Below are 115,343 nucleotides of genomic sequence, written 5' to 3'. Positions count from 1 at the left end.
TCACCGGCGGCCGCACCCGGATCACCCACCCCGGCGTGCGGGTCACCGGCGCGGAGTCCGTGCTGCTGCTCACCCGCGTCCGCAGACACACCGGCGAACTGGACGTCACCGGGGAACAGCGCGCCCTGGGCGAGCTGCCGCAGCTCTACGACGAGCTGCTCGCCCGCCACCTCCCGCTGCACCGCACCGCCTACCAGCGCGTCACCCTCGACCTCCACGCCGAGCCGGACGAGCGCGCGCTCCCCGGCTCCGAGCTGCTGGAACGCCCCCGCAGCAGGGCGCTGCTCGAGCGGCTCTTCGCGGCGGGGCGCTACCACCTCCTCTCCTCCTCCGGCCTCAACCCGCCCCGGCTGCCGGGACTGTGGACCGGCGACTGGGGCACCGCCTGGTCCGGGGCGTTCACCAACGACGCCAACGTCAACCTCCAGACGGCCTGCGCCGCGGCCGCCGCGCTCCCCGAAGTCACCGACGCGCTGGCCTCCCTCGTCCACCGGCAACTCGACGACTGGCGGGAGAACGCCCGCGCGGTCTTCGGCGCCCGGGGCGCGGTCGCGCCCGCGCACTCCGACGGCGAGTCCGGGCTGACGTACCACTTCAGCCGCGAATACCCGCTCCACCTGTGGACGGCCGGCGCCGACTGGCTGCTCAAACCCCTCGTCGACCACGACGAGACCCGCGGCGGACGCGACCCGCGCACCGCCGCCGCCCTCGCCGAAGTCGCCCGCTTCTACGAGGACTTCCTCACCCGCACCGACCCCCACGACCCCGAGGGACCGCTCGTCGTCGTCCCGTCCTACTCGCCGGAGAACCGGCCCACCGGCGGCAGCTGGGGCGCCGTGAACGCGGCCATGGACCTCTCGGCGGCCCGGCACGCGCTGCTCACCGCCGCCGCGTACCACCCGGACGACCCCGAGCGCGCCGGCCGCTGGCGTGCCCTCGCCGACCGCCTCCCGCCGCACCGGATCAACGCCGACGGCGCCCTCGCCGAATGGGCCAGGCCCGGCCTCGACGACACCTACGACCACCGCCACCTGAGCCACCTCTACGGCGTCTGGCCCCTCGACGAGATCAACCCCTACGACACCCCGGAGCCGGCCGCCGCCGCCCGCCGCGCCCTCGAACTGCGCGGCGCCGAGAACGACTCCGCGCACGGCCATCTGCACCACGCGCTGATCGCGGCCCGTCTGCGGGACGGCAGGCGGGTCGCCCACGCCCTCGGCGAGGTCCTGGACGGCGACTTCTTCCACGCCTCCCTGATGAGCGCCCACTACCCCCACCGCGACGTGTACAACGCCGACGCCGCGCACACCCTCCCCGCCGTGCTGATCGAGATGCTCGTCCAGTCGACCCCCGACCGGCTGGTCCTGCTGCCGGCGCTCCCCCCGGCGCTCCCGTCGGGCGAACTGCGGGGTGTGCGAACCCGGTTCGGCGCCGAACTCGACCTCTCCTGGGGTCCCGACGGCAGCCGGGCCGTCCTGCGGCCGCGGCGCGGTCACCGCATCGAAGTCCGGACTTCCTCCGGCGGCGCATCGCCGCTCGACCTGGTCGCCGGAGAAGACCACGTCCTCACCTCGGGGACGTGGTGACTCCCCCCACCCATGGAAGGGACACCATGGCAACACGTACGTTGAGCAGGGTCGGCAAGGCCCTGCTGGCCCCGGCGCTCGCCCTCGGCGCGACCGTCGGACTCGCCGCCGCCCCCGCCCAGGCCGCCGTCTGGAACTCCTGCGACCAGTGGGGCAACACCAGCCTGAACGGCTACACGCTGTACAACAACATCTGGGGCTCCGGCGCCGGCAGCCAGTGCGTCTGGGCCAACTCCGGTACCAACTGGGGCGTCTGGGCCAACCACCCCAACACCGGCGGCATCAAGTCCTACCCCAACTCCAAGAAGGTGATCAACAAGACGATCACCTCGCTCGGCTCACTGTCCAGCAGCTACAACGTCACGGTCCCGTCGTCCGGCGCCTACAACACGTCGTACGACATCTGGGACACGGACTACGACTACGAGATCATGCTCTGGGTGAACTACAACGGCGCCGTCGGCCCGCTCGGCACGTCGCAGGGCAACGTCACCCTCGGCGGCCACACCTGGACCGTCTACAAGGGCGACAACGGCGCGAACGAGGTGTTCTCGTTCCTGCGCACGTCCGACTCCTCGTCCGGCACCGTCAGCATCCTGCCGATCCTGAAGTGGATCAAGGACACGAAGGGCTGGTTCGGCAACGAGACCATCGGGGACGTGCAGTTCGGATACGAGATCACCTCGTCCTCCGGCGGGCTGGACTTCGTGACCAACAACCTCACCGTCAGCAGCAGCTGACGTCGGGGCCGGGGCCGGCCGGCGTTCCTACGCCCGGTCGACCTCGGCCCGCAGCGCGTTGTAGCCGGCGAAGGCCGAGTCGACGTCGGCGCGGGTCAGGCCGTACCGGGACAGGTCGTAGCTGTGCGGCCGGGCACCCCTGGGACGGGAGACGACCGCCGGGAGCCGGGCCGCGTCGGCGTCGGTCCAGCGGGCGCCGACGGCCGCGTAGAGCTTCGGGGCGCCGACGGCCGGATCGGAGCCCAGCCAGGAGTACGGGACGTCGACGAGCGCCTCGCGGGCGACGGCGGACCGGGCCGCGAGACCGCGCCGCACCGAGCGGCTCAGCAGCTCCAGCCAGGTGGCCCCCAGGCCGTGCAGGTCGACGGGGCGCGCGGTGATGGCCATCCCGTGCTCGATCAGGCTGCAGAAGGACGCCACGACGGCGGCCGGGTCGCGGTGGGTCCACACCAGGGTGGCGTCCGGGAAGACCGTGAGCAACGCGTCGAGGTTCCCGGTGTGCAGGGGCGACTTCAGCACCCAGCGGCGGCGGGGCCGGCCGTACTGGAGCACCTGGTAGATCTGCTTGAGGTACGCGTAGTCGGGGACGTAGTCCCGCTCGTCGAGCGCGGCCCGGTAGGCCGGGATGCGGGCCTGGGACAGCGGCATGACGGTGTGCGGGAGAGCGAACGTGCACTCCTCGGGGCCCTCGGCGACCAGCGGGTGGATGTCGCGGTAGCGCGGGGCGAACAGGTCGATGCCGCCGACCATCAGACGCGCGGCGGTGACCGCCTTCCCGCGCCGCTCGGCCGGTCCCTCCAGGTCCGGTGTCAGTAACTCCCACAACAGGGGACATCGGTGCTGCTCCGAGAGGGACAGTACGCCGTGCGTCAGGGTGGTGGCGGTGCGTGGCAGACCCACCACGAACACCGGCCTCTCGATGGGCTCCCGGGCGATCCCCGGGTGCTCGGCGACGAGCCGCCGGACCCGCGCGCGGTTGGCGAGATGCCTGCGGACATGGCCCTGCGCGGACCACCAGCCGACCGGCGTGAGGTTCTCGTCCCGGGACCAGTGGCGCAGCAGCAGCCGGAGGTCGTCGACGAACCGCTGATCGCCGTCGGCCTGTCCGGCCCCGGCGAGGAGACGGCCGAAGACCCGGTCGGGGGTGCGCCGGGAGCCGTGGCCCGGCCGGAGCAGCAGATTGGCCAGGGTGAGGGCGAGCGGGGGTGAGGACATGGGCGGGACACCCTTCGAAGCGGGGACGGGCAGCGGACGGGTGGTCCCTTACCCAGCCAACTCGCCTTTTTCTCAACGGGAGTTAACCGATGACTCAGGTTTTACGGGCGGCCGGTCCCTCCCTGGTCCGGGACCGGCCGCCCGGGTTCTGCTCCCCGCGCGGCTACTCCGTCACCGGCAGCCGCGCCCCGTCCCGCAGGAACAGCGGAAGGCGGTCCAGCGGGGCGTCGACGGTCACGGCCTCGCCGCCCTCGTACGTCTCGCCCGTCCACGCGTCCGTCCAGGTCGCGCCGGCCGGGAGGTAGGCCGTGCGGGCCGTGGCGCCCGCGGTCAGCACCGGGGCGACGAGCAGGTCCCGGCCGAAGAGGTAGGAGTCGTCCACCGACCAGGTCGCCTGGTCGTCCGGGAACTCCAGGAACAGCGGCCGCATCGGCGGCAGCCCCTCCTCGTGGGCCTCCCGCATCACCCGCAGGACGTACGGCTTGAGCCGCTCGCGCAGCCGCAGGTACTTCTCCAGCACCGTGCCGGCCGCCTCGCCGTACGACCACACCTCGTTCGGGCCGCCGGTCATGTCCGGGCCCAGCGGCATGCCCGGGTCGCGGAAGCCGTGCAGCCGCATCAGCGGGGACACCGCGCCGAACTGGAACCAGCGGACCATCACCTCCTGGTACGCCGGGTCGCCGGGGTCGCCGCCGTGGAAGCCGCCGATGTCGGTGTTCCACCACGGGATGCCCGACAGCGCGGTGTTCAGGCCGGCCGCGATCTGCCGGCGCAGGGTCGCGAAGTCGGTACCGATGTCACCGGACCACAGGGCGGCGCCGTAGCGCTGGCTGCCCGCCCACGCCGAGCGGTTGAGGCTGATGATCTCGTCCTCGCCGCAGGCGCGCAGACCCTCGTGGAAGGTGCGGGCGTTCTCGGCCGGGTACATGTTGCCGACCTCCAGGCCCGGACCCGCCCAGTAGCGCAGGTTCTCCTGGAAGCCGGGCTTCAGCTCCGGTTCGCAGGCGTCCAGCCAGAAGGCCGTGATCCCGTACGGTGCCAGGTAGTTGTCGCGGATCTTCGACCACACGAACTCCCGGGCATCGGGGTTCGTCGCGTCGTAGAACGCCACCTGGACCGTCGACGCGACGCCCTTGTCCGGCCAGTCGGCGTGGGCCATCGGGCCGTACTGGGTGCCGATGAGATAGCCGCGCTGCTCCATCACCGGGTGGTTCTCGCTCAGCGGCGACACGGACGGCCAGACGCTCACCACCAACTTCACGCCCAGCTCGTCCAGTTCGCGGACCATCGCCGCCGGGTCGGGCCACTCGGACAGGTCGAACTTCCACTCGCCCAGGTGGGTCCAGTGGAAGAAGTCGCACACGATGACGTCGAGCGGCAGGCCCCGGCGCTTGTACTCCCGTGCCACGCCGAGCAGTTCGTCCTGGGTGCGGTAGCGCAGCTTGCACTGCCAGAACCCCGCCGCCCACTCCGGCAGCATGGGGGTGCGGCCGGTGGCCGCGCTGTAGCGGCGCTGGGCGTCGGCGGGGGCGCCGGCGGTGATCCAGTAGTCGATCTGCCGGGCCGAGTCCGCGACCCAGCGGGTGCCGTTGCCGGCCAGTTCCACCCGGCCGATCGCCGGGTTGTTCCACAGCAGGGTGTAGCCGCGGCTGGAGGTGAGCACCGGGATGGTCACCTCGGCGTTGCGCTGGACCAGGTCCAGGACCAGGCCCTTCTGGTCCAGCCGGCCGTGCTGGTGCTGGCCGAGACCGTACAGCTTCTCGTCGTCGTAGGCGGCGAAGCGCTGCTCCAGGCGGTGGTGGCCGTTGCCGACGGCCGTGTAGAGGCGGGTGCCCGGCCACCAGAAGTGGGCGCGTTCCTCGGCCAGGATCTCCGTGCGGTCGTCCGTCCGCAGGAACCGGATCACACCCTCGGCGCTCACCTCGACGGTGAGGGTGCCGACGGTCAACTGCCCCTCGGCATCGGTGATCTTGACGGTGCTCTCGGTGGCCGGCGGCTCGTCGAGGAGCGCGCCCGGCAGCCCTTCGAGGATCGGCCCGCCGAGCCGGGCGCGCACCCGGACGGCGTCCGGACCCCACGGCTCGACCCGCAGGGTCTCCTGGCGGCCGCTCCACTCCAGGGCGCCGCCGTGCTCACGGAAGGTGCCGACCGTGGGCGACGACTGCGCGAGGCTGACCTGAGGCTGGTTCTCGGCAGGCTGGTTCATGTGAGGTGCTCCTTGAAGGAGTGCAGACATGGCGGTGCCCTGGCAAGGGCGCGACGACGGAAGAGCGGGGTGGGTCAGGAGGCGGTGGGCGCCGGTCCCGTGCTCGCCCGGACCGTCAGCTCGGGCGCGATCAGCACGACTTCGTCGTTGCCGTGTCCCGCCAGCTTGGCGACGAGGCGTTCCACGGCGTGCCGGCCCATCTCCTGCGCGGGGATGGCGACCGACGTCAGCCGCACCGAGGCCTGGACGGCGACCTGGTCGGGGCAGATGGCCACCACCGACACGTCCTCCGGAACGGCCCGGCCCTGCTGGCGCAGCAGCGCGAGCAGCGGCTCGACCGCCGACTCGTTCTGGACGACGAACCCGGTGGTGCCCGGACGCTCGTCGAGGACCCGGGCCAGGGTCACGGCCATCGCGTCGTACCCGCCCTCGCACGGGCGGTGCAGCAGCCGCAGGCCCAACTCCTTCGCCCGGTACCGGAGTCCGTCGAGGGTGCGCTCGGCGAAGCCGGTGTGCCGTTCGTAGACGGCCGGCGCCTCGCCGATGACAGCGATGTCACGGTGCCCCAGCATCGCCAGGTGCTCCACGCACAGCGCGCCGGTCGCCGCGAAGTCCAGATCGACGCAGGTCAGACCGGAGGTGTCGGCGGGCAGCCCGATCAGTACGGACGGCTGGTCGGTGGAGCGCAGCAGCGGCAGCCGCTCGTCGTCGAGTTCGACGTCCATCAGGATCATCGCGTCGGCGAGCCCGCTGCCGGTGACGCGGCGGACGGCGTCGGGACCCTCCTCGCCGGTGAGCAGCAGGACGTCGTACCCATGGGTGCGCGCGGTGGTGGCCACCGCGATGGCGATCTCCATCATCACCGGCACATAGATGTCGGTGCGCAGCGGGATCATCAGCGCGATGATGTTGGACCTGCTGCTGGCCAGCGCGCGGGCGCCCGCGTTCGGGTGGTAGCCGAGTTCCCGGATGCTCTGTTCCACCCGCTGCCGGGTGTTCGTGGAGATGGACCGCTTGCCACTGAGGACATAGCTCACCGTGCTCGCCGAGACTCCGGCGTGCTGGGCGACCTCGGCGAGGGTGACCATCCAGCTCTCCAAGTTTTGTGAAGCGCTTCGACAGTGCGCAGGGCGAACAGGGGCGGGTGAGGGTGGTTCGACAGTAGCTCTAGCGGGGGTAGGTGTCCATAGGTTGTCGAAGCGCTTCGACAGCGAGTTGTGGGGGATTGGTGGAGAACAGTACGGCACGCTTTTCCGGCCCCCGCGGCCGCCACTCGTTCGGCGCAAGCTCCGCACCGGCGACGGGTGCGTCCCCGGCGGCGGAGCGGATGCCGAGCCTCGAAGGGAACAGGCCACCCGGACCGCGGCCGTACGCCTCCGGCACCGGCCGGACGCACGCGCGTGGGGTGGCCACCTCGCCCCGGATCGGGTACCAACGATCGGGTAGCACCCATCGGTAACCAATGTGGCCCGAGATCCCGATTCGCGGCGAGGTGAGCCTCATGTCCGCACCACCCCTCAAGAAACCCACTGTCACCGAGCGCGAGGCACGCCAGGTCGCCGAGGCGGCGCGGGAGCAGGACTGGCGCAAGCCCAGCTTCGGCAAGGAACTGTTCCTCGGCCGCTTCCGGCTGGACCTCATCCATCCCCATCCGCTGCCCACCGACGAGGCCGTCCGGCGCGGTGAGCAGTTCCTGACGAAACTCCGCGCCTTCTGCGAGACGAAGGTGGACCCGGCCCTCATCGAGCGTGAGGCCCGCATCCCCGACGAGGTGATCAACGGGCTCAAGGAGCTCGGCGCCCTCGGCATGAAGATCGACCCCAAGTACGGCGGCCTCGGTCTCACCCAGGTGTACTACAACAAGGCGCTGGCCCTGGTCGGCTCGGTCAGCCCCGCGGTCGGCGTCCTGCTCTCGGCGCACCAGTCGATCGGCGTACCGCAGCCGCTGAAGCTGTTCGGCACCCCGGAACAGAAGCAGCGGTTCCTGCCGCGCTGCGCCCGCACCGACATCAGCGCCTTCCTCCTCACCGAGCCCGACGTCGGCTCCGACCCGGCGCGGCTCGCGACGAGCGCGGTGCCGGACGGGGACGACTACGTCCTCGACGGGGTGAAGCTGTGGACCACCAACGGTGTGGTCGCCGACCTGCTGGTCGTGATGGCCCGGGTGCCGAAGAGCGAGGGCCACCGGGGCGGCATCACCGCCTTCGTCGTGGAGGCGGACTCGCCCGGCATCACCGTCGAGAACCGCAACGCCTTCATGGGCCTGCGCGGCATCGAGAACGGCGTGACCCGCTTCCACCAGGTCCGGATCCCGGCCGCGAACCGCATCGGCCCCGAGGGTGTGGGCCTGAAGATCGCCCTGACCACGCTCAACACCGGACGGCTCTCGCTGCCCGCGTCCTGCGTGGCGGCGGGCAAGTGGTCGCTGAAGATCGCCCGTGAGTGGTCCGCGGCCCGTGAGCAGTGGGGCAGGCCGATCGCCCACCACGAGGCCGTCGGCGCGAAGATCAGCTTCATCGCGGCGACCACCTTCGCCCTGGAGGCGGTGCTCGACCTGTCCTCCCAGATGGCGGACGAGGACCGCAACGACATCCGGATCGAGGGCGCGCTGGCCAAGCTCATCGCCTCCGAACTGGGCTGGCGCATGGCCGACGAGCTGGTCCAGATCCGCGGCGGCCGCGGCTTCGAGACGGCGGCCTCGCTGGCCGCCCGCGGGGAGAAGGCCGTCCCCGCCGAGCAGGTCCTGCGCGACCTGCGGATCAACCGCATCTTCGAGGGCTCGACGGAGATCATGCACCTGCTCATCGCCCGGGAGGCCGTCGACGCCCACCTCTCGGTCGCCGGTGACCTGATCGACCCCGACAAGTCCCTTCAGGACAAGGCGAGGGCGGGTGCGAACGCGGGTGTCTTCTACGCCAAGTGGCTGCCGAAGCTGGTGGCGGGGCCGGGTCAACTGCCGTCCTCCTATGCGGAGTTCAAGCACGGCATCGACCTCTCCCCGCATCTGCGGCACGTCGAGCGGCACTCCCGCAAGCTCGCCCGCTCCACCTTCTACGCCATGTCCCGCTGGCAGGGCCGGATGGAGACCAAGCAGGCCTTCCTCGGCCGGATCGTCGACATCGGCGCGGAGCTGTTCGCGATGAGCGCGGCCTGCGTGCGCGCCGAACTGCTGCGCTCGCGCGGCGAGAACGGCCGGGAGGCCTACCAGCTCGCCGACGCCTTCTGCCGCCAGTCCCGGATCCGCGTCGACGAGCTCTTCGGCCGGCTCTGGAGCAACACCGACGACGTGGACGGCAAGGTCGTCAAGGGCGTCATGGCCGGCACCTACGAGTGGCTGGAGCACGGCATCATCGACCCGTCCGGGGACGGCCCCTGGATCGCCGACACCACACCGGGACCCAGCGAGCGGACGAACGTCCACCGTCCCATCCGCTGAGCGGGCGCCGGGACGTGTCTCCGCCACCGTGCGCGGACTCACGTCCCGGCGGCGCCGCCCCCGGCGCTCGGTGCCTTTCTGGTGAGCACCCGGACCACGTTCGTCGGAACGGTGATCACCCGGCTCCTGGCCCGGGCGGTCACCGCCAGCTCGACCCAGCGCGGCATCGGATCCGGCGGCAGGGCCGCACCGGCCCGCAGTTCGAGACGCCTGACGAGCTGTGACTCCAGCTGCCACAGCGCGATGTCCAGGCCGCCCTCGGGGACGTCGTACGACAGCGTCCGCGTGAACTCGGACTCCGTGTTCACCGAGATGGTCGACCTGGTGAGCCGGGACCACTGCGCGCTGGCCTGCGCGGCGAGGAAGGGGATGTCCAGCTTCGCCTCCAGACCGATGGTGGTCGCCAGCTCCCGGGTGGTCTCCTCGCTGACGCCCACGCGGACCGTCCGCTCGTCGGTGAACTGGCTGGGCCCGTCGGTGGACACCACCCACAGCAGCCGCCAGCGCTGCACATGGCCGAGCCGGAACGTCAGTACCTCGGAGGCCGCGTCCAGCTGTGACGACGTCAGCTCGTCGAAGCCCGGCTCCCGCGCGAGCAGCCGGCGGGTGAACGCCGGCGCGGAGATGCTGTGCGAGACCAGCCAGGCGGACTGGCGGCGCTGGAGCTCACCGAGCGACGAGCCCACCGACTCGCCGAGGAAGGCGGGCGGTTCACGATGGGTCAGGGCGATGGTGCGCCGGTTCGTGGTCGTGCTCATGGCCGGGGTCCGCTCTGTCCGCCCCGGGCGGCCGGCCCGGCCGGCCGGTGCAGGGCCCGGTGATGGATGTCGGCCGCGCACTGGGCGATGGATTCCACCGCCTTGAGCGCGAAGGCGAGATCGCCGGACCGGTCGCCGGTCAGGCTGACCTCGAGGGTCTGGTTCCCCGCGACGGTCACCTTCAGCAGCCCGTCGGTGGTGTGCGCCGAGGACGGGTACAGCACATGCACGGTCACCGGGACCCGGCCGGCCCAGACCACCTGGCCGGTCACCGCGATCCTGTCCGAGCGGACGACATGGCGCAGCCCGCTGTACTTCGCTATCAGGTCCCGGTCACGGGCCAGCCGTTCCTGGCCCTGGGGCGAGTCGGTCCAGCCCGGCACCGACAGCGGCACGGGCCCCTGCGCCGCCGGGTCGGGCACCGCGACGATCCCGCCCGCCGAGCCCGCCGAGCCCGCCGAGCCCGTGGGGTCGGGCGGCCCCTCGGTCACGATCAGGTTCTCTGCCGTCAGCTCGTAGTAGTGCCGGTCGCCCCGGACGAAGAGGAAGTGCCGGGCCGACGCGAAACCGCGGCTGTCCGTGCCCAGGCTGGCGAAGAAGAAGTCGTGGTTGTGCCCCTGGGCGTTCACCGTGTCCCGGTATCCCTCGATGTCCCCGGGGCTGAGGTTGCGCAGCTGGTTGGGATGGTGACTGTGCCAGCTGCCCAGATGCTCGATCTCGGGGTACCGCTTCTCCAGCCGCCGGAACTCCTGGATCTGGAACTCGGTGTCGCCGCGGTGGAACGTGGGGGTGCGGTCCGCCCGCGGCCCGTCGTCGATGTAGTCCACGACGTGCAGTTCCAGCCGCTCCATCGCCTCGTGGCGCTCGTCCAGGCGCTCGGACCGCTTCGTGCCCCGGATGAACCCGACGTACTTGCCGCCCACCTCCACCTCCGGATGGTCGAGGATCTCCTGCGTGAAGCGATGCGTCACCTGGGGTCGTACGAAGACCCGAAGCGTGGCTGGGCATTTCTTCCGGGCTGTTCCGAACATCTCCACCGTCCTCACTCGCTGCCCGTGTCGGGCTCGGTGGCCGGCCCACAGGCGAGATGGCACCCGGTGAGCGGCCGGAGCAGGATGCGCGTGTTGTCGTACGAATTGCCGAAGAGGCCTTCGGCCCGGCGGATGCCGACGGTCAGCCAGTTGAAACTCGGCTGAAGGAGATACCGCGAACGGCGGCCGCCCAGCAGCGAGAGCACGTAGTGGGCGTGGTACGAGGCCACGATGGAGATGTCGGCGGCCAGCCCGGAAGCGGCGAAGTCGGCCTCGCCCAGGCCGTAGATCCGCTGCTGTTCCTCATCGGTGAGTTCCAGCCAGTCGTCGAGGTCCAGGCCCCGGTCCATGCAGAACTTCAGCTTGCAGTCGTGGCAGCCGGTCTCGCCCGGAAGGTAGGCGTACACCTCGCCGCCCAGCCCGGTGCGGAACACCATGCCGAAGACACACGGGACGCGGCTGCGCACACACAGCTCGTTGACGTAGTTGCGGGCCACGGCGTCGTCGACCGCGCACACCACCAGGGTCGCCCCGGCGATCGCCCGCTCGATCTCGGGGGACCTGGTCACGTCGTGCGCGAAGGAGTCGACCCGGCTCGCCGGATTGCGGTCCACGAGCCACTCGGTGGCGATGTCGGTCTTGAGCCGCCCGAGGTCGCTGCGCCGCGCCGGATGCTTGACCAGGTTCTCCGGCTGGAGCACATCGGGGTCGAACAGCGCCCAGTCTCGGATGCCGCACATGGCCAGGCGCTCCATGACCACGGTCCCTCCGCTTCCCAGGCCGACCAGGACGATCCTGGCCCGGCCCAGTTCGGAGGTGTCGAGGAGATAGTCGATGCGGGATGTGTCGAGCACCGCGTCAGCGGTCATACCAGGACCTCCTCAGATGCCCGGTTGCCCCGTTCAGTGGGGCTGCTGCGGGCCCGGCCATACCTGCCGCTCGACCCAGATCTCGTACTTGTTGAGCCAGATCGCCGCCTTCGCGACCACCGCGGCCGCCGAGAAGAAGGAGGACCACTGCCTGCGACGCATCACACAGATCGTGCCGTCCGCGTACATGTGCGGGTTCTTCACCGGCGTCCAGCCGTGCGGCCAGACCCGCGGAAGGCTGTGCGGATAGCCGTCGGGCAGATCGATCCGGATGTCGTACCGGGTGCCGGCGAACGTCCGCAGCGGGCCCCGGGCGACCGCCCACGTGCCCGCGCGCGCAGTCGTGGAGTCCAGGACGAACCCGGGGAAGTGCAGCGCCAGGATGCGTCTCTCCTCGGCCAGCCGGCCGCCCACCGGATCGGCGCCGATGACCAGACTGCGGGTGACCTTGATGTCCCTCGCCTCGCCCGGCACCTCAGGACCGGCCCGTCCGGGAGTACTCCCCCTTCTGGTCGGCGATGCCGACGATCGGCTTGTTGATGAACCCGGCGGGTGACTTTCCGGCGGCATAGATGTTGCCGTCCTCACCGACCTCCACCAGGTCGTTGTCACCCAGCGATGACAGCAGTTGCTCCGCCTCTGCGCGGCTCGTCATCAGAACCCCCCCGATCGATCCGCAGATCCTGCGCGAAAGCTAGCGGCACGGATAGGTGAAGTGCCAACGAAATAGACCAAGTGATCTATATGGGAAACCGTGCGGAAAACTCCGTACGGCGGACGATATTAAGTGCACACTTTCGACCACCTTCGGTCGTGCGGGGTGGGGCGTACGCGACCGCTGGACCCTCCCGGGGGACACCCCGGTCCTGCCGCACACCCGTTGCGGCAACAATGGGGGGATGAGCGACAGTCCAGCCCCCCTCGCCGACCCGCACCTCGTCTACGACCCGGTCGCGGGCGACGGCCCGAAGGACGTGGTGATCCTCGGCTCCACCGGTTCGATCGGCACCCAGGCCATCGACCTCGTGCTGCGCAACCCGGACCGCTTCCGGGTGAGCGGCCTGTCCGCCAACGGCGGCCGGGTCGCCCTCCTCGCCGAGCAGGCCCGCAGGCTGCGGGTACGGACCGTCGCGGTCGCCCGCGAGGACGTCGTGGCGGCCCTGCGCGAGGCCCTCGCTGCCGAGTACGGGACGGGGGAGCCGCTCCCCGAGATCCTGGCCGGCCCGGAGGCCGCCACCCTGCTCGCCGCCTCCGACTGCCACACCGTCCTCAACGGCATCACCGGCTCCATCGGCCTCGCGCCCACCCTCGCCGCCCTGGAGGCCGGCCGCACCCTCGCGCTCGCCAACAAGGAATCGCTCATCGTCGGCGGCCCGCTGGTCAAGGCGCTGGCCGCGCCCGGCCAGATCATCCCGGTGGACTCCGAGCACGCGGCCCTCTTCCAGGCTCTCGCCGCCGGCACCCGCGCGGATGTGCGCAAGCTGGTCGTCACCGCATCCGGCGGCCCCTTCCGCGGCCGCACCAAGCGGCAGCTGGCGAGCGTGACGGTCGAGGAAGCCCTCGCCCACCCCACCTGGTCCATGGGCCCGGTGATCACGATCAACTCCGCCACCCTGGTCAACAAGGGGCTGGAAGTCATCGAGGCGCACCTCCTCTACGACATTCCCTTCGACCGCATTGAGGTCGTCGTGCATCCTCAGTCGTATGTCCACTCGATGGTGGAGTTCACGGACGGATCGACGCTGGCCCAGGCGACGCCCCCCGACATGGGCGGGCCGATCGCCGTCGGTCTGGGGTGGCCCCGGCGCGTCCCCGACGCGGCACCCGCCTTCGACTGGAGCACGGCGTCGACGTGGGAGTTCTTCCCGCTCGACAACGAGGCCTTCCCCTCGGTGAACCTCGCCCGGCACGTGGGCGAGCTCGCGGGCACGGCCCCGGCGGTGTTCAATGCCGCCAACGAGGAGTGTGTGGAGGCGTTCCGCAAGGGCGCCCTCCCGTTCAACGGGATCATGGAGACCGTCACCCGGGTCGTGCAGGAGCACGGCACGCCGGCGACGGGAACTTCACTCACCGTGTCGGACGTCCTCGAAGCGGAGACCTGGGCACGGGCCCGGTCCCAGGAACTGACGGCTACCGCGGAGGCGCGTGCATGACAGCCCTGATGATGATCCTCGGCATAGTCGTCTTCGCGGTCGGCCTGCTGATCTCGATCGCCTGGCATGAGCTGGGACACCTGTCCACGGCCAAGCTCTTCGGCATCCGGGTTCCGCAGTACATGGTCGGCTTCGGCCCGACGATCTTCTCCCGGAAGAAGGGCGAGACCGAGTACGGCGTCAAGGCCATCCCCTTCGGCGGCTACATCCGCATGATCGGCATGTTCCCGCCGGGCGACGACGGCCGGATCACGGCACGCTCCACCTCACCCTGGCGCGGCATGATCGAGGACGCCCGCTCGGCCGCGTACGAGGAGCTCCAGCCGGGCGACGAGACGCGCATGTTCTACACGCGCAAGCCGTGGAAACGGGTCATCGTGATGTTCGCGGGCCCGTTCATGAACCTGGTGCTCGCGGTGGGTCTGTTCCTCACCGTCCTGATGGGCTTCGGCATCCAGCAGCAGACCACCACCGTCTCCTCGGTCTCACCCTGCGTCATCTCGCAGAGCCAGAACCGCGACGAGTGCAGGTCGACCGACCCGGCCTCCCCGGCCGCGGCCGCCGGCATGAAGCCCGGCGACAAGATCCTCTCCTTCGCCGGCCGGCAGACGGACGAGTGGAACACGCTCTCCGACCTGATCCGGGTCAGCGCCGGCAAGGAGGTGGCCATCGTCGTCGACCGGGACGGCAAGGAACTGACCCTGCACACGACGATCGCCACCAACCAGGTCGCCAAGAAGGACTCCGACGGGACCTACGTCCAGGGCGAGTACATCAAGGCCGGCTTCCTCGGCTTCAGCGCGGCCACCGGCGTCGTCAAGCAGGACTTCGGGGACTCCGTGTCCTGGATGACCGACCGGGTGGGCGAGGCCGTCGACTCCATCGCCGCTCTCCCCGCCAAGATCCCGGCCCTGTGGAACGCCGCCTTCGACGGCGCTCCGCGCGAGCCCGACTCACCCATGGGCGTGGTCGGCGCGGCCCGTGTCGGCGGTGAGATCTTCACCCTGGACATCCCGGCCTCGCAGCAGCTGGCCATGGCCGTGATGCTGGTCGCGGGCTTCAACCTCTCCCTGTTCCTCTTCAACATGCTCCCGCTGCTGCCGCTGGACGGCGGGCACATCGCGGGCGCCCTGTGGGAGTCCCTGCGCCGCAACCTGGCCAAGGTCCTGCGCAGGCCGGACCCGGGCCCGTTCGACGTGGCGAAGCTGATGCCGGTGGCGTACGTGGTGGCGGGCATCTTCATCTGCTTCACCGTGCTGGTCCTCATCGCGGACGTGGTGAACCCGGTGCGCATCTCCTAGCCACCCTCGCGTCACACGCGGTTCGCGGCGGCCCGGGACGATATGTTCCGGGCCGCCTTCCATCGAGTGGGTTCGACGGCCGGCGAGGGTCCCTCCGCCGAGTGGTTTGGAGGTGGGGGAGTGCTCGCGCCCGCGCCGGTGCCGTAATCTCGAAGCCGGGAACCCGCCTGAAGACGGGACCTGGGCCTTGATCCACGACTTGGGGTTGCACAGCAGATGACTGCGATTTCTCTCGGCATGCCGTCCGTTCCGACCAGGGTTGCCGAGCGCCGGAAGAGCCGGCAGATCCAGGTCGGATCCGTGGCGGTCGGCGGAGACGCCCCGGTGTCCGTGCAGTCGATGACCACGACCCGTACCTCCGACATCGGCGCCACCCTCCAGCAGATCGCCGAGCTCACCGCCTCCGGCTGCCAGATCGTCCGCGTGGCCTGCCCCACCCAGGACGACGCGGACGCCCTCGCGGTCATCGCCCGCAAGTCGCAGATCCCGGTGATCGCGGACATCCACTTCCAGCCGAAGTATGTCTTCGCCGCGATCGAGGCGGGCTGCGCCGCGGTCCGGGTGAACCCCGGCAACATCAAGCAGTTCGACGACAAGGTCAAGGAGATCGCCAAGGCGGCGAAGGAGCACGGCACCCCGATCCGCATCGGCGTCAACGCCGGTTCGCTGGACCGCCGCCTGCTCCAGAAGTACGGCAAGGCGACCCCCGAGGCCCTCGTCGAGTCCGCCCTCTGGGAGGCCTCCCTCTTCGAGGAGCACGACTTCCGCGACATCAAGATCTCGGTCAAGCACAACGACCCGGTCGTGATGATCGAGGCGTACCGCCAGCTCGCCGCCCAGAGCGACTACCCGCTCCACCTCGGCGTCACCGAGGCCGGCCCCGCCTTCCAGGGCACGATCAAGTCGGCGGTCGCCTTCGGTGCCCTGCTCTCCCAGGGCATCGGCGACACGATCCGCGTCTCCCTGTCGGCCCCGCCGGTCGAGGAGGTCAAGGTCGGCAACCAGATCCTGGAGTCCCTGAACCTCAAGCAGCGCGGCCTGGAGATCGTCTCCTGCCCGTCCTGCGGCCGCGCCCAGGTCGACGTGTACAAGCTGGCCGAAGAGGTCACCGCGGGTCTCACGGGCATGGAGGTCCCCCTCCGCGTCGCCGTCATGGGCTGCGTCGTCAACGGCCCCGGCGAGGCCCGCGAGGCCGACCTCGGCGTCGCCTCCGGCAACGGCAAGGGCCAGATCTTCGTGAAGGGCGAGGTCATCAAGACCGTCCCCGAGTCGAAGATCGTGGAGACCCTCATCGAGGAGGCCATGAAGCTGGCCGAACAGATGGAGGCGGACGGCATCACGTCCGGCGAGCCGTCGGTATCGGTCGCGGGCTGACTGTCCCGAACATCTGCGCCGCGCCGGGTGCAGCCGCCCTGCCCGGTGGTCGGGGCGAGGGCCGGTCGTCTTGCGCTTGTGTGCCGGGCGGGGTGCATCCATCCCGTCGGGCGTTCGAGGACGACGGTTGGCCATTCTGAACTTCCGCGCAGGGCGGGGTGCGTACGGCCTGTCGCGTGGTGGGGGGACGAGGCTCGGCCGTCCCGATCTTCTGGGCCGGGCAGGTGTATCCAGCCCGTCCCGCGATTGAGGACGAGGCCGTTCAGGCCGACAGCGGGGATCTGGGGGCGGCAGCCCCCAGGGACCGCAAGACACCCGACGGTCACGGCAGACGAACGCCCACTGAACACAGGTCGGCACCGCTCAGCTTCCGCAGGTACAGTGCGGGGACCAGCAGACCTGAGTGTGAGGCCCCGCGCGTGTTGACCCAGACCACCTCCCGGGTCCTCGAACCGAGCGACCTGGACGCCGCGCTCGCCGTCCTCGACCGCGAGCCGGTCGCCAACGCCTTCGTCACGTCACGGGTACAGGTCGCGGGCCTCGACCCGTGGCGCCTCGGCGGCGAGATGTGGGGCTGGTACGAGGACGGCATGCTGACGTCCCTGTGCTACGCGGGCGCCAACCTCGTCCCGATCTGCGCGACACCGAGAGCGGTGCGCGCCTTCGCCGACCGCGCCCGCCGGGCGGGCCGCCGCTGCTCCTCGATCGTCGGCCCCGCCGAGCCGACGACCCAGCTGTGGCGCCTCCTCGAACCCCACTGGGGCCCGGCCCGCGAGGTCCGCACCCGGCAACCCCTCATGGTCACCGACCGCATGCCCGCCGACACCGCCCCGGATCCCTACGTCCGCCGCATCCGCAAGGACGAGATGGACACGATCATGCCCGCGTGCGTGGCGATGTTCACCGAGGAGGTCGGCGTCTCCCCGATGGCCGGCGACGGAGGCCTGCTCTACCAGGCCCGGGTGGCCGAACTCGTCGGCTCCGGCCGCTCGTTCGCCCGCCTCGACGACCGGGGCAGGGTCGTCTTCAAGGCGGAGATCGGCGCGGCGACCTCCCACGCCTGCCAGATCCAGGGCGTGTGGGTGGCCCCGGAGTACCGGGGCCAGGGCCTGGCCGCCCCCGGCATGGCGGCGGTCCTGCGCTACGCCCTGGCCGACGTGGCCCCGGTGGTCAGTCTCTACGTGAACGACTTCAACACCACGGCGAGGCGCACGTACAGGAGGGTGGGCTTCCAAGAGGTCGGCGCCTTCATGAGCGTCCTCTTTTGAGGCCCCTGTAGGCTCCCCGCCATGGACCTCGTGATCGGCCCCTTGGACCTCCCCGCCCATGTGGACGAGGCCCTGGCCGTACAGGCGATCGCCTTCGGACTGGGCCCCGACGAGGTGGCCGTCCGCCGGCAGATCGTCCTGCGCCACATGGCGCACCCGGGCGCGAGAGCCTTCGGCGCGACCGTCGGAGAGCGGCTCGTCGGCTTCGTCTACGGCATGCCCAACGACCGGGCCCACTGGTGGTCGACGGTCGTGCAGCCCTACCTCCGGGCCCAGGGCAACGAGCAGTGGCTGGACGACTCCTTCGTGATCACGGAACTGCACGTCCACCCCGCCCACCAGAACCGCGGCGCGGGCCGGGCCCTGATCACCACGATCACCGACACCGCGAGCCAGCCCCGCTCGATCCTCTCCGCGATCGACACCGAAAGCCCCGCCCGGGCGCTCTACCACTCCCTGGGCTACCAGGACCTGGCCCGCCGCGTCCTGTTCCCCAGCGCTCCCCGTCCGTACGCGGTGATGGGCGCCCCGCTCCCGCTCCTGCGCGGATAACGGATTTCCGGCCCGCCACGCTCCCCGGCTAACCTCCTAGCCAACACCCTCCCCCGCTCTCGGCGGCGCTCGAGCGGGGGACCCCCTTCGGCAGGAGTACGAGAACCATGGCGAACGCACCGGTCCAGCGCATGTCCCAGTTGATGGCGAAGACGCTGCGCGACGACCCTGCGGACGCCGAGGTCCTGAGCCACAAGCTCCTCGTCCGCGCCGGCTACGTCCGCCGTACCGCCGCCGGCATCTGGTCCTGGCTGCCGCTCGGCAAGAAGGTCCTCGCCAACGTGGAGCGCATCGTCCGCGAGGAGATGGACGCGATCGGCGCCCAGGAGGTCAGCCTCCCCGCCCTGCTGCCGCGCGAGCCCTACGAGGCGACCGGCCGCTGGGACGAGTACGGCCCGGAGCTGTTCCGCCTCCAGGACCGCAAGGGCGGCGACTACCTCCTCGGCCCCACCCACGAGGAGATCTTCACGCTGATCGTGAAGGACCAGGCGTCCTCGTACAAGGACCTGCCGGTCATCCTCTACCAGATCCAGACGAAGTTCCGTGACGAGGCGCGCCCCCGGGCCGGCATCCTGCGCGGCCGTGAGTTCCTCATGAAGGACTCCTACTCCTTCGACACCGAGGACGAGGGTCTCGCCCAGTCCTACGCCCTGCACCGCCAGGCGTACCAGAAGGTGTTCGAGCGCCTCGGCCTGGACTACCGCATCTGCGCGGCGACCGCGGGCGCGATGGGCGGCTCCAAGTCGGAGGAGTTCCTCGCCCCGGCCGGCGCCGGCGAGGACACCTTCGCCGACTGCCCGAACTGCGACTTCGCGGCCAACACCGAGGCGATCACGTACGAGTTGCAGCCGGTGGACGCCGACGGCGTGGCCGCTCTCGAGGAGATCCCCACCCCGGACACCCCCACCATCGAGACCCTGGCCGCCCACCTCGGCGTCCCGGCCTCGGCCACCCTGAAGAACCTCCTGGTGAAGGTCGACGGCGAGATCGTCGCCGTGGGCGTCCCCGGTGACCGCGAGGTCGACCTCGGCAAGGTCGAGGCACACTTCGCCCCGGCCGCCGTCGAGCTGGTCACCGCCGAGGACTTCGTGGGCCGCCCGGACCTGGTCCGCGGTTACGTCGGCCCGCAGGGTCTGGACAAGGTGAAGTACATCGCCGACCCGCGCGTGGCCCCGGGCACCGCCTGGATCACCGGCGCCAACAAGGAGGGCCTGCACGCGAAGAACGTCGTCGCGGGCCGGGACTTCGAGGTCGGCAGTTACGTCGACGTCGTGGTCGTCCAGGACGGCGACCCCTGCCCGAAGTGCGGCACCGGCCTCAGGCTGGACCGCGCCATCGAGATCGGCCACATCTTCCAGCTGGGCCGCAAGTACGCCGACGCCCTCAAGCTCGACGTGCTCGGCCAGAACGGCAAGCCGGTCCGCGTGACCATGGGCTCGTACGGCATCGGCGTCTCCCGCGCGGTGGCCGCCCTCGCCGAGCAGAGCGCCGACGAGAAGGGCCTGTGCTGGCCCGCCGAGGTCGCCCCGGCCGATGTGCACGTCGTCGCGGCGGGCAAGGCCCTCCAGACCGAGCTGGCGCTCGACGTCTCCGAGAAGCTGCGCGCGGCCGGGCTGCGCGTCCTGGTCGACGACCGGGCCGGCGTCTCCCCGGGCGTGAAGTTCACGGACTCCGAGCTGATGGGCGTGCCGAAGATCCTGGTGGCGGGCCGCCGCTCGGCCGAGGGCGTGCTGGAGCTGAAGGACCGCAGGACCGGCGAGCGCGAGGAGCTCACGGTCGACGAGGCGATCGCCCGGCTGACGGCCTGATTTAAAGCAACGTCTCAGGGAGTTCTGCCGGGGCGTATGGCTGCCTCACAGACTTCTCCCAGACCGTTCCCCGACCGTAGGACGTGACAGAACGTCACTGCGGAGGGGAACGGTCATGGCGACCAGGGAAGAGGAACGGGGGGCCGCTGCAGCGGTCCGCAGAGGTGCGCGGCGTACGGCCGCCCTGGCCGCGGCGGTCACGCTCGCGGCGGCGGCCGGGGTGTTCGCCCTGGTCGGCACCATGCAGGCCGACGCCGAGACGACGGCGAGCGGCACGAGCAGCAACTCCAGCTCCAGCTCCAACTCGGACACCGGGTCCACGGACACCGGTACAACCGACGGCAGCAGTACCGACGGCAGCAGCACCGACAGTGGTACGGACTCCTCGTCGAGCACCTCGTCGAGCACCTCGTCGAGCAGTTCGTCGTCCTCCGACAGCGACAGCTCCTCCTCGGACGGCGGTCTCACCTCCTCCTCCGGCGGCTCCGCCGACTCCACCTCGGGAGCGTCGTGATGAGCGCCTCCCCCGAGTCCCGCACCACGGCCGCCGCGGAGTGGCGGGCCCTCGGCACCACGGTCCGCCTGGTCGTCACCGACCCGGCCCTGCTGGAGTCGTGCAACCTGCTCCTCGCCCGGCACCTCGCCGAGGTCGACGCGGCGTGCAGCCGCTTCCGCGCAGACTCCGAACTGGCCGCCCTCGACGGCGCCGCCGGCCGCCCGGTCCGGGTCAGCCCGTTGCTCGCCGAGGCCCTCGGCGTGGCCCTGCGCGCGGCCGAGGCCACCGACGGGACGGTCGACCCCACCGTCGGCTCCGCGATGGACGCCCTCGGCTACGACCGTGACTTCACCCTCCTCCACGAGGACGACCGCCCGGTCCGGCTCACGGTCCGGCGCACCCCGGGGTGGCGCGCCGTGCGCCTGGACCGGGCGACCGGCACGGTGACCGTCCCCGAGGGCATCCGCCTCGACCTGGGTGCCACCGCCAAGGCGTGGGCCGCCGACCGGGCCGCGGGGACGCTGGCCGGGGCGGCCGGCTGCGGAGTCCTGGTGAGCCTGGGCGGCGACACGGCCGTCGCGGGGGAGTCCCCGGCGGACGGCTGGCAGATCCGCGTCCAGGACATCACGGGATCCGTCGACGAGACCCCCGCGCAGGGCCCCTACGACGCGGTGGGTCTGCGCGGTGGCGGCCTGGCCACCTCGGGCACGACCGCCCGGCGCTGGCGGCGCGGCGGCCACGACCTGCACCACATCGTCGACCCGCGTACCGGCCTGCCGGTCCGTTCCCCGTGGCGCACGGTCTCCGTCGCCGCCGCGACCTGCGCCGACGCGAACGCGGCGAGCACCGCGGCCCTGGTGAAGGGCGCGGGCGCGGAGCGGTGGCTGCGACGGCGGGGCCTGCCGGCGCGTCTGGTGGCCCAGAACGGCACCGTCGTCACCACGCCCGGCTGGCCCCTGTCGGCCGCTCTGTCACAGGAGGCGGCGGCATGACCTCCGAGACCCTCTGGTACGCCAACCGTGCCACCGGTGCCGTCTGCCTCGTCCTCTTCACGGTCGTCGTCCTGCTGGGAATCGCGGTCCGGTCGAGAACCCGGCTCCCTGGGCTCCCGCGTTTCGGCACGATGAGCCTGCACCGCACGCTCTCCCTCTCCGCGACCGCGTTCCTGGCCCTGCACATCACCACCGCGGTCCTGGACGGCTATGTCGACATCACCGTCGTGGACGTTCTCGTCCCCTTCGTCGGTGACTACCAGCCCCTCTGGCTAGGCCTCGGCACGGTCGCCCTGGACCTGATGCTCGCGGTCCTGGCCACCAGCCTGCTGCGGGAACGCCTCGGCCACCGCACCTGGCGGACCGCCCACCGGCTGGCGTACGCCTCCTGGCCGGTCGCGCTCGTCCACGGCATCGGCATCGGCACGGACACCGGCGCCGACTGGATGACCTGGCTGACCGTCGCCTGCGTGGCCGCGGCGGTCGCCGCCTTCGCCGCCCGCCTCGCCCACGCCGCCCGCGCCGGCCGCCGCACCCCCGCGGCCCTCCTGCGCACCGCCGAAGGAGCCCGACCGTGACCGCCACCTTCCCGGCCCTCCACATGCCGCCACGTCTGCTCGCCCCCGGCGCCACCCCGGCCGACCTGGCGACCCACCACCAGCGTTACGGCCCGGAGGCGCACGGCGACCCCGAGATCCTGCTCCGCACGGTCGCCGAGTCCGGCCTCACCGGGCGCGGCGGAGCCGGCTTCCCCACGTACCGGAAGCTCGTCTCCGTCGCGGAGGCCGGCCGGCGTACCGGCCGCGCTCCCGTCGTCGTGGCCAACGGCGCCGAGGGCGAACCGGCCAGCCGCAAGGACAGGACACTGCTGCGCCTGTCGCCCCATCTCGTCCTGGACGGGCTCCAGCTGGCGGCCCGCACGGTCGGCGCGGGGGAGGCGTACCTCGCCGTCGAAGACGGCGCGACCTGGCTGGAATCCGCCCTCGCCCAGCGCACCGCGGACCCGCTGCCGGTGAAGGTCGTCCGCCTGCCCAAGTCGTTCCTCTCCGGGCAGGCCGCCGCCCTCGCCCGGTACGTCTCCGGCGGCGCGGCCCTGCCCACCCACCGGCGCCCGCCGGTCCGCGAGCGCGGAGTGCACCGGGCCCCGACCCTCGTACAGAACGTCGAGACCCTGGCCCACCTCGCGCTGGTCGCCCGCTACGGCGCCGACTGGTACCGCACGGCCGGTACCCCGGCCCAGCCCGGCAGCGCGCTGTGCACGGTCCATGTGCCGGGCCGCGAACCCCGGGTGGTGGAGGCGCCCTACGGTCTGCCCCTGGGCCGGCTGCTGCCGCTGGAAGGCGCCGGGGCGGTGCTGGCCGGCGGTTACCACGGCACCTGGATACCGGCCCCGGAGGCGACTGAACTGGCACTGGACGCCGGCTACTTGGGCGCGGGCGTGCTCGCCGTGCTGCCCGTCGACCGCTGCGGGCTCGCCGAGACCGCGCGCGTCCTGCGCTATCTCGCCCTCCAGTCGGCCGGCCAGTGCGGCCCCTGCCTCAACGGCCTGCCCCGCATCGCCGGCGCTTTCCGTACCCTCGCCGCACCCGGCCCCCAGGGCACCGTCCGCGCCGACCTGGCACGCTGGTCGGGCCTGGTCGAGGGCCGGGGCGCCTGCCACCACCCCGACGGCACCGTTCGCCTGGTCCGCAGCGCCCTGACCACGTTCGCCGCCGAGGTCGACGCACACGCCCGGGGCCACTGCACCGCGACCGACCACACGCCCCTGCTGCCCGTCCCCGTGGAGGGCTGACCCATGAGCACGGCCCAGCACATCGACATCGACCGGACCGCCTGCAAGGGCCATGGCCTCTGCGCGGACTTCCTCCCCGAACACATCGTCCTCGACGAATGGGGCTATCCCCTGGTCGACGGCGCCCCGGTCCCGGCCGGCACCCTGCGACGGGCCCGCCGGGCAGCGGCCGACTGCCCGGTGCTCGCCCTGGCGTTGGTTCCGGGGCGGGCGGGCTGAGGAGGTGGCAGGAGAATCAGCAGACCTCGGCCGCGAGGAAGCCGTAGGGCGTGAGTTCGTGCGGGAGCTCCACCCGCATACCGCAGAAGCACCACAGGAGGCTGCCCCGTGAGGCAGGGGCCCCCAGATCGACCATCAGAATGTCGCGAACTTCCCGGAGCACGTCACTCAGATGGAAGCCTCTGGCTACGCGGATACTGACCTCATCCGGGTCCCAGACCGCAATTTTGGGCAAATTGTCTGCCACTGAAATGTGGATGCACACAACTGTCTCCCCAGGGATGCACGACACGAGTGATCCGCTCCGGGAGGCCAGCGGCTGACTGATGGTAGCCGTGACTCGCGTGACCAGGAGGAGTTTCGGTCATATTCATTCGTAGGGTATGCAACGCCTTGCGAATGCGCCGGAAGTGGGCATTACGGCCCCTGGGTGGCCCGGGGTGACGCCGCTGACCTCAGGTGATGCGGCTGACCTGCAGCATGGCCTCGGCGTCCTTCAGCAGGGCGCGCTGACGTGCCTCCGGCAGTTGCCGGTACAGCTTGAGGAGCCGTGCCTCCCGTTCGTCCCCGCTGGGTCCGGGCGCGGGACGGCCGACCGCCTCGAAGAACTCCCTCGGTGTCGTCGCCACGCCCCAGCGCCGGAACACGTCGACCATGGCTCGCAACTTCTCCGGGTCGATGCGTGAGGTGCCGCGGGTCCGGTTCATCCACGCGTTCAGCGTCGGGTACGAGATGCCGGCTGCCGAGGCCAGGTCCTTCTGGGTCTTCCCCGGAGCCTGCGCCAGCAGGTGTTCGAGCAGAATCGCCAGGTCGACGTCCTGGCGTGCCGGATCGTTGCCGGGTGTCGGGTCTCCGGGGCGGCTCTGCTGGTTCGTCACGCCTCAGAGGATCGGTCATCGATATCTACAAGCGCAAGTAGATCGCAGACCGACCATCGGGGCTTTTGGTGCACGCCGGAGTGTTACCGGACCAGTTGTGCAAACTCGCGCTCCCCCGCGCTCCTCTTTGTGCCAACCACACCCGCACCTTGCGTTCCGTGCACAACTTGACACTGTATGCATCTACGTGAAGACTGTAGATAGGCCCGGCGGCGGGTCATCCGGTTCGCGGAGGGAGTGGGCGCCGGTCGCCCCTTCCGGCGGGAGCCGAGGCCCCGCGTTCCCGGCGCCTTGCGCGGCGGAGTCGCGTCACCCGCATTTCCGGCATCGGCCGCTTCGCTCCGCCCTGGAGCGGGGCGGCCGGACGTTCGCCGATGAAATCTACATCTACATGCATATTGCATACGCGGAGGATCTTCGCTCCGCACTCCGCACGACGTCGACGGGAGTACCTGCTGTGTCCGCACCGAACAACGTCACGTCCGCTCCGGACGGTCCGGAACCCGAGGTGATCGCCCGGGCCCGCGCGGGCGACCGGGAGGCGTTCGCCACCCTCTACTACGAGCACTACCGCCTCGTGTACAGCTTCCTGCTGGTCCGTACGCGCAACAGACACCTTGCCGAGGATCTGGCCCAGGAGGTGTTCACCCGCGCACTGCGACGTATCGACGGCTACGTCTGGCAGGGCACGGCATTCGCCGCCTGGCTGATCACCATCGCCAAGAACCTCCATCTGGACGAACTCGGCCGCGGCCGCACCCGGTTGGAGACCCCGGTCGCCGAGTTCCCGGATCCACAGGTGCCCGGCCGTGGTCCGGAGTCGCTCGCCCTGCGCGAACTCGAGGCCGTCGAGGCGCACGAGACGGTCCGCACCGCCCTGCACACGCTCAACGCCCAGCAGCGCCACTGCGTCCAACTGCGCTTCCTCGACGAACTGACGGCGCAGGAGACGGCCCTGGCGATGGGCCGGAGCGTCGGCGCCGTCAAGGCGCTGACCCACCGGGCGCTCCAGAAGCTGCGCCGGCCGGCCGGGACGGTGACGGTGTGAACGGGAACGTCCGCCACGCCGCGCGGGTGATCCGCACGGTGCTGGCGACCGTCCGGACCGAACAGGCGGCGGCCGTGGCACACGCGCTCGATTCGGCCCGTCTCCTGGTCGACCCCGAGCGTTCCTTCGGCGTGGTCCTTCACCGCACACCGGACGGCGGCTGGTCCCGCACCGGGCGACCGGTCACCGAACTGGAGCGGCAGGCGCTGACCTGGGACGCCTCCTGCGAACGCGCGCGTCACGCGGCGCGCGCCATCGAACGGGACCTGGACACGCACCCCGGACCGCACTCCGTCCGCGTCGAGGGCGACCGGGTGCGGGTCAGGCTGCGCGTCGACGGCCCCGCCCAATGGGCGCGCTGGCGCTTGTACTTCGGTATCGCGATCGTCGGTGAGCGGACCGAGCCCCTCACCCTGACGGGTGAGGGGGAACGTGACGGCGTCCGGGTGACGGTGGTGGCCCTCAGCGCCTCCGCGGTGCCGCCGGAGCCGACGACGGGCGAGGAGACGCGTCGGTTCCGGATCGGCGAGACCCTGTACGACCTGGCCTTACCGATGCGGGACAGGTGCGGGGGCGTCTGGTACTTCGAGGGCCGCCGAAGCAGCGACGGCATGCCCCTGGTGTCCCTCGACGGTCGGCCCGAGCGGTGCTCCCTCGCCAACGTGGCCGCGTACCTGGGGCCGTTGGCGCCGGTGCGGCCCGACGGCGACGGCACGGTCTGCGGCCCGACGGGGATCCTGTCGGCCCTGCCGGTATCGCACGTGCTCCCGAACGCGGCCGTACCGCGGACGTCGGCGGACGTTCCGGACCTGTGGGCGAGGGTGGACATGTCGGAGGCAGGCACGCGGCCGGACGTGTCGCGACCACGGGTGACGATGCCGGCCCTGCCGGACCCGCGGACCGCCTCGGATCCGCCGGAACAAGCACAGGGACAGGAACAAGCACGGGGACAGGAACAGGCGCGGGAGCCGGTGGGGCCGCCGCACCGGCCGGCCTGGGCGGAACCGTTCGGGCCGCTCGTACCGTCGGCGCCGTCGGCCGGTCCGGCGGGGTCCGTCCGATGAGCGCCGGTCGGTCGAGGGGGCCGACCGGCGCCCGGGGAACGACGGACGGGGGGACCCGGGCATGGGAGTCGCGTGCCGCCTGCCGGCACCAGGACGCGGATCTGTGGTTCTCCCGCCGGTCCTCGGCCCGTGCCGTGGCCATCTGCGCGACCTGTCCCGTGCTGGCCCACTGCAGGGCCGCCGTGCTCGTACGCGAGAAGGGACTGCCCGCCTGTCATCGCGAAGGTGTCATCGCCGGCCTGACCGGCCCGCAGCGCCATGCCCTGGAGCGTCAGACGGACCGGTCGAGGCCGGGGCCGCCCGCCGATCCCGAGGCGCCCCGCGCGCGGGGCGGGGTGCCCCGAGGGCAGCTCGCCCCGTGCGGGACCCGGGCGGCCTACCAACGGCACCTGCGTCTGCGGGAGCCCGTCGACGAGGCCTGCCGTCTGGCCAACGCGCGCAGCGCCGGCCGATACCGCCGCACCGGCTCCACCCGCGGCCGCGACGAAGCCGCCACGGGCCGCGACCGCCTGTGGGGCAGAGCCGGGACATCCGATGGCCTGCCCCGGAAGTGACCCTCGTTCACCGCCACCGGAGGACTTCATGTCCGTACCCTCGCCGGGCCGTCCGCCCGAAGAGCCCCTGTCCGACGGCTCCCGGAACCGCCACTCCCGAGCCTCTCGTCCCCTCGGTCGCCTGGCCGCCCTTCGCCGTCTCTTCAGGCCGCGGGATCGCGCTCCCCGGCCGGAGGCCGCGCCAGGGCACAGCCTCTCCCCGGACCTGGACGACTGCCGCCGGGAGCTGGCCCGCTGGCAGCGCCATGCCGACTCCTTCGAGCGGGAGCTGACCCGCGTCTCCTTCGAACGCGCGCACCTCCTCGCCTGGCTGGCGGCGCTGCATCCGTCGAGCGCGGTCGTCACGCCGGCCGCCGGCGCCGGCCCGGACGGCACGCACCTGCTGCGGCTCATGGCGGGCGGCCGGCAGTTGTCCTGGCGCCTTCTTCCCAGGGACATCCCGCTGTTCGCACACGTCCCGTACGCGGAGCGCGCCACGGGCCACGGGCAGCGGGACGGCCCCACCGTGATGGAACAGGCCGCCCACATCCGCAGTCACACCCGCCTGCTGGCCCTTGAGGGGACTCTCTTCGCCGGGCCCGCCGACAGGCGGCCGCAGGTGCGATCGACCGAGCACTGACACCGCACGGGACGGGCCTCGCGGCTCGCCCACGAAGCTCCGGTCGGCAGGCTCGGGAGGCACGTCGGCCGGACCCACAGCGCTCCCCTGCGGGGGACCTCCGGCAGGGGAGCGCTGTTCCGTCCACAGCCTGTGACCGGCACACGTGCCGCCGGGCGGTCCCACAGCTACGACCCTGCGGCGCCGCAACCGTGCAGCCCTGCCCCCGCTACAACCAGCTCGCGAACTCGAGCAGCAGCTCGGCGTCCCGCGTCCGCCCGACCCGACGGGCCCGGACGCCCGACTCCACGGCCCGGAACAGCGTCCAGCCGCGCAGCCGCTCCTGGTCCAGCTCCAGTGACTCCGCGAGCCGCTTCACCCGGCGCCGGGTCGTCGTCGCCCCGGACGGCGAGGCGATCAGGTCCTCCACCCGGTCGCGGACCAGCCGGGCCAGGTCGAAGGCGCACTCGCCGACCACCGGATCCGGCCCCACCGCCAGCCACGGCATCCGCTCACCCGCCAGCACCTTGCTCTGCCGGAACGTGCCGTGCAGCAGCCGGTGCTCGGGCGGGCCCGCCAGCAGCTCCGCGCGGGCGGCGAGCGCCGCGTCCACCAGGGCGGCCACCTCGGGCTCCGCCTCGGCGCTCGCCCGCATCGCCTGCGCCTGCCGCCCGGTCCGGTCGGCCACGGACTCGAAGGAGTGGCCCTCCGGTGGTTGCACCCACAGCCGCCGCAACGTCCCCGCCGCCTCCAGCAGGGCCTTCGCCTCCGCCAGCGACCGCACCGACACATCGGGATGCAGGCGCTCGAGCAGCAGTGCTCCCGCCGTCTGCGGCTCTTCCAGCAGCTGGACGGCGCCCAGTCCGTCCCAGTGCGCCAGCGCGGCCCGCTCCGCCTGCGGCCGGAACCGGGGCGGGGCCAGCTTCAGCACGGCGGGTGTCCCGTCCGCGCGCCGCACGAGCACGACCATGCTGGTCCGGCCGCCCGGCACCTGCACCCGATCGACCGTCAACTCGCGCAGGGCGACGGCCTGTCGGGCCGTCTCCGGCAGCTTCTCCAACCAGCCGTCACCGTCCGGTGCCGTCTCACCGAGCGCCCTGACCAGACGCTGCGGCGGTTCGAAAGCCATGCGCGAGTCGTTTCCTTCCTGCTTCGGGTCAAGCCGCCGGCGTGCCCGAGGGCGCTGCCGCCGCCGGAGGCGTGGCCGCTGCCGGTACGGACGCGGAGCCCGTGGCCGGATCCGTACCGGTCCGCTCGGCGAGACCAGGGAAGGCTACGCTCCCGCCGCGCCAGCGCACCGCACGGACCGCCGCGTCCCGCAGCGCGCCCGCGGCCTCCCGGCGCCGTGCGTCCCCGGCTGCCCGCACCAGGTCGGAGTACACCCCGGCCACGCGCTCCTCCAGCTCGGTCGCGAGCCGGACCGCCGCCGCGGAGTCCGGCACCCGGAACGGCAGCGCGTATCCGGCGCTCGCGGCGACCGGCTCGGCCCCCAGGTCGCGCACCTCGCGCACCAGCGCGTCCCGGCGCGCCCGGTGCGCGTCGTAGGCCGCCCGTGCCTCGGCGCTCCGTACCTCGCCGATCCGCCCGCCGACGACCCCGTACCCGTACACGGCGGCGTGTTCGGCGGCCAGCGCCGCCTGGAGTGCCGTCAGCTCCGCGTCCGTGGCCTCACTCATCGCGTCCCCTCCGTCAGCAGATAGGCGTGGGCCGCGCCGGCCGCCGCCACCGAGGCCAGCAACCGGGCCAGCTCGCCCGGCACGTCCGGCAGCTCCGTCGCCCTGCGGTCGGCGAGCGCCCGCTCCGCCGCGGCCAGACCGGCGAGCGCGTCCGTGTCGGTGATCGGCACGGCGGAGGGCACTGCCGAGGGATCGGCCGGCGGAACCGGGGCGGAGCTCGTCGAGGAAGCCGTAGGGGAGGTGGGGGAGCCGGTGGCGGGACCGGTGGCGGAGGGGGACGCCTTCGCGGCGCCTCCGAACGCCTCCACGTGCCGGACGACCTCGGCCCGCAGCGGCCCCAGCCGCCCCGCCAGCGCCGGATGGACGGCGAGCACGGCGTCGTACCGCGCCACCAGCTCGCCGCTCTCCCGGGCCGCACGCGCGCGTGCGGCCTCGGAGACCGACGGGCTGTCGCCCGCGCTCTCCTCGGACTCCTCCGCACCGGACGAGCAGCCCACGAGCAGCACCGCTCCCGCGGCCGACGCGAGCAGGGATCTTCTGCGCGGCCCCGAGGGGGTTCGCGAGGGGAGGGGCAACGGCACGGCAGGCGTCCTCGGGGAACTCGTACGGAACTGGCGTCCTGGTGGGCGGCGGGCCCGTGATCACCGTACCCGCGCGGCCGCCCCGTACCACTCAGCGGCACCGGCCCACGAGGGTCCGCCACCCTCCGTGCACAGGTGGACGGCAACACACCTTGCGACCGGATACCCTTTGACCAGACACGAGCCCCATCCCACAACAGCACACGCGGCCGAGGAGTCACCCGGATGAGCACCACCCAGAGCGAGAGGCTGCGAGAGCTCCTGGAACCGCTCGTCGCCTCCCAGGGACTGGATCTCGAAGAGATCGCCGTGGACTCCGTCGGACGCAAGCGGGTGCTGAGCGTCGTCGTCGACTCCGACTCCGGAGCGGACCTGGACCAGATCGCCGATGTGAGCCGCGCGCTCTCGGCGAAGCTCGACGAGACGGACGCGATGGGCGAGGGCGAGTACACCCTCGAGGTCGGCACCCCGGGCGCGGAGCGCGCCCTCACCGAGCACCGCCACTACGTACGTGCCGTCGACCGGCTGGTGCGGTTCCAGCTGACCGAGGGCGGCGAGCTGGTCGCCCGGATCCTGACGGTCGACGACGAGGGACTCGATCTCGAGGTCCCCGGCGTGAAGGGCCGCAAGGCCACCACCCGCAGACTCCCCTTCGGCGACATCGACAAGGCCCGCGTGCAGGTCGAGTTCAACCGCAAGGACAAGAGCGACCAGCACGCCAAGAACGAGAACGACGAGAACGAGATGGAAGAGGAGGCGTAGCCGTGGACATCGACATGAGTGCCCTGCGGGGCTTGGTGCGGGAGAAGGAGATCTCCTTCGACCTGCTGGTCGAGGCGATCGAGTCGGCCCTCCTCATCGCCTACCACCGCACCGAGGGAAGCCGCCGTCACGCGCGCGTGGAGCTCAACCGGGAGACCGGACATGTGACCGTGTGGGCGAAGGAGGACCCCGAGGACCTCGAGGAGGGGCAGGAGCCCCGCCCGTTCGACGACACCCCGTCCGACTTCGGCCGGATCGCCGCCACGACGGCCAAGCAGGTGATCCTCCAGCGTCTGCGCGACGCCGAGGACGACGCGACGCTCGGCGAGTACGCCGGCCGTGAGGGTGACATCGTCACCGGCGTGGTCCAGCAGGGCCGTGACCCGAAGAACGTGCTCGTGGACATCGGCAAGCTGGAGGCCATCCTGCCGGTGCAGGAGCAGGTCCCCGGCGAGACGTATCCGCACGGCATGCGCCTGCGGTCGTACGTCGTCCGGGTGGCGAAGGGCATGCGCGGCCCGTCCGTGACGCTCTCCCGCACCCACCCCAATCTGGTGAAGAAGCTCTTCGCCCTGGAGGTGCCGGAGATCGCCGACGGTTCGGTCGAGATCGCCGCCATCGCACGTGAGGCCGGTCACCGTACGAAGATCGCCGTCAGGTCCACCCGTTCGGGTCTGAACGCCAAGGGCGCCTGCATCGGCCCCATGGGCGGCCGGGTGCGCAACGTGATGGGCGAGCTGAACGGCGAGAAGATCGACATCGTCGACTGGTCGGACGACCCGGCCGAGATGGTGGCGAACGCGCTGTCCCCGGCCCGGGTCTCCAAGGTCGAGGTCGTCGACCTCGCGGCCCGCTCCGCGCGGGTGACGGTGCCGGACTACCAGCTGTCGCTGGCGATCGGCAAGGAAGGGCAGAACGCCCGGCTCGCCGCCCGGCTGACCGGCTGGCGCATCGACATCCGACCGGACGTCGAACAGCCCACCGAGTAGCCCGGCGGGTACGTCACCTGCCAGGTCACCCGGCAGCGCCGAGCGGCGGGGGAATAGATCTCGGCCTGCCGGGGCTCAGATCACGACAGATGTAACGCGGCAACTGTTCGAATCCTGACCCAAAGGGGTGAGGTCGCCGCGGGGAGGTAGACTTAAGAGTGTCTGGCCGGACGCACACCGGAGCATGCCCTGAACGCACCTGTGTGGGGTGCCGGGAGCGGGCGGCCAAGACGGAGCTGCTGCGCATCGTGGCGATCAAGGACGCATGCGTCCCCGATCCACGCGGTACGCTGCCCGGCCGGGGTGCGTATCTGCATCCCGCCCCGGTCTGTCTCGACCAGGCGGTACGCCGCCGGGCGTTCACGAGGGCGTTGCGAGCCCCGGGAGCGCTCGACACAAAGGCGTTGCGCCAGTACGTCGAGCAGACGACCGTTGCCGAACAGGCAACACCGTAAGAAGGCGTCGCACGGAACCTCCGTGCGGCTCTGGTACCCCGCGAGTTGGAAGTAGGTCGAGATTGCGATGAGCACTCGATGAGCACGCGATGAGTACGCCCATGAAGTAGCGACGGTCCGGACACACCCGGACCTAAAAGGAGCGAAGTGGCTAAGGTCCGGGTATACGAACTCGCCAAGGAGTTCGGGGTTGAGAGCAAGGCCGTCATGGCCAAGCTCCAGGAACTCGGTGAATTCGTCCGTTCGGCGTCTTCGACCATCGAAGCGCCCGTTGTCCGCAAGTTGACAGATGCCTTCCAGGGCGGCGGCAAGCCCGCCCCGCGCAAGGCTGCCCCCAGGCCCGGCGCGCCCTCCCCGGCGCAGGCGGCCCGTCCGGGCCCGGCCGCACCTCGGCCGGCCGCCCCCAAGCCTCCCGCGGCGCAGACGCCCGCGGCTCCGGCGGCTCCCGCCGCCCCGGCCGCCTCGTCGGCCCCCGCGCCGGCGGCCTCCGGTCCGCGTCCGGGCCCCAAGCCCGCCCCGCGTCCGGCCCCGGCCGCCCCGGAGTTCACCGCTCCGCCGGCTGCTCCGGCCGCCCCCGCCGCTCCGGCCCAGTCGTCCGGCCCGCGGCCGGCCTCGCAGGGCCCGCGCCCCGGCGCGCCGCGCCCCGCCGGCCGTCCCGCGCCCGGTCAGGACCGCGGTGACCGTGGCGACCGCGGCGATCGTGGTGACCGCGGCCAGCGTCCGGCCGCCGCCCAGGGGCAGCGCCCCGGTGGCGCCGGTGCCCCGCGTCCGGGCGGTGCCCGTCCCTCGGGTCCGCGTCCGGGCAACAACCCCTTCACCTCCGGCGGCAACGCCGGTATGGCGCGCCCGCAGGCGCCCCGTCCGCAGGGCGCCCCGCGTCCCGGCGGCCCCGGTGGCGCTCCCGGCGCCGGTCCCCGTCCGCAGGGCCCCGGTGGCCAGGGCGGCGGTCCTCGTCCGCAGTCTCCGGGCGGCTCCCGTCCGTCTCCGGGCGGCATGCCCCGCCCGCAGGGCGCAGGCCCCGGCGGTCCGCGTCCCGGCGGCGGTCCCCGTCCCAATCCCGGCATGATGCCGCAGCGTCCCGCTGCCGGCCCGCGTCCCGGCGGTGGCCCCGGCGGCCGCGGTCCGGGTGGCGGCGGCGGTGCGGGTCGTCCCGGCGGCGGCGGTCGTCCCGGTGGCGGCGGCTTCGCAGGTCGTCCGGCCGGTCCCGGTGGCGGCGCCCGTCCCGGTGGCGGCGGCGGTTTCGCCGGTCGTCCCGGTGGCGGTGGCCCCGGCGGTGGCGGCGGCTTCGGTGGCGGCGGTGGCCGTCCCGGATTCGGCGGTCGTCCCGGCGGTCCCGGTGGTCGTGGTGGCACGCAGGGCGCCTTCGGTCGTCCCGGCGGTCCCGCGCGTCGCGGTCGCAAGTCGAAGCGTCAGAGGCGCCAGGAGTACGAGGCCATGCAGGCCCCGTCGGTCGGCGGCGTGATGCTGCCTCGCGGCAACGGACAGTCCGTCCGCCTGTCGCGCGGTGCGTCGCTCACCGACTTCGCCGAGAAGATCGGCGCCAACCCGGCGTCGCTCGTCGGCGTGATGATGAACCTCGGCGAGATGGTCACTGCCACGCAGTCCGTCTCCGACGAGACGCTGAAGCTCCTCGCGGACGAGATGAACTTCGTCCTCGAGATCGTCAGCCCCGAGGAGGAGGACCGCGAGCTGCTCGAGTCCTTCGACATCGAGTTCGGCGAGGACGAGGGTGGCGAGGAGTTCCTCGTCGCGCGTCCGCCGGTCGTGACCGTCATGGGTCACGTCGACCACGGTAAGACCCGACTGCTCGACACCATCCGCAAGACGAACGTCATCGCGGGCGAGGCCGGCGGCATCACGCAGCACATCGGTGCGTACCAGGTCGCCACCGAGGTCAACGGTGAAGAGCGCAGGATCACCTTCATCGACACCCCGGGTCACGAGGCGTTCACCGCCATGCGTGCCCGCGGTGCCAAGTCGACCGACATCGCGATCCTCGTGGTGGCGGCCAACGACGGTGTGATGCCCCAGACGATCGAGGCGCTGAACCACGCCAAGGCGGCCGACGTGCCGATCGTGGTCGCGGTCAACAAGATCGACGTCGAGGGCGCGGACCCGACCAAGGTGCGCGGTCAGCTCACCGAGTTCGGTCTGGTGGCCGAGGAGTACGGCGGCGACACGATGTTCGTCGACATCTCCGCCAAGCAGGGCCTCAACATCGAGAGCCTGCTGGAGGCCGTGGTCCTGACCGCGGACGCCTCGCTCGACCTGCGGGCCAACCCGGAGCAGGACGCGCAGGGCATCGCGATCGAGTCCCACCTCGACCGCGGCCGCGGCGCCGTCGCGACCGTCCTGGTCCAGCGAGGCACCCTGCGGGTCGGCGACACCATGGTGGTCGGCGACGCGTACGGCCGTGTCCGCGCGATGCTCGACGACAAGGGCGAGAACGTGGAAGAGGCGGGTCCCTCGACTCCGGTCCTCGTCCTCGGTCTCACCAACGTCCCGGGCGCCGGCGACAACTTCCTCGTCGTCGACGAGGACCGCACGGCCCGTCAGATCGCCGAGAAGCGCGCGGCGCGTGAGCGCAACGCCAACTTCGCCCGGCGTGGAGTCCGGTTCTCCCTGGAGAACCTGGACGAGGCGCTCAAGGCCGGTCTGGTGCAGGAACTCAACCTCATCATCAAGGGCGACGCGTCCGGTTCGGTGGAGGCTCTCGAGTCCTCGCTGCTCCAGCTCGACGTCGGCGAAGAGGTCGACATCCGCGTCCTGCACCGCGGTGTGGGTGCGGTCACCGAGTCGGACATCGACCTGGCGACCGGCTCCGACGCCATCGTCATCGGCTTCAACGTCCGTGCGGCCGGTCGTGCCGCGCAGATGGCGGAGCGCGAGGGCGTCGACGTCCGGTACTACTCGGTGATCTACCAGGCCATCGAGGAGATCGAGGCGGCCCTGAAGGGCATGCTGAAGCCGGAGTACGAGGAGGTCGAGCTCGGCACGGCGGAGATCCGCGAGGTCTTCAAGTCGTCCAAGCTGGGCAACATCGCCGGTGTCCTGGTCCGCTCGGGCGAGGTCAAGCGCAACACCAAGGCGCGCCTCATCCGCGACGGCAAGGTCATCGCGGAGAGCCTCACCATCTCCGGGCTGCGTCGCTTCAAGGACGACGTCACCGAGATCCGCGAAGGCTTCGAGGGCGGTATCAACCTCGGAAACTTCAACGACATCAAGATCGACGACGTCATCGCGACGTACGAGATGCGGGAGAAGCCGAGGGCGTAAGCGCCCAAGGTCCGTACCGGCCGGCGGGGGATCGCTCCCCGTCGGCCGGTACGGCGTCCGGCGGACGCATGAGCGAGGTAAAACCCCGTCGAGCCACCGCCCGGATCGTTGTACCGTTCGTGATGTCCCTGTGCCATGGACGGCAGGGCCATCGATCCCGTACCGGCGGGTGAACCGGTTACACACATGTACGTGGGGACTCTGTCCTTCGACCTCCTCCTCGGCGACGTACGGTCGCTGAAGGAGAAGCGCTCCGTCGTCCGTCCGATCGTCGCCGAGCTCCAGCGCAAGTACGCGGTGAGCGCGGCCGAGGTGGACGACCAGGACCTCCACCGCAGGACCAGGATCGGTCTCGCCGTGGTCTCCGGTGACGCCGAGCATCTGACCGATGTTCTGGACCGGTGCGAACGGCTGGTCGCCGCCCGCCCGGAAGTGGAGCTGCTGTCGGTCAGACGCCGCTTCCACGGCGAAGACGACTGACCGACCACAGAACGCAAGCGAAGAAGAAAGAACGGGAGACGGACCAGTGGCCGACAACGCGCGTGCCAAGAGGCTGGCGGACCTCATCCAGCAGGTGGTGGCCCAGAAGCTGCAGCGCGGGATCAAGGACCCGCGGCTCGGCTCCCACGTCACCATCACGGACACCCGGGTGACGGGTGACCTCAGGGAGGCGACGGTCTTCTACACGGTGTACGGGGACGACGAGGAGCGGGCGGCCGCGGCCGCCGGGCTGGAGAGCGCCAAGGGCATCCTGCGCTCCGAGGTGGGCCGTGCGGCGGGCGTGAAGTTCACGCCGACACTGGCCTTCGTCGCCGACGCCCTGCCGGACAACGCCCGCACCATCGACGACCTCCTCGACAAGGCGCGTGCCGCCGACGAGAAGGTCCGCGAGGTGTCCGCGGGTGCCGGGTACGCCGGCGATGCCGACCCGTACAAGAAGCCCGGTGACGAGGACGAGACGGACGACTCCGCCTGATGAACGGCAAGCAGACCCCGCCCGACGGCCTTGTCATCGTCGACAAGCCGTCGGGCTTCACTTCGCACGACGTCGTGGCCAAGATGCGCGGGATCGCCAAGACCCGCCGCGTGGGCCACGCCGGCACGCTCGACCCGATGGCGACGGGCGTCCTCGTCCTCGGCATCGAGAGGGCGACGAAACTCCTCGGGCACCTGGCGCTCACCGAGAAGGAGTACCTGGGCACGGTCCGGCTGGGCCAGACGACCCTGACCGATGACGCGGAGGGCGAGATCACGGGGTCCACGGACGCCTCGAAGGTCACCCGGGACGCGATCGACGCGGGCGTCGCCAAGCTGAGCGGCGACATCATGCAGGTGCCGTCCAAGGTCAGCGCCATCAAGATCAACGGCGTCCGCTCCTACAAGCGGGCCCGCGACGGCGAGGACTTCGAGATCCCGGCCCGCCCGGTCACCGTCTCGTCCTTCTCCGTGTACGACGTCCGTGACGCGGTCGCCGAGGACGGCACCCCGGTCCTGGACCTGGTCGTGTCCGTCGTCTGCTCCTCCGGCACCTACATCCGGGCCCTCGCCCGCGACCTGGGCGCCGACCTCGGCGTCGGCGGCCACCTCACCGCCCTGCGCCGCACCCGCGTCGGCCCCTACAAGCTGGACTCGGCGAAGACGCTCGACCAGCTCCAGCAGGAGCTGGGCGTGATGCCGATCGCCGAGGCGGCCACCGCCGCGTTCCCCCGCTGGAACGTGGACGCCAAGCGGGCCCAGCTGCTCACCAACGGCGTACGCCTGGAGATGCCCGACGCGTACGTCGGCGCGGGCGCCGTGGCCGTCTTCGACCCCGAGGGCCGGTTCCTGGCCCTGGTCGAGGAGCAGAAGGGCAAGGCGAAGAGCCTGGCCGTGTTCGGCTGAGCGGCTTCTGGAGCGTCTCCTGGTGCCCGTGGAGCGGCGAACACGGGGTTGTGCTGCGCCGCCGCTCCACGGTCCCCCCTCGGTTCCCCCACCCCTAGGGTGTATCCAGCGGCCCCCGTTCATTCACCCGTCCGGGCAGGCGCTCGGAGTGAATCCGGGGAGTGCAGGGGGGCGCGTTCGCTCCGTTATCTGTCCCGCTGATCATCCCGCCCCTACCGTCGGACCCAGGGCACGCGGGCGCGGCGGGAGGTACGACGATGGCGGGACGAGGCCCGCGGACACCGCGGCACGACTCCCTGGGGGGCGCGACGCGGAACCGCCCGGCGGATCCCCCGGGCCCCCCGGATCCCATGGCTCTTCCGGACGACCCGGATCCCCGGGGCGCGGACGGCGCCCCGGACTTCGCCCCCGGTGTCGACGCCGACGGCTCGCTCGTCCGGATCCGCGACCTCGCCGGCCGGCCGCGCGGCACCGGGTTCGTCGCCGACCACCACGGCACGGTCGTCACCAGCCACGAGGCCGTCGACGGCCTGTCCCGGCTCGTCCTGTACGCCGCCGGCGACCGCAGCTGCGTCGTGACCGACGACGCGGTCACCCCGCTGCCGGAACTCGACCTGGCTCTCGTCCGCACCGAGGGCCTCGGCGGGGTCCCGCTGCCGGTGACCGTGCGGGACGGCGTCGAGGCCGGCCGGTACGTCCGGCTGGCCGCAGGCTGCTGGCGCGAGGCGCGGGTGCTGGCCGAGACGTCCGCGACGTACACGGCGACGGACCGCTTCCACCTCCTCGACGACGCTCTGGAGCTGGCGATCGGCACGGCGGGCCGGGACGCGCTGCGGCTCGGCGGTGGCGCGGCCGGGGGACCGGTCCTCGACGCGGAGACCGGCGCGGTCGTCGCCGTCCTCGGCACCGCGCTCCAGTCCGGCCACCGCGACGTCGGCTTCGCGGTGCCGCTGCGACCCCGGGTGCCCAGGGCCGACGCCATTCCGACGATCGACGACCTTCCGCCGGCCGGCGACAGGCCGACGGCCGACGACAACTCCGCCGGGACGCCGCCGGGCGACCACGCGACGTTCACGGGAGCGGGAGCGGGAGCGGACGCGGATGCTGGTGCGGGTGTCACTCGCCGTGCTGGCGGACGTGATGAAGGTGGCGGTGCTGCGGGGACGGGGGCCGGGGTGTGGGCGGTCGGGGGCGGGGCGGGGGTTGCGGCCGGCGGTCCGCTGGCCGAGCTGCTCGCGCGTAACGCGGCCACCGTGCCCGCCTACGGCGCCGACCTCAACCTGGCCGGTCTCCTCGAACTCACCGCCACGTCGGTCGGCTCGGACGGCCCGCCCGGAGCGCTGTCCGGCCACTTCGGCCACACCACGACCGGCTCGCTCGCAGCCGCCGCGGAACCGATCGAACGCGCCTTCCCGGCAAGGGAGTTCGCCGTCTTCGCGACGAGCCCGGCAGCCGTTCTCGGCCTCGTCGGCGCACCGGGCAGCGGCCGTACGACGGAACTCGCCGCCCTCGCCGCGCGCCGCGACCGGGGTGCGCGACCGGCCCCCACCCTGTGGCTGCGCGGCGCCGACCTGCTGGCCGGGGACGACTCCCTCGCCGACGCGGCCCGCCGTGCACTGAACCGCGCGGCACGCATCGTGGCGGCCTCGGGTCCGGGCCCGGCAGCGGTTCCGGGGCGGGGGCCGGGGGCCGTTCCGGCCGGGCTGTCCGGGGCGGCCGGTACGTCCGGGGCGGCCGGCCCCTGCGGCCTCGGTGATGTGACGCCCGAGCGGCTCGCCCACCTCGCCCGGGCCGTCGGGCGCCCCCTGCTGCTGCTTCTCGACGGGCCCGAGGAGATGCCCCCGGTCCTCGCGCACCGGCTCGCCGAGTGGACCGAGGGCACGGCCGAATGGCTGCGGGAGACGGGCACGCGGCTGGTGGTGGCGTGCCGGGGGGAGTACTGGGAACGGGCCGGCGCGGAGTTCCCGCCGGAGCTGCTGTACGGGGCCACGGCGGCCGGGGACCCGCTCCCGCCGTGCGTCCGCCTCGGCGATCTCACCCCCGACGAGGCGCGCGAGGCCCGCGTCCGCCACGCCCTGCCCGAGGGGGCCCTCGCCGCCCCCGACGACCGGCACCCCCTCACCCTCCGCCTCCTCTCCGAGGTCTGTGCCGCGCTCCCCGGTCCGCAGGCCCCGGCGCCCGTCGACCGCGACGACGTCCTGTCCGCGTACCTCGATCTGATGTGCCTGCGGGTGGCGGTGCGCCTCGCCGCCGAGAACGGGCTGCGCGGCACCGCCGTACGCCGTCTCGCGGCGAAGGTCTCCGGCCAGGTGCACGAGGCCGCCCGCCGCAGCCTCGGGCCCGGCCAGGGCGAACTGGACCGGGCGTCGTTCGAGGCGGTGTTCCCCTGGGGCCAGGCGCCGGCCCGCCTCGGTGGCGGTGCGGGCTGGGCGTCCGCCGTGCTCACCGAGCGCCTCCTCGTGCCCGCGGGCCGCGGTTACCGCTTCGCTCACGAGGAACTCGCCGACTGGATCCAGGGAATCCACCTCGACCTGGACGAGGCACTGCTCGCCCTGGTGCACCGCCGGCGCGCGCCCGACGGGGGACATCCGCTGCCCGTCCCGCACCACCGGGTCGGTCCCGTCGTCCAGGCCCTGCTGCTTCTCGCCCGCCAACAGGGGCCGCACCGACTCGCGCTACGGCTGCGGGAGTTGGTCCACGCCCTGGACGCCGACCCGGAGTCGTGGTGGGCCGCCCGGCTGCTCACCGAGACCCTGCTGGGCGTCCGGGACGCGACGCCGTACACGGGCGTCCTGCGTCTGCTGGCGGACCTGATCGGCGCGGGGGCCCAGACGCACGGCCGGTTCGTGGACTTCGGCCCCGCGTTCTGGACCGGGCTCGCCCTCCCCGCCGACGCCCGGCTCGACCTGCTGCGCCGTCTGGTCCTCGCCGACGGCGCCCCGCACGACGCGGACGCGCCCCGCTACCTCGACGCCGTCGCCCGGCTCCTCGCCGCCGACCCCGCCGCCGTACAGCCGTGCCTCACCCACTGGTTCGACGACGAGCGGCCGCTGCCCGCGACCCCGCACGCCACCGTGGCGACGGCGGCGCAGGCGCTGCTGCACACCCACCGGTACCGGGCGCTGGACGACCTCACGGAGGCCCTCGTCGACTGCGCGCACCCCCGCGCCGACGAACTGCTCGCCGTACTGGCGGAGGAGGAGCCGTCCGCGCTGTGCCGGGCCGTCGACCGCTGGTCGCACGACGAGCGGCCGCCCCGGCGGGTCGCGGCGATGACGTACGGCCTGCGCGTCGCCCCGCACATCCGGACGGAGGCCGACCACCGGCTGCTGCGCTACGCGGCCCTCGTCCTGCTGGCGCGCCCCGCCGACCACGCCCTGCACGGTGGCGCGCTCGCGCTCCTCGTCCGGGACCCCGAGACCCGCTCCCGTTACCTGCCGCAGGCGCTGGAGCGGTTCACGGCGGGGGACCCGCAGCTGCCGCCGAGCGCGCTGCTCGCCGCCCTGGGCACCCACCCCGAGCCGGTCCTGGACGCCTTCCGGTCCCGCCTGCGCGGGCCCGACCGCGCGGACACCCGCGGCGTCCTGCGCGCCCTCGCCGACGTCACCACGCCCGCCCTGGCCCAGCGGGTCGCCGCCCTCGTCCGGGAGGCGGTGGAGCGCCGGCCGGAGGCCGCCGGGCAGGTGGCCGCGTACGTCGACCGGCGCCTCGACCACGGCCCCGCCGCCCGGGCCGTCCTCCTGCCGCTGGTCACGGGACTGCTGGACGGCGGCGGGCCCGAACAGGTGCGGGCCGCGCTGGCCGGTGTACTGGCCGCCCCGGGAGCCCCGGAGTCGCGCCCGCTGCGTGACGAACTGCTGGAGCACCTCCTCGTCCACGAACGCTCCCCGGAGGTCCTGGACGCCGTACTGCACGGGGCCGCCGGGCGCGGCGGCGAGGACCTGCGGGCGCTCGTCCACCGCACCGGCCTGCTCCTGGTCCGCACCCCCGACGGCGCGACCCGCTTCGACCGCGGTCTGGTAGAGCTGGCCCGGCATGTCCCGGGCTTCGCCGCGCGGGTGGTGGACTGGCTCACGGACGCGCCGGGGGAGTGGGCGGTGGTGGTCGGACCCAGCGCCCGCCGGACGATCGAGAACCTCGCGGGGGCCCGGGTGCCCGCGTGACGCGCCGCCCGGGGGCCCGACCCCTGCGCCCCGACTTCCGTGCCCCGACTTCCGTCCCGACTCCTGTGGTCGGACTCACGTGGGTCGGGTCACAGCCCCCATGCCGATGCGGGCCGGGAGCACCCGGCATGGCACCCTTAGTCCTGCGTAAGAGGCAATGACAGATACGGACACGGGTTCGAGGAGCGGTCACAGTGCAGCGCTGGCGTGGCTTGGAGGACATCCCCGAGGACTGGGGACGCAGCGTCGTCACCATCGGGTCCTACGACGGGGTGCACCGCGGGCACCAGCTGATCATCCGGCACGCCGTGGACCGGGCCCGTGAACTGGGCGTTCCCGCCGTCGTCGTCACCTTCGACCCGCACCCCAGCGAGGTCGTCCGGCCCGGCAGCCACCCGCCGCTGCTCGCCCCGCACCACCGGCGCGCCGAGCTGATGGCCGAACTGGGTGTGGACGCGTTGCTGATCCTTCCCTTCACCACGGAGTTCTCGAAGCTGTCCCCGGCGGACTTCGTGGTCAAGGTCCTGGTCGACAGGCTGCACGCCAAGGCGGTCGTCGAGGGTCCCAACTTCCGCTTCGGCCACAAGGCGGCGGGCAACGTCGAGTTCCTCACCGAGCAGGGCAAGGTCTACGACTTCGACGTCGAGGTCGTCGATCTGGTGCTGTGCGGTGAGGCGGGCGGCGGGCAGCCGTTCTCCTCGACGCTGACCCGGCGGCTGGTCGCCGAGGGCGATGTCGCGGGTGCCGGGGAGATCCTCGGCCGCCCGCACCGGGTGGAGGGGATCGTGGTGCGCGGGGCGCAGCGGGGACGGGAACTCGGCTTCCCGACCGCCAACGTCGAGACGCTGCCGCACACCGCGATCCCGGCGGACGGCGTCTACGCGGGCTGGCTGCACGCGAACGGCGAGGCGATGCCGGCCGCGATCTCCGTCGGCACCAACCCGCAGTTCGACGGCACCGAGCGCACGGTCGAGGCGTACGCCATCGACCGCGTCGGCCTCGACCTCTACGGCCTGCACGTCGCCGTCGACTTCCTCGCCTTCGTGCGCGGCCAGGCGAAGTTCGAGTCGCTGGACGGGCTGTTGGAGCAGATGGCCGAGGACGTGAAGCGCTGCAAGGAGCTGGTGGCGGCGCGCTAGCCGCCTCCCCGCCCCGGCAGGACCGACGAACGCCGAAGGGCGGCCGGTGTCCCAGGACACCGGCCGCCCTTCGGCGTTCTCACTGTGTCACTGCTGCGGAGGCTGCCCGGGCTGAGGGGCCTGCGGGTAGCCGTAGCCGGCCGGGGGATACCCCGGGTTCTGCTGCGGCGGCTGCGGCTGGGCGTACGGATCCTGCCCCGGCTGGGGTTGCGGCTGCGGATACGGCTGGCCCTGGGGCTGCCCCTGCTGCGGGGGGTACGGCTGCCCGGGGCCGGGCTGGGGCGCCTGCGGGTACGGCTGTCCCGGCTGCTGCTGCGGGTACGGCTGTCCGGGCACCGGCTGGCCCGGCGTCTGCTGGCCGGGCATCGGCGGGGCGGCCACCGGCGGCGGGTTGCCGTCGCTGGTCCACAGGCCCTGGCGCTGCTGGTGGCGGATGAAGTCCTCCGCCACCATCGCCGTGAGGTTGAAGTACGCCTCCCGGACCTTCGGCCGCATCATGTCGAGGTCGACCTCGGCGCCCGCGGCCAGGTGCTCGTCGAACGGCACGACGACGACACCGCGGCAGCGGGTCTCGAAGTGCGACACGATGTCGTCGACCTTGATCATCTTGCCGGTCTCGCGCACCCCGGAGATGACGGTGATGGAACGCGAGACGAGCTCGGCGTATCCGTGCGCGGACAGCCAGTCCAGCGTCGTGCTGGCGCTGCTCGCGCCGTCCACGGACGGCGTGGAGATGATGATGAGCTGGTCGGCGAGGTCGAGCACCCCGCGCATGGCGCTGTAGAGCAGACCGGTACCGGAGTCGGTGAGGATGATCGGGTACTGGTTGCCGAGCACGTCGATCGCGCGCCGGTAGTCCTCGTCGTTGAAGGTCGTGGACACGGCCGGGTCGACGTCGTTGGCGATGATCTCCAGGCCGGACGGCGCCTGGGAGGTGAACCGCCGGATGTCCATGTACGAGTTGAGGTACGGGATCGCCTGGACGAGGTCACGGATCGTCGCCCCGGTCTCGCGCCGCACCCGGCGGCCGAGCGTGCCGGCGTCCGGGTTGGCGTCGATCGCGAGGATCTTGTCCTGGCGTTCGGTGGCGAGGGTGGAGCCGAGCGCGGTGGTGGTCGTGGTCTTGCCCACGCCACCCTTGAGGCTGATGACGGCGATCCGGTAGCAGGACAGCACCGGCGTGCGGATCAGCTCCAGCTTGCGCTGCCGCTCGGCCTCCTCCTTCTTGCCGCCGAGCTTGAAGCGGGAGGGAGCGGCGGCGGGTCGCCCGCTCTTCGCCTTCTGCCTCTTGTTGTTGAGCAGCCGGTCGGAGGACAGCTCCACGGCGGCCGTGTAACCCAGCGGCGCCGCACCGGGGTTGACCGGCTGCCGCTGGTCGTGCTGGATCGGCTGCGGCCAGGCGGCCCCGGCCCGGGGGTCGACGGGCTGCTGGTGCTGCTGGGGCGGCTGCGGACCGTGTGAGGCGTCGGGACCGGGCGCGTACGGGGCATGCGGTGCCTGCGCGGCATGCGGTGCCTGGGGCTGGGGCTGGGGAGGCTGCCCGGGGAAGCCCTGAGGTGCGCCTTGGGGGGCTCCCTGCGGGAATCCCTGGGAGGCGGCCGCCGGGGGCTGCCCGTCCGCCTGTTGCGGGATGCCGGGCTGCGGGAAACCGGGGTGTGCCTGCGGCTGCGGCTGCGGCGCCTGCGGTGCCGGGGGCTGGGGGAAGCCGTAGCCACCGGGGGCGGCTGATGCGTCGGCGGGCTGAGGGAAGCCGTAGCCGGCGGGCGGCTGGGGTGCCGCAGGGGCGGGTTGCGGTGCGGGGGCGGGTGCTGCGGGTCCGGTGTTCTGGTGGGGGAAGCCGTAGGCGCCGGGGGCGGGAGGTGCGTCGGTGGGGTGGGGGAAGCCGTAGCCGGCGGGTGCGTGTGCGTCGGCGGGCGGCTGGGGTGCCGCAGGGGCCGGTTCCGGTGCGGGGGCGGAGGCCGGAGCGCCACCGGGGTGCGGGAAGCCGTAGCCCGGCTGTGGGGCGGGAGGCTGCTGGGCCGCCGCAGCGGGAGCGGGGGGCTGCGGGAAGCCGTAGCCCGGCCGGGGTGCGGCCGGGGTCGGCTCCGGGGCCGGCGGGTTCCAGCCGACCGGCGCGGGCGGAGCTGCCTGCGGCTGGACGGGCGGGTGAACGGGCGGCTGTTGGACGGGCGCCGCGGGAGCCTGCGCCGCGGCATCGGCGTGCTGCGGCTGGACCGGCCACTGGGCCGCCGGTGCGGGTGCCGCGGGCTGGTACGACGGCGGCAGCGGGGGCAGCTCGCCCTGCGGGGCCGGCGGAGGAGTCCAGGCGGGCTGCGCCGGGGGAGCCGGGGGAACGGCGTCCTGGGGCACGCCGCCCTGCGGCTCGGCGGGCTCGGCGGGCTCGGCGGGGACGGAGTCCGAGGGCTCCTCGCCGACGGAGTCGTTCTGCGGGGCCGCGTCCTCGGTGACGACGGCGCCCTCGGGCGCGGGTCCCGTCACCTCCTCGGCGTCCTGGAGCGCCGCATCGTCGCTCGCGGGAGCCTCGGGGGCGCCTTCACCCTCCGGCGCGGTGCCGTTTTCGTCGGCCGTCCGGTCGGTCGGGACCTCTGCCTCGGCTTCGGCACCCGCGTCGGCGCCGGCCTCGGCGGCAGCGGCCGTAGCCTCGTTGCCGTCCGATACGCCCGCGTCGGCGGATGCGTCCGCCGGATCCGCGGCCTCGGACGGCACAGAGCCGGGCGAGGGGGATTCGGCGGCCTCGGCCTCCGGCTCCGCGGGTGTCCCGGGCTCGGGCTGTACGGCGGCGGCGTGCTCAGCGATCTCCCGCTTGAGGGCGGCCGCGGAGAAGCGCATGGTCGCACCGCTCTCCAGGTCCCCGTTTCCGGAACCGCGCTCCTCGTCACCCGCCGAAGCCCCCGGGGCTCCCCACTGGGCTTCGGCCTGCTGCTGGTGAGGCTGCGGTTGTGGCTCGAATCCGCTGCCCGCCGGAAGGCCCGGCACGGCGACCGACCCCGCGCCGTGAGGCACGGCGGGAGCCGCCGGAACGGGCGGGACGGGCGGGACAGGCGGAGCGGGTGGCGCCGGAGGAGCCACCGGAGTGACCGGTGCTCCCGGTGCGGCCAGGGGGAAGCCCCCGTCCGGCACGGGCGGTGCAGCCGGAGCGGACGGAGCTTCAGGCGTGGGCGCCGCCGGCGGCGCAGCCGGGGTGAACGGGGCCTCCGGTGCGGGTGCAGCCGGGGTGAACGGGGCCTGCGGCGTGGGCGCTGCCAGGTGCGAAGGTGGCGTGAACGGAGCGTCCGGCGCAGGCGGAGCGACCGGTGCTGCGGGCGTACCCGGCGCCCCCGCGCCGGCTTGCGCGCCTGCTGCCGGCCCGGGGGGCGCGCCGGGTGCCCCCCCGGGTCCCGCGCCGGGTGCCGGAGCCGGACCGGCGCCCGTGTTCTGCGTGTACCAAGCCGGCGGCGCGTAGTCGATGGTGAACTCGCCCGTCGCCTCGACGGCGGACTCCGCGTCGGGCTGGTCATCGCCGGGTGTGGCCCAGCCCCCGCGGATCCCGTCCCGATCGCTGCTCACAATTCCTCCTGGTTGGTCGAGCACCCTCATGCCGTGCCGGGGCGACCGTTCGCTTCTGTCGTCCTTGAGTGGTTCGAGGCCGTCTGACGTCGTCCGATGCGGCTTTCCCCCGGGAGACGCCGACGTCCACCCCATGGTTTCCGGCATCGCGCCCCGTACCAGCCTAATCATCAGACGGCCCACCTCGGCAGGCCCGCCCACTCCTCAGCACCAGTCCACCACGTCACGCACCCCCCGAAGAGGCCGCAAACGCACTTAAGGCCACTCGGAAAAACGCCCATAACGGCTGAAGTGCCCTACGGGTGAAGGGAGGTGAAAGGAGATGAGGTGAGGTGAAAGGAGATGAGGGGAGAAGCCGCCGCGTCAGTCCATCCGTCTCGGTGTGCCCAGCAGCCCGATCTCCGCATCCGTGGGTTGCGTCATCACGTACTGCCGGTCGCGGTCGGCGCACCACAGGGTGAACCCGTCGGCGAGCGTGGGCAGTGCCTCCACGTCCCCGCGGGGCAGCGACAACGCGCGGCCCAGTTCCGCGGCCTCGTCCGGCGAGATCCGCTGTACGCCGACCAGCCGCGCCTGCCGGACCAGCCGCGGGGCGACCGGACTGAGATACGGCAGCAGCGTCAGCACGGACTGCCAGGGCCCGGAGGTGACCCGGCCGCGCGGCGGACGCATCCCGCAGTCCCGCACCACCAGCACCGGCGTGCCCGCCGAAGCGCCCTGCGGAGGCACCCGGCCGACCTCGTACACGGCAAGTCCGTTCTGCCCGCCGCCCATCGCGTGCACCATCTGCACCCAGGCCTGCGGCCGCCCGGTCTCCACGGCCACCCGGGCCCCGGTGGCGGCCGTCCTCAGGGCGAGGACCTGCGCGGTCCACAGCCCGCCGATCAGGACGACGTCGTACGGCGTGGGCCGGTTGATCCCCAGCACGGCCGGCCGTCCCTCGGTGCCGACGCCGATGACGACACCGTCGTCCCCGATGGGCAGCGCGAGCGCGGCCAGTTGGTCCGCGGACACCGAGTGCCGTCCGTGCCGCGGCCCTCTCAGGCCGAAGCCGCTGCGCGGCGAGCGGCGTCCGGGCCGGCCGGCGGACGGCTCCGGTTCGCCGGAAGCGGAGGCTCCGCGTGTCGTCGTCGCCGTCATCGAGCACCTCCGAGCGGCAGCGTCGCGAGCATGCCGGGCACCTGCTCCCGGTCGAGACGGGCGAGTCCCGCGCCGGTGTGCCGGGCCGCGCCCTGCACCGCCCGCCGGGCCGCCACGAGTTCGTCGTCGCTGCGCCCCGTCACCCGGATGTGCCCGGACAGGGACACCTCCTGCCGGTCACCGCGCGCGAGGGTGACGCTGAACGTGGTGGCGAGCGCGGGAACGGCCGTGACCAGGGCGACGAACTGCGGGAGCGACGGGCCGTCGCCGCCCAGGGCGGGCCACCGGCGCAACCAGTACGTGGTGTGGCGGCGGTTGTCGCAGCGCCAGCTCCGGCTGGTCTCCTCCGTCCGCCGCTCCAGCGTCCCGGTCCGCCCGGCCTCCGCCGTCACCAGCGGGTTGGCACAGGCGGACGTGGCGAAGGCGGACGTCAGCTCCTCCTCGTCGAGGACGGTCGCCCGGAATCCGGCGCCGGTCAGCCGGCTCGCGAGGTGGTCCACCGCCCGTACGACGCATTTCTGCGCCCCGAGCGCACCGCCGCCGCGGACGGCCACGGCCTCCGGACACAGCTCCGGATCCAGCTTCAGGGCGATCCACGTGATGCGTACCGCCGGTGCCCCGGTCTGCTCCTGCAAGGGCGCGTAGTTGGCCACGGCCACGGACTGCGGGGGCAGGTGCAGAGCGGGCGCGGGCTGGGTGTGCAGCACGATCTGCGCGGACTCCAGCCGGATCCCGTCCACTTCGAGGGCGTCCCGTACCAGGGCGAGCGGCAGCGGCTGCCGGCCGCGCTCGGCCCGCATCGCGGTCGTGTCCGCCTCCACCTGAAGAACGGCGGTGACGAACGTGCCGTCCCCGACGATCCCCACGGGCCGCCGGTCACGGCCGCCGTACGCGTACGTCCGCAGCCCGGGATCGCATTCCACGGCGGGCCCGAACCCCGGTTCCGTCCCGGGCGGTATCTCCAGCCTCGCCGCCAGTCGGCGACGGGACTTCAGCTCCCGTGCCGTGGCCAGCCACTGCGGAAGCGAGCGGCCGCGGCGGCGAACGAAGGCGAGGGTCACCAGCAGGGCGGCGACGACCACCGCGGCCACCAGCGCCACGGGACCGCTCACCCAGCCGATGAGCAGCACGGCGGCCGCGATCTCCAGCAGGACGAGGCGTTGCAGGCGGAATGCCCCGCCCTGCCCCGCGCGCGTCCTGAGGTGCGGTGTGCCCGGTGCCGGCGACCCGTCGGGCCGCTCGGGCGGGCGCGGACCGGTCGGCGCGGAACCCCGCGTCCGCGACCGGCCGACGGAGCGCACGCCCGTTCCCGAAACCCTCACTCCGTCCCCCCGTTCCGCTCACGAACCGCCCGTGCTCCAGCACCGCACGGGGCACTCGACGGCCCGGGAACCCTACCCGCTCCTCAAGTCCCCATGGCTACCGGGCATAGTAGGTGGCCGCTCTGACATCGGAGACGGGGAGCCGGTCAACCGCGCTGCGGACCACGCGGATCGGCCGGAAATCGGGGAGAGACGGGCACAGATGGCATCTCGGCGGGACCAGCTCAACGCCTACACCTTCGCGAAGCGCCGCATGCTCGCGGCCTTTCTCCAGTCGTCGCCCGACGGCTCGGAGGAGGGGGCACCGCGGCCGTTGCGCTCGATCCTGCCCGGAATCGTCGTCGGGGTGCTCGTCATGGCCGTCTTCGGGGCGTGGGGCATGTTCAGACCGACCGCGCCGAAGGGCTGGGACACGCCCAACGCCAAGGTGATCGTCGCGAGCAAGTCGACCACCCGCTATGTGGTGCTGCGGACCGGCGACGAGGTCCAGCTGCACCCGGTCCTCAACATGGCCTCCGCGAAACTGCTCCTCGACGAGGGGCAGGGCCAGGTGGTGACCGTCTCGGAGTCCGTCCTCGACAGCGGCAAGATCCCGCACGGCGTCACCGTCGGCATCCCGTACGCCCCCGACCGGCTGCCCTCGGCGTCCGAGGCGGGCAAGGCGAAGCGGTGGGTGGTCTGCGAGCGGCCGAGCGCGGGGGGCGGGGACTCCGTCCAGAAGGCGGCGCTGGTCCTCGCCGCCCGAGAGAAGGACGCGACCGAGGGCGCGGGGCGTCTGCACGACGGCCAACTGCTCTATGTGGCGGACCCGGACGGCAGACGCTACGTCGTGGACGGGGGCGGCACGGCGTACCCGGTGGGCAAGGGCGACGAGTTGCTGCTGCGGGCGGTGGTCGGTTCCGGCCGGGAGCCCCAGCGGGTGTCGGCGGAGTGGCTGGCGACCCTGCACCAGGGCGATCCGATCACCTTCCCGGACGTCCCCGGACAGCCGGGCGACGCGGCCGGCGCACCGGGCCAGCTCGACACGTCGGCGGACCGGGTCGGCATGGTGCTCAAGGCGTTCGACAACAACACCGAGCAGTACTACGTGGTGTTGAGCGGCCGCGTCGCTCCCGTGTCCGCCTTCGTCGCCCAGCTGCTGCTGTTCAGCAAGGAGCTGGCGCCCCTCGGCCAGGCCGGGCACGCCCGCGAGCTGAGCCCCGGCGCGATCGTGCCGGGCGAGGCGTTCGGCACCGAGCACCGCTGGCCCAGCGGCGACCCGGAGCCGGTCAACGAGGCGTCGGGGGCCGCCGGGAGCCGCAGCACGATCTGCAACGTCCTGCGTGGCGTCGACTCCGGCTCGGGCGCCACGACCCTCAGCACCTGGGCCGGCACGGACTTCCCGGCCAAGCTGCCCACCGGCTCCTCCAGCGCCTATGTGACGCCGGGCTCCGGCCAGCTCTACCGCCAGTTCCAGGGTGAGGCGACCAAGGACGGCCCGGTCTTCCTCGTCACCGACACGGGCCTGCGCTACGTCCTGCAGTCCAACGGCGACAGCGCGACGGACGACGCGGGCATCGGCACCACCGCCGAACAGCGCGCACAGCAGCAACAGGAGGCGCAGCAGGCCCAGACCCTGCTGGGCTACAAGGACGTCGAGCCGGCACCGATCCCGGCCGCCTGGTCGGAGTTCCTGCCCACCGGCCCCCGCCTGTCGACGGCGGCGGCCCGCCAGCCGCAGGGCTCGTGAGGAGGAGGACGACGGTGCGGCGGACGGCGACGACACCTCGGGCGGTGACGACACCCCGGACGGCGACAGCGCGGCGGCCGGCCCTGCTACGGCGGACGGCCTCGGTGCCGCGTACGGCTCCGTTCCTGCGTACCGCTCTGGTGCTGACCGCGACCCTCCTCACCGCGGCCACGGCCACGGTCCTCGCGCCCCCCGCGTCGGCGGCGGACAAGCTGCCCTACTCGGACCAGTGCACGTTCCCCAACGGCGAGTACCCGGGCCGCCCCTGGGCCCTCCAGCGGGTCCTCCTGGACGAACTGTGGAGCCGCTCCAAGGGCAAGGGCGTCCGCGTCGCCGTCATCGACACGGGCGTGGACGTGAAGAACCCGCAGCTCACCGAGGCGGTGGACACGAAGGCCGGCCGCAACCTCCTCCCGAAGAACCTCAAGGACGACGACGGCGACCCGATCGAGCGGGGCGCCGAGAACGGCACCACGGACACCGTCGGCCACGGCACCAAGATCGCCGGCATCATCGCGGCCCGCCCCCTCGACGGCACCGGCTTCGTGGGACTGGCCCCCGAGGCGACCGTCATCCCGATCCAGCAGAACGACGCCGAGGGCCACGGCGACACCGAGTCCCTGGCAGCGGCGATCCGCTACGCCGTGCAGGCGGGGGCCGGGGTCATCAACATCTCCCAGGACACGTCCAACGCGGTCCGGCCGACCTCCGACCTGGAGCTGGCCGTCGACGAGGCCCTGGACCGGAACGTCGTGGTCGTGGCGTCGGCGGGCAACGACGGCCTGGGCGGCAACGTCAAGGAGACCTACCCGGCGTCCTACGAGGGCGTCCTCGCGGTCGCCGCCTCGGACCGCAACAACGAACGCGCGTCCTTCTCCCAGTCCGGCGACTTCGTGGGCGTGGCCGCCCCCGGCGTCGACATCGTCTCCACGGTCCCCCAGGGCGGCCACTGCTCCGACAACGGTACGAGCTTCTCGGCGCCGTACGTGGCGGGCGTGGCGGCGCTGCTCAAGGCGAGGCACCCGGACTGGACCGCACGCGAGATCGTCGCCCAGATCGAGCAGACCGCGGAACGCACCATCGCGGGCCACGACCGACTCGTCGGCTGGGGTGTCGTCGACCCGGTCCGCGCCCTGACGGAGGACGACCGCCCCATCGAGTCCCCGACCCCCCGGAACGGCCTGGGCACCGCCGAGGCCCCGAGCCCCGCGAAGTTCCACACGGGCGAGACCCCCGACGAACGCAACACCCGCCTCGCCACCTATGTCGTCGTCGCGGCGGCGGTCCTGGCGGCGGGCCTCGGCGGCACAGCGGTGGCGATCCGCGACGCACGGAGACGGGCGCGGAGGATCGCGGGGGGCGCGGGAGCGCGGTAGAGGGCAGTGGCCATCTCGCGGTGCCTCGCGGCGAGTTGAGGCGTGCAGTGGCCAACGATTTGTAGGATCATCGCAATCGCAAGGGACTTGTGATGCCGACGCGACGGGGGAGGGATGCGGCATGGGCGTGCCCGGAGCGGGCTCGGGGCAGGGAAGCGGCCCTGAGCTGAGGGTGTCCGCGCAGGACCTCACCAAACTCGCCGACGACCTCGATGACATGCAGGACCACCTGGACAAGCAGGTACAGCGCATGGACTCGGTCGTCGACAGCATCGAGGCGGGCTGGCGTGGCCCGGCGGCGTCGGCGTACCGCGACTTCCACCGGGCTGCGGCCGAGGACGCCGTACGCATCCGTGAAGTGATGAAGCTGCTGGAGGAGGCGGTGAGGCTGAGCCGCGACGGCTTCTCCCAGGACGACCTCGAGGTACTCGCCCGGATGCGGCGGATCCAGGTCGACGTCGGGAGCGAGGTGGCGAGACTGTCGACGCCGAGCACCGACGTGACCCCGCCGGCGCCGCGCAGCAGCCTCGACGACCTATAGCCCTTTTTGGAACCGCAGTCGCCGAGACGAACACGGGGGAATCATGTCGACCGGCACCGCACCTGACGACGAGCCCATATCCGTTTCCTTCGCCACGCTCGAGGAGTTGGCCGCCGACCTGGAGGACATCCTCAAGAAGCTCAACGGCAAACTGGACGACCTCTATGACCGGGTCGTGCCCGTCGTGCTGTCCTGGCGAGGCGAGACCCGTGAGGTCTTCGTCGACAAACTCGACGAGTGGGACCGCTCCGCCCAGGACCTGCAAGCGGCCCAGAAGTGGCTGCACGAGTACGTGACCACCGGCCACACCAACTATGCGGCCGCGCACCTCGCGGTGCTGCGAGGCTGGGGCGGTGCCTGATGGCCGAAGGGCGGCCCACGGACGAGGAGCGTGCACAGGAGCGGTCGGACGCCCGTACCCGTTCGCCCAAGACGAGCGGCGGCGGATTCGACGTACAACCGCAGCACCTGCACTACACCGCGCTGGTGGTGCGCGACGGGCAGTTCGACTACGACAAGGGCGCCAGGGCCCTCGTCGATGTGCTGAACCAGTACAGCCAGTCGGCCGGAACCGGCTGGGGCGCGGACTCCTTCGCGGCGGCGTACAGGTCGGTGAACGAGAAGTTCCTGGAGCTCTGGGCGAAGAGCGTGGTCGGCGTGGGCGGCGTGGCCGTCGGCCTGACGGACACGGCCAACAAGTACACCCAGGCCGACTGGTACGCCCGCAGGATGTACGGTCCGCCGCCCGTCGAGAAACCGCCGCCCGTCGTCATCGAGAAGGAGCCGGGATACGGCCCGGTCAACGACATCAAATGGTCCGGCACCGGTGAGGACGCGGACTCCTGGGACATCTCCGGCATCCTCGGCGAGGTCCCCGACTTCCTCGCCGACGTCATCCGGCCCGCGATCGAGCACGGCCTCAACCTCGGCAAGATGCACGAGATCACCCCGGGAGCCAGGGACGAGGAGCTCAAGGGCATGGCCACGGCCTGGCGCGCGGTCGAGAAGGACGCGAAGGCGGCGTCGGACAATTTCAACGGCGCCATCAAGTTCATCACCAACAACAAGGGCAACGACGAGTGGCAGGGCGCGATGAAGGCGTTCTGCCAGACCATCTGGGGCACCACCGAGTGGGGCAGGACCTACGACGCCCAGATGAACAGGGTCTCCATGGGTCGCAGTTGGAAGACCAATCGCAACGTGGTGCCGGCGAAACAGCGGCCCGTCATCGAGATTCTCCGCCAGACCGCGACCACCGTGCAGGAGACCCTCGACCATCTGGCCGCCGTGCGTCTCAAGACCGCGGAGACGACCACCCGGCTCGGCAAGGAGGCCGCGAAGGCGACGGTCAAGGACCTGACCACCGGCCTCGACCTGTTCGAGCTGACCCGGCTCGCGGCGACCATGGCGTTCGGCGAGATCGTGCTGACGTTCCGCTCGCACATGGACAAGGGGGCGGCCGACAGGGCGGTCGAGGAGTATCACCAGGCCTTCAGTGACGCCGCGACCAAGCTGAAGGCCTTGGAACCCGAACTGAACGAGGCGCTGCTCAGCGTACCGACGTTCCGTGCGGAGGTGGCGCGCGCCGAGGCGTACGGCGCGCGCACCCTGAACGACTTCAAGAAGGAACACAGCTGGCAGCGCACGGAGAGCCAGATTCCCTACAAGTACTCCATCGACCTGGCCACGGAGGAGGAGCTGAGCGGTGGGCACAGCATCGACAAGCACGTCGGTCTGACAGACGCCCAGCTGACGCAGCGGTTGCGGGACGAGGCGACGGGAGGGGGAGTGCAGCAGCTCCCGGCGGCGTCGACCTTCACCGACCTGGACTCTGCTCAGGAATACACTCAGTACAACATCCGGAGCAATTCGGCGAACATCGACAAGTGGCTGGAGAATCCGCCGCCGGATCCTCTCAAGAAAGACTTCACAGTTCCCTCGGTCACTGAGGGAGGTATGGTCACTCCGGTGGTGACGGGGCGTACGGCACCAGTGGTGGGCGGCAACCCGACACCGCCGAAAGACGCACACGGCGTTCTCACGATTCTGAAATATGACCCGAGCTTGGACCCGCCGTTCGTCGTCCTGACGTCGATGCCTGAATAATGACGATTGAGGTGACGGGAATGGTAGAACCCGATGAGCGGGCCTGGGCCGAGGCGATCGATATGTACGCGCGTCGGTACACGATCGCCAAGGTGACGCGCAGGGAGCACGAGGACTGGGTGTTCGACGTGAGCGCCCTGATGCGCGGTGACACCCCGGACGCCCGCGGTTGGCGTGTGAACGATCCCCTCGCGGGCGAGCTCGAAAGGGTCGATGACCCGTACTACCCCTTCATCGAACTGCCGACTGAGCCCGTGAAAGCGGATGCTCTCAGTGGCCGTTTGCACGAGATTCCGCGCGCCTCGGCCAAAAAGTTCCTAGTAGCTCTTTCCACGTCCTGGCTCGATGTCGAGAAGGAGCAGGACTTCGAGGAACGCAGGGTGGGACTGGAGGCGAAGGCAGACGTCATCCTGTCACGTTTCCCAAAAGGGTCCCTCTTCTTTGCCAACACAGGCCGCGACAACGAAAACCGGGACTATTACAAGCGCATTTCCGGCTGCAACACCATTTCCCAACACATCTGGGACCTGGGACTGTTCCTCGTCTCCGACTCGGAGGTCGGGATGGTCTGGTCCTTCCACGCGTGGTGAGCCTGCGAACGGAGCCCGGATCGGCCGTTGGTCCTCTGTCCAAGCCCGCGCGACTGGTATCCGGGCAGGTGTCTCGTCTCGAGAACAGAGGTCGGTATGGTCGAATCTTTCGACTCGAAGCGACTTGGCCGCAGCTCGCCGCCCCATCGCCCTACAAGGAGTCCGTTGCGCACGCGTACCGCCGCCTACCCCGACCGTGCGACCGCCCAGTGGGCGACCCAGCACGTGGTCACCCGCAACGAACAGGTCGTCCACCGCTGGCTGGCACAGTCGACCCGGCGGCGGCTGGTGATCGAGGCCTCGTGGCCGTCCCGTGAGGAGCCCGTCGGGCGGGTCCTGCTGCAGGCGATGATGCTGGCGGGGCGCGACGCCGTCGATGTGCGGGCCGCTCGGGTCGTCCTGCGTCGCGAGCCGTCCGCCGCGCACGGGTTCGCCGTGCACGCCACCTTCCCGGTCTATCTGTAGAGAACCCAGAGGCTGCCCACCGTGTCCTTGAGCCCCCTCGAACACGACCGCCGCTACGGCGAGCTGGACCAGGTGATCCGCGCCCACGCAGGCCAACCGGCGGATGACACCACCGACAAGCCGAGCCAAGCCCTGACCGCCTACCTGCGACAGACCTGGCACACCCGCCCCTGGGCGCTCGCCGTCGCCGAGCGGCAGCTGCGGGAGTACGCCGACAGCCCGCCCGGCCGACTCCGGCTCCGCCTGGGCGAGTTCTACGCGATCCCGGACGTCGGTCTTCCCGAGGGTGAGATCCAGCAGTGGCTGTACCGCCTGGCCGATCACATCCGGCACAGCATCGAGCAGGGCGAGGTCCCGCCCCCGGCCGTCCCGGCCACTCACTGGGAGTGGCACGCCCGCTTCCCTGAACTGGGTCAGTTCCTCGGCGGCTGGTTCTCCCAGGACATGCCGGACGAGTTCGACGACCACGACGCGGCCGTCGACGACTACCGCACCACGACCGACCGGCACCTCGTGGCCCGCCTGGTCGGCGAGCTGCGCGAGCTGCTCGCACTCTCCCTGGACGAGTCCGACTACGCCGTGGCCGTCGCCGAGTTGGGCATGGAGGTCGACCCGCCGGCGCCGTACTCACCCAGCGGCTGGCTTGCGCTGGCCGCCGAGCGGCTCACCTCCCCGCACCGCGAAGCAGGGCCCGGAACGCCACCCCCTGGTCATCCCCCGGTCAAGCGCTGACCGCACCCCGGCCAAACACCCGTATGGGTTCCGCATACCGCTGCCCCGTCCACCTGAAATAGCCGGACTTGCCCGAAAGTTCGCTGACTACGGTGGTGCCGCCACATCATCCGCGGGTCCACGGGGAACAGGAGACGGCGGTGGGCATACCGAACCGTTCGCGCCTTCTCGACTATGCCGACCATGCCGATTGCGTCGACTGTGTCGAGACGGAACCGCCCGTAGGCGCTGCCTCGGCTCCGGTGCCTCCGTCGGCGCAGGAGCCCCGCAGGTCGCGCCTCCTGGAGTACGTCGAAACCGCCGCGGCCGCCGAGGTGGAGCCGTCCGAGCCGTCCGGACCCAGACCCGGCGTACCCGCGTACCACACCGCGGTGTTCGTCCCGGCCCACCCCCGCCACACGCCGACCACGGACCCGACCGGGGCACCCGCACCACCTGCACCCGGCTCCGTCCTCGCGGCCGTCGTCGCCTACGAACTCTTCGAGCACCCCGACCACGGAATGGTGGCCCTCGCCTTCACCACCCTGGACGGGCTCGTGGCCGCCCTGGGGGAGGCCCAGCCGTGGGTCGCGACCTCGCTCGGGCCGCTGGCCGAGGGGGTGGGGGAGCAGGGCGTCACGGTCCACGTCGACCCGTGGATCGCGCCCGGGCGGCACAACTGGCAGCCGGCCGACCTGGCCGCCTTCGCACGGGAGGCGCGCTGATGACGGTGGACTTCAAAGCGGTGCTGAGCGACCTCACCTCCATGTCCAGGACCTTCCACGACGAGGCCGTCAACTACCGCAAGCTGTACGCCGACGTGGCCCCGCCCCTCGCCGGCGGCGGTGACACGGGGCTCGACCACGCCGTCAAGGAGGTCGCCGACCTCATCGTCGCCCTGCACATCGGCTTCGCCGACCGACTCGACGACCACGGCGACAAGGTGACGTACGCCCGCGATTCCTTCCAACGGCACGACATCGACGTACACGGACTGTTCGAGGACCTGATGGCGGGTGACGGGTGATGGCCGACAGCTGGGTCGGCGCAGACATCGGCGGACTGCGCACGATGGCCGACACGTACAAGAACGCCCGGCAGAAGCTGGAAGAGGTCGTCCACCCGCTCGGCCAGGCCGTCGAACAGCTGGTCGGCGACACGAGCTGGAAGGGCGAGGCGGCCGAGACCTTCCGCGCCGCCTGGAGCGAGGACGCGCTCGCCGCGGGCGCCTTCGCGAGCCTCGTGCACAGCGCGGGCGACATCCTCGACACGCTCGTCGGCGCGCTCTCCGCCTGTGAGACGGCGCTCCAGAACGCCGAGCACATCGCCGCGGGCAAGGGCGTGCCGACGGGGGAGAAGGGCGTCCCGCTGGAGATCCTGACCGCCGACCCGCCCACCGCCGACGACCGCAAGACGATCGCCGCGCTCGGCGAGTACGGCAGGGCGCGCGACGAGATCCTGCACACCGCCCAGCACGCCCGGCTGGTCGCCGCGGACGGACTGCGGGGCCTGTACGCGCAGGTGACGGCACCGGTCTCGACCGGCGACAAGATCACCCTCGCCGACGCCCTGCGGGGCCTGTACGCCTACGACGCCGAGGACGCCCGGGCCGGCGGCAAGGAGGCCCGGACGCTGATCGACGGCGCGAAGGCCGAGGAGCGCGCGGCCAGGAAGGAACTGCGCGCCGAGCGCAAGAAGTTCCGGAAGGCGGGCCGCGCACTGCCCGACGATCTCCCCGCCAAGGGCGCCTACCGCGACGCGGCGACACAGGTGGACGCCCTCGAGGACGCCATCGCCCGAGCCGACCACGGCAGTACCGCCCTGCCCTACGACCGGATCCTCAACGTCAAACTGGCCGACGCGGCGGACGCACTGCGCCTGGGCGAAGGCGTGGGCAGGCTCCCGGAGTTCCTCAGGGAGATCCCGGTGCTGGACGTCGCGGCGGCCGCGGCCTGCGGGCTGGTGGAGGCGAAGGACGACCACGACAAGGGCTGGTCCTGGCAGCACTCGGTGGTCGTGGACGGCGGTGCCGCGCTCGGAGGCGTGGCCGTCGGCGCGGGGGTGGTGGCCGCCCTGCCCGTGGAGGGCGCGGCCGCGCTGGCCGGCGTGGGGGTGGTGGCCGCGGTGGGCGCGACCGGCCTCCTCGACCACTCCTTCCACGAGCACTGGAGCGAGGACATCCACGACCACGGGGTGGTCGGCGGAGTACTGACCGGCACGGGCCACGTCCTGACGGAGACCAAGGACGACGGCGTACGCATGGCGAAGGACATCTGGCATGGCGTCACCAGCGTCTTCTGAGCCCGCTGAGGCCATGACCCTCCAGATCCCCGCGCTGCCCAAGCTGGGCAGAACCTGGTACCGGCGCGGCCCGCTCTACTGGCTGTGCCGCGCCCGCACGACCGTCTTCCTGATCCTGGTGATGGCCGCGGTCTGCTTCATGGCGATCAGCCTCTACGAGGGGTTCCGCAGCGAAATGCCCCCCACCGTGCGCACGATCTGCGACGGCGTCCAGGTCGCCGTGTCCTGCGCGGCCCTGGTCCTGGGCTGGGTCAAGCAACGCCGGGGCCATCACGAAGGCCTCCTGAACCCGCCCACTCCCGAGCAGACCCGCCGGGCCAAACGCGACCACAACAGCCGCGCTCCGGGCCGGGCCGCCGCAGGCCGCGGCCTGGCCCTTCTCGCGGCCCCCGTCCTGCCGGCCTTCGCCGCGTACCTCGTCGGCTGGCTGACCGCCTGGCTCACGGTTCGCGAGTACCCGAGCGAAGTCGGCGCCCGACGCTGGATGCAGGAGAAAACGGCCCGAACGTGAGGAATGGGCCGCTTGTGCTCCAGCAGTGGCAGGGTTGTTGCATAAGGCAGTTGGGGCTGTCAGAGGGAGTCATTACAGTGGTTGCGTTGCGGTCATGAACACTTGAAAGGCGTGGGCGGTTCCGTCCGGGACGGGCGGCGGAAAACGGGGAGAGTGGTTGGCGTGATTCCTGCGGACATGGGCGGGGGCCCCACCGACGTACGGCGCGGATACATGGCGCTCTCGACGTTCAAAAAGCGGGTGGACGACCTGCTCACGGCCTTCGAGAAGTCGGCCGGCGGTTCGGCCAAGGTCGGCGGGCACAGCCTGTCGGAGGCCACGTTCGGAGCGGGGCAGTTCCCGGAGGCAAAGGATCTCCACCTCCAGTACGAGCGCGTCCACGAACGCATCACGACCCTCTCCAAGTCCCTCGGGCTCCAGTTGGAGGCCATGCAGATCGCCGTGCACGGCGTGGACGTCACCTTCGACAACCTGGAAGAGGACCTTCGGTACCGGTTCCACGAGATCCGGACCGAGGTCAACCGTGACCGGGAAGAGGCGCTCAACAAGCAGACCGAGCGGACCAACGACGCCGACCACACCGACGCGGGGTACTGATGGCCGACCACAAGAAGAAGTCGGACCACTACCAGTCGGAGCGCCAGGAAGCCGTTCAGCAGAACAGCGGCGTGGACGACGCGGTGAACAAAGCCGTGGTCATCAGCCCCGGCTCCCTCAGCAGCCCTGGCGGCTTCGGCAAGACCAGCTTCGAGGGCTACGACCTCAACGCCATGATCGACATCGTCGAGTCGGCGAATCCGGAGACCCTGGAGAGCGCCGCCACGGCCCTCGTCGACGCCCGGGACGCCATCAACGAAGCCGCCAACGAACTCAGCCGCAACCTGGGCAACGTCGACTGGGAGGGCGAGGCACACACCGCCTTCTACACCTGGGGCATGAACCTCACCACCACCGCCCTCGCGCTCGCCACTTACACCGACGAGGTCGGCACCCAGGTCCTGGCAGCAAGCTCCGGCCTCGCCTCCGTACGCAAGTCGATGCCGCCGCGTGACAGCCGCGTCGACCCCAAGAAGGTCGACGACATCCCGACACCCCAACGGGTCGAAGGAAACGAGGAGTACACGGCAGCGGTCAAGGCGGAGAAGGACCGCCAGGAAGCCATCAACCAGATGTACCGGCTGGCGTCGTTCTACACGGTGTCGAGCGGGATGATGGAACTGGCGGAGGAGCCGGTTTTTCCGGAGATGCCAAGCGTGGGCGTGCCGGTGCCGCCGCCGTCCTTGGGGGATCCGTATAAGCCGCCGCCGGGTCACGATTCGCTTTCCAGCGTGGCTCATTCAGGAGTCACAAACCAGCACTCTGTGAACACCGAGGTGGAGCGACCGCGGGCGGAGGAGTTGCCGTCGTCCCACAAGAGTGTGGACGACGCCGTCAGGTCTCCGGAGCGGACCATTGGCACCGAGATCGACAGTGTCGATGCATCGCCGCCGCAAGACACAGTCAAGCCGACGACCGTCACCCCGCCTGCTACGGCAGGACCTGGGGGAACACCGGCGGGAGCGGTTGCTCCCTTTGGCCCTGTCGGAAGCTCCCCTGTGTTGCGAGGACAGGCGGGGCGTACCTCAGGGTTTGCGGGCATGCCCGGAGCCAAGGCCCCCACCTCCGCGCAGGGGCGAGCCGGCGGTGTGCCGAGCCGCCCTTCGGGGCGTACGGGTACTAATCCCGTGGGGCCAATCAACCGTACCGCCGCACCCGGTCAGGCCGGCGGCCGTACGGCCGGCCCCATGGGACGGGGGGTGGTGGGCGGGGCGGCGAAGAGCGGGGGACCGGTGGCCAAGCAGGCCGGCGGTGTCCCACGCGGTCCTGTCAACGGGATGGGTGCCACGAATCCGCGTCGTGCAGGCTCCGGACGTCCTGCCAACGGCGTCGTCGGTGGGAAGCCTGTCACCGGGGCCAACCCCGTGAGGAATGCTCCCAGGTTGCCGCGCGGCACGGTCATCGGCGGTGAGAGCGCGCCCGTCTCACGCCCCACGGGGGAGAAGCCCGGCCAGCGTGGGGTAATCGGTGCCACGAGTTCGATGACGGGCGCGGGGCCAACATCTCGTCGCACCGTCAGCAGTCCTGACGGTGTGGTTGGAACAACGAAGGGACGAACTCCCGGATCCAGGAACGGCGGGCGTACGTCCGGCGGCGGCATCGGCGTGACCCGTGGCCCCACAGGCAACCCGGCTTCCGGCGAGAGAGGTTCACGCCGTGACGAGCGGCGCGACGAAGCGTCATCGACCGACTGACCGGACAAGAGCGAGGACAGACAGAAGCATGGTGGCAGGGATCCGCCGACGCGGCAGGCAACGCGCGTCTTTCGTGGAACGAAATGGGAGACGGGTTTCCACCGTTTGTTCAGCACTGGGTGCCCTGTGCGTCATGTCGGCAGGTCTGGCTCCGAGTGCGGCGGCCGCCGACGTCCAGTCCCGACAGTGGTACCTGTCGGCGATGAGGGCTGACGAGATGTGGAAGGTGAGCACCGGTAAGGGCATCAAGGTGGCCGTTATCGATTCGGGAGTGAACCCCGACACTCCTTCGCTGAAAGGGCAAGTGCTCGTTGGTGAAGTGCCGAAGGCTGTCGGCTATAAGGCAGCTGTGGACTACCTGGGGCACGGCACCAGTATGGCGGAACTTATCGCTGGTACTGGTGCTGGGGGTGGCCTGAAGGGCCTCGCTCCGGATTCGAAGATCGTTCCGTATCGGATTGCACTCAAGGGGCTGAAGAGTGAGGCAGACAAGAAGGAAGCCCCTGACCCAGCGGCGGTGATCAGAGCTGTGGCTGACAGCGACGCCAAGATCATTAACATGTCCTTCGGTATTGATGTCGATTTTCCTGAAGTGGCTGCGGCGATCAAGTACGCCCAATCCAAAGGAAAGTTGATGATCGCCGGTACAGGAAATGATGCGGAGACCAAGAACTTCATCGGGTACCCGGCCGCCTACCCATACGTCGTCGGCATCGCCGCTTCTGACGAGTCGGGTAAAGTCGGAGCGTTTTCAGAGCACGGCAACTACGTGGACATGGCGGCCCCCGGCCTCGACGTCCCGACCTGGTGTGACGCCACGTTCCGCGAGTACTGCGACGGCGTGGGCACGAGTATGGCCACCGCCATCGCCTCGGCCTCCGCCGCCCTAGTCTGGTCCGCCCACCCCGACTGGACGGCCAACCAGGTCCTCGCCAGCCTGATCGACACCGCCGGACGCGACTGGGCGAAGGACGACCCGAGCACGTACCTCGGCTACGGACTGATCCGTCCCCGCATGGTGCTGGAGCAAAGCAACTTCAACCCCGGCGCGGCCAACACCGACCCGCTCGCCAGGGAGAACGCGACGGGCGTCACGGACGAGGCGGGCAACTCGCCCTCCGCATCCGCGCCAAGTTCCTCCCCGCCCTCGAAGGCCACGTCAGCCGGCCGGACCTCGGCGGCGGCATCAACCTCGGACACCTCCGACAACAGCACGATGTGGATCGCGCTCGGAGCGGCGGCGGCCGTCCTGGTGATCGGGGGCGGAGCCTTCGCGGTGATCCGCTCTCGGCGAGCCACATGACCCACACCTGACGAACCACAGCTCACGAAAGGGAGTGCCGAAATGGTCGACCGCAAGCTAAACGACGGCGATGTACAGAAGCTCCAGAAGGAAGTCATCGATCGCTACGACAACATCCGGGGCTCCCTCGCGAAACTGCAAGGCACGATCGACATGATCGAGAGGGCGTGGACGGGCCAGGGTGCCAACGCCTTCAACACCAAGCAGACGGAGATCAACGGCCATATGGTCGCGATCGGCAAGATGCTCGACGACTTCCTCGACGGCATCCACATGACGAAGACCGACAAGCAGAACCTCGAAGACCAGATCACCGCCGACATGAACAAGATCTCGGTCGAGGATCTCGGCGGAAAGACTTCGGCGCTCAACAGCTACTGACTGACCGATCCGGCGAAGTCCGGCTGAAGTCTTCACAGAAACGAGGGGAATCATGTCCGGAGCCCATTACGAGGAACTCGCCGTCACCTACGGCACCATGGACGCGCTCGCCACCGAACTCGGCGACCAGGCCAGGAAGCTCGAGGAGGACCTCGAAGCGCTGAGGCAGGCCGTGCTCAACGTGTCCTCGGGCTGGGGCGGCGAGGCGTTCCAGCAGTTCCAGAGCAAGAGCGAGGAGTGGAACAAGCACGCGCGTGGCATCCACGCGGCGCTGCTCCAGATCTCGCACCAGGTCCACGGCGCCGGCGGTGACTACCGCGGCGGCGACCTGAAGGGCGCCAGCTACTTCATGTAGCAGTGCCCGCATGTCACAACACCGGGGTGGGCACGCACGGGAGGTGCCCACCTCGGTGTTGTAACACGCTGTTCCGTTCTGTCAGCGCCGTTCTGCGGAGCTGAGTCGTCAGAAGCGTTCGACCTCTTCGCCGTCAGGGACCTCATAGCAGCCGGATACGAGGTCCAGGCTCAGTTTTGGCGGGTTATTCTTCGCCATTTGAGTGATGTGGACTCCTACCTTCAGCTTGTCGTTATCGGCGGTCAGATTGATGTTCTTGTTCTTGCTGGTATCCGGCCCGTAATTGACGATTTTCCATCCATTTTTCGGCAGCTCCGTCTTGAGTCGCTCCATGGCAATGTCGAGGTCGCTCGCCGAGGTGGGGTAGAAGCTCCAGGGATGGAATACTCGGAAATAGGTCTTCGTGTCCCTACCCGAACAGTCCATAACTCCCGGTTGAGTATCGGAAGCCTTTCCCTTGACGCCGATCAGGTCGTAGATACCACTGGATACTTTTTCCAGCGCATTCGAGGCATCACGCGAGGTGCTCGTACCAGCGGACGGGATTTCGTTGGAATCGTTGTCAGTCATGCTGCATCCGGTGAGAGTGGCGAAGGCGAGGGCGAAGGCGAGGGGGACGGTAGGTAGGGGAGCGCTCAGTTTGATTTTCACGTCAAGGGGCCTTAGTTCGTCGGACAGGGTTTCCGGCCTATCTACTTCACGTGCGCCCATGGGTCCGGTGGTGGCTTCAGGGGCGCGTCATCGCCCTTTCCGACAACGACCAAGGCCTGATTTTCCAGACTTTGCGAGTTCGTGCCCGAGTCTGCGTCCCTGTCCCAGTAACCACTGTGTCCTTCAGTGTCCGTGGTCATCTGGTTGGCGCCGAAGTCCGGATCGCTGGGGATGATGAACCCGTCCCCGCCGTGACCCCAGCGGCCCACGTCCGGAACCACGTCTCCGTCGGCCTCTTCGTTCCATACGTGCCCATTGGGGACGTCCAGTTCATCCGCACCGGATACCTTGACGCCAGGACTGCCGGCGAAGACGATGTCGTCGGCGTTGAGCTGCCCCGTAGAAGCGGCGGCGCCGACGAGGGTCGTGCCGTATGAATGAGCGATCACGGTGGTATGCGACGGTGAATCGGCGGAATGTGATGTATCGAGTCCGTCCATGAAATCCCGGAAAGCCGGAGCGCCGTCGTACGCGTAGTGTTCGAAGGGGGCATCCTTGACCACGTCATCAGGGGCGTCGTAACCGAGCCACGTGATCGTGGATACAGATTTCCCGTCAGCTTCGTCATGAGCGGCCCGCCAGACGTTTTCCATTCGGTTGATGTTTCCCTCGACGTTTCCCAGCTCCGCCGTCGTACCCGGAACATAGACCGCCGTATGATCCGCGGTGTCCGGATTCCCGTTGGCGACGATTGCGCGGCCGTCGCCTTCGGTACTGAATCCCAGGAGGTACGCCTCAGGCAGTCCGTTCGTGCCGGTCGCATCGAAGCGCTTTTGAATCGCGTTCATTCCGTCGAGGGACTTGTGAGCATTCTTACGGCTCTCTTCCCATTCCTTCCACTCCTGTGTTTCCACATTGACGCCCTTCATCACGGTTCCCGTATAGGGGTCGATGTAGGGCTGGAAGTGCGTGGGTTCCGGGTGCTTTTTCAGCCAGTCGTCGTACTGCCCCGTTGCGACGCCGTGGGCCTCGGCAAGCACCATCCGGTTCGCATCGTCCCTGACCGTGGCAGGTAGTCCGTCGAGCGCCCCCACGGAATCGGGACGCATGGAAATCCAGGCCGCCTGCTGCTCCGCGTCCAGCCCCTTCCACCACTCCGCGTTGTCCTTGGGGCTGCCGCCCTTGGGGGGCCGGGGAAGGGAGTCGAGGTACTTCTTGCCTGCGTCGCGCACACCGCTCGTGTCGGAGGACGCGTCGGCCCAGTCGCCTTCGGACACAGTGAGGTCGTCGTCCGCCTTCAACGCCCGCAGCTTCGGTGCCCACTTCTCGTCGGCCTCTGTGGCCTCCTTGAGCGCGACGGCGATCTGGTCGGCGTAGTCCTGGGCGAGGCGGTGATGGGGGTTGGGGTCGAAGTTTGCCGCCTGACGGCCCACTGCGGCGGCCGTGCCGTCCGTCAGGCCGCTCACCGTGCCGCCGTCGGGGATCTTGCCGTCGGCGTTCTTCTCCCCGCCCGCCGGGTACGACACCGAACCGTCGGCGTGCACGGTGAGGGCGGCGGCCTGCGCGCCGTCGAGTGCCGCGTCGAGCTTGCTTTTGGCAGCCGCCACCTCGTAGGAGAAGGCTTCGAGAGCCGTACTGACCAGACCGCACTCGACCTGGATGTAGTGGAAGTTCTTGCCCAGCTCCCCCAACTGCTTGATCGCCGCAGTCGCGGCCTCGCCCTTCAGCGAGTTCCGCATGGCCACGGCGATTTGGTTCTCGACGCGGTCCTTTGCCGCGCTCGCCATGTCGGAGGTGCTGCGGTATCCATCGGCGGCTTCCGAGTACTCGGTCGGCTTGAGGGCCTTGAGCGTTGCGAGGTCCATGACGTCTCGTTACCGCCCCTTCTCCTGACCGCCGACGGCCGGAGTGTCCGCGTACTCCACCGTCAGATTGCCGATCTCGACCTCGATCGCCTCATCGGTCTTCAGCTGGTCGCTGCCCGCCTTCTCCAGCAGACCCGAGAGCTTCCCGCAGCGTCCGCTCACGCTCTTGACGTAGGTCTCCCACGAGTCGTGGACATCCTTCTGGGCCGCGGCGGTCAGGCAGCCGGCGTCCTCGCCGAGGCCCTTCTGGCCGTCCGTCAACTTGGCCATCGCCTTGTCGATGTCCTGACGGAGCGAACCGACGTCCTGGCCGGCCTTGGACCAGGCAGGCTTGTTCGATACCAGAGTGCCGGTACCACCACCCGGGTCGAGTGGGACGTGGTTCAGTTGCATGTGGGCCGCATGTTGATCGGCCGCCGCACTCTTGAGCTGCTCCCACTCTTCCCACGCCATGCGTGAGCCCCTTCCCCGTGTCCCCGTGAAGCCCCTCGGACAGATGTGAAGCCGTCCTTGGACGTGAGCTCGTCCGTCCAACCGGACAGTTCCGCCGATCCACCAACAGGCCAGATCCATGAACCCCGTTCAAGTGAGTTCACGGATCTCACCCTACTTTCCCCAATTCACCGCCGTCCGCCTGGTAGCGGCGTCCCGGAAGTCAGGTGGCTCAATTGCCCGGGTACGAGGTGGTAGACGGCCGGGTGCGTCGGCCAACCGGAAGCCCCAAGCGGTTCAGCCGTTCGAGGAGAAGAGGTCTGCGGTGGTGGCGGTGGCGGCGGGATTTGGTGGCCGGATGTCTCCGCTGACGCGCACTTCGGTGGTGCCCTCGTGAGCGGCGGAGCTGGTGCAGGACAGACGCCGGGAGGAAGGTACGTACATTCCTGCGCTGGCATCCTGAGGATCGAGTTGAGCCCAAGTCGGTGTCAGGTGCAGTCATTCCCCGCCTGAACTTGCCCGGTAAATTCGGTGACAAGGCGCTTCATCGTGGACGAGCTCTCACGACCGGAGGCGAAGACCTGAAGAACGGTGAAGAGAGCCTGGTCCGGGTGAGTCGAATCCGTGCATCCCTCGACCTTCCCGACCGCGCCGGTCCCCGAATAGAGAAACTCGTCGCCGGTGATCACGTCTCCCTTGTTGACCTGAGCGTGCACGGCGGCGACGTCGACCAGGCTTCCTGTCTTCTCCCACCACAATCGGCCTGCTACAAGGGCGAGTTCACCGTCGACGCTCACGTTGCAACGCTGGGTTCCACCGTTGGGTGTGGTCTGTCGGGTGGAAACCTTTTCTCCGGGCGGCAGGAACGGTGCCAGAAGGTCGGGGTCCACGGACACCCCGCACAGGGACTGCGGGAGGGAATACTCCCGCTCCTCGCCGCTCGAGCATCCGGACAAGGCGGTCCCGACAGCGAGCGACGCCGTCAGGATTGCAAGACGTCGAAGCGTAGTGGAGAGCGGGAGCGGTGCGCACTGCAAGGTCAGGGACCTCTCTGGACGGGTGGATCCTTGCGCGGGCATGAGGCAGGTGCGGCCGGGGTCCCGCATCAGACGTCCGTCCTGAGATCGGGAGTCATGGCAGTGACGTTCGTCCCGAGTCCTTGGATCCGTGGCGAGTACATCCGCCCGTCACACCCCCTCCGGCGCCAACCCCACCTGCACCAACGGCTTCCCCCGTCGTCGTGAGACGAAGATCCCCCGCCCCGCGGGCATCGGCCGAGGCCGTACCCCGCCGAGGAGGTCCCCCTCTCCGGGATCGCCCGCCAGTACGACACCCTGGGCGCCCAGCTCCTTGATCCGCTGCATGAACGCCTCGTACGACGCCCGCCCCGCGCCCGCCGTCGACCGCGCGATGATGAACCGCACCCCGACGTCCCGGGCGAACGGCAGAAGTTCCGTCAGTCCCGCCAGCGGATTGCCGCTCGACGTCGCCACGAGGTCGTAGTCGTCGATGACGACGAACACCGTCGGTCCACGCCACCAACTGCGGTCCCGGAGCTGCCGCGCCGTCACCTCGGCCGTCGGCGCCCGGCGCTTCATCAGGTCGGCCAGCGCGGCCATGTGGTGGTCCATGGCGTTGGACATCGGGATGTACTCGGCCAGATGGGACTCCGGCGTCACGTCCAGCAGGGACCGCCGGTTGTCGACCACGAACATCTTGCACTCGTCGCCCGAGTAGCGCTGGGTCAGTTGCCTGATCAGCAACCGCAGCAGATTCGACTTGCCGGACTCGCTCTCGCCGAAGACGAGGAGGAACGGATCCTGCTCGAAGTCGACGTAGACCGGCTCGAGCCGGTCCTCGTCGAGGGCGAAGGCGACCCCACGGCGCGGAAAGCTGCCGCCCGGCGGCAGCGATTCGGCCGGGAACTCCCGTGGCAGCAGCCGGACTTCCGGCGCGGGCGCCGCCTGCCACTGCCGGGAGACCTCCGCGGTCAGCGCCTGCGTGGCGTCGGCGAGGTCCGTGTCCGAGGCGAGGCCGTCGATGCGCGGCACCGCCCCCATGAAGTGCAGCTTCTGCGGCGACTGGCCGCGGCCCGGCACGCCCGCCGGGACGTTCGCGGCGACCTTGCGGTCGATCTCGGAGTCCATCGTGTCGCCGAGCCGCAGCTCCAGCCGGTTCATCAGCTGGTCCTTGAGTGCCGCCCTGACCTCCATCGAGCGCGAGGCCGTCAGCACCAGGTGGACGCCGTAGCCGAGGCCGCGCGCCGCGATGTCGAGGATCACCTGGTCCATCACCTCGTACTCGGACCGGAAGTTGCCCCACCCGTCGACGATCAGGAACACATCCCCCCAGGGCTGGTCCGTGACCGAGATGTCCCCGCGGGCCCGCCTGGCCCGGAACTCCGCGATCGACGGGATGCCGGCCGAGCGGAAGTACTCCTCACGGCGGGTCAGCACGCCGTACACCTCGGCCACCGTGCGCCGTACCCGCTCCGGGTCGAGCCGGGAGGCGACCCCGCCCACGTGCGGCAGGCCGGCCACCGACGCCATCGCGCCGCCGCCGAAGTCGAGGCCGTAGAACTGGACCTCGTGCGGCGTGTGCGTGAGGGCGAAGGCGCAGATCAGCGAGCGCAGCAGGGTCGACTTGCCGGACTGCGGGCCGCCGACGATCTGCATGTGGCCCGCGGCGCCGGAGAAGTCCACCCACAGGGAGTCACGGCGTTGCTCGAACGGCTTGTCCACCAGGCCCACCGGCACGACCAGCCGGCCCGCGCCCTCGTACCCCGGCTGGGTGAGGCCGCGCCCCGGTACCGCCGTCAGTCCCGGCAGCAGCGCGTCCAGCGACGGCGGGCTGTCCAGCGGCGGCAGCCACACCTGGTGCGCCGCCGGGCCCTGCGCCTCCAGCCGGCGCACGACCACGTCGAGCACGGTGTCCGCCAGCGCGTCGTCGACCTCCGCATCGCCGGACGGGCGGGCCTGCGGCACCTGTGCGTACCGCACCGGCACCTCCGCCGAGGTGAACAGCACCGGCCGCCGGTCCACCGGCAGCGGGCCGCCTCCCGGCGCCGTCCGCTGAGCGCCCGAGCGGTAGACCCCGGACACGTACGCCGCCTTGAACCGCACCATCTCGTCGGTGCCGAACTTCAGGAAGCCGGAACCCGGCACGTTCGGCAGCGAGTACGCGTCGGGGACACCGAGCGCCGCCCGCGACTCCGCCGCCGAGAAGGTGCGCAGACCGACGCGGTACGACAGATAGGTCTCCAGGCCGCGCAGCCGGCCCTCCTCCAGGCGCTGCGAGGCCAGCAGCAGGTGCACGCCGAGCGAGCGGCCGATCCGGCCGATCTGCACGAACATCTCGATGAAGTCCGGCTTCGCCGTCAGCAGTTCGCTGAACTCGTCGATCACCAGGACCAGCGAGGGGATCGGCTGAAGGGCGGCTCCCGCGGCCCGCGCCTTCTCGTAGTCGTGGATGTTGGCGTAGTTGCCCGCGTCCCGCAGCAGCTCCTGGCGGCGGTTGAGCTCACCCCGGATGGAGTCGCCCATCCGGTCCACCAGCGTCAGGTCGTCCGCCAGGTTGGTGATCACGGCCGCCACGTGCGGCATCTGCGCCATGCCGGCGAAGGTCGCGCCGCCCTTGAAGTCGGCGAGCACGAAGTTCAGCGTCTCGGAGGAGTGGGTGACCGCCAGGCCCAGCACCAGCGTGCGCAGCAGCTCGGACTTGCCGGAACCCGTCGCGCCCACGCACAGACCGTGCGGCCCCATGCCCTCCTGTGCCGCCTCCTTGAGGTCCAGCATCACCGGACGGCCGTCCTCGCCCACCCCGATCGGCACCCGCAGTCGCTCCGCGAGCGAACGCGGCCGCCAGGTGCGCCGGGTGTCCACGGACGCGGCGTCCCCGAGGCTCAGCAGGTCGGTGAACTCCAGGTTGGCCAGCAGCGGCTCGTCGTCGTCCCCGCCGGACGCCATCCGCAGCGGGGCGAGCTGCCGGGCGAGCGCCTCGGCGGACTCGGGGGAGAGCGCGTCGGGCGTCCCCTCGTAGACGGCTCCGTGCCCCGACTCCAGCCGCAGCACGCCGGGCTGTACGACGATGTCGAGCTCGCCGCCGGCCCCCGTCGGCCCACCGGGGACGATCTCGAGGACCGTCACGCCCTGGAGCCCCTCGGGATTGGCCAGAACCGAGTCCGGGGGCAGGGAGACGCCGTCGAGGACGACGACGATGTGCGGCTCGTCGGGCAGCGGCGTCGCGTGCGGATGGAACCGTGGGCGGCCCGTCAGCCGAGTCCCGAGCAGGTTCTCCAGTTCACGGGTGTCTGCGCCGATGAGCCTGCGGCTGCCCGCGCCGTCCACGGCCCCCGACGCCTGGACGTGCGGCAGCCACTTCGCCCACTCCCAGTGCGGCAGCTCCTCCCGGCCCGCCGCGACGACGAGAACCAGGTCCTCGGACGAGTGCAGCGCGGCCAGCGAACCGGCCAGGGCACGGACGCAGGAGCGCACCGACCGCGGCTCACCGCTGACCGTGACGTGGTAGAAGGCGCGCAGCGAGACGGCCATCGGCAGGTCGTCGAGGCTGTCGTGGACGGCGAGGAAACGCTGGAGCGCGCCCGCGGTCAGCGGCTCCAACTGCTCCACCGGGCCGGTCTCGGGAGCGATCAGCGGGGTGGCGAGGGCCTGGGCGCCGAGGCCGACGCGCACCTGGGCGAAGTCCTCGTCCCCGGGCCGCCGTTCCCACACCCGGCTGCCCTCGGCGACCAGCGCCCACAGCTGCTCGGGGGAGGGGTGCAGGTAGTACTGCGCGTCACGCTGCGCCCGCGCGGTGTCGAGCGCGGTACGCCGGGTCTGCGCCAGGTAGCTCAGGTAGTCGCGGCGCAGATCCGCCAACTGCCCCTGCGAGCCGCGCCGGAAGCGCACCACCATCGCGATCGACATGGCCACGGTCGAGGCGATCATGACCATGCCCATGATGCGCATGAACGGCTGCCCGCTCGTGAAGAAGAAGACCACCGAGCCGCCCATGCCGAGCGTCGGCAGCAGTTGCATCAGCACGCTCTCCTGATGGCCCCGCGGCAGCTCCGGCGGAGGCTGCACAACGACCTCACCGGTGGGCACCTCGGACGGCAGCACCCGTGGCTGGCGCTTCACGACGATGTGGCTCACTGCTCACCAATCCCCTTGCGAGGCCCCGAATCCCCTTGCGCGACCCCGGATGACTTCGTCCGCCGCCCCGTGCCGGACGGACGCAGGCCGCCGCGTGATCCTACTGACTGCCTGTCCGACCAAGGGGCGGTAGGGTGCCGGATGTTCGCGTGAGCACACCCGCGGGCCGCGCCGCGCAGCAGTCGACGCGGAACCTTCACACCGCCCACCTACATCGAACACGCGACATCGAACACGCGACACCGAACGCACGCGACACCGCACACGCCGACGCGGAACCATCACTGAGGGGGAGCAGCAGGTGAGTATCGCGGCCTCCGCGGCAGCCACCGGAGAAGGGCGCGGCACCGGAGCCGCTCCCGCGGCGGGGACGGGGCTCGGCTTCTGCCGGGTCACCATCGTCGCCCCCGACAGCCGGATCGACGTGGCGCTGCCCGACGACGTCCCCGTCGCCGACATCCACCCGGAGATCCTCAGGCTCTCCCGGCAGAGCCCCGCCGAGGGCGCTCCGGTCGGCTACCACCTCGTCCGCCGGGACGGCACCGTCCTCGACAGTTCCCGTTCGTTCGCCGCCCAGCACATCCTCGACGGCGAGCTCCTCACGCTGCGCCCCTTCTCCGAGTCGCTGCCGCCCGCCGTCTTCGACGACGTGTCGGAGGCGGTCGCCTCGGCCGTGACGCGCGAGCACACCCTGTGGAGCGGTGAGCTGACCCGCGCCGCGGGCCTCGTCGGCGGAGGGGTCCTGCCGGCCCTGCTCGCCTTCGTCGCCTGGAGCGGCGACCCGCGTCACGACATGCACAGCCTGCCCGGCATCCTCGCCGCGGTCGTCGGTGTCCTGCTGGTCGCCCTCGCCTGTGTCCGGGCCCGCGTCTACGACGACCGGGGCTCCGCCGTCGCCCTCGGGCTCGGCGCGCTGCCCAACGTGGGCGTGGCGGGCTCCGGACTCCTCCCGCTCGCCGACGGCCAGGGCGTCGGCAGGCTGTCGTTCCTGCTGTCCTGCGCCGCTGTGCTGCTCGCCGCTGTGCTGCTCACCCTGTGCTCCCCTCGTGGGGACGGTCCGTTCGTGGCCTTCGTGGTCGCCTCCGGCGTCGGCCTGGCGGCGGTGTTCGCGGCGGTCCTGGCGCACTGGACCCCGGCCGAGACCGCCGCCCTGTGCGCCCCGGTCGGTGTGGGCGCGCTGGCCTTCCTGCCCGGTCTGTCCATGCGCTTCGCCCGGCTGCCGATCGGTTTCGACGCCCCGGCCACCGCCCCGCGCAGCGCGTACGGCACCGATCCCGCTCCGCGGGAGCCGGTCGACGCCGAGCGGATCGCCGCCCAGGCCCGCCGCGGACACGAACTCCTGGTCGGCCTGGTGGGCGGCTGCGCGGTGATCACGGTCGGCGCCTGCGCGGTCCTCGGGTTCTCCGACGACGTCTGGGCCCGGCTCCTCGCGCTGGCCGCGGGCATCGCTCTGCTGATGCGCGCCCACCTGTTCCGCTACACCGCCCAGGTCGCTCCCGTACTGGCCGCGGGCCTCGGTTCCCTCGTCCTGCTCGGGCTCGGTCTGGCGCTGAACCCGCCGCACTCGGTGATCCGCGACGCGCTGACGGGCGACCGCACCGACCTGGACATCCGTACCGTCTGGCTCGTCGCGGCGATCGCGGCGGCGTCCGCGATCGTCACCGCGATCGGCCTGATCGGCTCGCGGGGCGGCCTCACGCCGTTCTGGGGCCGCTTCATGGAGCTCGCCGAGGGCTTCGTCCTGCTGACGCTCGTTCCGTTGGCACTGGCCGTCTTCGACGTGTACGCGGCGGCCCGGTCGATGACGGGCTGACCCGTCGGCAGCCGGGAAGGAACGGCGGGCGCGAGCCGCGGCGCACCCCGCCCGGCCACACCGTCACCGGCTCCGGCCCGGGCTCGGCGCCGCACGCGGTGCGGACGAGCGGTGGCCGACCCCTGCCGGCCGTCGGCCCCGTAGGAGTCGGCCGGGCGGGAGCCATACCGGCCGTCGGCCCCGTAGGAGTCGGCCGGCAGAAGCCCTACCGGCCACCGACCCCCTATCGCGCGGCAGATCCCCCGTCGTGCGGCGCCGGCTCCAGATCGAACTCGCCGTCCCGGGCACCCAGCACGAAGGCCCGCCACTCCGCCTCCGTGTAGCGCAGCACCGTCTCCGGGTCGAGCGACGACCGCATCGCCACGGCCCCCGCGGGCAGGTAGGCGATCTCGACGCGCTCCTCGTGCTCCTCCGTGCCCGGGGCGCACTGCCACTCGACGCCGGAGATGTCGAGCGCGTACAGCTCGTCCCGCTCCCGCTCCTTGCGCGCTTTGACGTCTTCGTCCTCGGCATCGGCCATGTCGGCTCCGACCCTTTCCCCTGAGTTCCCGCTGTTCCAACGAGCTGTGGCGCCAGCGTACTTGCCGGCGTTCCCCCAGCTCAGAGGTTCCTCTTTTACGTTCCGGCCCGGCGTCGTCGCCCGTACACTGCCCCCGCACGGCGCGGCACGGGCCGAGCGCCCGCCGCGATATCCCGGGCGGGCCCGCTGCCCCGGCCTGCTACCCTGGCTTTCGGCCGTTTGTGTACGCACCCCCGGAAACACCCTCAGGGAGTCCCTGAAGGTTCCGGAGGCCGCGCCCAGCGGATCCCCGCCACCCGAGTAACGGAAGCTCCCCCGAGACCAAGACCGGGGGCACTCGGTGGCCACTCAAAGACTACGAGGAGTACGCGTGCCGCTCGATGCCGCTACGAAGAAGCAGCTCATCACGGAGTTCGGCCAGAAGGAGGGCGACACCGGCTCCCCCGAGGTCCAGGTCGCCATGCTGTCCCGCCGGATCTCGGACCTGACCGAGCACCTCAAGACGCACAAGCACGACCACCACTCCCGTCGTGGTCTGCTGATCCTGGTCGGTCAGCGTCGCCGCCTTCTCCAGTACCTGGCCAAGAAGGACATCCAGCGCTTCCGTGCCCTGGTCGACCGCCTCGGCATCCGCCGTGGTGCGGCGGGCGCCAAGTAGCACGCCGTGAGGGGGAGCGGTTCCCGGACCATCGGGACCGCTCCCCTTTGCCGTACGTACCGGTACACATTGGTACGCACCGGCACATACGGACACACGCCGACGACGGGGCCGTCGTACGCCCTGTCGCCGTGCGGAACGTGCGGAGTGTCACCAACGCTTTGTAGTGTGGTAGCACAACGCCATACGTACGACACAGCGTGATGACGTGCACTCGCTGCGGGTGAACGTCACCACGCCCACCGAACGAGGAGAAGCGCGCCTAGCCGCCGCCGGTCCTCGGTAGTGGCCCCCGGGAGAGAGAACCCCGGGTGCTTCGATCGAAGACCGGCCCGCACCGAGCGTTTCTCCGCAGCCGTCCCCCTGCCACACGGGCAGCGAGGGACGAAAGACGACAAGTAACGGAGAAAATGCTAGTGGAGAACGAGACCCACTACGCCGAGGCCGTCATTGACAACGGCACCTTCGGCACCCGCACCATCCGCTTCGAGACGGGCCGCCTGGCCAAGCAGGCCGCCGGCTCCGCCGTGGCGTACCTGGACGACGACACCATGGTGCTGTCGGCCACCACCGCCTCCAAGAACCCCAAGGACCAGCTCGACTTCTTCCCCCTCACGGTGGACGTCGAGGAGCGGATGTACGCCGCCGGCAAGATCCCCGGCAGCTTCTTCCGTCGTGAGGGCCGCCCCTCCGAGGACGCCATCCTCACCTGCCGGCTGATCGACCGCCCGCTGCGCCCGTCCTTCAAGAAGGGCCTGCGCAACGAGATCCAGGTCGTCGCCACGATCATGGCGCTCAACCCCGACCACCTGTACGACGTCGTGGCGATCAACGCCGCCTCCGCGTCCACGCAGCTGGCCGGTCTGCCCTTCTCCGGCCCGATCGGCGGCGTCCGCGTCGCGCTGATCAACGGCCAGTGGGTCGCGTTCCCGACGCACACCGAGCTCGAGGACGCCGTCTTCGACATGGTCGTCGCCGGTCGCGTCCTGGAGGACGGCGACGTCGCGATCATGATGGTCGAGGCCGAGGCCACCGAGAAGACCATCCAGCTCGTCGCGGGCGGCGCCGAGGCGCCGACCGAGGAGGTCGTCGCCTCCGGTCTGGACGCCGCGAAGCCCTTCATCAAGGTGCTCTGCAAGGCCCAGGCCGACCTCGCCGCCAAGGCCGCGAAGCCGACCGGCGAGTTCCCGGTCTTCCTCGAGTACCAGGACGACATCCTGGAGGCGCTGTCCGCCGCCGTCCGCCCGGAGCTCACCTCCGCGCTGACCATCGCGGGCAAGCAGGACCGCGAGGCCGAGCTGGACCGCGTCAAGGCGCTCGCCGCCGAGAAGCTCCTGCCGGAGTTCGAGGGTCGCGAGAAGGAGATCTCCGCCGCGTACCGCTCGCTCACCAAGCAGCTGGTCCGCGAGCGCGTGATCAAGGAGAAGAAGCGCATCGACGGCCGCGGCGTCACGGACATCCGTACGCTCGCCGCCGAGGTCGAGGCCATCCCGCGCGTGCACGGTTCGGCGCTGTTCGAGCGTGGCGAGACCCAGATCCTGGGCGTCACCACCCTGAACATGCTCCGGATGGAGCAGCAGCTGGACACCCTCTCCCCGGTGACCCGCAAGCGCTACATGCACAACTACAACTTCCCGCCGTACTCCGTCGGCGAGACCGGCCGCGTCGGCTCCCCGAAGCGCCGCGAGATCGGCCACGGCGCCCTCGCCGAGCGCGCCATCGTGCCGGTCCTGCCGACGCGCGAGGAGTTCCCCTACGCGATCCGTCAGGTGTCCGAGGCCCTCGGCTCCAACGGCTCGACGTCCATGGGCTCGGTCTGCGCCTCCACCATGTCGCTGCTGAACGCCGGTGTGCCCCTCAAGGCCCCCGTCGCCGGTATCGCCATGGGCCTGATCTCCCAGGAGATCAACGGCGAGACGCACTACGTCGCCCTCACCGACATCCTCGGTGCGGAGGACGCCTTCGGCGACATGGACTTCAAGGTCGCCGGCACCAAGGAGTTCGTCACCGCCCTCCAGCTCGACACCAAGCTGGACGGCATCCCGGCCTCCGTCCTGGCCGCGGCCCTCAAGCAGGCCCGCGACGCCCGCCTCCACATCCTCGACGTGATGATGGAAGCGATCGACACGCCGGACGAGATGTCCCCGAACGCCCCGCGGATCATCACCGTCAAGATCCCCGTGGACAAGATCGGTGAGGTCATCGGCCCGAAGGGCAAGATGATCAACCAGATCCAGGAGGACACCGGCGCCGAGATCACGATCGAGGACGACGGCACCATCTACATCGGTGCCCAGGTCGGCTCGCAGGCCGAGGCCGCCCGCGCCACGATCAACGGCATCGCCAACCCGACCATGCCGGAGGTCGGCGAGCGCTACCTGGGTACGGTCGTCAAGACCACCACCTTCGGTGCGTTCGTGTCGCTGCTCCCGGGCAAGGACGGTCTGCTGCACATCTCGCAGATCCGCAAGCTCGCCGGCGGCAAGCGCGTGGAGAACGTCGAGGACGTGCTCGGTGTGGGCTCCAAGGTCCAGGTCGAGATCGCCGAGATCGACTCCCGCGGCAAGCTCTCCCTGATCCCCGTGATCGAGGGCGAGGAAGCTGATGAGGACACGAAGGACGACACCGACAAGTGACGTCGAGTAACTCACAGGCGACGGCCCGCACCTCTTCGGAGGCGCGGGCCGTCGCCCGTACCCAAACCCTGATCAAGGGCACGGCCGGCATCGGTGTCGTCCGCAAGACCACCCTTCCGGGCGGCCTGCGGATCGTCACCGAGACCCTCCCCTCGGTCCGCTCCGCCACCTTCGGCATCTGGGCGCACGTCGGCTCCCGCGACGAGACGCCGTCCCTGAACGGCGCCACGCACTACCTGGAGCACCTCCTCTTCAAGGGGACGAACCGCAGGTCCGCGCTGGACATCTCCTCCGCGATAGACGCCGTCGGCGGCGAGATGAACGCGTTCACGGCGAAGGAGTACACGTGCTACTACGCGCGCGTGCTCGACGCCGACCTGCCGCTCGCCATCGACGTCGTCTGCGACATGCTCACGGGCTCCCTCATCCGCGAGGAGGACGTCAACGTCGAGCGCGGCGCGATCCTCGAGGAGATCGCGATGACCGAGGACGATCCCGGCGACTGCGTGCACGACCTGTTCGCGCACACGATGTTCGGCGACAACGCCCTCGGCCGCCCGGTCCTCGGCACCGTCGACACGGTCAACGCCCTCACCGCCGACCGCATCCGCCGCTTCTACAAGAAGCACTACGACCCGACCCACCTCGTGGTCGCGGCCGCCGGCAACATCGACCACAACAAGGTCGTACGCCAGGTCCGCGCGGCCTTCGAGAAGGCGGGCGCCTTCAAGAACCCGGACGCCACGCCCATCGCCCCGCGCGACGGCCTGCGCGCGATCCGCTCGGCCGGCCGCGTCGAGCTGATCGGCCGCAAGACGGAACAGGCGCATGTCGTCCTCGGCATGCCGGGTCTGGCCCGTACGGACGACCGGCGCTGGGCGCTCGGGGTGCTGAACACGGCCCTCGGCGGCGGCATGTCCTCCCGCCTCTTCCAGGAGGTCCGCGAGAAGCGCGGCCTGGCCTACAGCGTGTACTCGTACACCTCCGGCTTCGCCGACTGCGGCCTCTTCGGCGTGTACGCGGGCTGCCGCCCGAGCCAGGTGCACGACGTGCTGAAGATCTGCCGGGACGAACTCGACCAGGTCGCCGAGCAGGGTCTGTCCGACGAGGAGATCGTCCGCGCCATCGGCCAGCTGAGGGGCTCCACGGTCCTCGGCCTGGAGGACACCGGCGCGCTCATGAACCGCATCGGCAAGAGCGAGCTGTGCTGGGGCGAGCAGATGTCGGTCGACGACATGCTGAGCCGGATAGCGGCCGTGACCCCGGACGAGGTCCGGTCGGTGGCCCGCGACATCCTGGGACGGCGCCCGTCGCTGTCGGTCATCGGCCCGCTCAAGGACAAACAGGCCGCCCGGCTGCACGACGCGGTCGCCTGACCCTCTTCGACAGGCCTTCGGCAACTTCGGTAAGGAAGCACAACAGATGAGCAAGCTGCGCGTGGCGGTCCTCGGCGCCAAGGGCCGGATCGGTTCCGAGGCGGTACGGGCGGTCGAGGCCGCCGAGGACATGGAGCTGGTGGCCGCCCTCGGCCGCGGCGACAAGCTCGAGACGCTGACCGAGAACGGCGCCCAGGTCGTGGTCGAACTGACCACGCCCGCCTCGGTCATGGACAACCTCGACTACTGCGTGGGGCACGGCATCCACGCAGTGGTCGGCACCACCGGCTGGACCGAGGAGCGCCTCGCGCACCTGACGGACCGGCTGGCCGAGTCTCCGGGGACGGGCGTGCTCATCGCGCCCAACTTCTCCATCGGAGCCGTCCTGACCATGAAGTTCGCGCAGATCGCCGCGCCGTACTTCGAGTCCGTCGAGGTCGTCGAACTGCACCACCCCAACAAGGTGGACGCGCCCTCCGGCACCGCCACGCGCACCGCCCAGCTCATCGCCGAGGCCCGTCGCGAGGCGGGCACGGCCCCGGCGCCGGACGCCACGGAGACGGGCCTGGACGGGGCGCGCGGCGCGAACGTCGACGGCATCCCGGTGCACGCCGTCCGGCTGCGCGGGCTGCTGGCCCACCAGGAGGTGCTGCTGGGCGGCGAGGGCGAGACCCTCACGGTCCGCCACGACTCGCTGCACCACAGCAGCTTCATGCCGGGCATCCTGCTGGGCGCCCGCCGGGTGGTGTCGACTCCGGGCCTCACCTTCGGCCTGGAAAACTTCCTCGATCTCGGCTGAGGCTGACATGCGCGCCAAGCTCTCCTACGCCGTCACGGCCGCCGTCCTGGTCTTCTACTTCGCCCTGGTCGGCAGCCGCGGCGTCATGCTCATCCAGGCCGGCACACTCCTGACCGTCACCTTCGGGGTGGCGGTGCTGATCCTGCCGGTCATCGGCGTCTGGTTCCTGTGGAAGAACACCCAGTTCGTCCGCCGGGCCAACGCCCTCGCCGCCGAACTCGACGCCGAGGGCGGACTGCCCGTCGACGAACTGAAGCGCACCGCGAGCGGCCGCGTCGACCGCGACTCCGCCGACGAGGTGTTCGACCGGCGCAAGGCCGAGACCGAGGCGGCCCCCGACGACTGGCGCACCTGGTTCCGCCTCGCCGTCGCCTACCACGACGCCCGGGACACGCCGCGGGCCCGCAAGGCGATGCAACGCGCGATCAGCCTGCACGACGGCAAGCCGGTGCAGACCGTCTGAGTCGTACGACGAAGGGGCCGGCCCGCACCTGTGGCGGACCGGCCCCTTCGACGTACGGCCGGATGTCGGATCGGCGTCCGGGGGATCAGCCGCGCCGGTTCTCCGCGGCCCACGCCTCGATCGCGTCCGCCGCCCGGTCGAACGCCTCGGCACGCGCCAGGAAGTCCGCGCCGTGCGTGGTCAGCATCTGTGTGGCCTCCTCGGGGCGGTCCCGCCGTCCCATGATCAGGGCCTGCCCCTGGACGGTCCGCGGCAGCCCCAGCCAGCGCACCGGCTGCTGCACGGTCCGCACCGCCACGACCCGCTCCCAGGGCAGTGTGCGGGTGAGGAGGAACCGCACGTGCCGCAGCCCGCGGTCGCTGACCCACACCCCCATACGCAGCAATCGCAGGGCAGCGGCGATCACGAGCAGGGAAAACCCGAAGACCGCGCCGGCCTCGGACATCGACCCGGTCAGCGCGATGATGACGGCCGCGAACAGCACGTACGAGGCGAGCAGCAGCGCCAACGCGGCCACCCCGACCCGCCAGGGTCCGGGCCGGTAGGGGCGCCGCCAGCGCTCACGGTCCTCGAAGGGCAGCGCGACGTCGTCCGCCGCCTCGAATGCGCGGTCGGCCGTCAGGAAGGGCAGGGGCACGGCTGGTCCTCACTCGTCCATGCGTGGGCTGTGCCCGGTGAGGTTATCCGTCTGTGTCCCGGCTCACCACCATCGGGGGCCGGATGGCGTCAGCGTCCCTGGGACGCCTGCGACTGCTGTGACTGCGCCGAGTGGTCCAGGCTCAGCGCCGGCATCCCGATGACCAGGGAGCCCACCAGCGCGGCCACGATGGTGAGCCCCAACAGCCACCGGCCGGCTATCTGACCGGCGGAGGACCGCTCGGAGGGCGGGGGAGCGACATTGCTACGGAACCGGTCGGCCTCGGCGAGGAAGGCGAAGGGGACGGGCTCGCGCCGGCGGAACATGATGGGTACTTCCTCCTGGGCTTTCGATCGGGCACTTCACTGATACAGACGAGCGGGTGCCCGAAAACGTGCCCCATATCGGCAGACGTCCCGCACGAATCCGACGGCACGCCCGTGGCCGACCGGCTCGGCGGCCCCCGTAGAGTTGGCGCCGCTCCGAAGACGCGATGGAAGGACCCCCGCACAGTGACCGACAGCCCCGCCGACGACCTCAAGCCCGGCTTCCGCAGCGACGTCACCGTCGAGCTGGTCAAGCACACCGCGTCCGACGCCGACGTGCTCTTCGCCGCCCGCGTCTCGACCGCCGGCGAGCAGTCCCTGGACGAGCTGGGCAAGGACCCGGAGCGCTCCAAGGGCCTGATCAACTACCTGATGCGGGACCGGCACGGCAGCCCCTTCGAGCACAACTCGATGACGTTCTTCATCAGTGCCCCGATCTTCGTCTTCCGCGAGTTCATGCGTCACCGCGTGGGCTGGTCGTACAACGAGGAGTCCGGCCGCTACCGGGAGCTCCAGCCCGTCTTCTACGTCCCCGGCGAGTCCCGCAAACTCGTTCAGCAGGGTCGTCCCGGCAAGTACGTCTTCGCCGAGGGCACGCAGGCCCAGCAGGAGCTCGTCGGCCGCACCATGGAGGACTCCTACCGCCGGTCCTACGAGGCCTATCAGGAGATGCTCGCCGCGGGCGTCGCCCGCGAGGTCGCCCGCGCGGTCCTGCCGGTCGGCCTGTTCTCCTCGATGTACGCCACCTGCAACGCCCGCTCGCTGATGCACTTCCTCGGCCTGCGCACCCAGCACGAGCTGGCGAAGGTCCCGTCCTTCCCGCAGCGGGAGATCGAGATGGTGGGCGAGAAGATGGAGGCCGAGTGGGCAGGGCTCATGCCCCTCACGTACGCGGCCTTCAACGCCAACGGCCGAGTGGCGCCCTGACGGACGCGACGTAGGCGAGCGCCGGAGACGAGCCGACGGAGACGTATGTACGGATCATCCGTGCGAAGTGTCCGTATTGCGGCATTTAGAGAAGTTCATCTAGCCTGATCAAACGGACCCGGCACTGCTTGAACCCCCGAGCAGGCAGTGCCGGGTTCCATCTTTGTCATGACTTTCCGAACCCCCCGCGGGCAGACCCCACGGTGAGCAACGAGTAGCGTGTCACCCATGGCTCCGACCTCCACTCCGCAGACCCCCTTCGGGCGGGTCCTCACCGCCATGGTCACGCCCTTCACGGCGGACGGCGCACTCGACCTCGACGGCGCACAGCGGCTCGCCACCCACCTGGTGGACGCAGGCAACGACGGCCTGATCGTCAACGGCACCACCGGCGAGTCCCCCACCACCAGTGACGCGGAGAAATCGGACCTGGTACGAGCCGTCCTGGAGGCCGTCGGAGACCGTGCCCACGTCGTCGCCGGCGTCGGCACCAACGACACCCACCACAGTGTCGAGCTCGCCCGCGCGGCCGAGACGGCCGGCGCACACGGCCTCCTGGTCGTCACCCCGTACTACAACAAGCCCCCTCAGGAGGGCCTCTACCGGCACTTCACGGCCGTCGCCGACGCCGCCGGGCTGCCGGTCATGCTCTACGACATCCCCGGCCGCAGCGGTGTCCCGATCAGCACCGAGACGCTGGTCCGCCTCGCCGCGCACCCCCGGATCGTCGCCAACAAGGACGCCAAGGGCGACCTGGGCCGCGCGAGCTGGGCCATCGCGCGCTCCGGGCTGGCCTGGTACTCCGGTGACGACATGCTGAACCTGCCGCTGCTCTCCGTGGGCGCGGTCGGCTTCGTCTCCGTCGTCGGCCACGTGGTCACCCCGGACCTGCGCGCCCTCGTCGAGGCGTTCACCGCCGGAGACGTCCAGAAGGCGACCGAGATCCACCAGAAACTGCTCCCGGTCTACACGGGCATGTTCCGTACCCAGGGCGTGATGACCACCAAGGCTGCCCTCACCCTGCTGGGCCTGCCCGCCGGCCCGCTGCGCTCACCCATGGTCGAGTGCTCGCCCGAAGAGATCGAACAGCTCAAGATCGATCTTGCGGCGGGCGGGGTACAGCTCTGACAACAGACTTCACAACTGAATAGCAGGCCACCGGTGCCTGCAATCCACAACGACAACTGCTATTGCACGAACGTCATGCGCGCCACGTGCCCACCGGTACGTGGCGTGTGTGGTTGAGGAGAGTCTTTTGAGTCATCCGCATCCCGAACTTGCCCCGCCCCCGCCGCTCCCGGCGGGCGGCCTCAGGGTCACCCCGCTCGGCGGCCTCGGCGAAATCGGCCGGAACATGACGGTCTTCGAATTCGGCGGCCGTCTGCTGATCGTCGACTGCGGCGTGCTCTTCCCCGAGGAGGAGCAGCCCGGCATCGACCTGATCCTGCCGGACTTCACGTCCATCCGGGACCGCCTCGACGACATCGAGGGCATCGTCCTCACCCATGGTCACGAGGACCACATCGGTGCCGTCCCCTACCTCCTTCGGGAGAAGCCGGACATCCCGCTGATCGGCTCCAAGCTGACCCTCGCCTTCATCGAGGCCAAGCTCCAGGAGCACCGGATCCGCCCGTACACCCTCGAGGTGGCGGAGGGACACCGTGAGCGCATCGGCCCCTTCGACTGCGAGTTCATCGCCGTCAACCACTCGATCCCGGACGCCCTAGCCGTCGCCATCCGCACGCCCGCGGGCATGGTGGTCCACACGGGCGACTTCAAGATGGACCAGCTCCCGCTGGACGGCCGTCTCACGGATCTGCACGCGTTCGCACGTCTGAGCGAGGAAGGCATCGACCTCCTTCTCTCCGACTCCACGAACGCCGAGGTCCCCGGTTTCGTGGCGCCCGAGCGGGACATCTCCAACGTCCTGCGCACGGTCTTCGCGAACGCCCGCAAGCGGATCATCGTGGCCAGCTTCGCCAGCCACATCCACCGCATCCAGCAGATCCTGGACACGGCGCACGAGTACGGCCGCAGGGTCGCCTTCGTGGGCCGCTCGATGGTCCGCAACATGGGTATCGCCCGCGACCTGGGTTACCTGAAGGTCCCACCGGGCCTCGTGGTGGACGTCAAGACGCTCGACGACCTGCCCGACCACGAGGTGGTCCTGGTCTGCACGGGCTCCCAGGGCGAGCCGATGGCGGCCCTGTCCCGCATGGCCAACCGCGACCACCAGATCCGCATCGTCCCCGGCGACACGGTGATCCTGGCGTCCTCGCTCATCCCCGGCAACGAGAACGCGGTCTACCGCGTGATCAACGGCCTGACCCGCTGGGGCGCGCACGTCGTGCACAAGGGCAACGCCAAGGTGCACGTCTCGGGCCACGCGTCCGCGGGCGAGCTCCTGTACTTCTACAACATCTGCCGCCCGAAGAACCTGATGCCGGTCCACGGCGAATGGCGGCACCTGCGTGCCAACGCCGAGCTGGGCGCCATGACGGGCGTCCCGCACGACCGCATCGTGATCGCCGAGGACGGCGTGGTCGTCGACCTCGTCGAGGGCAAGGCGAAGATCTCCGGCAAGGTCCAGGCGGGTTACGTCTACGTCGACGGCCTCTCGGTCGGCGACGTGGGCGAGCCGGCCCTCAAGGACCGGAAGATCCTGGGCGACGAGGGCATCATCTCGGTGTTCGTCGTCGTGGACTCTTCCACCGGCAAGATCACCGGCGGCCCGCACATCCAGGCCCGCGGTTCGGGTATCGACGACTCGGCCTTCTCGGCCGTCACCCCGAAGATCGCCGAGGTCCTGGAACGCTCCGCCCAGGACGGTGTGGTCGAGCCCCACCAGCTCCAGCAGCTCATCCGCCGCACGCTGGGCAAGTGGGTCTCCGACACCTATCGCCGCAGGCCGATGATCCTCCCGGTCGTGGTCGAGGTCTGAGCGACGTACGGCTCCCCGTACGCGTGAACCCGGAGCGGGGCTCCTCGATTTGCATCGAGGAGCCCCGCTCCAGTACGTTTACGGCTCCGCCTGAACGGGAACCCGGTACACCTCGTGCCCCGGATCCACTCCCGGGAGGGGCCGGGAAAACCGACTCAGAACTTCTGATAAAGTCGGAACCGCCGGAAAGGAAACCGCGAAACAAAAGCGGGAGCCTGGAAAGCACCGAGGAAATCGGGTCGAGAAAAGATCTGATAGAGTCGGAAACGCAAGACCGAAGGGAAGCGCCCGGAGGAAAGCCTGAGAGAGTCTCTCGGGTGAGTACAAAGGAAGCGTCCGTTCCTTGAGAACTCAACAGCGTGCCAAAAATCAACGCCAGATATGTTGATACCCCGTCCCCGGCAGTGATAGCCGAGGATGAGGTTCCTTTGAAACAAAACACAGCGAGGACGCTGTGAACGGCCGGGCTTATTCCGCCTGGCTGTTCCGCTCTCGTGGTGTCGACCGGATTACCGGTAAACATTCACGGAGAGTTTGATCCTGGCTCAGGACGAACGCTGGCGGCGTGCTTAACACATGCAAGTCGAACGATGAACCACTTCGGTGGGGATTAGTGGCGAACGGGTGAGTAACACGTGGGCAATCTGCCCTTCACTCTGGGACAAGCCCTGGAAACGGGGTCTAATACCGGATAATACTTCCACTCGCATGGGTGGGGGTTAAAAGCTCCGGCGGTGAAGGATGAGCCCGCGGCCTATCAGCTTGTTGGTGAGGTAATGGCTCACCAAGGCGACGACGGGTAGCCGGCCTGAGAGGGCGACCGGCCACACTGGGACTGAGACACGGCCCAGACTCCTACGGGAGGCAGCAGTGGGGAATATTGCACAATGGGCGAAAGCCTGATGCAGCGACGCCGCGTGAGGGATGACGGCCTTCGGGTTGTAAACCTCTTTCAGCAGGGAAGAAGCGAAAGTGACGGTACCTGCAGAAGAAGCGCCGGCTAACTACGTGCCAGCAGCCGCGGTAATACGTAGGGCGCAAGCGTTGTCCGGAATTATTGGGCGTAAAGAGCTCGTAGGCGGTCTGTCGCGTCGGATGTGAAAGCCCGGGGCTTAACCCCGGGTCTGCATTCGATACGGGCAGACTAGAGTGTGGTAGGGGAGATCGGAATTCCTGGTGTAGCGGTGAAATGCGCAGATATCAGGAGGAACACCGGTGGCGAAGGCGGATCTCTGGGCCATTACTGACGCTGAGGAGCGAAAGCGTGGGGAGCGAACAGGATTAGATACCCTGGTAGTCCACGCCGTAAACGGTGGGAACTAGGTGTTGGCGACATTCCACGTCGTCGGTGCCGCAGCTAACGCATTAAGTTCCCCGCCTGGGGAGTACGGCCGCAAGGCTAAAACTCAAAGGAATTGACGGGGGCCCGCACAAGCAGCGGAGCATGTGGCTTAATTCGACGCAACGCGAAGAACCTTACCAAGGCTTGACATACACCGGAAACGTCTGGAGACAGGCGCCCCCTTGTGGTCGGTGTACAGGTGGTGCATGGCTGTCGTCAGCTCGTGTCGTGAGATGTTGGGTTAAGTCCCGCAACGAGCGCAACCCTTGTTCTGTGTTGCCAGCATGCCCTTCGGGGTGATGGGGACTCACAGGAGACTGCCGGGGTCAACTCGGAGGAAGGTGGGGACGACGTCAAGTCATCATGCCCCTTATGTCTTGGGCTGCACACGTGCTACAATGGCCGGTACAAAGAGCTGCGAAACCGTGAGGTGGAGCGAATCTCAAAAAGCCGGTCTCAGTTCGGATTGGGGTCTGCAACTCGACCCCATGAAGTCGGAGTTGCTAGTAATCGCAGATCAGCATTGCTGCGGTGAATACGTTCCCGGGCCTTGTACACACCGCCCGTCACGTCACGAAAGTCGGTAACACCCGAAGCCGGTGGCCCAACCCCTTGTGGGAGGGAGCTGTCGAAGGTGGGACTGGCGATTGGGACGAAGTCGTAACAAGGTAGCCGTACCGGAAGGTGCGGCTGGATCACCTCCTTTCTAAGGAGCACTTCTAAGCCTGTCCCTTCGGGGGCCGGTTCAGAGGCCAGTACATCGGCGTACGTCCGATGCTGGTTGCTCATGGGTGGAACGTTGATTATTCGGTCCGGTTCACGGGTCGGAGGCTGCGAGTACTGTCCGCAAGGGCGTGGAAAGCATGATCTCCGGACGGAACCGGGTCGGGCACGCTGTTGGGTATCTGAGGGTGCGAGCGTTTGCTCGTCCTTCTGATGCCGGCCCCAGTGCACTCGGATCCGTTAAGGGTTCGGGGTGATGGGTGGCTGGTCGTTGTTTGAGAACTGCACAGTGGACGCGAGCATCTGTGGCCAAGTTTTTAAGGGCGCACGGTGGATGCCTTGGCACCAGGAACCGATGAAGGACGTGGGAGGCCACGATAGTCCCCGGGGAGTCGTCAACCAGGCTTTGATCCGGGGGTTTCCGAATGGGGAAACCCGGCAGTCGTCATGGGCTGTCACCCGCTGCTGAACACATAGGCAGTGTGGAGGGAACGCGGGGAAGTGAAACATCTCAGTACCCGCAGGAAGAGAAAACAACCGTGATTCCGGGAGTAGTGGCGAGCGAAACCGGATGAGGCCAAACCGTATACGTGTGAGACCCGGCAGGGGTTGCGTGTACGGGGTTGTGGGATCTCTCTTTCACAGTCTGCCGGCTGTGAGACGAGTCAGAAACCGTTGATGTAGGCGAAGGACATGCGAAAGGTCCGGCGTAGAGGGTAAGACCCCCGTAGTCGAAACGTCAACGGCTCGTTTGAGAGACACCCAAGTAGCACGGGGCCCGAGAAATCCCGTGTGAATCTGGCGGGACCACCCGCTAAGCCTAAATATTCCCTGGTGACCGATAGCGGATAGTACCGTGAGGGAATGGTGAAAAGTACCGCGGGAGCGGAGTGAAATAGTACCTGAAACCGTGTGCCTACAAGCCGTGGGAGCGTCGCGCATTGAGTTTACTCAATGCGTCGTGACTGCGTGCCTTTTGAAGAATGAGCCTGCGAGTTTGCGGTGTGTTGCGAGGTTAACCCGAGTGGGGAAGCCGTAGCGAAAGCGAGTCCGAATAGGGCGTTTCAGTAGCACGCTCAAGACCCGAAGCGGAGTGATCTAGCCATGGGCAGGTTGAAGCGGAGGTAAGACTTCGTGGAGGACCGAACCCACCAGGGTTGAAAACCTGGGGGATGACCTGTGGTTAGGGGTGAAAGGCCAATCAAACTCCGTGATAGCTGGTTCTCCCCGAAATGCATTTAGGTGCAGCGTCGTGTGTTTCTTGCCGGAGGTAGAGCACTGGATAGGCGATGGGCCCTACCGGGTTACTGACCTTAGCCAAACTCCGAATGCCGGTAAGTGAGAGCGCGGCAGTGAGACTGTGGGGGATAAGCTCCATGGTCGAGAGGGAAACAGCCCAGAGCATCGACTAAGGCCCCTAAGCGTACGCTAAGTGGGAAAGGATGTGGAGTCGCACAGACAACCAGGAGGTTGGCTTAGAAGCAGCCACCCTTGAAAGAGTGCGTAATAGCTCACTGGTCTAGTGATTCCGCGCCGACAATGTAGCGGGGCTCAAGCGTACCGCCGAAGTCGTGTCATTCATACAATAGGGCCAACGCCTGTATGGATGGGTAGGGGAGCGTCGTGTGCCGGGTGAAGCAGCCGCGGAAGCGAGTTGTGGACGGTTCACGAGTGAGAATGCAGGCATGAGTAGCGATACACACGTGAGAAACGTGTGCGCCGATTGACTAAGGGTTCCTGGGTCAAGCTGATCTGCCCAGGGTAAGTCGGGACCTAAGGCGAGGCCGACAGGCGTAGTCGATGGATAACCGGTTGATATTCCGGTACCCGCTGTGAAGCGTCAAACATCGAACCAGGCGATGCTAAGTCCGTGAAGCCGTTCCGGACCCTTCGGGGAAAGGAAAGTGGTGGAGCCGACGAACCAGACTTGCAGTAGGTGAGTGATGGGGTGACGCAGGAAGGTAGTCCATCCCGGGCGGTGGTTGTCCCGGGGTAAGGGTGTAGGACGGTGTGTAGGCAAATCCGCACGCCATATAGTCTGAGACCTGATGCCGAGCCGATTGTGGCGAAGTGGATGATCCTATGCTGTCGAGAAAAGCCTCTAGCGAGTTTCATGGCGGCCCGTACCCTAAACCGACTCAGGTGGTCAGGTAGAGAATACCGAGGCGTTCGGGTGAACTATGGTTAAGGAACTCGGCAAAATGCCCCCGTAACTTCGGGAGAAGGGGGGCCACGTCTGGTGAGAGCACTTGCTGCTCGAGCTGGGGGTGGCCGCAGAGACCAGCGAGAAGCGACTGTTTACTAAAAACACAGGTCCGTGCGAAGCCGTAAGGCGATGTATACGGACTGACGCCTGCCCGGTGCTGGAACGTTAAGGGGACCGGTTAGTCACAATTCGTTGTGGCGAAGCTGAGAACTTAAGCGCCAGTAAACGGCGGTGGTAACTATAACCATCCTAAGGTAGCGAAATTCCTTGTCGGGTAAGTTCCGACCTGCACGAATGGCGTAACGACTTCTCGACTGTCTCAACCATAGGCCCGGTGAAATTGCACTACGAGTAAAGATGCTCGTTTCGCGCAGCAGGACGGAAAGACCCCGGGACCTTTACTACAGTTTGATATTGGTGTTCGGTTCGGCTTGTGTAGGATAGGTGGGAGACTTTGAAACGTGGACGCCAGTTCACGGTGAGTCGTCGTTGAAATACCACTCTGGTCGTGCTGGATGTCTAACCTGGGTCCGTGATCCGGATCAGGGACAGTGTCTGATGGGTAGTTTAACTGGGGCGGTTGCCTCCTAAAGAGTAACGGAGGCGCCCAAAGGTTCCCTCAGCCTGGTTGGCAATCAGGTGTTGAGTGTAAGTGCACAAGGGAGCTTGACTGTGAGACCGACGGGTCGAGCAGGGACGAAAGTCGGGACTAGTGATCCGGCGGTGGCTTGTGGAAGCGCCGTCGCTCAACGGATAAAAGGTACCCCGGGGATAACAGGCTGATCTTCCCCAAGAGTCCATATCGACGGGATGGTTTGGCACCTCGATGTCGGCTCGTCGCATCCTGGGGCTGGAGTCGGTCCCAAGGGTTGGGCTGTTCGCCCATTAAAGCGGTACGCGAGCTGGGTTTAGAACGTCGTGAGACAGTTCGGTCCCTATCCGCTGCGCGCGCAGGAATATTGAGAAGGGCTGTCCCTAGTACGAGAGGACCGGGACGGACGAACCTCTGGTGTGCCAGTTGTTCTGCCAAGGGCATGGCTGGTTGGCTACGTTCGGGAGGGATAACCGCTGAAAGCATCTAAGCGGGAAGCCTGCTTCGAGATGAGTATTCCCACCCCCTTGAGGGGTTAAGGCTCCCAGTAGACGACTGGGTTGATAGGCCGGATGTGGAAGCCCAGTAATGGGTGAAGCTGACTGGTACTAATAGGCCGAGGGCTTGTCCTCAGTTGCTCGCGTCCACTGTGTTGGTTCTGAAACCACGAACAGCCCCATGCCATGGTCACGGTATGGTGCGGCTGGACAGTTTCATAGTGTTTCGGTGGTCATAGCGTGAGGGAAACGCCCGGTTACATTCCGAACCCGGAAGCTAAGCCTTACAGCGCCGATGGTACTGCAGGGGGGACCCTGTGGGAGAGTAGGACACCGCCGAACAATCATTCAAAGGGTTGGTCCCTGAACTTCGGTTCAGGGACCAACCCTTTTTTGTTTTCGGCCACTTGAAGTTCATGTTCCGCCTTCAGCATCCACGGCATGGGTACTGCTGCAATGCTCAGAGCCGCAGGCGTCGGAGTCGGTGACGAGGTCATCGTGCCGGCCTTCGGGAATGTGGAGGTCGCCGGAGCAGTCACCCTGGCGGGTGCGCTTCCGGTGTTCGCCGATGTCGATCCGGCGACGTACTGCCTGGACCCGGCTGCCGTCGGCGCGGTCGTAACTCCGCGTACCGCGGCGGTCGTTGTCGTGCACCGCTTCGGCCGGTCGGCGGATGTCGGGCGGTTGCACGGGCTGGGGCAGCGGCACGGGCTGTTGGTGTTGGAACAGGGGGAGACCGAGGCGCCGTACGACGAGATCGCGCAGCGTCGGGAGCGTGCGGCCTACCTGGACGGACGGTTGCGTGGGGTGCGGATGCCGGACGGCGGGGACGGACACACGTACCAGCAGTACGTCGTGCGCGTGCCGGGGAACGGTCGGCCCGACCGGGATGCCTTCGCGCGGGCCTTGCGGGGAAAGGGAGTCGAGTGCCGGGTGCCGGTGAAGACTCCGTTGCACCGGCTGCCCGAGTTCCGGCGGTGCGTGTCGCTGCCGGAGACCGAACTCGCGGCGGACGAGACCCTCGCGCTGCCGGTGGATGCCTCGTTGACGAAGCGGGACATGCAGCGGATCGTGTCCGCCTGCAACGCGCTCGGCGGACTGCTTCAGCCCGCCTTCTGAACGAGTTTGGGAACACCGGCCAGTTCGGGGTACGATCTGTTCTGTTGCCGCGAGGGAAACCTCGAAAAGCGACCGGCCCTCTTAGCTCAGTCGGTAGAGCGTCTCCATGGTAAGGAGAAGGTCAACGGTTCGATTCCGTTAGAGGGCTCCACAAAGAAGCCCCCGCCCTTTCGGGCGGGGGCTTCTTCATGCCCTGCGTACTCTTTTCTCACGCCACCCGCATCGCCAGGATCGCCATGTCGTCGGAAGGGGCGTCGGACGCGAAGCGCTCCACCGCGCGCATGATGCGGGCCGCGACCGCGCCGGCGGTGAGACCGGTGCAGGTGGTGAGGACGTCGGCGAGGCCGTCGTCGCCCAGCATGCGGGTGCCCTCACGGCGCTCGGTGACGCCGTCCGTGACGCAGAGGAGGACGTCGCCCGGATCGAGGGTGACCGTCTGCTCGTAGAGCTCCAGGTCCTCCATGACGCCCAGCAGCGGCTGCGGTTCGGCGGCCGCCTCGACGGTGCCGTCCTGGCGCAGGCGCAGGGGCAGCGGGTGGCCGGCGCAGACCACCTTCAGCTCGGCGCTGCCGTCCTCCTGCGGACGCATCTCGCCGTAGAGGAGGGTCAGGAAGCGGCTGCGGGCGCCCTCGTCGAGGATGGCCGAGTTGAGGCGCTCCAGGACGGCCGGGCCGCTGAGCCCCTCGCGTGCGAGGAGGCGCAGGGCGTGGCGGGCCAGGCCGGTCACGGCCGCCGCGTTCGGGCCCGTGCCGCAGACGTCACCGATGGCGAAGCCGTACGCGCCGTCGCTGATGGGGAAGACGTCGTAGAAGTCACCGCCGACCTCGTTGCCCTCGCCGGCCGCGCGGTAGATGACCTCGACCTCGACGCCGTCGATCTCGGGGAGCTCCGGCGGCAGCAGGCTGCGCTGGAGGGCCTGGCTGATGGCCGTGCGCTCGGAGTAGAGGCGGGCGTTGTCGAGGGCGAGGGCCGCCCGGCGGCTCAAGTCCTCGGCCAGTTCCAGGATTTCCTGGCGGAAGTGTTCGTCGGTGGGCTTGCCGAGGGTCAGCATGCCGATGACGCGGTTGCGGGCGACGAGGGGGAGCACGACCGTCTCGCCGCCCACTGCCGAGGCGGTGGCGAGCGTGGGGCCGATGCCGGATGCCACCTGGTGGGTCGGGCCGCCGGTCAGGCCCAGGCTGCGCATGGAGCTGCGCAGGGCCGCGTCGTGCGCAGCGGCGGCGGGGGCTGCCCAGACCCGGGCGCCCGGGGTGGGGACCGGGTCGGGCGGTGCGATCTTCGAGAGCAACGACTTGATGCCGTCGATGAATTCCTCGTCCTCGTGCAGGACGTACGACAGGTAGGGATCGGAGGCCTGGTCGGCGATCGTGTAGACCGCGCACCAGGTGGCCAGGGTCGGAACCGTCATCTGGGCCATCAGGGCGAGGGTCTGGTCGCGGTCCAGGGTGCCCGCGAGGAGGTCGGAGGCCTCGACGAGGAAGCTGAGGGAGCCTCGGCGCAGGCGTTCCAGCTCGCCGAGGCGGGCCGACTCCACGGCCAGGGCGATGCGGTCGGCCGCGAACTGCAGGCGCAGTGCTTCCTCGTTGGAGTAGCGGCCGGAAGCCTCTGCCGCGACGCCGAGGGAGCCCGTGAGCCGGCCCTCGACCTTCAGCGGGACCGTGACGACCGAGCGCATGCCCGTGCCGTTCAGCAGGGGTACGGCGCCGGGGACGGCCAGGAGATCCTCGTGGACGGCCGGCATGCGGGCCGAGCCGTAGCGGCCGGGGCCCGCCTCGACGGGCACGCGCGCGAAGCGCTGGCGGGCGGAGGGCAGACCCGTGGAGGCGCGGACCTCCAGTTCCGTCTCGTCGTCGGTCGCCAGCAGGAGGAAGGCCGAGTCGCCGTCGAGCATGTCGCGGGCCCGCTCCACCGTGCGCTGGAGGAGACCGTCGAGGTCGTCCGGGGCCGGGGAGCCGATGAACACCTCGAAGGGATCGGCGTTCTGGCCGTCCGAGGTGGTGGCCGGGTCGGAGGCCGGGCCGCGTGACGGGGTCTGGAGGACCGCGCGCTCGTGGTCGCGGACGAGCAGGCAGACCGTGGAGGGCTCGCCGTCGGTGTCGCGGACGCGGAGGTGGGAGGCGTACACGGGCGTGACGCGGCCGTTGGCGCCGCGGATGCCGTAGCTGCCCTCCCAGCGGGAGAGCTGGAGGGCCTCGACGATGCCGGTGCTGGTGCCGGGCGTGTGCGGCCAGGCGGCGAGGTCGGTGAGTGGTTTGCCGGTGACCTGGTCGGCCGAGTAGCCGAAGAGCTCCTCGGCGTCTTCGTTCCAGGCCGAGATGGCCCCCGTGCGGTCGATCTGGACGACCGCCACGCGCACCCGGCTGTCGGCGAGCGGGAGGAGGTCGGCCGGGAGGGACGGGCCGGCCGTGCGGGTGCCGACCGGGCGGTCGGGGAGGTCGAGCTGGAACCAGACCTGCTTGTGGGTGGGGGTGTACTCGACGCCCCAGCGGGCGGCGATGGCCGCGCACAGCTGGAGGCCGCGGCCGCCCTCGCGGTCCGGGCTGCCCATGGTGGCGAGGGAGCCCTGGAGGGGAATCTCACGTTCGGGATACCGGTCGGACACCTCGATGCGTACGCCGTCGGCGCTGCGCAGGCACAGGACGTCGGCGTGGGTGCCCGCGTGGACGACCGCGTTGGTCACCAGTTCGCTGGTGAGGACGACGGCGTCGTCGATGATGTCGGCGAAGCCCCAGCCCTGGAGGGTGTCGCGGACGAAGGAGCGGGCGGTCGCCACGGATCTCCCGACGGGCTCGAAGCTGGCAGCCGCGCGCGCGGTGATCACTGAACTCCTCGGCCGGTCGTCGACGTGCAGGGCTCCCTGGCCGGTCAGGTCGCCTCGCTGGTGGGGCGGGCGCGTGCTGGAAGGCCGGGGGTCCGGGGTCTGTCCCCCCGGGATCAGTCCGGTGGTCATGTGTGCGGCCGCCCCTCCGATGCCCGCTCGTGCTCGTGCCACCGCCCAGGCCGGTCGGACCGGCGTGGCTGGACAGCCGCATGCAAGGTTACTTACCTTCCCGGCCCCTACGGATGCCGGTCGCCAGTGTTTCCGCCCGAGGGTGTGCGGACGATGTGCGAAGCTGCCGAACTGTTATGGCCTGGTTCGGCAAGGGTGAAACACTGGGCAAGCTTCTTGTGAAGGTCCGGGCAGACTGGGTGTCTTCTGAGTACAGGGGGCAGCAGCCCCCCGGGTCCGCCTGGTTTCATCGGGCGGAATACCGAGTGGCAACAGGTATGGCGAGCAGTAGCACCCAGGCACAGCGGTAACGGTCGATCCCTGTGGGAGGGACAAGTGGAGTCTGGCGCAGCGACGCGGGGCACTAAGACGCGCGCGAAAGGCGGACAGTCTCTGAGCAGGCCGCGTACACCACGCGGCGGGACGACCGTCGTGGACACGGCGGCCTTGCACCGGCTGCTGGGAGCCCTCGGCTCCATGCGGGACGGCAATTTCCGCAAGCGGCTCACGGTGTCCGGTGACGGCGTGATGTCGGAGATCGCCGCCGTGTTCAACGAGGTCGCGGACCGGAATCTGCATCTCACGGGTGAGCTGTCGCGGGTCCGGCGCATGGTGGGACGTGAGGGAAAGCTCACCGAGCGGCTGGAGACGGGCGCCTGTGAGGGGTCCTGGGCGACGGCCGTCGACAACTCGAACGCGCTGGTCGACGACCTCGTGCGGCCTGTTTCCGAGGTCGGGCGGGTGCTGTCGGCGGTCGCCGAGGGTGATCTGTCGCCGCGGATGGAGCTCAGGACGCACACGCCGGAGGGGACCGGGCATCCGCTGCGCGGTGAGTTCCTGAAGGTCGGGCGGACGGTCAACAACCTCGTGGACCAGCTCTCCACGTTCACCGACGAGGTCACGCGTGTGGCCAGTGAGGTGGGGACCGAGGGCAAGCTGGGCGGTCAGGCCCAGGTGCGCGGTATGTCCGGTTCGTGGAAGGACCTCACGGAGTCCGTCAACACGATGGCGTACCGGCTGACCGCGCAGGTGCGGGACATCGCGCTGGTGACGACGGCCGTGGCCAAGGGTGATCTGTCCCGGAAGGTGACGGTTCACGTCGAGGGCGAGATGCTCGAGCTGAAGAACACCGTCAACACGATGGTGGACCAGCTCTCCGCGTTCTCGTCCGAGGTGACGCGGGTGGCCCGTGAGGTGGGCACCGAGGGCATCCTGGGCGGTCAGGCGCAGGTGTCCGGCGTGGACGGGGTGTGGAAAGAGCTCACCGACTCGGTGAACACCATGGCCGGGAACCTGACGGCCCAGGTGCGTGGCATCGCGGAGGTGACCACGGCGGTCGCCAACGGCGATCTGTCGCAGAAGGTGACGGTGTCGGCGCGCGGCGAGGTCGCGCAGCTGGCCGACACGATGAACCAGATGACCGAGACGCTGCGGACCTTCGCGGACGAGGTCACGCGTGTGGCCAACGAGGTGGGGGCCGCGGGGCAGCTGGGCGGCCAGGCGAACGTGCCGGGCGCGGCGGGTACCTGGAAGGACCTGACGGACTCCGTCAACACCGTCTTCAGGAACCTCACCACGCAGGTGCGGGACATCGCGGCCGTGACGACGGCCGTGGCCAGCGGAGATCTGTCGCAGAAGGTCACGGTGGACGTGGCCGGCGAGATGCTGGAGCTGAAGAACACCGTCAACGGGATGGTCGACCAGCTGTCGGCCTTCGGCGCCGAGGTGACGCGCGTGGCGCGGGAGATCGGGGTCGAGGGTGAGCTGGGCGGTCAGGCGCAGGTGTCGGGCGCGGCCGGGACGTGGAAGGACCTGACGGACTCCGTCAACACGGCGTTCAGGAATCTCACCGGACAGGTGAGGAACATCGCGCAGGTCACCACGGCCGTGGCCAACGGTGACCTGTCGCAGAAGGTCACGGTGGACGTCTCCGGCGAGATGGCCCAGCTGAAGAACACCGTGAACACGATGGTGGACCAGCTGTCGTCGTTCGCCGACCAGGTGACCCGGATGGCCCGGGACGTGGGTACAGAGGGCCGGCTGGGCGGACAGGCCCGGGTGGACGGTGTGTCGGGCACCTGGAAGGAGTTGACGGACTCCGTCAACTCGATGGCCGGGAACCTGACCTCCCAGGTGCGCAACATCGCGCAGGTGACGACGGCCGTGGCCCGTGGTGACCTGTCGCAGAAGATCGACGTGGACGCGCGCGGGGAGATCCTCGAGCTGAAGAACACCATCAACACGATGGTCGACCAGCTCTCGGCCTTCGCCGACCAGGTGACCCGGGTGGCGCGGGACGTGGGTACCGAGGGCCGGCTGGGCGGGCAGGCGCAGGTGCCCGGCGTGGCCGGTGTGTGGCGGGACCTGACGGACTCGGTGAACGGCATGGCCGGCAACCTCACCGCCCAGGTGCGCAACATCGCCCAGGTCGCCACCGCCGTGGCCCGCGGTGACCTCTCGCAGAAGATCACCGTGGACGCGCGCGGGGAGATCCTCGAGCTGAAGAACACGCTGAACACGATGGTCGACCAGCTGTCGTCGTTCGCCCAGGAGGTCACGCGGGTCGCCCGTGAGGTGGGTACGGAGGGGCAGCTCGGCGGACAGGCCGAGGTGCAGGGTGTCTCCGGCACCTGGAAGGACCTCACCCAGTCGGTGAACTTCATGGCGAACAACCTGACGATCCAGGTGCGTCAGATCGCCGAGGTCACGACCGCGGTCGCCAAGGGCGACCTGTCGAAGAAGATCACGGTCGACGCCAAGGGCGAGATCCTGGAGCTCGTCACCACCGTGAACACGATGGTGGACCAGCTGTCGTCGTTCGCCGAGCAGGTGACCCGGGTGGCCCGTGAGGTGGGCACCGAGGGCATCCTGGGCGGCCAGGCGCACGTGCCCGGCGTCACGGGCATCTGGAAGGACCTCAGCGGCAACGTCAACCTGATGGCCAAGAACCTGACCATGCAGGTGCGCAACATCTCCCAGGTCGCGGCGGCCGTCGCCAACGGCGACCTGACGCGCCAGGTGACCATCGAGGCGCGCGGCGAGGTCCAGCAGCTCGCCGACACGTTCAACACCATGGTGAAGACGCTGAGCTCGTTCGCCGAGCAGGTCACCAAGGTGGCCCGTGAGGTGGGCACGGACGGCATCCTGGGCGGGCAGGCGCACGTGCCGGGCGTGGCGGGCACGTGGAAGGACCTCACCGACTCGGTGAACGGCATGGCGTCCAACCTGACCGGTCAGGTGCGCAACATCGCCATGGTCACGACGGCCATCGCCAAGGGTGACCTGACGAAGAAGATCGACATCGACGCGCGCGGGGAGATCCTCGAGCTGAAGACGACGATCAACACGATGGTCGACCAGCTGTCGTCGTTCGCCGAGGAGGTCACCCGGGTCGCCCGCGAGGTGGGTACCGAGGGGCAGCTGGGCGGTCAGGCACGCGTGCGTGACGTCGACGGCACCTGGCGCGACCTGACCGAGTCCGTGAACGAGATGGCCGGGAACCTGACCCGGCAGGTGCGTGCCATCGCGCGCGTGGCGACCGCGGTGACCCGCGGTGACCTGAACCTGAAGATCGACGTGGACGCGTCCGGGGAGATCCAGGAACTCCAGGACTACATCAACAAGATGATCGCCAACCTGCGCGACACCACGATCGCCAACAAGGAGCAGGACTGGCTCAAGGGCAACCTCGCGCGCGTGTCCGCCCTGATGCAGGGCCGGCGCGACCTCCAGGACGTGGCCTCGCTGATCATGAGCGAGCTGCCGCCCCTGGTGGCCGCGCAGCACGGCGCGTTCTTCCTGGCGATGCCGCCGGCCGAAGGCGGCACGGACCTGTACGAGCTGCGGATGCTGGGTTCGTACGGCTACTCGATGGGCTCCATGCCGACGTCGTTCCGGCCCGGTGAGGCGCTGGTCGGGACGGCGGCGGAGGAGAAGCGGACGATTCTCGTCGCGAACGCCCCGACCGGGTATCTGAAGATCTCCTCGGGACTCGGTGAGGCGCCGCCCGCGCAGGTGATCGTGTTGCCGGTGCTGTTCGAGGGCCAGGTGCTCGGGGTGATCGAGCTGGCGTCGTTCACGCCGTTCACGCAGATCCAGAAGGACTTCCTGAACCAACTGGCCGAGATGATCGCGACCAGCGTCAACACGATCTCCGTCAACACCAAGACGGAGCAGCTGCTGAAGCAGTCGCAGGAGCTGACTGAGCAACTGCGGGAGCGGTCGGCCGAGTTGGAGCAGCGGCAGAAGGCCCTCCAGGCGTCCAACGCCGAACTGGAGGAGAAGGCCGAGCTGCTGGCCCAGCAGAACCGCGACATCGAGGTGAAGAACACCGAGATCGAGGAGGCGCGGCAGGTCCTGGAAGAGCGTGCCGAGCAGCTCGCGGTGTCGATGCGGTACAAGAGCGAGTTCCTCGCCAACATGTCGCACGAGCTGCGCACGCCGCTCAACTCGCTGCTGATCCTGGCCAAGTTGCTCGCCGACAACGCGGACACCAACCTGACGCCGAAGCAGGTCGAGTTCGCCGAGACGATCCACGGCGCGGGGTCCGACCTGCTCCAGCTGATCAACGACATCCTCGACCTGTCGAAGGTCGAGGCGGGCAAGATGGACGTCTCGCCGACGCGTATCGCGCTGGTCCAGCTGGTCGACTACGTGGAGGCCACCTTCCGTCCGCTGACCGCGGAGAAGGGCCTCGACCTGTCCGTGAGGGTGTCGCCGGAGCTGCCGGCCACGCTGCACACCGACGAGCAGCGGCTGCTCCAGGTGCTGCGCAACCTGCTGTCCAACGCGGTGAAGTTCACCGACTCCGGGTCGGTCGAGCTGGTCATCCGGCCGGCCGGGGCGGAGGTGCCGGTGGCGATCCGGGAGCAGTTGCTGGAGGCCGGTTCGCTGACCGACGCGGACGCGCCGCTGATCGCTTTCTCGGTGACCGACACCGGCATCGGGATCGCCGCGAGCAAGATGCGGGTGATCTTCGAGGCGTTCAAGCAGGCCGACGGCACCACCAGCCGCAAGTACGGCGGTACCGGCCTCGGGTTGTCGATCTCGCGGGAGATCGCGCAGTTGCTGGGCGGTGAGATCCACGCGCAGAGCGAGACGGGCCGTGGCTCGACGTTCACGCTCTACCTGCCGCTGCACCCCAGTGAGCTGCCTCCGCAGGGCTACCAGCAGGTGGTGCCCGCCCTGGAGGCCGGCGACCTGGTGGCCTCGGAGAACGGCGCACGCGAGCTGTCGGAGCTGTCCGACGCGGAGATCGAGATGCCGGCCGAGGTGCGGTCGTACCAGGACGCGCAGAACGGGCCGGCGGCTCTCTTCCGGCGCCGGCGCCGCCTGGTGAGCGGCGGCGAGCAGGTGGGGCGGCCGGAGCAGTGGCCGGCCCGTGCGCAGGAGACGGCGGCGCACCCGCGCGTGGGCATCCGGTTCGGCGGTGAGAAGGTGCTGATCGTCGACGACGACATCCGCAATGTGTTCGCGCTGACCAGCGTCCTGGAACAGCACGGCCTGTCGGTGCTGTACGCGGAGAACGGCCGTGAGGGCATCGAGGTACTCGAGCAGCACGACGACGTGGCGGTCGTCCTGATGGACATCATGATGCCCGAGATGGACGGCTACGCGACGACCACGGCCATCCGCAGGATGCCGCAGTTCTCGGGGCTGCCGATCATCGCGCTGACGGCGAAGGCGATGAAGGGCGACCGGGAGAAGGCGATCGAGTCGGGTGCCTCCGACTACGTGACGAAGCCGGTCGACCCCGATCACCTGCTGTCGGTGATGCGGCAGTGGATGCGGGACGAGTGAGGGGACCTGCGGCGTGACGGGAACCTTCGGGAGGCGCCCGGAGTTGCTGACTCAGGGTGTCCGCTGTCGTGTAGCGGGGCGGAATTCGGGGAACCTTCTGGTCTCCTGCTGCGTTCCTGCTACGTGCACAGTGACATCACGGTGACAGGGTGTGGCGACGGTCGGGGTGCGGCTACCATGACCGGCACAAGGAAGGGCGGCGCAAAGGAGTCGTCCCCAGGGGCGGCGCCCGGTGCACTGCCGGGGCGAGGAGGGCGGGCCATGGTGCAGAAGGCCAAGATCCTCCTGGTCGATGACCGGCCGGAGAATCTGCTGGCGCTGGAGGCGATCCTCTCAGCGCTCGATCAGACGCTGGTGCGGGCATCGTCCGGGGAAGAGGCGCTGAAAGCACTGCTGACGGACGACTTCGCGGTCATTCTGCTGGATGTTCAGATGCCGGGAATGGACGGCTTCGAGACGGCCGCGCACATCAAGCGGCGGGAGCGGACCAGGGACATCCCGATCATCTTCCTCACCGCGATCAACCACGGGCCGCACCACACCTTCCGCGGGTACGCGGCCGGTGCGGTGGACTACATCTCCAAGCCGTTCGACCCGTGGGTGCTGCGTGCGAAGGTCTCGGTGTTCGTCGAGCTCTACATGAAGAACTGCCAGCTGCGCGAGCAGGCGGCGCTGCTGCGCCTGCAGTTGGAGGGTGGTGGCGGCAAGGCCACCGCGGGTGGCGGCGTCAAGGAGTCCGCGGGGCTGCTCGCCGAGCTCTCCGCGCGGCTCGCGGCCGTCGAGGAGCAGGCCGAGGCCCTGTCCAAGCAGTTGGACGACGAGTCCGCGGACGCGGCGGCGGTGGCCACGGCGGCGCACCTGGAGCGTAAACTCACCGGTCTGCGCCGGGCGCTGGACGCCCTGGAGCCGGGCACCGGCAGCGGCACGGCCGCGTTGCCGTCACCGAACTGATCGGAACTGACGCGTGCGACGCATCGAGTTGTGCATGAGGGCGCGTCAGTTCCACCTCCACCGAAGGCGGACGTGTCAGTTCCGCGCCTTCGGGAGGGCGACACGAACGGGTGAAGCAGTGGGCACACGTGTCCGTTGTGGTCTCCACCGGTAACCTCACACCCATGGCCTCACGTCCGTCCGCAGCCAAGAAGCAGCCCGCCAGGAAGGCGGCTGCTCCCGCGAAGGCTCCGGCGAAGCGGGCCGCCGCCAAAAAGGCCCCGGCGAAGAAGGCGCCCGCCAGGAAAGCCGCGGCCAGGAAACCCGTGCCCGCGCCGGCGCCCAGTCCCACAGGGGGCGTCTACCGGCTGGTGCGCGCCATCTGGCTCGGACTGGCGCACGCCGTAGGCGCCGTGTTCCGCGGCATAGGGAACGGCGCGAAGAACCTCGACCCGGCGCACCGCAAGGACGGCGTCGCGCTGCTGCTGTTCGGCCTCGCGCTGATCGTCGCCGCGGGGACCTGGGCCGACCTGCGCGGCCCTGTCGGCGACCTCGTCGAGATCCTGGTGACCGGCTCCTTCGGGCGGCTCGACCTGCTGGTGCCGATCCTGCTGGCGGTCATCGCCGTGCGCTTCGTCCGGCATCCCGAGAAGCCCGAGGCCAACGGCCGTATCGTGATCGGCCTGTCCGCGCTCGTCATCGGCGTGCTCGGCCAGGTCCACATCGCCTGCGGCGCGCCCGCCCGCAGCCACGGCATGCAGGCGATAAGGGACGCGGGCGGACTCATCGGCTGGGGTGCGGCGACCCCGCTGACGTACACCATGGGCGAGGTTCTCGCCGTACCGCTGCTCGTGCTGCTCACGGTCTTCGGGCTGCTGGTCGTCACGGCGACCCCGGTCAACGCCATCCCGCAGCGGCTGCGGCAGCTCGGGGTGCGGCTGGGTGTGCTGCACGACCCGGCGGCGGACGAGTACGACGACCTCGACGACGACGCGCGCTACGACGAGCAGTGGCGCGAGGCGCTCCCCGGGCGCCCCCGCCGGCGCTCGGGCGCCGCCGAGGCGTACAACTCCGAGGACGCCGAGCAGGAGGCGCTCTCCCGGCGGCGCGGCCGCCCCAGGCGCTCCGCGGTGCCGCAGCCGGCCATGGACCGGCGGCTGGACGCCGTGGACATCGCCGCGGCCGCCGCGGCCGACCTCGACGGCGCCGTCCTGCACGGCATGCCGCCCTCGCGGATCGTCGCCGACCTCACGCAGGGGGTGAGCGTCGGCGACGGGGAGCCGACCACGCCGACGCCCGTTCCGGCCCCGGCCTCCCGGCCCAAGCAGCAGAAGCTCAAGACGGGTGGGGGAGCGGTCCCCGACCTGACCAAGTCGGCCCCCCAGGAGGCGCGCGAGCTCCCGCCGCGCGCGGAGCAGCTCCAGCTGTCCGGCGACATCACCTACTCGCTGCCCTCGCTCGACCTCCTGGAGCGCGGCGGGCCAGGCAAGGCGCGCAGCGCGGCCAACGACGCCGTCGTCGCCTCGCTGACGAACGTCTTCACCGAGTTCAAGGTCGACGCGGCCGTCACGGGCTTCACGCGCGGGCCGACGGTCACCCGATACGAGATCGAGCTGGGCCCGGCCGTGAAGGTCGAGCGGATCACCGCGCTGGCGAAGAACATCGCGTACGCCGTCGCCAGCCCCGACGTGCGGATCATCAGCCCGATCCCCGGCAAGTCCGCGGTCGGCATCGAGATCCCCAACACCGACCGGGAGATGGTCAACCTCGGCGACGTGCTGCGGCTCGCGGACGCGGCCGAGGACGACCACCCGATGCTGGTGGCGCTCGGCAAGGACGTCGAGGGCGGCTACGTGATGGCGAACATGGCGAAGATGCCGCACGTCCTGGTGGCCGGAGCCACCGGTTCCGGCAAGTCGTCCTGCATCAACTGCCTGATCACGTCGATCATGGTCCGCGCGACCCCGGAGGACGTGCGGCTGGTCCTGATCGACCCCAAGCGCGTCGAACTGACCGCCTACGAGGGCATCCCCCACCTGATCACGCCGATCATCACCAACCCGAAGCGGGCCGCCGAGGCGCTGCAGTGGGTCGTACGGGAGATGGATCTGCGCTACGACGATCTGGCGGCGTACGGCTTCCGGCACATCGACGACTTCAACGCGGCCATAAGGAACGGCAAGGTCAAGCCGCCCGAGGGCAGCGAGCGCGAGCTTCAGCCTTACCCCTACCTGCTGGTGATCGTCGACGAGCTCGCCGACCTGATGATGGTCGCGCCGCGTGACGTCGAGGACTCGATCGTGCGTATCACGCAGCTCGCGCGCGCGGCCGGCATCCACCTGGTGCTCGCCACCCAGCGCCCGTCGGTCGACGTCGTCACCGGCCTGATCAAGGCGAACGTGCCCTCGCGGCTCGCCTTCGCCACCTCCTCGCTGGCCGACTCGCGCGTCATCCTCGACCAGCCGGGCGCCGAGAAACTGATCGGCAAGGGTGACGGACTGTTCCTGCCGATGGGCGCGAACAAGCCGACCCGGATGCAGGGCGCCTTCGTGACCGAAGCCGAGGTCGCGGCCGTCGTACAGCACTGCAAGGACCAGATGGCGCCGGTCTTCCGGGACGACGTCACGGTGGGCACCAAGCAGAAGAAGGAGATCGACGAGGACATCGGCGACGACCTCGACCTGCTGTGCCAGGCGGCCGAGCTGGTCGTCTCCACCCAGTTCGGATCGACGTCCATGCTCCAGCGCAAGCTGCGCGTCGGCTTCGCCAAGGCCGGCCGCCTGATGGACCTCATGGAGTCGCGGAACATCGTCGGGCCCAGCGAGGGTTCCAAGGCGCGTGACGTTCTCGTGAAACCGGACGAGCTGGACGGCGTGCTCGCCGTGATCCGGGGGGATTCTGGGGGGTAGACGTCAGTCAGGGAAGGGGCGGCCGGCCGTGACTCACCCGTTAGAGAGCAGTGGGCAACCGTTTCCCTTTGGCATACGTCCAGTTGAGCGAGAGGACAGGTGCGGCTCCCCGCCGGGGCCGTAACCGGCCCGTCATCGGTGTGACCGGCCATACCGATGGCGTACAAAGTCGTACCGCCCGGTTGCCCCTCCCTTTGGCACCCCCCCTAGACTGAACCTCCAGCACAGGTGGCTATACGCTCGAAAGGCGCCCCCGTGTCCATCGGCAACTCCCCTGAAGACGAGCGTCCGTTCGAAGACCCGTCCGAGGAAGCCCCCTTCTCCATCGGCCGCGCCCTGAAGCAGGCCCGCATCACGGCCGGGCTGACCGTCGATGACGTCAGTTCCGCCACCCGGGTCCGCATCGCCATCGTCCGCGCCATCGAGTCCGACGACTTCGCCGCCTGCGGCGGGGACGTCTATGCCCGCGGGCACATCCGGACCCTGGCCAGGGCCGTCCATCTCGACCCCGCCCCGCTGATCGAGCGGTACGACGACACTCACGGCGGCCGTCCGGCACCGACCCCGGCCGCGCCCCTCTTCGAGGCGGAACGTATCCGCCCCGAGCGGCGCGGGCCGAACTGGACCGCGGCCATGGTCGCCGCGATCGTCGCCGTGGTCGGCTTCGTCGGCTTCACCGCCTTCACGGGCGGCGACGACGACGGGTCGAAGGACCAGGTCGCCGAGGGCGCCACCCCCGCGACCGGCAAGACCGCCTCACCCACGACGAAGACGGACAAGCCCGTCGACGAGAAGCCGGAACCCTCCGACAGCGCCATCGCCGCGGCCCCTCAGGACAAGGTGACCGTCCAGGTCAGCGCCGCGGACGGCCGCAGCTGGGTCGCCGCCAAGGACCACAACGGCCGACTGCTCTTCGACGGCCTGCTCAAGCAGGGCCAGTCCAAGACCTTCCAGGACAGCGAGAAGATCAACCTCGTCCTCGGTGACGCCGGCGCGATCGATCTCTACGTCAACGGCAAGAAGCTCGACGACGACTTCCAGCCCGGCGCCGTGGAGCGGCTGACGTACACGAAGGGCGACCCCAAGGTCGGATAGGCCAGGCGCGCCTTCGGGTGTACGGGGTTGGCGAAGATCGCCAACCCCGTCGACGTTCGGTGTCGGTGGGACAAAGTAGTCTTGAGCCCATGCCTGAACGCCGTACCGTCGCACTCGTCACCCTTGGCTGCGCCCGTAACGAGGTGGACTCGGAGGAGCTCGCAGGCCGTTTGGAGGCGGACGGCTGGCAGCTCGTGGAGGACGCCGAGGACGCGGACGTAGCCGTCGTCAACACCTGCGGCTTCGTCGACGCCGCCAAGAAGGACTCCGTCGACGCCCTCCTGGAGGCCAATGACCTCAAGGGGCATGGCAGAACCCAGGCCGTCGTGGCGGTGGGCTGCATGGCCGAGCGCTACGGCAAGGAACTCGCCGACGCCCTGCCCGAGGCCGACGGTGTGCTCGGCTTCGACGACTACTCCGACATCTCCGACCGCCTCCAGACCATCCTGAACGGCGGCATCCACGCCTCCCACACCCCGCGCGACCGGCGCAAGCTGCTGCCGATCAGCCCGGCGGAGCGGCAGGAGTCGGCCGCCTCGGTCGCCCTGCCCGGTCACGGGCCGAACGACCTCCCCGAGGGTGTCGCCCCGGCCTCCGGCCCCCGCGCGCCCCTGCGCCGCCGGCTCGACGGCGCCCCGGTCGCCTCGGTCAAGCTCGCCTCCGGCTGCGACCGGCGCTGCTCCTTCTGCGCCATCCCGTCCTTCCGCGGCTCCTTCATCTCGCGGCGGCCGAGCGACGTGCTGAACGAGACGCGGTGGCTGGCCGAGCAGGGCGTCAAGGAGATCATGCTGGTCTCCGAGAACAACACCTCCTACGGCAAGGACCTCGGCGACATCCGGCTGCTGGAGTCGCTGCTGCCCGAGCTGGCCGAGGTCGACGGCCTCGAGCGGGTGCGGGTCAGCTACCTCCAGCCGGCCGAGATGCGGCCCGGCCTGATCGACGTGCTGACCTCGACGCCGAAGATCGCGCCCTACTTCGACCTGTCCTTCCAGCACTCGGCGCCCGGCGTGCTGCGCGCGATGCGCCGCTTCGGCGACACCGACCGCTTCCTGGAACTCCTCGACACCATCCGGGGCAAGGCGCCCCAGGCGGGTGTGCGCTCCAACTTCATCGTGGGCTTCCCCGGTGAGTCCGAGGCCGACCTGGCCGAGCTGGAGCGCTTCCTGAACGGCGCCCGCCTCGACGCGATCGGTGTCTTCGGCTACTCCGACGAGGACGGCACCGAGGCCGCGACGTACGACGGCAAGCTCGACGTGGACGTCGTGGCCGAGCGGCTCGCCCGGGTCTCCCGGCTCGCAGAGGAGCTCGTCTCGCAGCGGGCCGAGGAGCGGGTCGGCGAGACCGTGCACGTGCTGGTCGAGTCGGTGGACGAAGAGGGCGTGTACGGCCGCGGGGAGCACCAGGCTCCGGAGACGGACGGACAGGTGCTGCTCACATCGGGCGTAAACCTGAGCGTCGGTCGTATGGTCGAGGCGAAGGTGGTCGGTACGGAAGGTGTCGACCTGGTGGCCGAGCCCCTGCCGGGTTCGTTCGGGTGTAGCGAGGAGGCGGGCAGATGACGGGTGTTCCGGCATCGGCTGCGGGCGGCTCCTCGCAGGCTTCACCGGCTTCGCAGACCTCACCGGGTCCCCAGGCTTCGCAGGCCGCGCAGACGGCGGGCGCGGTGGTGGTTCCCTCCGAAGCGACTGCCGATGCGGCCGCGATCGCCGACCCTGAGGATGCCGGCAGGCCGCCGCGGGGCGCCAAGCTGGCGGCCGCCGCCGTCAACCAGGCGAGCGTCTGGAACATCGCCAATCTGCTGACGATGCTTCGGCTGATCCTGGTGCCCGGCTTCGTCGCGCTGATGCTGGCCGACGGCGGCTACGACCCGGCATGGCGTGCGTTCGCCTGGGCGGCCTTCGCGATCGCCATGATCACCGACCTGTTCGACGGGCACATCGCGCGGACGTACAACCTCGTCACCGACTTCGGGAAGATCGCCGACCCCATCGCCGACAAGGCGATCATGGGAGCGGCGCTGATCTGCCTCTCCTCGCTCGGCGACCTGCCGTGGTGGGTGACGATCGTGATCCTCGGCCGGGAACTCGGGATCACGCTCCTGCGTTTCCTGGTCATCCGGTACGGCGTCATCCCGGCGAGCCGGGGCGGCAAGCTGAAGACGCTCACGCAGGGCGTCGCGGTCGGGATGTACGTCCTGGCGCTGACGGGCTGGCTGGCCACGCTGAGGTGGTGGGTGATGGCCGCGGCGGTCGTCCTGACCGTGGTGACCGGGCTCGACTACGTACGGCAGGCCGTTGTGCTGCGCAGGCAGGGAATCGCCGAGCGCAAGGCCGCGTTGGAGGAGACGCAAGCGTGAATTCCCCGGCCACCGAGGTGGTGCGACTACTCACGGTGAACGAATCGACCCTCGCCGTGGCCGAGTCGCTGACCGGTGGCCTGGTCGCGGCGGAGATCACCTCGGTCCCCGGCGCGTCCAAGGTCTTCCGCGGTTCCGTCACCGCCTACGCCACCGACCTCAAGCACGGACTGCTCGCGGTCGACGCGGACCTGCTGGCCGCGCGCGGGGCCGTGGACGCGCAGGTCGCGGCCCAGATGGCCGCCGGCGTGCGGAAGGCGCTGGGAGCCGACTGGGGCATCGCGACGACGGGCGTCGCCGGCCCCGACCCACAGGACGGACAGCCGGTGGGGACGGTTTTCGTGGCGGTGGACGGCCCGTTCCGGGCGGAATCCGGTTCCGCCGGCGGCGGAAAAGTGGAGGCCCTGCGGTTGAACGGCGACCGGGCGGAAATTCGTAGAGAGAGTGTACGGAGCGTACTCGCACTGCTCCTGACAGAGCTTGCGGGCGAACACACCGGGAATGAGCGGGCACAGGATACGGAACAGAACGGGGGGTTTTGATGTTTGCAGCCCTGAGTGAACACGACATCGCTCCCCGCACGGCCGCAGCGCAAGGCGGTACGGTGGGGCGTGAAGGATGCGGCTACGCGGTCCGAGGAGGGAGCCACCGATGATTCTGCTCCGTCGCCTGCTGGGTGACGTGCTGCGTCGGCAGCGCCAGCGCCAGGGCCGTACTCTGCGCGAAGTCTCCTCGTCCGCCCGAGTCTCACTCGGCTATCTCTCCGAGGTGGAGCGGGGGCAGAAGGAGGCTTCCTCTGAGCTGCTCTCCGCCATCTGCGACGCGCTGGACGTACGGATGTCCGAGCTCATGCGGGAAGTGAGCGACGAACTCGCTCTCGCCGAGCTGGCTCAGTCTGCTGCCGCCACCCCCCGCGAGCCTGTACCGGCGTCGGTTCGTCCGATGCTGGGTTCCGTGTCGGTGACCGGTGTGCCACCGGAACGGGTGACCATCAAGGCCCCCGCCGAGGCGGTGGACGTGGTCGCCGCGTGACATTCACGCGCACGGGCGTGTGACGCGTGGGCGTGTGACGCGACACAGGCACGTAGGAAAGCACGTGTGAGGCCCCGGCCGGGGCTTCTCCGGGAGACCCGGAGAAGGTGCGGTCGGGGTTTTTCGCGTCTGTCGTCCGTTTGCCGGTGCGGGGTGCCGAGGTCATCGTGGAGGGGCATCTCGGGGGCCAACCACCGGAGGTACCGATGAACGTCGTCAAGAGTCCCCTGTCCGACGCGGATCTGAAGACCGTCTCGGAGGCGTTGCAGGGCGCGCTCGTGGACCTGGTCGACCTGTCGCTCGTCGCCAAGCAGGTCCACTGGAACGTCGTCGGGCCCCGTTTCCGGTCCGTCCACCTCCAACTCGACGAGGTCGTGGACGTCGCCCGCGCCCACTCCGACACCGTGGCGGAGCGTGCCTCGGCCCTGGGCGTCTCACCGGACGGACGTGCGGCGACGGTGGCGGCCGGCAGCGGGATCAGCGCGGTGGCGGCGGGCTGGATCAAGGACGCCGACGCGGTGGGCACGCTCGTCGCCGCTCTGGGCGCGGTGATCACCCGGATGCGGGATCGGGTGTCGGCCACGGGTGACGCGGATCCGGTGAGCCAGGACATCTTCATCGGGATCACCGCCGATCTCGAGAAGCACCACTGGATGTTCCAGGCGGAGAGCGTGTGAGGCGGCTGGGGCGCGGGCGGCGGTCTGGCTCGCCTGATGCGCCGATGTGCCGTCCGTGCGCCCTGCCGGGGGTCGGGGCGCACGTCTAGCGTCGGCCTCTGCGGAGGCACCGGGGGTTACTGGGTGTCGTGGTGAGGCTCGGGCTGGAGGTGACGGCCGTGGCGGGGCGAATAGCGGAGCGTGGGGCCGCGCTGGGGCTCTGCCTGGGGTTGGGCACGGTGTGGTGGTGGGCCGTGCTGAGACTCGCCGTGGCGCCGGACGCCGGCGTGCTGGAGGGGGCGGTCGCCGCCGGAGGGTGGGGGCTGAGCCTGCTGCCCGTGCACTGCGTCGCCAAGGCACGTGCGGTGGGGGCGGTCGGGGAGGGGCGATGGAGGGCTGCCTGGCGGGGGGCCGCGGGCGGCGGTGGGGCCGGTGGTGGCGGCAGAGTCGGTGGTGGCGCGGAGGGCGGGGGCGGCGCGGAGGGGGAGGCGCGGGGGTAGGTGCCCTTGTGGAGGCGCTTTGTGGAGGTGTGGTGTTTCGTGGAGGTGCCTCGGCTGGGGGCGGGATGTCCTCGGGCGGGTGGCGGGTGGCTGGGCCGCTTGGGCTGTGCTGCCCTCGTGCGCTTGGCGCGGTCTGAGGGTGGTGCTTGGCCTGATGATTCTTCGCCTACGGCTGGAACCAGGCTGCGGGGGCGGGCGGGCTGATGGACGGTATCGACGCGGGAGGGATGTCAGCGGAGGCTGCTGGGGTGGTTCGTCGAGGGGCGGTTGGCGGTGGGGCGGTGGTTACCAGGGCATTGCCACGCCGCCGTTCGGGCGGAGGATCTGGCCCGTGGTGAACGCCGACGCGTCCGAGGCCAGGTGGAGAACGGCGTGGGCGATGTCCTCCGGTTCGCCGACCCGGCCCAGGGGCGACATGCGGGCCATGAGCGCCTCGGTGTGCGCCTGTGCGCCGGCGTCGTGGCGGTCGGTCATGGGGGTGCGGATCCAGCCCGGGGCCACGGCGTTGACACGAATGCCGTACCGACCGACCTCCGTCGCCAGGGTCTTCGTCAACTGGACCACGGCCGCCTTGGCGACGCCGTAGCAGAGCAGACCGGGGCCGCCGGTGTCCACCGCGCCCGAGGCCATGGTGACGATGCTGCCGCCGGTGTCGCGCGCCAGCATCAGGTGGGCCGCCTCCTGGCAGGCGTACAGCACGCCCTTGAAGTTGACGGCCAGGACCCGGTCGAGGTCCTCGTCCCGGGTGTCCAGCACCGGACTGCTGTGCATGATCCCGGCGACGGCGGCCATGATGTCCAGCCGCTCGCAGGATTCGACGGCCTGCCGGACCTGGGTGCGGTCGGTGACGTCGAGGGGGTGCGTGCGGGCCGTGCCGCCCCGGTCCTTGATCAGCGTCGCCGTTTCGTGCAGGCCCTGTTCGTCGCGGTCCGCGCCGTGCACGGTGGCGCCCGCCTGGGCGAGGAGTACGGCGCAGGCGCGGCCGATGCCGCTCGCGGCGCCGGTGACGAATGCGGTGCGTCCGGTGAGGTCGTACGCCTTGACGGCCATGAAGGGACGGTACGAGGGTTTCTGACGGTCCGTCAATTGTGGCGGGCTTGTTCGCTCGGGGATGCTTGGCGGCGGCTCGTCCGGCTCGTACAGCGCGTACAGCGCGTCCGGCACGTCGACGAGGAGCCGGGGAGCGGTCGTCGAGGGTCGTCACCGGGTGGTGCGTGGGCGGAGGCGGCGCGTCGGCGGGGAGCCCGGTGCCGGGGCGGGGCCGGTCTGGCAGGCGGGGCACCAGTAGGTCGGGCGCTCGCGGGAGCCGTCGCCCTGGTCGGCGACCCGGACCGGTGTTCCGCAGCGCAGACAGGGGCGGGGTGCGCGGCCGTAGACGAACAGGTTCTGGCCGCGGCGGCCCGTCGTGTTGCGGACCGGCTGGTCGCGGTTGGCCTCCAGGAGCTTCTTCGCGAGGACGGGCAGCATCGCGGCGCGGTCGGCGGGGAGCGCGCCGACGGGGAGCCAGGGGGTGACGCCGAGGAGAAAGCAGAGCTCGCTCTTGTACACGTTGCCGATGCCGGCGAGGTTGCGCTGGTCGAGGAGCGCCTCGCCGAGGGAGCGGGCGGGGTCCGTGAGGAGGTTGGCGAGGGCGCGCTCGGGGTTCCAGTCGGGACCCAGCAGGTCGGGGCCGAGGTGCCCGACGGCTCGTGACTCGTCGGCGGTGCGCAACAGGTCGAGGACGGGGAGGCGGTAACCGACGGCGGTGCGGTCGTGGGTGCCGAGGATCGCCCGGATCTGGTACGCCGGGCCGCCGGTCCAGCGCTGGTCGCTCGTGAACACCTTCCACGAGCCGTCCATCCGCAGGTGCGAGTGGAGTGTCAGGTCGCCTTCGACGCGGGTGAGGAGATGCTTGCCGCGCGGGGTGACGTCCAGGACGGTGCGTCCGGTGAGGTCGGCGGTGGCGTACTTGGGCACGCGGAGATCGGAGCGCGTCAGCACCTTGCCTGCGAGGGCGTCGTGCAGGCGCCTCGCGGCCTGCCAGACCGTGTCACCTTCGGGCATGGGTCAAGGGTGACATGCGAGTCGCCGGGTGGGGGGTGGCGGTCATGCGCGCAGTCGCAGGCCGCGAGGGGTCGCGATGAAGCCCGCTCCTTCCAGGAGGCTGCCGATGGGGGAGGTGAGAGCGGAGGCGCCGTTGACGCGCTCCACCGTGACCGTGCCGAGGGAGCCCGCGCGCGCGGCCTCCGCGAGGGCTTCCGCCGCGGTGTGCAGGCGTGGGTCGTCGCTGGGGGTGTTCTCGCCGTCCGGAGTGGACGGCCAGGCCAGCAGGGTCTTGCCGCCACGCTCCATGTAGAGCGTCAGTTCGCCGTCCACGAGCACCACCAGGGAGCCCGCCTTGCGGCCCGGCTTGTGCCCGGCGCCGCTCGGTGGCTCGGGCCAGCCCAGGGCGGCGCCGTACGCGTTCGCCGGGTCGGCGGCGGCGAGGACGACGGCGCGGGACACCCCGGATGTGGTGCCGTGGCGATTGCGGTTCTGGGCGCGCCGAGGGTCGCGGTGGTCGGGGAAGCGCGAGCCGGTCGAGTGGTCCGAGCCGTTCTGCCTGTCTGTGCCGTACGGGCCGCCTGAGCCGTTCGGGAAGCCGCTGCCCCCGCGCGGGCCACCGGCGCCCGGGGAGGCGAGGTCGCGGGGGTATACGTACTCGTCCGGCGAAGCGGGGGATGCCGGGGCGTCGAAGGGGGAGGGCGGACGGCCGTCGAGGCCGGGGACGTCCCAGGCATCTGCAGGGAAGGCGTCGGGGAAGGTGAAGTCGTCCGAGGGGCTCGTCGCCGGGTTCGGGCCGGGCAGCGGCTCGCCGCGGTCGCGGGCGTTGGCCACCGCACGCAGTCGGTCCACGGCGCCGTCCATGGCGAACTGTGCCGCGCCGAGGCCTTCGACCACATACCCGCGACGGGCCTGACCGCTCTCCTCGAAGACGGACAGGACGCGGTACGTCGCCGAGAAGCCGCCTTCGACGCCCTCGGCAGCGACCGCGCCCCGCGTCACCACGCCGTGCCGGTCGAGGAGGGTACGGGCGAGGGCGTGGGCGCGGACCGTGGGGTCGGACTCGGGGGCCGGCAGGAGGGACCAGCGACCGCCGACGGTCGGAGGGCCGCCCCGGGAAGCGGGGCGGGCCGCGGCCGTCAGCGAGCCGTAGCGACCGCGCGGGACGCTGCGCTTGGCGCGGTGGGCCGTGGAGCCGGCCGTGCGCCCCGAGCCCAGCAGGGCGCGCAGCGGGGTGAGTGTGTCGTTGGTGAGCCGACCGGACCAGGCCAGGTCCCAGACGGTGTCGGCGAGCTGCGGGTCGGTTGCCTCGGGGTGCGTGGTGGCACGGACCCGGTCGGCGATCTGGCGGAAGAACAGGCCGTAGCCCCCGGAGAGGGCGTCCAGGACCGACTGGTGCAGTGCCGTCAGCTCCAGCGGGTGGGGCGGCGGCAGCAGCAGGGGCGCCGCGTCCGCCACGTACAGGGAGAGCCAGCCGTCCTTGCCGGGGAGGGCGCCCGCTCCGGCCCAGACCACCTCTCCGGCCGCGGTGAGCTCGTCGAGCATCGCGGGGGTGTAGTCCCGCACGCGGGACGGCAGAACGAGCCTCTCCAGGGCCGAGGCGGGCACCGAAGCGCCCTGGAGCTGCTCTACGGCGCGCACCAGTCCGTCGGTGCCGCGCAGGGCGTGGCCCTTGCCGATGTGCTGCCACTGGGGCAGGAACTGGGCGAGCGCGGGCGGCGGAACCGGCTCCAGCTCGTGCCGCAGGGCGGCCAGGGAGCGGCGGCGCAGCCTGCGCAGGACCGTCGCGTCGCACCACTCCTGGCCGATGCCCGCCGGGTGGAACTCGCCCTGGACGACGCGCCCGCCGGCCGAGAGCCGCTGGAGGGCGCCCTCGGTCACCGCCACGCCGAGGCCGAAGCGGGCGGCCGCGCCTGCCGAGGTGAACGGCCCGTGGGTGCGGGCGTAGCGCGCGAGGAGGTCGCCGAGCGGGTCCTTGACCGGCTCCGTGAAGGCCTCCGGCACACCTACCGGGAGCGCCGTGCCGAGCGCGTCGCGAAGCCGCCCCGCGTCCTCGATCGCGGCCCAGTGGTCGGCGCCCGCGACACGGACCCGGATGGCACGGCGGGCGGCGGCCAGCTCCTGCGCCCAGTGCGGTTCGGCGCCGCGCTCGGCCAGCTCGGCGTCGGTGAGCGGGCCGAGGAGGCGCAGGAGGTCCGCGATGCCTTCGGCGTCCTTCACCCGCCGGTCCTCGGTGAGCCACTGGAGTTCCCGCTCCAGTTCGGTGAGGACCTCGGCGTCGAGCAGCTCGCGCAGCTCGGCCTGGCCGAGCAGCTCGGCCAACAGACGTGAGTCCAGGGAGAGGGCGGCCGCACGGCGCTCGGCGAGCGGGGAGTCCCCCTCGTAGAGGAACTGGGCGACGTAACCGAAGAGGAGGGAGCGGGCGAAGGGCGACGGCTCCGCAGTGGTGACCTCGACCAGGCGCACCTTGCGGGCCTCCAGGTCACCCATCAGCTCCACGAGGCCGGGAACGTCGAAGACGTCCTGGAGGCACTCGCGAACCGCTTCCAGGACGATCGGGAACGAGCCGAACTCGCTCGCCACCTGGAGTAGTTGGGCGGCGCGCTGGCGCTGCTGCCACAGCGGGGTGCGCTTGCCGGGGTTGCGGCGCGGCAACAGCAGCGCGCGGGCGGCGCACTCGCGGAAGCGGGCCGCGAACAGGGCCGAGCCGCCCACCTGATCGGTGACGATCTGATCGACCTCGCCTTTGTCGAAGACGACGTCGGCCGCGCCGACCGGTGCCTGCTCGGCGTCGTATTCCGTGCCCGCCTTCGAAGGCTCCCGGTCGAGCAGGTCCAGGCTCATCAGGTCGGCGTCCGGCAGCCGCAGGACGATGCCGTCGTCCGCGTGCATGACCTGGGCGTCCATGCCGTAGCGCTCGGAGAGTTTGGCACCCAGCGCGAGGGCCCAGGGGGCGTGGACCTGAGCCCCGAAGGGGGAGTGGACGACGACCCGCCAGTCACCCAGTTCGTCCCGGAAGCGCTCCACGACGATCGTGCGGTCGTCCGGGACGTGTCCGCAGGCCTGGCGCTGCTCGTCCAGGTAGGAGATCACGTTGTCGGCCGCCCAGGCGTCCAGGCCCGCGGTGAGCAACCGGAGCCGGGCGTCCTCCTTGGGCAGCGAGCCGACCTCACGCAGGAACGCGCCCACCGCACGGCCGAGCTCCAGCGGACGGCCCAGCTGGTCGCCCTTCCAGAACGGCAGGCGGCCGGGGACACCGGGGGCGGGGGAGACCAGGACGCGGTCGCGGGTGATGTCCTCGATGCGCCAGGAGCTGGTGCCGAGCGTGAAGACGTCGCCCACGCGCGACTCGTACACCATCTCCTCGTCGAGTTCGCCGACCCGGCCGCCGCCCTTCTTGGGGTCGGCGCCCGCCAGGAAGACGCCGAACAGGCCGCGGTCGGGGATCGTGCCCCCGGAGGTGACGGCGAGACGCTGGGCGCCTGGACGGCCGGTGATCGTGCCGGCGACGCGGTCCCACACCACGCGCGGGCGCAGCTCGGCGAACGCGTCGGACGGGTAGCGGCCGGCCAGCATGTCCAGGACCGCGGTGAACGCGGACTCCGGGAGTGACGCGAAGGGGGCGGCACGGCGGACCGTGGTCAGCAGGTCGTCGACCTGCCAGGTGTCGAGCGCGGTCATGGCGACGAGCTGCTGCGCCAGGACGTCCAAGGGGTTGGCGGGGACCTTCAGGGACTCGATCGAGCCGGTGCGCATCCGCTCGGTGACCACCGCCGCCTGGACGAGGTCACCGCGGTACTTGGGGAAGACCACACCGGTGGACACCGCGCCCACCTGGTGCCCCGCGCGGC

At 70.4% G+C, this 115,343-nt stretch carries 92 protein-coding genes, 1 tRNA gene, 3 rRNA genes and 1 pseudogene (2 of these 97 running past the window's edge); 68 read left to right on the top strand and 29 right to left on the bottom strand.

From position 1 onward, the window contains the following. On the top strand, positions 1 to 1,586 hold the 3' portion of the coding sequence (locus OHU34_RS12210) for a glycosyl hydrolase family 95 catalytic domain-containing protein (protein WP_405766276.1). Its footprint begins 658 nt before the window's first position; only the last 1,586 of its 2,244 coding nucleotides appear in the window; its start codon lies beyond the left edge, outside the window; its stop codon occupies positions 1,584 to 1,586. Positions 1,587 to 1,612: 26 nt separating this feature from the next. Then, the gene (locus OHU34_RS12205; protein ID WP_142266418.1) at positions 1,613 to 2,326 is read left to right on the top strand and encodes a GH12 family glycosyl hydrolase domain-containing protein; all 714 of its coding nucleotides are present in this window, start codon (positions 1,613 to 1,615) and stop codon (positions 2,324 to 2,326) included. A 27-nt stretch (positions 2,327 to 2,353) separates the two neighbouring features. On the opposite strand, the gene OHU34_RS12200 is transcribed toward OHU34_RS12205, so the two are convergent. From OHU34_RS12200 to OHU34_RS12190, 3 genes are all read right to left on the bottom strand, one after another. Further along, positions 2,354 to 3,541 carry a sulfotransferase family protein gene (locus OHU34_RS12200; protein ID WP_405766272.1) on the bottom strand — a complete coding sequence of 396 codons (1,188 nt, stop codon included), beginning with the start codon at positions 3,539 to 3,541 and terminating at the stop codon, positions 2,354 to 2,356. Between the two features lie 163 nt (positions 3,542 to 3,704). Next, positions 3,705 to 5,747 carry a TIM-barrel domain-containing protein gene (locus OHU34_RS12195; RefSeq protein ID WP_230194530.1) on the bottom strand — a complete coding sequence of 681 codons (2,043 nt, stop codon included), beginning with the start codon at positions 5,745 to 5,747 and terminating at the stop codon, positions 3,705 to 3,707. A gap of 74 nt (positions 5,748 to 5,821) precedes the next feature. Then, positions 5,822 to 6,835 carry a LacI family DNA-binding transcriptional regulator gene (locus tag OHU34_RS12190; protein WP_142266421.1) on the bottom strand — a complete coding sequence of 338 codons (1,014 nt, stop codon included), beginning with the start codon at positions 6,833 to 6,835 and terminating at the stop codon, positions 5,822 to 5,824. Between the two features lie 413 nt (positions 6,836 to 7,248). Here OHU34_RS12190 and OHU34_RS12185 point away from each other — a divergent pair, with 413 nt between their 5' ends. Further along, positions 7,249 to 9,183 (top strand): acyl-CoA dehydrogenase family protein, encoded by a 1,935-nt coding sequence (locus tag OHU34_RS12185; RefSeq protein WP_405766269.1) that lies wholly within the window; start codon positions 7,249 to 7,251, stop codon positions 9,181 to 9,183. Between the two features lie 38 nt (positions 9,184 to 9,221). On the opposite strand, the gene OHU34_RS12180 is transcribed toward OHU34_RS12185, so the two are convergent. From OHU34_RS12180 to OHU34_RS12160, 5 genes are all read right to left on the bottom strand, one after another. After that, the gene (locus OHU34_RS12180; RefSeq protein WP_405766266.1) at positions 9,222 to 9,941 is read right to left on the bottom strand and encodes a hypothetical protein; all 720 of its coding nucleotides are present in this window, start codon (positions 9,939 to 9,941) and stop codon (positions 9,222 to 9,224) included. Continuing rightward, positions 9,938 to 10,912 carry a hypothetical protein gene (locus OHU34_RS12175; protein WP_230194528.1) on the bottom strand — a complete coding sequence of 325 codons (975 nt, stop codon included), beginning with the start codon at positions 10,910 to 10,912 and terminating at the stop codon, positions 9,938 to 9,940. The genes OHU34_RS12180 and OHU34_RS12175 overlap by 4 nt, the downstream gene beginning before the upstream one ends. A 71-nt stretch (positions 10,913 to 10,983) precedes the next feature. After that, on the bottom strand, positions 10,984 to 11,841 hold the full coding sequence (locus OHU34_RS12170) for a ThiF family adenylyltransferase (protein WP_142266425.1): 858 nt from the start codon (positions 11,839 to 11,841) through the stop codon (positions 10,984 to 10,986). 33 nt (positions 11,842 to 11,874) lie between these two features. Further along, complete coding sequence (locus tag OHU34_RS12165) at positions 11,875 to 12,315, bottom strand: ubiquitin-conjugating enzyme E2 (protein ID WP_230194527.1); 441 nt, start codon at positions 12,313 to 12,315, stop codon at positions 11,875 to 11,877. Between the two features lies 1 nt (position 12,316). Next, positions 12,317 to 12,496, bottom strand: a complete 180-nt coding sequence (locus OHU34_RS12160; protein WP_020128630.1) for a hypothetical protein — start codon at positions 12,494 to 12,496, stop codon at positions 12,317 to 12,319. Between the two features lie 244 nt (positions 12,497 to 12,740). On the opposite strand from OHU34_RS12160, the gene dxr reads away from it, so the two are divergent. From dxr to OHU34_RS12105, 11 genes are all read left to right on the top strand, one after another. Next, on the top strand, positions 12,741 to 13,994 hold the full coding sequence (gene dxr, locus OHU34_RS12155) for a 1-deoxy-D-xylulose-5-phosphate reductoisomerase (RefSeq protein ID WP_142266427.1): 1,254 nt from the start codon (positions 12,741 to 12,743) through the stop codon (positions 13,992 to 13,994). Beyond that, entirely contained in the window at positions 13,991 to 15,295 is a 1,305-nt protein-coding gene (locus tag OHU34_RS12150; RefSeq protein ID WP_142266428.1) for an RIP metalloprotease, read from the top strand. The genes dxr and OHU34_RS12150 overlap by 4 nt, the downstream gene beginning before the upstream one ends. A gap of 216 nt (positions 15,296 to 15,511) precedes the next feature. Continuing rightward, a complete protein-coding gene (ispG, locus tag OHU34_RS12145; RefSeq protein ID WP_405766263.1) occupies positions 15,512 to 16,669 on the top strand; it encodes a flavodoxin-dependent (E)-4-hydroxy-3-methylbut-2-enyl-diphosphate synthase in 1,158 nt (385 codons plus the stop codon). Between the two features lie 419 nt (positions 16,670 to 17,088). Continuing rightward, entirely contained in the window at positions 17,089 to 17,937 is an 849-nt protein-coding gene (locus tag OHU34_RS12140; RefSeq protein WP_020128626.1) for a GNAT family N-acetyltransferase, read from the top strand. A 21-nt stretch (positions 17,938 to 17,958) separates the two neighbouring features. Then, positions 17,959 to 18,489, top strand: coding sequence for a GNAT family N-acetyltransferase (locus tag OHU34_RS12135; protein WP_054239666.1), 531 nt, complete (start codon positions 17,959 to 17,961; stop codon positions 18,487 to 18,489). A 107-nt stretch (positions 18,490 to 18,596) separates the two neighbouring features. After that, positions 18,597 to 20,297, top strand: coding sequence for a proline--tRNA ligase (locus OHU34_RS12130; RefSeq protein ID WP_405766261.1), 1,701 nt, complete (start codon positions 18,597 to 18,599; stop codon positions 20,295 to 20,297). Positions 20,298 to 20,412: 115 nt separating this feature from the next. Continuing rightward, the gene (locus OHU34_RS12125) at positions 20,413 to 20,811 is read left to right on the top strand and encodes a hypothetical protein (RefSeq protein ID WP_405766258.1); all 399 of its coding nucleotides are present in this window, start codon (positions 20,413 to 20,415) and stop codon (positions 20,809 to 20,811) included. Beyond that, entirely contained in the window at positions 20,811 to 21,785 is a 975-nt protein-coding gene (locus OHU34_RS12120; protein WP_142266431.1) for an FAD:protein FMN transferase, read from the top strand. The genes OHU34_RS12125 and OHU34_RS12120 overlap by 1 nt, the downstream gene beginning before the upstream one ends. Then, positions 21,782 to 22,363: a ferric reductase-like transmembrane domain-containing protein gene (locus OHU34_RS12115; protein ID WP_405766256.1), complete on the top strand. Its 582-nt coding sequence runs from the start codon at positions 21,782 to 21,784 to the stop codon at positions 22,361 to 22,363. Before OHU34_RS12120 ends, OHU34_RS12115 begins: the two co-directional genes overlap by 4 nt. After that, entirely contained in the window at positions 22,360 to 23,577 is a 1,218-nt protein-coding gene (locus OHU34_RS12110; RefSeq protein ID WP_142266433.1) for an NADH-ubiquinone oxidoreductase-F iron-sulfur binding region domain-containing protein, read from the top strand. Before OHU34_RS12115 ends, OHU34_RS12110 begins: the two co-directional genes overlap by 4 nt. Positions 23,578 to 23,580: 3 nt before the next feature. After that, the gene (locus OHU34_RS12105) at positions 23,581 to 23,796 is read left to right on the top strand and encodes a ferredoxin (protein ID WP_142266434.1); all 216 of its coding nucleotides are present in this window, start codon (positions 23,581 to 23,583) and stop codon (positions 23,794 to 23,796) included. Positions 23,797 to 24,251: 455 nt separating this feature from the next. On the opposite strand, the gene OHU34_RS12100 is transcribed toward OHU34_RS12105, so the two are convergent. Next, positions 24,252 to 24,674 (bottom strand): helix-turn-helix domain-containing protein, encoded by a 423-nt coding sequence (locus tag OHU34_RS12100; protein WP_142266436.1) that lies wholly within the window; start codon positions 24,672 to 24,674, stop codon positions 24,252 to 24,254. A gap of 457 nt (positions 24,675 to 25,131) precedes the next feature. Here OHU34_RS12100 and OHU34_RS12095 point away from each other — a divergent pair, with 457 nt between their 5' ends. The 4 genes from OHU34_RS12095 to OHU34_RS12080 are packed head-to-tail and all read left to right on the top strand — an operon-like array spanning position 25,132 to position 27,959. Further along, entirely contained in the window at positions 25,132 to 25,722 is a 591-nt protein-coding gene (locus OHU34_RS12095) for an RNA polymerase sigma factor (protein WP_142266437.1), read from the top strand. Then, entirely contained in the window at positions 25,719 to 26,786 is a 1,068-nt protein-coding gene (locus tag OHU34_RS12090; RefSeq protein WP_405766251.1) for a BN159_2729 family protein, read from the top strand. The genes OHU34_RS12095 and OHU34_RS12090 overlap by 4 nt, the downstream gene beginning before the upstream one ends. Continuing rightward, positions 26,783 to 27,340 carry a WhiB family transcriptional regulator gene (locus OHU34_RS12085; protein WP_142266439.1) on the top strand — a complete coding sequence of 186 codons (558 nt, stop codon included), beginning with the start codon at positions 26,783 to 26,785 and terminating at the stop codon, positions 27,338 to 27,340. The genes OHU34_RS12090 and OHU34_RS12085 overlap by 4 nt, the downstream gene beginning before the upstream one ends. 28 nt (positions 27,341 to 27,368) lie before the next feature. After that, positions 27,369 to 27,959: a hypothetical protein gene (locus tag OHU34_RS12080; protein ID WP_230194522.1), complete on the top strand. Its 591-nt coding sequence runs from the start codon at positions 27,369 to 27,371 to the stop codon at positions 27,957 to 27,959. Positions 27,960 to 28,167: 208 nt separating this feature from the next. Here OHU34_RS12080 and OHU34_RS12075 read toward each other — a convergent pair whose 3' ends face one another. From OHU34_RS12075 to OHU34_RS12065, 3 genes are read right to left on the bottom strand one after another with little or no spacing between them, the layout of a single operon-like run. Further along, on the bottom strand, positions 28,168 to 29,067 hold the full coding sequence (locus tag OHU34_RS12075) for an aminoglycoside phosphotransferase family protein (protein WP_142266440.1): 900 nt from the start codon (positions 29,065 to 29,067) through the stop codon (positions 28,168 to 28,170). 28 nt (positions 29,068 to 29,095) lie between these two features. After that, on the bottom strand, positions 29,096 to 29,614 hold the full coding sequence (locus OHU34_RS12070; protein ID WP_142266441.1) for a ferritin-like domain-containing protein: 519 nt from the start codon (positions 29,612 to 29,614) through the stop codon (positions 29,096 to 29,098). Continuing rightward, complete coding sequence (locus OHU34_RS12065) at positions 29,611 to 30,195, bottom strand: hypothetical protein (protein WP_200839823.1); 585 nt, start codon at positions 30,193 to 30,195, stop codon at positions 29,611 to 29,613. Before OHU34_RS12065 ends, OHU34_RS12070 begins: the two co-directional genes overlap by 4 nt. A gap of 225 nt (positions 30,196 to 30,420) precedes the next feature. Here OHU34_RS12065 and rimP point away from each other — a divergent pair, with 225 nt between their 5' ends. The 9 genes from rimP to OHU34_RS12020 all read left to right on the top strand — a co-directional run bounded on the left by rimP (position 30,421) and on the right by OHU34_RS12020 (position 42,860). Then, complete coding sequence (gene rimP / locus OHU34_RS12060; protein ID WP_020128609.1) at positions 30,421 to 30,957, top strand: ribosome maturation factor RimP; 537 nt, start codon at positions 30,421 to 30,423, stop codon at positions 30,955 to 30,957. 2 nt (positions 30,958 to 30,959) lie between these two features. Then, on the top strand, positions 30,960 to 31,946 hold the full coding sequence (gene nusA / locus OHU34_RS12055) for a transcription termination factor NusA (RefSeq protein ID WP_020128608.1): 987 nt from the start codon (positions 30,960 to 30,962) through the stop codon (positions 31,944 to 31,946). 158 nt (positions 31,947 to 32,104) lie between these two features. Then, complete coding sequence (locus OHU34_RS12050) at positions 32,105 to 32,401, top strand: YlxR family protein (protein ID WP_078615640.1); 297 nt, start codon at positions 32,105 to 32,107, stop codon at positions 32,399 to 32,401. 147 nt (positions 32,402 to 32,548) lie between these two features. Next, complete coding sequence (gene infB, locus OHU34_RS12045) at positions 32,549 to 35,677, top strand: translation initiation factor IF-2 (RefSeq protein ID WP_142266442.1); 3,129 nt, start codon at positions 32,549 to 32,551, stop codon at positions 35,675 to 35,677. Positions 35,678 to 35,863: 186 nt separating this feature from the next. Continuing rightward, positions 35,864 to 36,157: a DUF503 domain-containing protein gene (locus OHU34_RS12040; RefSeq protein ID WP_020128606.1), complete on the top strand. Its 294-nt coding sequence runs from the start codon at positions 35,864 to 35,866 to the stop codon at positions 36,155 to 36,157. 46 nt (positions 36,158 to 36,203) lie between these two features. Continuing rightward, positions 36,204 to 36,653 carry a 30S ribosome-binding factor RbfA gene (rbfA, locus tag OHU34_RS12035; protein WP_020128605.1) on the top strand — a complete coding sequence of 150 codons (450 nt, stop codon included), beginning with the start codon at positions 36,204 to 36,206 and terminating at the stop codon, positions 36,651 to 36,653. Continuing rightward, positions 36,653 to 37,558, top strand: a complete 906-nt coding sequence (truB, locus tag OHU34_RS12030; RefSeq protein WP_020128604.1) for a tRNA pseudouridine(55) synthase TruB — start codon at positions 36,653 to 36,655, stop codon at positions 37,556 to 37,558. The genes rbfA and truB overlap by 1 nt, the downstream gene beginning before the upstream one ends. A gap of 257 nt (positions 37,559 to 37,815) precedes the next feature. Next, the gene (locus tag OHU34_RS12025; protein ID WP_405766246.1) at positions 37,816 to 41,721 is read left to right on the top strand and encodes a trypsin-like peptidase domain-containing protein; all 3,906 of its coding nucleotides are present in this window, start codon (positions 37,816 to 37,818) and stop codon (positions 41,719 to 41,721) included. Positions 41,722 to 41,915: 194 nt separating this feature from the next. After that, on the top strand, positions 41,916 to 42,860 hold the full coding sequence (locus OHU34_RS12020) for a bifunctional riboflavin kinase/FAD synthetase (RefSeq protein ID WP_142266444.1): 945 nt from the start codon (positions 41,916 to 41,918) through the stop codon (positions 42,858 to 42,860). Positions 42,861 to 42,947: 87 nt separating this feature from the next. Here the strand turns inward: OHU34_RS12020 and OHU34_RS12015 are convergent, their stop codons facing one another. From OHU34_RS12015 to eccE, 4 genes and pseudogenes are all read right to left on the bottom strand, one after another. Then, positions 42,948 to 45,689, bottom strand: coding sequence for a MinD/ParA family protein (locus tag OHU34_RS12015; RefSeq protein WP_405772238.1), 2,742 nt, complete (start codon positions 45,687 to 45,689; stop codon positions 42,948 to 42,950). A 591-nt stretch (positions 45,690 to 46,280) separates the two neighbouring features. Next, positions 46,281 to 46,436: pseudogene (locus OHU34_RS12010) on the bottom strand (SCO5717 family growth-regulating ATPase); the annotation flags it as partial. A gap of 333 nt (positions 46,437 to 46,769) precedes the next feature. Then, positions 46,770 to 47,546 carry a hypothetical protein gene (locus OHU34_RS12005; protein ID WP_142266446.1) on the bottom strand — a complete coding sequence of 259 codons (777 nt, stop codon included), beginning with the start codon at positions 47,544 to 47,546 and terminating at the stop codon, positions 46,770 to 46,772. Further along, positions 47,543 to 48,847, bottom strand: a complete 1,305-nt coding sequence (eccE, locus tag OHU34_RS12000) for a type VII secretion protein EccE (RefSeq protein WP_230194513.1) — start codon at positions 48,845 to 48,847, stop codon at positions 47,543 to 47,545. Before eccE ends, OHU34_RS12005 begins: the two co-directional genes overlap by 4 nt. Before the next feature lie 223 nt (positions 48,848 to 49,070). Here eccE and eccB point away from each other — a divergent pair, with 223 nt between their 5' ends. From eccB to OHU34_RS11915, 17 genes are all read left to right on the top strand, one after another. Next, positions 49,071 to 50,597, top strand: coding sequence for a type VII secretion protein EccB (eccB, locus tag OHU34_RS11995; protein ID WP_142266447.1), 1,527 nt, complete (start codon positions 49,071 to 49,073; stop codon positions 50,595 to 50,597). A gap of 140 nt (positions 50,598 to 50,737) precedes the next feature. Further along, positions 50,738 to 51,973 carry a type VII secretion-associated serine protease mycosin gene (mycP, locus tag OHU34_RS11990; protein WP_142268088.1) on the top strand — a complete coding sequence of 412 codons (1,236 nt, stop codon included), beginning with the start codon at positions 50,738 to 50,740 and terminating at the stop codon, positions 51,971 to 51,973. Between the two features lie 121 nt (positions 51,974 to 52,094). Further along, the gene (locus OHU34_RS11985; protein ID WP_200839825.1) at positions 52,095 to 52,514 is read left to right on the top strand and encodes a WXG100 family type VII secretion target; all 420 of its coding nucleotides are present in this window, start codon (positions 52,095 to 52,097) and stop codon (positions 52,512 to 52,514) included. A 43-nt stretch (positions 52,515 to 52,557) separates the two neighbouring features. Further along, positions 52,558 to 52,875 carry a WXG100 family type VII secretion target gene (locus tag OHU34_RS11980; RefSeq protein WP_054239645.1) on the top strand — a complete coding sequence of 106 codons (318 nt, stop codon included), beginning with the start codon at positions 52,558 to 52,560 and terminating at the stop codon, positions 52,873 to 52,875. After that, entirely contained in the window at positions 52,875 to 54,620 is a 1,746-nt protein-coding gene (locus OHU34_RS11975; protein ID WP_405766241.1) for an RNase A-like domain-containing protein, read from the top strand. The genes OHU34_RS11980 and OHU34_RS11975 overlap by 1 nt, the downstream gene beginning before the upstream one ends. After that, a complete protein-coding gene (locus OHU34_RS11970; protein ID WP_405766240.1) occupies positions 54,620 to 55,210 on the top strand; it encodes a hypothetical protein in 591 nt (196 codons plus the stop codon). Before OHU34_RS11975 ends, OHU34_RS11970 begins: the two co-directional genes overlap by 1 nt. Positions 55,211 to 55,375: 165 nt before the next feature. Beyond that, positions 55,376 to 55,675, top strand: a complete 300-nt coding sequence (locus tag OHU34_RS11965) for an RNase A-like domain-containing protein (RefSeq protein WP_405766238.1) — start codon at positions 55,376 to 55,378, stop codon at positions 55,673 to 55,675. 21 nt (positions 55,676 to 55,696) lie between these two features. After that, positions 55,697 to 56,407 (top strand): contact-dependent growth inhibition system immunity protein, encoded by a 711-nt coding sequence (locus OHU34_RS11960; RefSeq protein ID WP_405766235.1) that lies wholly within the window; start codon positions 55,697 to 55,699, stop codon positions 56,405 to 56,407. Between the two features lie 140 nt (positions 56,408 to 56,547). Continuing rightward, positions 56,548 to 57,111, top strand: a complete 564-nt coding sequence (locus OHU34_RS11955; RefSeq protein WP_230194509.1) for an SAV_915 family protein — start codon at positions 56,548 to 56,550, stop codon at positions 57,109 to 57,111. Then, a complete protein-coding gene (locus OHU34_RS11950; RefSeq protein WP_142266452.1) occupies positions 57,111 to 57,413 on the top strand; it encodes a DUF6317 family protein in 303 nt (100 codons plus the stop codon). The genes OHU34_RS11955 and OHU34_RS11950 overlap by 1 nt, the downstream gene beginning before the upstream one ends. Next, positions 57,413 to 58,687, top strand: coding sequence for a WXG100 family type VII secretion target (locus OHU34_RS11945; protein WP_230194507.1), 1,275 nt, complete (start codon positions 57,413 to 57,415; stop codon positions 58,685 to 58,687). The genes OHU34_RS11950 and OHU34_RS11945 overlap by 1 nt, the downstream gene beginning before the upstream one ends. A gap of 13 nt (positions 58,688 to 58,700) precedes the next feature. After that, a complete protein-coding gene (locus OHU34_RS11940) occupies positions 58,701 to 59,198 on the top strand; it encodes a hypothetical protein (RefSeq protein ID WP_142268091.1) in 498 nt (165 codons plus the stop codon). Positions 59,199 to 59,360: 162 nt separating this feature from the next. Continuing rightward, positions 59,361 to 59,795, top strand: coding sequence for a hypothetical protein (locus tag OHU34_RS11935; protein WP_230194505.1), 435 nt, complete (start codon positions 59,361 to 59,363; stop codon positions 59,793 to 59,795). After that, positions 59,795 to 61,489, top strand: a complete 1,695-nt coding sequence (locus tag OHU34_RS11930) for a hypothetical protein (RefSeq protein WP_405766229.1) — start codon at positions 59,795 to 59,797, stop codon at positions 61,487 to 61,489. The genes OHU34_RS11935 and OHU34_RS11930 overlap by 1 nt, the downstream gene beginning before the upstream one ends. Positions 61,490 to 61,622: 133 nt before the next feature. Then, positions 61,623 to 62,792 (top strand): S8 family serine peptidase, encoded by a 1,170-nt coding sequence (locus tag OHU34_RS11925; protein ID WP_405766226.1) that lies wholly within the window; start codon positions 61,623 to 61,625, stop codon positions 62,790 to 62,792. Between the two features lie 42 nt (positions 62,793 to 62,834). Further along, the gene (locus tag OHU34_RS11920; RefSeq protein ID WP_020128584.1) at positions 62,835 to 63,173 is read left to right on the top strand and encodes a WXG100 family type VII secretion target; all 339 of its coding nucleotides are present in this window, start codon (positions 62,835 to 62,837) and stop codon (positions 63,171 to 63,173) included. Positions 63,174 to 63,225: 52 nt separating this feature from the next. Further along, the gene (locus tag OHU34_RS11915) at positions 63,226 to 63,528 is read left to right on the top strand and encodes a WXG100 family type VII secretion target (protein WP_020128583.1); all 303 of its coding nucleotides are present in this window, start codon (positions 63,226 to 63,228) and stop codon (positions 63,526 to 63,528) included. 108 nt (positions 63,529 to 63,636) lie between these two features. On the opposite strand, the gene OHU34_RS11910 is transcribed toward OHU34_RS11915, so the two are convergent. The 6 genes from OHU34_RS11910 to eccCa all read right to left on the bottom strand — a co-directional run bounded on the left by OHU34_RS11910 (position 63,637) and on the right by eccCa (position 71,629). After that, positions 63,637 to 64,239, bottom strand: a complete 603-nt coding sequence (locus tag OHU34_RS11910; protein WP_405766224.1) for a hypothetical protein — start codon at positions 64,237 to 64,239, stop codon at positions 63,637 to 63,639. Continuing rightward, positions 64,221 to 66,044, bottom strand: a complete 1,824-nt coding sequence (locus tag OHU34_RS11905; RefSeq protein ID WP_230194501.1) for an alpha/beta hydrolase — start codon at positions 66,042 to 66,044, stop codon at positions 64,221 to 64,223. The genes OHU34_RS11910 and OHU34_RS11905 overlap by 19 nt, the downstream gene beginning before the upstream one ends. 9 nt (positions 66,045 to 66,053) lie before the next feature. Further along, positions 66,054 to 66,497 (bottom strand): hypothetical protein, encoded by a 444-nt coding sequence (locus tag OHU34_RS11900; RefSeq protein ID WP_230194500.1) that lies wholly within the window; start codon positions 66,495 to 66,497, stop codon positions 66,054 to 66,056. 276 nt (positions 66,498 to 66,773) lie between these two features. Further along, positions 66,774 to 66,920: a hypothetical protein gene (locus OHU34_RS11895; protein WP_230194499.1), complete on the bottom strand. Its 147-nt coding sequence runs from the start codon at positions 66,918 to 66,920 to the stop codon at positions 66,774 to 66,776. 44 nt (positions 66,921 to 66,964) lie between these two features. Beyond that, positions 66,965 to 67,366, bottom strand: coding sequence for a hypothetical protein (locus OHU34_RS11890; RefSeq protein ID WP_230194498.1), 402 nt, complete (start codon positions 67,364 to 67,366; stop codon positions 66,965 to 66,967). A gap of 297 nt (positions 67,367 to 67,663) precedes the next feature. Then, positions 67,664 to 71,629, bottom strand: coding sequence for a type VII secretion protein EccCa (gene eccCa / locus OHU34_RS11885; protein WP_405766220.1), 3,966 nt, complete (start codon positions 71,627 to 71,629; stop codon positions 67,664 to 67,666). A 301-nt stretch (positions 71,630 to 71,930) separates the two neighbouring features. On the opposite strand from eccCa, the gene eccD reads away from it, so the two are divergent. After that, positions 71,931 to 73,442 (top strand): type VII secretion integral membrane protein EccD, encoded by a 1,512-nt coding sequence (gene eccD / locus OHU34_RS11880; protein WP_200839827.1) that lies wholly within the window; start codon positions 71,931 to 71,933, stop codon positions 73,440 to 73,442. 223 nt (positions 73,443 to 73,665) lie between these two features. Here eccD and OHU34_RS11875 read toward each other — a convergent pair whose 3' ends face one another. Beyond that, positions 73,666 to 73,962: a DUF397 domain-containing protein gene (locus OHU34_RS11875; protein WP_142266461.1), complete on the bottom strand. Its 297-nt coding sequence runs from the start codon at positions 73,960 to 73,962 to the stop codon at positions 73,666 to 73,668. A gap of 370 nt (positions 73,963 to 74,332) precedes the next feature. Here OHU34_RS11875 and rpsO point away from each other — a divergent pair, with 370 nt between their 5' ends. The 5 genes from rpsO to OHU34_RS11850 all read left to right on the top strand — a co-directional run bounded on the left by rpsO (position 74,333) and on the right by OHU34_RS11850 (position 79,894). Next, a complete protein-coding gene (rpsO, locus tag OHU34_RS11870) occupies positions 74,333 to 74,620 on the top strand; it encodes a 30S ribosomal protein S15 (protein ID WP_020128575.1) in 288 nt (95 codons plus the stop codon). A 416-nt stretch (positions 74,621 to 75,036) separates the two neighbouring features. Beyond that, positions 75,037 to 77,256, top strand: a complete 2,220-nt coding sequence (locus tag OHU34_RS11865; protein ID WP_142266462.1) for a polyribonucleotide nucleotidyltransferase — start codon at positions 75,037 to 75,039, stop codon at positions 77,254 to 77,256. Then, entirely contained in the window at positions 77,253 to 78,632 is a 1,380-nt protein-coding gene (locus OHU34_RS11860; protein WP_230194495.1) for a pitrilysin family protein, read from the top strand. Before OHU34_RS11865 ends, OHU34_RS11860 begins: the two co-directional genes overlap by 4 nt. Positions 78,633 to 78,678: 46 nt before the next feature. Then, entirely contained in the window at positions 78,679 to 79,431 is a 753-nt protein-coding gene (dapB, locus tag OHU34_RS11855) for a 4-hydroxy-tetrahydrodipicolinate reductase (RefSeq protein WP_142266464.1), read from the top strand. 7 nt (positions 79,432 to 79,438) lie between these two features. Further along, positions 79,439 to 79,894: a hypothetical protein gene (locus tag OHU34_RS11850; protein ID WP_020128571.1), complete on the top strand. Its 456-nt coding sequence runs from the start codon at positions 79,439 to 79,441 to the stop codon at positions 79,892 to 79,894. Positions 79,895 to 79,979: 85 nt separating this feature from the next. On the opposite strand, the gene OHU34_RS11845 is transcribed toward OHU34_RS11850, so the two are convergent. Further along, positions 79,980 to 80,531 carry a hypothetical protein gene (locus OHU34_RS11845; RefSeq protein WP_142266465.1) on the bottom strand — a complete coding sequence of 184 codons (552 nt, stop codon included), beginning with the start codon at positions 80,529 to 80,531 and terminating at the stop codon, positions 79,980 to 79,982. An 89-nt stretch (positions 80,532 to 80,620) separates the two neighbouring features. Next, positions 80,621 to 80,857, bottom strand: coding sequence for a hypothetical protein (locus tag OHU34_RS11840; RefSeq protein ID WP_230194494.1), 237 nt, complete (start codon positions 80,855 to 80,857; stop codon positions 80,621 to 80,623). A 186-nt stretch (positions 80,858 to 81,043) separates the two neighbouring features. Here OHU34_RS11840 and thyX point away from each other — a divergent pair, with 186 nt between their 5' ends. The 8 genes from thyX (at position 81,044) to OHU34_RS11800 (ending at position 91,355) form a co-directional block, all read left to right on the top strand. Next, positions 81,044 to 81,784, top strand: a complete 741-nt coding sequence (gene thyX / locus OHU34_RS11835; RefSeq protein WP_020128568.1) for an FAD-dependent thymidylate synthase — start codon at positions 81,044 to 81,046, stop codon at positions 81,782 to 81,784. Between the two features lie 228 nt (positions 81,785 to 82,012). Continuing rightward, a complete protein-coding gene (gene dapA, locus OHU34_RS11830) occupies positions 82,013 to 82,912 on the top strand; it encodes a 4-hydroxy-tetrahydrodipicolinate synthase (protein WP_142266467.1) in 900 nt (299 codons plus the stop codon). Between the two features lie 127 nt (positions 82,913 to 83,039). Further along, positions 83,040 to 84,725: a ribonuclease J gene (locus tag OHU34_RS11825; protein WP_054239624.1), complete on the top strand. Its 1,686-nt coding sequence runs from the start codon at positions 83,040 to 83,042 to the stop codon at positions 84,723 to 84,725. A 522-nt stretch (positions 84,726 to 85,247) separates the two neighbouring features. Continuing rightward, positions 85,248 to 86,773 (top strand): 16S ribosomal RNA (locus OHU34_RS11820). A gap of 324 nt (positions 86,774 to 87,097) precedes the next feature. After that, positions 87,098 to 90,220 (top strand): 23S ribosomal RNA (locus OHU34_RS11815). Positions 90,221 to 90,310: 90 nt separating this feature from the next. Further along, positions 90,311 to 90,427: ribosomal RNA gene (gene rrf / locus OHU34_RS11810) — 5S ribosomal RNA — on the top strand. The 16S, 23S and 5S rRNA genes sit together here, the layout of an rRNA operon. A gap of 114 nt (positions 90,428 to 90,541) precedes the next feature. Next, positions 90,542 to 91,204 carry a DegT/DnrJ/EryC1/StrS family aminotransferase gene (locus tag OHU34_RS11805; RefSeq protein ID WP_142268094.1) on the top strand — a complete coding sequence of 221 codons (663 nt, stop codon included), beginning with the start codon at positions 90,542 to 90,544 and terminating at the stop codon, positions 91,202 to 91,204. A 75-nt stretch (positions 91,205 to 91,279) separates the two neighbouring features. Next, a tRNA-Thr gene (locus OHU34_RS11800) sits at positions 91,280 to 91,355 on the top strand. Positions 91,356 to 91,412: 57 nt separating this feature from the next. On the opposite strand, the gene OHU34_RS11795 is transcribed toward OHU34_RS11800, so the two are convergent. Next, positions 91,413 to 94,154, bottom strand: a complete 2,742-nt coding sequence (locus OHU34_RS11795; protein WP_405766213.1) for a SpoIIE family protein phosphatase — start codon at positions 94,152 to 94,154, stop codon at positions 91,413 to 91,415. A gap of 375 nt (positions 94,155 to 94,529) precedes the next feature. On the opposite strand from OHU34_RS11795, the gene OHU34_RS11790 reads away from it, so the two are divergent. The 10 genes from OHU34_RS11790 (at position 94,530) to OHU34_RS11745 (ending at position 109,470) form a co-directional block, all read left to right on the top strand. Further along, positions 94,530 to 99,992: a HAMP domain-containing protein gene (locus OHU34_RS11790; RefSeq protein ID WP_108221457.1), complete on the top strand. Its 5,463-nt coding sequence runs from the start codon at positions 94,530 to 94,532 to the stop codon at positions 99,990 to 99,992. 261 nt (positions 99,993 to 100,253) lie between these two features. Beyond that, positions 100,254 to 100,943, top strand: a complete 690-nt coding sequence (locus tag OHU34_RS11785; protein WP_054243719.1) for a two-component system response regulator — start codon at positions 100,254 to 100,256, stop codon at positions 100,941 to 100,943. Between the two features lie 164 nt (positions 100,944 to 101,107). Continuing rightward, positions 101,108 to 103,831 carry a DNA translocase FtsK gene (locus OHU34_RS11780; RefSeq protein ID WP_405766211.1) on the top strand — a complete coding sequence of 908 codons (2,724 nt, stop codon included), beginning with the start codon at positions 101,108 to 101,110 and terminating at the stop codon, positions 103,829 to 103,831. 255 nt (positions 103,832 to 104,086) lie between these two features. Further along, positions 104,087 to 104,926, top strand: coding sequence for a helix-turn-helix domain-containing protein (locus OHU34_RS11775; protein WP_142266470.1), 840 nt, complete (start codon positions 104,087 to 104,089; stop codon positions 104,924 to 104,926). 89 nt (positions 104,927 to 105,015) lie between these two features. After that, positions 105,016 to 106,485, top strand: coding sequence for a 30S ribosomal protein S12 methylthiotransferase RimO (rimO, locus tag OHU34_RS11770; RefSeq protein WP_230194465.1), 1,470 nt, complete (start codon positions 105,016 to 105,018; stop codon positions 106,483 to 106,485). Continuing rightward, entirely contained in the window at positions 106,482 to 107,282 is an 801-nt protein-coding gene (gene pgsA / locus OHU34_RS11765) for a CDP-diacylglycerol--glycerol-3-phosphate 3-phosphatidyltransferase (protein WP_142266472.1), read from the top strand. Before rimO ends, pgsA begins: the two co-directional genes overlap by 4 nt. After that, a complete protein-coding gene (locus OHU34_RS11760) occupies positions 107,279 to 107,824 on the top strand; it encodes a CinA family protein (protein ID WP_142266473.1) in 546 nt (181 codons plus the stop codon). Before pgsA ends, OHU34_RS11760 begins: the two co-directional genes overlap by 4 nt. A gap of 109 nt (positions 107,825 to 107,933) precedes the next feature. Then, a complete protein-coding gene (locus tag OHU34_RS11755; RefSeq protein WP_020125026.1) occupies positions 107,934 to 108,314 on the top strand; it encodes a helix-turn-helix domain-containing protein in 381 nt (126 codons plus the stop codon). A gap of 206 nt (positions 108,315 to 108,520) precedes the next feature. Continuing rightward, on the top strand, positions 108,521 to 108,991 hold the full coding sequence (locus OHU34_RS11750; protein WP_142266474.1) for a Dps family protein: 471 nt from the start codon (positions 108,521 to 108,523) through the stop codon (positions 108,989 to 108,991). Positions 108,992 to 109,119: 128 nt separating this feature from the next. Beyond that, the gene (locus tag OHU34_RS11745) at positions 109,120 to 109,470 is read left to right on the top strand and encodes a hypothetical protein (RefSeq protein ID WP_405766207.1); all 351 of its coding nucleotides are present in this window, start codon (positions 109,120 to 109,122) and stop codon (positions 109,468 to 109,470) included. Between the two features lie 285 nt (positions 109,471 to 109,755). On the opposite strand, the gene OHU34_RS11740 is transcribed toward OHU34_RS11745, so the two are convergent. The 3 genes from OHU34_RS11740 to OHU34_RS11730 all read right to left on the bottom strand — a co-directional run. After that, positions 109,756 to 110,520 carry an SDR family NAD(P)-dependent oxidoreductase gene (locus OHU34_RS11740; RefSeq protein ID WP_405766205.1) on the bottom strand — a complete coding sequence of 255 codons (765 nt, stop codon included), beginning with the start codon at positions 110,518 to 110,520 and terminating at the stop codon, positions 109,756 to 109,758. Positions 110,521 to 110,670: 150 nt separating this feature from the next. Then, positions 110,671 to 111,513 (bottom strand): Fpg/Nei family DNA glycosylase, encoded by an 843-nt coding sequence (locus OHU34_RS11735; protein ID WP_142266477.1) that lies wholly within the window; start codon positions 111,511 to 111,513, stop codon positions 110,671 to 110,673. A 42-nt stretch (positions 111,514 to 111,555) separates the two neighbouring features. Next, a protein-coding gene (locus OHU34_RS11730) for an ATP-dependent helicase (RefSeq protein ID WP_405766203.1) crosses the window boundary here: on the bottom strand, positions 111,556 to 115,343 show its 3' portion. 1,204 nt of this gene lie beyond the right edge of the window; 3,788 of the gene's 4,992 nt are visible here — the last part of the coding sequence; its start codon lies beyond the right edge, outside the window; its stop codon occupies positions 111,556 to 111,558.

The organism is Streptomyces sp. NBC_00080, from assembly GCF_045041255.1.
Taxonomy (GTDB): Bacteria; Actinomycetota; Actinomycetes; order Streptomycetales; family Streptomycetaceae; genus Streptomyces; species Streptomyces coriariae.
Note: the sequence above shows the minus strand (reverse complement) of the source record. Positions and strands in the feature narration are given on the sequence as shown.

Bases quoted from the DNA above. Each gene is read 5' to 3' on its own strand.
- OHU34_RS12205 (WP_142266418.1), top strand. From the start codon at position 1,613: ATGGCAACACGTACGTTGAGCAGGGTCGGCAAGGCCCTGCTGGCCCCG.
- dapB (WP_142266464.1), top strand. From the start codon at position 78,679: ATGAGCAAGCTGCGCGTGGCGGTCCTCGGCGCCAAGGGCCGGATCGGT.
- OHU34_RS11905 (WP_230194501.1), bottom strand. From the start codon at position 66,044: ATGGACCTCGCAACGCTCAAGGCCCTCAAGCCGACCGAGTACTCGGAA.
- OHU34_RS12170 (WP_142266425.1), bottom strand. From the start codon at position 11,841: ATGACCGCTGACGCGGTGCTCGACACATCCCGCATCGACTATCTCCTC.
- OHU34_RS12005 (WP_142266446.1), bottom strand. From the start codon at position 47,546: ATGACGGCGACGACGACACGCGGAGCCTCCGCTTCCGGCGAACCGGAG.
- OHU34_RS12040 (WP_020128606.1), top strand. From the start codon at position 35,864: ATGTACGTGGGGACTCTGTCCTTCGACCTCCTCCTCGGCGACGTACGG.
- OHU34_RS12135 (WP_054239666.1), top strand. From the start codon at position 17,959: ATGGACCTCGTGATCGGCCCCTTGGACCTCCCCGCCCATGTGGACGAG.
- OHU34_RS11915 (WP_020128583.1), top strand. From the start codon at position 63,226: ATGTCCGGAGCCCATTACGAGGAACTCGCCGTCACCTACGGCACCATG.
- OHU34_RS11795 (WP_405766213.1), bottom strand. From the start codon at position 94,154: ATGACCACCGGACTGATCCCGGGGGGACAGACCCCGGACCCCCGGCCT.
- OHU34_RS12015 (WP_405772238.1), bottom strand. From the start codon at position 45,689: ATGCGCTTCTCCGCGGCCGCCCTCAAGCGGGAGATCGCTGAGCACGCC.
- OHU34_RS11735 (WP_142266477.1), bottom strand. From the start codon at position 111,513: ATGCCCGAAGGTGACACGGTCTGGCAGGCCGCGAGGCGCCTGCACGAC.
- OHU34_RS11850 (WP_020128571.1), top strand. From the start codon at position 79,439: ATGCGCGCCAAGCTCTCCTACGCCGTCACGGCCGCCGTCCTGGTCTTC.
- OHU34_RS12085 (WP_142266439.1), top strand. From the start codon at position 26,783: ATGAGCGCCGGTCGGTCGAGGGGGCCGACCGGCGCCCGGGGAACGACG.
- eccB (WP_142266447.1), top strand. From the start codon at position 49,071: ATGGCATCTCGGCGGGACCAGCTCAACGCCTACACCTTCGCGAAGCGC.
- OHU34_RS11805 (WP_142268094.1), top strand. From the start codon at position 90,542: ATGCTCAGAGCCGCAGGCGTCGGAGTCGGTGACGAGGTCATCGTGCCG.
- OHU34_RS11780 (WP_405766211.1), top strand. From the start codon at position 101,108: ATGGCCTCACGTCCGTCCGCAGCCAAGAAGCAGCCCGCCAGGAAGGCG.
- OHU34_RS11950 (WP_142266452.1), top strand. From the start codon at position 57,111: ATGACGGTGGACTTCAAAGCGGTGCTGAGCGACCTCACCTCCATGTCC.
- OHU34_RS12025 (WP_405766246.1), top strand. From the start codon at position 37,816: ATGGCGGGACGAGGCCCGCGGACACCGCGGCACGACTCCCTGGGGGGC.
- OHU34_RS12120 (WP_142266431.1), top strand. From the start codon at position 20,811: ATGAGCGCCTCCCCCGAGTCCCGCACCACGGCCGCCGCGGAGTGGCGG.
- OHU34_RS12130 (WP_405766261.1), top strand. From the start codon at position 18,597: ATGGCGAACGCACCGGTCCAGCGCATGTCCCAGTTGATGGCGAAGACG.
- ispG (WP_405766263.1), top strand. From the start codon at position 15,512: ATGACTGCGATTTCTCTCGGCATGCCGTCCGTTCCGACCAGGGTTGCC.
- OHU34_RS11930 (WP_405766229.1), top strand. From the start codon at position 59,795: ATGGCCGACCACAAGAAGAAGTCGGACCACTACCAGTCGGAGCGCCAG.
- OHU34_RS11920 (WP_020128584.1), top strand. From the start codon at position 62,835: ATGGTCGACCGCAAGCTAAACGACGGCGATGTACAGAAGCTCCAGAAG.
- OHU34_RS11785 (WP_054243719.1), top strand. From the start codon at position 100,254: ATGGTGCAGAAGGCCAAGATCCTCCTGGTCGATGACCGGCCGGAGAAT.
- OHU34_RS11740 (WP_405766205.1), bottom strand. From the start codon at position 110,520: ATGGCCGTCAAGGCGTACGACCTCACCGGACGCACCGCATTCGTCACC.
- truB (WP_020128604.1), top strand. From the start codon at position 36,653: ATGAACGGCAAGCAGACCCCGCCCGACGGCCTTGTCATCGTCGACAAG.
- OHU34_RS12185 (WP_405766269.1), top strand. From the start codon at position 7,249: ATGTCCGCACCACCCCTCAAGAAACCCACTGTCACCGAGCGCGAGGCA.
- OHU34_RS11975 (WP_405766241.1), top strand. From the start codon at position 52,875: ATGGCCGAAGGGCGGCCCACGGACGAGGAGCGTGCACAGGAGCGGTCG.
- OHU34_RS12150 (WP_142266428.1), top strand. From the start codon at position 13,991: ATGACAGCCCTGATGATGATCCTCGGCATAGTCGTCTTCGCGGTCGGC.
- OHU34_RS12180 (WP_405766266.1), bottom strand. From the start codon at position 9,941: ATGAGCACGACCACGAACCGGCGCACCATCGCCCTGACCCATCGTGAA.
- OHU34_RS11940 (WP_142268091.1), top strand. From the start codon at position 58,701: ATGACCCTCCAGATCCCCGCGCTGCCCAAGCTGGGCAGAACCTGGTAC.
- OHU34_RS11980 (WP_054239645.1), top strand. From the start codon at position 52,558: ATGTCGACCGGCACCGCACCTGACGACGAGCCCATATCCGTTTCCTTC.
- OHU34_RS12160 (WP_020128630.1), bottom strand. From the start codon at position 12,496: ATGACGAGCCGCGCAGAGGCGGAGCAACTGCTGTCATCGCTGGGTGAC.
- OHU34_RS12070 (WP_142266441.1), bottom strand. From the start codon at position 29,614: ATGAGTGAGGCCACGGACGCGGAGCTGACGGCACTCCAGGCGGCGCTG.
- rimP (WP_020128609.1), top strand. From the start codon at position 30,421: ATGAGCACCACCCAGAGCGAGAGGCTGCGAGAGCTCCTGGAACCGCTC.
- OHU34_RS11945 (WP_230194507.1), top strand. From the start codon at position 57,413: ATGGCCGACAGCTGGGTCGGCGCAGACATCGGCGGACTGCGCACGATG.
- OHU34_RS12080 (WP_230194522.1), top strand. From the start codon at position 27,369: ATGTCCGTACCCTCGCCGGGCCGTCCGCCCGAAGAGCCCCTGTCCGAC.
- rimO (WP_230194465.1), top strand. From the start codon at position 105,016: ATGCCTGAACGCCGTACCGTCGCACTCGTCACCCTTGGCTGCGCCCGT.
- OHU34_RS11895 (WP_230194499.1), bottom strand. From the start codon at position 66,920: ATGTACGTACCTTCCTCCCGGCGTCTGTCCTGCACCAGCTCCGCCGCT.
- OHU34_RS11925 (WP_405766226.1), top strand. From the start codon at position 61,623: ATGTCGGCAGGTCTGGCTCCGAGTGCGGCGGCCGCCGACGTCCAGTCC.
- OHU34_RS11985 (WP_200839825.1), top strand. From the start codon at position 52,095: ATGGGCGTGCCCGGAGCGGGCTCGGGGCAGGGAAGCGGCCCTGAGCTG.
- OHU34_RS12125 (WP_405766258.1), top strand. From the start codon at position 20,413: ATGGCGACCAGGGAAGAGGAACGGGGGGCCGCTGCAGCGGTCCGCAGA.
- OHU34_RS11970 (WP_405766240.1), top strand. From the start codon at position 54,620: ATGACGATTGAGGTGACGGGAATGGTAGAACCCGATGAGCGGGCCTGG.
- OHU34_RS12075 (WP_142266440.1), bottom strand. From the start codon at position 29,067: ATGGCTTTCGAACCGCCGCAGCGTCTGGTCAGGGCGCTCGGTGAGACG.
- OHU34_RS12200 (WP_405766272.1), bottom strand. From the start codon at position 3,541: ATGTCCTCACCCCCGCTCGCCCTCACCCTGGCCAATCTGCTGCTCCGG.
- OHU34_RS11755 (WP_020125026.1), top strand. From the start codon at position 107,934: ATGATTCTGCTCCGTCGCCTGCTGGGTGACGTGCTGCGTCGGCAGCGC.
- OHU34_RS11910 (WP_405766224.1), bottom strand. From the start codon at position 64,239: ATGGGCGCACGTGAAGTAGATAGGCCGGAAACCCTGTCCGACGAACTA.
- OHU34_RS11875 (WP_142266461.1), bottom strand. From the start codon at position 73,962: ATGGCCGATGCCGAGGACGAAGACGTCAAAGCGCGCAAGGAGCGGGAG.
- OHU34_RS11840 (WP_230194494.1), bottom strand. From the start codon at position 80,857: ATGTTCCGCCGGCGCGAGCCCGTCCCCTTCGCCTTCCTCGCCGAGGCC.
- OHU34_RS12115 (WP_405766256.1), top strand. From the start codon at position 21,782: ATGACCTCCGAGACCCTCTGGTACGCCAACCGTGCCACCGGTGCCGTC.
- dxr (WP_142266427.1), top strand. From the start codon at position 12,741: ATGAGCGACAGTCCAGCCCCCCTCGCCGACCCGCACCTCGTCTACGAC.
- OHU34_RS12105 (WP_142266434.1), top strand. From the start codon at position 23,581: ATGAGCACGGCCCAGCACATCGACATCGACCGGACCGCCTGCAAGGGC.
- OHU34_RS11750 (WP_142266474.1), top strand. From the start codon at position 108,521: ATGAACGTCGTCAAGAGTCCCCTGTCCGACGCGGATCTGAAGACCGTC.
- dapA (WP_142266467.1), top strand. From the start codon at position 82,013: ATGGCTCCGACCTCCACTCCGCAGACCCCCTTCGGGCGGGTCCTCACC.
- pgsA (WP_142266472.1), top strand. From the start codon at position 106,482: ATGACGGGTGTTCCGGCATCGGCTGCGGGCGGCTCCTCGCAGGCTTCA.
- OHU34_RS12190 (WP_142266421.1), bottom strand. From the start codon at position 6,835: ATGGTCACCCTCGCCGAGGTCGCCCAGCACGCCGGAGTCTCGGCGAGC.
- OHU34_RS12195 (WP_230194530.1), bottom strand. From the start codon at position 5,747: ATGAACCAGCCTGCCGAGAACCAGCCTCAGGTCAGCCTCGCGCAGTCG.
- OHU34_RS11900 (WP_230194500.1), bottom strand. From the start codon at position 66,497: ATGGCGTGGGAAGAGTGGGAGCAGCTCAAGAGTGCGGCGGCCGATCAA.